At 70.9% G+C, this 115343-nt stretch carries 95 protein-coding genes; 47 read left to right on the forward strand and 48 right to left on the reverse strand.

The features are described 5' to 3' along the window. Nucleotides 1-126: 126 nt before the first annotated feature. The 3 genes from C6361_RS00010 to C6361_RS00020 form a co-directional block, all read right to left on the reverse strand. Nucleotides 127-615: a MarR family transcriptional regulator gene (locus tag C6361_RS00010; RefSeq protein WP_234359219.1), complete on the reverse strand. Its 489-nt coding sequence runs from the start codon at nucleotides 613-615 to the stop codon at nucleotides 127-129. Nucleotides 616-623: 8 nt separating this feature from the next. Then, on the reverse strand, nucleotides 624-1871 hold the full coding sequence (locus C6361_RS00015) for an NAD(P)/FAD-dependent oxidoreductase (RefSeq protein WP_107266294.1): 1248 nt from the start codon (nucleotides 1869-1871) through the stop codon (nucleotides 624-626). Between the two features lie 304 nt (nucleotides 1872-2175). Continuing rightward, complete coding sequence (locus C6361_RS00020) at nucleotides 2176-2889, reverse strand: sulfotransferase domain-containing protein (RefSeq protein WP_107266295.1); 714 nt, start codon at nucleotides 2887-2889, stop codon at nucleotides 2176-2178. A 290-nt stretch (nucleotides 2890-3179) separates the two neighbouring features. Between C6361_RS00020 and C6361_RS00025 the strand changes: the two genes are divergently transcribed. Further along, the gene (locus C6361_RS00025) at nucleotides 3180-4661 is read left to right on the forward strand and encodes a gluconokinase (protein ID WP_107266296.1); all 1482 of its coding nucleotides are present in this window, start codon (nucleotides 3180-3182) and stop codon (nucleotides 4659-4661) included. Between the two features lie 103 nt (nucleotides 4662-4764). Here the strand turns inward: C6361_RS00025 and C6361_RS00030 are convergent, their stop codons facing one another. Both C6361_RS00030 and C6361_RS00035 read right to left on the reverse strand, forming a co-directional pair. Continuing rightward, the gene (locus C6361_RS00030) at nucleotides 4765-5793 is read right to left on the reverse strand and encodes a squalene cyclase (RefSeq protein WP_107266297.1); all 1029 of its coding nucleotides are present in this window, start codon (nucleotides 5791-5793) and stop codon (nucleotides 4765-4767) included. A 101-nt stretch (nucleotides 5794-5894) separates the two neighbouring features. Then, a complete protein-coding gene (locus tag C6361_RS00035; protein ID WP_234359220.1) occupies nucleotides 5895-7178 on the reverse strand; it encodes a cellulose binding domain-containing protein in 1284 nt (427 codons plus the stop codon). Nucleotides 7179-7852: 674 nt separating this feature from the next. Here C6361_RS00035 and C6361_RS00040 point away from each other — a divergent pair. Continuing rightward, on the forward strand, nucleotides 7853-9223 hold the full coding sequence (locus C6361_RS00040) for a PHB depolymerase family esterase (protein ID WP_107270626.1): 1371 nt from the start codon (nucleotides 7853-7855) through the stop codon (nucleotides 9221-9223). Between the two features lie 33 nt (nucleotides 9224-9256). Here the strand turns inward: C6361_RS00040 and C6361_RS00045 are convergent, their stop codons facing one another. From C6361_RS00045 to C6361_RS00070, 6 genes are all read right to left on the reverse strand, one after another. After that, entirely contained in the window at nucleotides 9257-10051 is a 795-nt protein-coding gene (locus tag C6361_RS00045) for a MaoC/PaaZ C-terminal domain-containing protein (protein WP_107266298.1), read from the reverse strand. Then, nucleotides 10051-11229: a thiolase family protein gene (locus tag C6361_RS00050; protein WP_107266299.1), complete on the reverse strand. Its 1179-nt coding sequence runs from the start codon at nucleotides 11227-11229 to the stop codon at nucleotides 10051-10053. Before C6361_RS00050 ends, C6361_RS00045 begins: the two co-directional genes overlap by 1 nt. 45 nt (nucleotides 11230-11274) lie before the next feature. Next, nucleotides 11275-12102 carry an SDR family NAD(P)-dependent oxidoreductase gene (locus C6361_RS00055; RefSeq protein WP_107266300.1) on the reverse strand — a complete coding sequence of 276 codons (828 nt, stop codon included), beginning with the start codon at nucleotides 12100-12102 and terminating at the stop codon, nucleotides 11275-11277. A gap of 147 nt (nucleotides 12103-12249) precedes the next feature. Then, nucleotides 12250-13866, reverse strand: a complete 1617-nt coding sequence (locus C6361_RS00060) for a long-chain-fatty-acid--CoA ligase (protein ID WP_159079087.1) — start codon at nucleotides 13864-13866, stop codon at nucleotides 12250-12252. 24 nt (nucleotides 13867-13890) lie between these two features. After that, the gene (locus tag C6361_RS00065) at nucleotides 13891-14301 is read right to left on the reverse strand and encodes a thioesterase family protein (RefSeq protein WP_107266302.1); all 411 of its coding nucleotides are present in this window, start codon (nucleotides 14299-14301) and stop codon (nucleotides 13891-13893) included. A 142-nt stretch (nucleotides 14302-14443) separates the two neighbouring features. After that, on the reverse strand, nucleotides 14444-15358 hold the full coding sequence (locus tag C6361_RS00070; protein WP_199853175.1) for a PaaX family transcriptional regulator C-terminal domain-containing protein: 915 nt from the start codon (nucleotides 15356-15358) through the stop codon (nucleotides 14444-14446). Between the two features lie 242 nt (nucleotides 15359-15600). On the opposite strand from C6361_RS00070, the gene C6361_RS00075 reads away from it, so the two are divergent. From C6361_RS00075 to C6361_RS00100, 6 genes are all read left to right on the forward strand, one after another. Next, nucleotides 15601-16791 (forward strand): ABC transporter substrate-binding protein, encoded by a 1191-nt coding sequence (locus C6361_RS00075; RefSeq protein WP_107266303.1) that lies wholly within the window; start codon nucleotides 15601-15603, stop codon nucleotides 16789-16791. Further along, a complete protein-coding gene (locus tag C6361_RS00080; RefSeq protein WP_234359221.1) occupies nucleotides 16788-17561 on the forward strand; it encodes an ABC transporter ATP-binding protein in 774 nt (257 codons plus the stop codon). Before C6361_RS00075 ends, C6361_RS00080 begins: the two co-directional genes overlap by 4 nt. Next, on the forward strand, nucleotides 17558-18214 hold the full coding sequence (locus C6361_RS00085) for an ABC transporter ATP-binding protein (RefSeq protein ID WP_107266304.1): 657 nt from the start codon (nucleotides 17558-17560) through the stop codon (nucleotides 18212-18214). Before C6361_RS00080 ends, C6361_RS00085 begins: the two co-directional genes overlap by 4 nt. After that, a complete protein-coding gene (locus C6361_RS00090) occupies nucleotides 18211-19071 on the forward strand; it encodes a branched-chain amino acid ABC transporter permease (protein ID WP_107266305.1) in 861 nt (286 codons plus the stop codon). Before C6361_RS00085 ends, C6361_RS00090 begins: the two co-directional genes overlap by 4 nt. After that, complete coding sequence (locus C6361_RS00095) at nucleotides 19071-20030, forward strand: branched-chain amino acid ABC transporter permease (RefSeq protein ID WP_107266306.1); 960 nt, start codon at nucleotides 19071-19073, stop codon at nucleotides 20028-20030. Before C6361_RS00090 ends, C6361_RS00095 begins: the two co-directional genes overlap by 1 nt. Nucleotides 20031-20203: 173 nt before the next feature. Then, nucleotides 20204-21586: an RICIN domain-containing protein gene (locus tag C6361_RS00100; protein ID WP_107266307.1), complete on the forward strand. Its 1383-nt coding sequence runs from the start codon at nucleotides 20204-20206 to the stop codon at nucleotides 21584-21586. Nucleotides 21587-21676: 90 nt separating this feature from the next. On the opposite strand, the gene C6361_RS00105 is transcribed toward C6361_RS00100, so the two are convergent. After that, nucleotides 21677-22423 carry a FadR/GntR family transcriptional regulator gene (locus tag C6361_RS00105; RefSeq protein WP_234359222.1) on the reverse strand — a complete coding sequence of 249 codons (747 nt, stop codon included), beginning with the start codon at nucleotides 22421-22423 and terminating at the stop codon, nucleotides 21677-21679. A 183-nt stretch (nucleotides 22424-22606) separates the two neighbouring features. On the opposite strand from C6361_RS00105, the gene C6361_RS00110 reads away from it, so the two are divergent. From C6361_RS00110 to C6361_RS00160, 9 genes are all read left to right on the forward strand, one after another. Next, nucleotides 22607-23872 carry an ABC transporter substrate-binding protein gene (locus C6361_RS00110; protein ID WP_107266309.1) on the forward strand — a complete coding sequence of 422 codons (1266 nt, stop codon included), beginning with the start codon at nucleotides 22607-22609 and terminating at the stop codon, nucleotides 23870-23872. A gap of 5 nt (nucleotides 23873-23877) precedes the next feature. Then, entirely contained in the window at nucleotides 23878-24852 is a 975-nt protein-coding gene (locus C6361_RS00115) for a carbohydrate ABC transporter permease (RefSeq protein WP_199853176.1), read from the forward strand. Then, nucleotides 24849-25676 carry a carbohydrate ABC transporter permease gene (locus tag C6361_RS00120; protein WP_107266310.1) on the forward strand — a complete coding sequence of 276 codons (828 nt, stop codon included), beginning with the start codon at nucleotides 24849-24851 and terminating at the stop codon, nucleotides 25674-25676. The genes C6361_RS00115 and C6361_RS00120 overlap by 4 nt, the downstream gene beginning before the upstream one ends. 34 nt (nucleotides 25677-25710) lie before the next feature. Beyond that, nucleotides 25711-26901, forward strand: coding sequence for a mandelate racemase/muconate lactonizing enzyme family protein (locus tag C6361_RS00125; RefSeq protein ID WP_234359223.1), 1191 nt, complete (start codon nucleotides 25711-25713; stop codon nucleotides 26899-26901). Between the two features lie 190 nt (nucleotides 26902-27091). Then, on the forward strand, nucleotides 27092-28117 hold the full coding sequence (locus C6361_RS00130) for a zinc-binding dehydrogenase (RefSeq protein ID WP_107266312.1): 1026 nt from the start codon (nucleotides 27092-27094) through the stop codon (nucleotides 28115-28117). Beyond that, a complete protein-coding gene (locus C6361_RS00135) occupies nucleotides 28114-28875 on the forward strand; it encodes an SDR family oxidoreductase (RefSeq protein ID WP_107266313.1) in 762 nt (253 codons plus the stop codon). The genes C6361_RS00130 and C6361_RS00135 overlap by 4 nt, the downstream gene beginning before the upstream one ends. 1088 nt (nucleotides 28876-29963) lie before the next feature. Beyond that, nucleotides 29964-32357: an RICIN domain-containing protein gene (locus tag C6361_RS00150; RefSeq protein WP_107266314.1), complete on the forward strand. Its 2394-nt coding sequence runs from the start codon at nucleotides 29964-29966 to the stop codon at nucleotides 32355-32357. 438 nt (nucleotides 32358-32795) lie between these two features. Further along, nucleotides 32796-34280: an endo-1,4-beta-xylanase gene (locus C6361_RS00155; RefSeq protein ID WP_107266315.1), complete on the forward strand. Its 1485-nt coding sequence runs from the start codon at nucleotides 32796-32798 to the stop codon at nucleotides 34278-34280. Nucleotides 34281-34585: 305 nt separating this feature from the next. Continuing rightward, nucleotides 34586-35920 (forward strand): glycoside hydrolase family 43 protein, encoded by a 1335-nt coding sequence (locus C6361_RS00160; RefSeq protein WP_199853177.1) that lies wholly within the window; start codon nucleotides 34586-34588, stop codon nucleotides 35918-35920. Nucleotides 35921-36055: 135 nt separating this feature from the next. Here the strand turns inward: C6361_RS00160 and C6361_RS36765 are convergent, their stop codons facing one another. From C6361_RS36765 to C6361_RS00175, 4 genes are all read right to left on the reverse strand, one after another. After that, nucleotides 36056-36220, reverse strand: coding sequence for a hypothetical protein (locus C6361_RS36765; protein WP_159079088.1), 165 nt, complete (start codon nucleotides 36218-36220; stop codon nucleotides 36056-36058). 105 nt (nucleotides 36221-36325) lie between these two features. Then, nucleotides 36326-37204, reverse strand: a complete 879-nt coding sequence (locus tag C6361_RS00165; RefSeq protein ID WP_107266317.1) for a carbohydrate ABC transporter permease — start codon at nucleotides 37202-37204, stop codon at nucleotides 36326-36328. After that, nucleotides 37201-38172, reverse strand: coding sequence for a carbohydrate ABC transporter permease (locus C6361_RS00170; RefSeq protein WP_369931062.1), 972 nt, complete (start codon nucleotides 38170-38172; stop codon nucleotides 37201-37203). Before C6361_RS00170 ends, C6361_RS00165 begins: the two co-directional genes overlap by 4 nt. Before the next feature lie 55 nt (nucleotides 38173-38227). Continuing rightward, nucleotides 38228-39487 carry an ABC transporter substrate-binding protein gene (locus C6361_RS00175; RefSeq protein WP_107266319.1) on the reverse strand — a complete coding sequence of 420 codons (1260 nt, stop codon included), beginning with the start codon at nucleotides 39485-39487 and terminating at the stop codon, nucleotides 38228-38230. A gap of 587 nt (nucleotides 39488-40074) precedes the next feature. Here C6361_RS00175 and C6361_RS38935 point away from each other — a divergent pair. Next, nucleotides 40075-43797, forward strand: coding sequence for a carbohydrate-binding protein (locus tag C6361_RS38935; protein WP_159079089.1), 3723 nt, complete (start codon nucleotides 40075-40077; stop codon nucleotides 43795-43797). A 301-nt stretch (nucleotides 43798-44098) separates the two neighbouring features. Here C6361_RS38935 and C6361_RS00185 read toward each other — a convergent pair whose 3' ends face one another. Both C6361_RS00185 and C6361_RS00190 read right to left on the reverse strand, forming a co-directional pair. After that, nucleotides 44099-45043, reverse strand: coding sequence for a DMT family transporter (locus C6361_RS00185; RefSeq protein WP_107266321.1), 945 nt, complete (start codon nucleotides 45041-45043; stop codon nucleotides 44099-44101). Nucleotides 45044-45097: 54 nt separating this feature from the next. Beyond that, entirely contained in the window at nucleotides 45098-46180 is a 1083-nt protein-coding gene (locus C6361_RS00190) for an EamA family transporter (protein ID WP_199853178.1), read from the reverse strand. 79 nt (nucleotides 46181-46259) lie between these two features. On the opposite strand from C6361_RS00190, the gene C6361_RS00195 reads away from it, so the two are divergent. Continuing rightward, complete coding sequence (locus C6361_RS00195; protein WP_107266323.1) at nucleotides 46260-47138, forward strand: LysR family transcriptional regulator; 879 nt, start codon at nucleotides 46260-46262, stop codon at nucleotides 47136-47138. Nucleotides 47139-47360: 222 nt separating this feature from the next. On the opposite strand, the gene C6361_RS00200 is transcribed toward C6361_RS00195, so the two are convergent. Further along, nucleotides 47361-48107, reverse strand: coding sequence for a MerR family transcriptional regulator (locus C6361_RS00200; RefSeq protein WP_107266324.1), 747 nt, complete (start codon nucleotides 48105-48107; stop codon nucleotides 47361-47363). A gap of 55 nt (nucleotides 48108-48162) precedes the next feature. Between C6361_RS00200 and C6361_RS00205 the strand changes: the two genes are divergently transcribed. Both C6361_RS00205 and C6361_RS00210 read left to right on the forward strand, forming a co-directional pair. Then, a complete protein-coding gene (locus C6361_RS00205) occupies nucleotides 48163-48834 on the forward strand; it encodes a hypothetical protein (protein WP_107266325.1) in 672 nt (223 codons plus the stop codon). Nucleotides 48835-48911: 77 nt separating this feature from the next. Continuing rightward, nucleotides 48912-49181, forward strand: coding sequence for a hypothetical protein (locus tag C6361_RS00210; protein ID WP_107266326.1), 270 nt, complete (start codon nucleotides 48912-48914; stop codon nucleotides 49179-49181). A gap of 85 nt (nucleotides 49182-49266) precedes the next feature. On the opposite strand, the gene C6361_RS00215 is transcribed toward C6361_RS00210, so the two are convergent. Continuing rightward, nucleotides 49267-50013: a helix-turn-helix transcriptional regulator gene (locus C6361_RS00215; protein ID WP_234359224.1), complete on the reverse strand. Its 747-nt coding sequence runs from the start codon at nucleotides 50011-50013 to the stop codon at nucleotides 49267-49269. Nucleotides 50014-50064: 51 nt separating this feature from the next. Here C6361_RS00215 and C6361_RS00220 point away from each other — a divergent pair, with 51 nt between their 5' ends. Next, entirely contained in the window at nucleotides 50065-51225 is a 1161-nt protein-coding gene (locus tag C6361_RS00220) for an MFS transporter (RefSeq protein WP_107270629.1), read from the forward strand. A gap of 183 nt (nucleotides 51226-51408) precedes the next feature. Here the strand turns inward: C6361_RS00220 and C6361_RS00225 are convergent, their stop codons facing one another. Beyond that, nucleotides 51409-52116 carry an alpha/beta hydrolase gene (locus C6361_RS00225; RefSeq protein WP_107270631.1) on the reverse strand — a complete coding sequence of 236 codons (708 nt, stop codon included), beginning with the start codon at nucleotides 52114-52116 and terminating at the stop codon, nucleotides 51409-51411. Between the two features lie 246 nt (nucleotides 52117-52362). Then, nucleotides 52363-53136: an MBL fold metallo-hydrolase gene (locus tag C6361_RS00235; RefSeq protein ID WP_234359225.1), complete on the reverse strand. Its 774-nt coding sequence runs from the start codon at nucleotides 53134-53136 to the stop codon at nucleotides 52363-52365. Nucleotides 53137-53313: 177 nt separating this feature from the next. On the opposite strand from C6361_RS00235, the gene C6361_RS00240 reads away from it, so the two are divergent. Beyond that, nucleotides 53314-53610, forward strand: coding sequence for a helix-turn-helix domain-containing protein (locus C6361_RS00240; RefSeq protein ID WP_199853179.1), 297 nt, complete (start codon nucleotides 53314-53316; stop codon nucleotides 53608-53610). Nucleotides 53611-53846: 236 nt separating this feature from the next. Beyond that, nucleotides 53847-54242 carry a hypothetical protein gene (locus C6361_RS00245; RefSeq protein WP_107266329.1) on the forward strand — a complete coding sequence of 132 codons (396 nt, stop codon included), beginning with the start codon at nucleotides 53847-53849 and terminating at the stop codon, nucleotides 54240-54242. Nucleotides 54243-54290: 48 nt separating this feature from the next. Here the strand turns inward: C6361_RS00245 and C6361_RS00250 are convergent, their stop codons facing one another. Beyond that, a complete protein-coding gene (locus C6361_RS00250; RefSeq protein ID WP_107266330.1) occupies nucleotides 54291-55382 on the reverse strand; it encodes a winged helix DNA-binding domain-containing protein in 1092 nt (363 codons plus the stop codon). Nucleotides 55383-55835: 453 nt separating this feature from the next. Between C6361_RS00250 and C6361_RS00255 the strand changes: the two genes are divergently transcribed. Beyond that, nucleotides 55836-56804: a hypothetical protein gene (locus C6361_RS00255; protein WP_199853180.1), complete on the forward strand. Its 969-nt coding sequence runs from the start codon at nucleotides 55836-55838 to the stop codon at nucleotides 56802-56804. Nucleotides 56805-56983: 179 nt separating this feature from the next. Here C6361_RS00255 and C6361_RS00260 read toward each other — a convergent pair whose 3' ends face one another. Then, nucleotides 56984-57643 (reverse strand): class I SAM-dependent methyltransferase, encoded by a 660-nt coding sequence (locus C6361_RS00260; protein WP_107270632.1) that lies wholly within the window; start codon nucleotides 57641-57643, stop codon nucleotides 56984-56986. 140 nt (nucleotides 57644-57783) lie between these two features. On the opposite strand from C6361_RS00260, the gene C6361_RS00265 reads away from it, so the two are divergent. Together C6361_RS00265 and C6361_RS00270 are read left to right on the forward strand one after the other, a co-directional pair. Next, nucleotides 57784-58665 (forward strand): AraC family transcriptional regulator, encoded by an 882-nt coding sequence (locus C6361_RS00265; RefSeq protein WP_107270633.1) that lies wholly within the window; start codon nucleotides 57784-57786, stop codon nucleotides 58663-58665. Nucleotides 58666-58717: 52 nt separating this feature from the next. Next, nucleotides 58718-60613: an Hsp70 family protein gene (locus C6361_RS00270; RefSeq protein ID WP_107266332.1), complete on the forward strand. Its 1896-nt coding sequence runs from the start codon at nucleotides 58718-58720 to the stop codon at nucleotides 60611-60613. Nucleotides 60614-60671: 58 nt separating this feature from the next. On the opposite strand, the gene C6361_RS00275 is transcribed toward C6361_RS00270, so the two are convergent. The 7 genes from C6361_RS00275 to C6361_RS00305 all read right to left on the reverse strand — a co-directional run bounded on the left by C6361_RS00275 (nucleotide 60672) and on the right by C6361_RS00305 (nucleotide 69971). Continuing rightward, the gene (locus C6361_RS00275; RefSeq protein WP_107266333.1) at nucleotides 60672-62462 is read right to left on the reverse strand and encodes a glycosyltransferase family 4 protein; all 1791 of its coding nucleotides are present in this window, start codon (nucleotides 62460-62462) and stop codon (nucleotides 60672-60674) included. A gap of 32 nt (nucleotides 62463-62494) precedes the next feature. After that, the gene (locus C6361_RS00280) at nucleotides 62495-63106 is read right to left on the reverse strand and encodes an alpha/beta hydrolase (protein ID WP_199853181.1); all 612 of its coding nucleotides are present in this window, start codon (nucleotides 63104-63106) and stop codon (nucleotides 62495-62497) included. A 50-nt stretch (nucleotides 63107-63156) separates the two neighbouring features. After that, complete coding sequence (locus C6361_RS00285; RefSeq protein WP_107259929.1) at nucleotides 63157-63537, reverse strand: hypothetical protein; 381 nt, start codon at nucleotides 63535-63537, stop codon at nucleotides 63157-63159. Further along, nucleotides 63534-66341: a hypothetical protein gene (locus C6361_RS00290; RefSeq protein ID WP_159079090.1), complete on the reverse strand. Its 2808-nt coding sequence runs from the start codon at nucleotides 66339-66341 to the stop codon at nucleotides 63534-63536. Before C6361_RS00290 ends, C6361_RS00285 begins: the two co-directional genes overlap by 4 nt. A 103-nt stretch (nucleotides 66342-66444) precedes the next feature. Beyond that, entirely contained in the window at nucleotides 66445-67953 is a 1509-nt protein-coding gene (locus C6361_RS00295; protein ID WP_107266336.1) for a class I SAM-dependent methyltransferase, read from the reverse strand. An 8-nt stretch (nucleotides 67954-67961) separates the two neighbouring features. After that, entirely contained in the window at nucleotides 67962-68915 is a 954-nt protein-coding gene (locus tag C6361_RS00300; protein ID WP_107266337.1) for an L-histidine N(alpha)-methyltransferase, read from the reverse strand. Between the two features lie 522 nt (nucleotides 68916-69437). Next, nucleotides 69438-69971: a hypothetical protein gene (locus C6361_RS00305; protein ID WP_107266338.1), complete on the reverse strand. Its 534-nt coding sequence runs from the start codon at nucleotides 69969-69971 to the stop codon at nucleotides 69438-69440. 320 nt (nucleotides 69972-70291) lie between these two features. On the opposite strand from C6361_RS00305, the gene C6361_RS00310 reads away from it, so the two are divergent. Further along, the gene (locus C6361_RS00310; protein WP_199853182.1) at nucleotides 70292-71653 is read left to right on the forward strand and encodes a squalene monooxygenase; all 1362 of its coding nucleotides are present in this window, start codon (nucleotides 70292-70294) and stop codon (nucleotides 71651-71653) included. Between the two features lie 124 nt (nucleotides 71654-71777). On the opposite strand, the gene C6361_RS00315 is transcribed toward C6361_RS00310, so the two are convergent. The 5 genes from C6361_RS00315 to C6361_RS00335 form a co-directional block, all read right to left on the reverse strand. Further along, on the reverse strand, nucleotides 71778-72332 hold the full coding sequence (locus tag C6361_RS00315; RefSeq protein ID WP_107259919.1) for an ATP/GTP-binding protein: 555 nt from the start codon (nucleotides 72330-72332) through the stop codon (nucleotides 71778-71780). A gap of 18 nt (nucleotides 72333-72350) precedes the next feature. Further along, the gene (locus C6361_RS00320) at nucleotides 72351-72713 is read right to left on the reverse strand and encodes a DUF742 domain-containing protein (protein WP_107266339.1); all 363 of its coding nucleotides are present in this window, start codon (nucleotides 72711-72713) and stop codon (nucleotides 72351-72353) included. Continuing rightward, entirely contained in the window at nucleotides 72706-73137 is a 432-nt protein-coding gene (locus tag C6361_RS00325; protein WP_199853183.1) for a roadblock/LC7 domain-containing protein, read from the reverse strand. Before C6361_RS00325 ends, C6361_RS00320 begins: the two co-directional genes overlap by 8 nt. Then, nucleotides 73134-75437 (reverse strand): nitrate- and nitrite sensing domain-containing protein, encoded by a 2304-nt coding sequence (locus tag C6361_RS00330; RefSeq protein WP_234359226.1) that lies wholly within the window; start codon nucleotides 75435-75437, stop codon nucleotides 73134-73136. Before C6361_RS00330 ends, C6361_RS00325 begins: the two co-directional genes overlap by 4 nt. 302 nt (nucleotides 75438-75739) lie before the next feature. Further along, nucleotides 75740-77044: a glycosyltransferase gene (locus C6361_RS00335; protein WP_107266340.1), complete on the reverse strand. Its 1305-nt coding sequence runs from the start codon at nucleotides 77042-77044 to the stop codon at nucleotides 75740-75742. 79 nt (nucleotides 77045-77123) lie between these two features. On the opposite strand from C6361_RS00335, the gene C6361_RS00340 reads away from it, so the two are divergent. Then, complete coding sequence (locus C6361_RS00340; RefSeq protein ID WP_107266341.1) at nucleotides 77124-77864, forward strand: TetR/AcrR family transcriptional regulator; 741 nt, start codon at nucleotides 77124-77126, stop codon at nucleotides 77862-77864. Between the two features lie 339 nt (nucleotides 77865-78203). Beyond that, nucleotides 78204-80858, forward strand: coding sequence for a LuxR family transcriptional regulator (locus C6361_RS00345; protein ID WP_107266342.1), 2655 nt, complete (start codon nucleotides 78204-78206; stop codon nucleotides 80856-80858). Here C6361_RS00345 and C6361_RS00350 read toward each other — a convergent pair. Both C6361_RS00350 and C6361_RS00355 read right to left on the reverse strand, forming a co-directional pair. Further along, complete coding sequence (locus C6361_RS00350) at nucleotides 80846-82693, reverse strand: ABC transporter ATP-binding protein (RefSeq protein WP_159079091.1); 1848 nt, start codon at nucleotides 82691-82693, stop codon at nucleotides 80846-80848. The two genes, C6361_RS00345 and C6361_RS00350, sit on opposite strands and share 13 nt — an antisense overlap. Then, a complete protein-coding gene (locus tag C6361_RS00355; RefSeq protein WP_107266344.1) occupies nucleotides 82686-84524 on the reverse strand; it encodes an ABC transporter ATP-binding protein in 1839 nt (612 codons plus the stop codon). The genes C6361_RS00350 and C6361_RS00355 overlap by 8 nt, the downstream gene beginning before the upstream one ends. Nucleotides 84525-84920: 396 nt before the next feature. Here C6361_RS00355 and C6361_RS00360 point away from each other — a divergent pair, with 396 nt between their 5' ends. Continuing rightward, entirely contained in the window at nucleotides 84921-86009 is a 1089-nt protein-coding gene (locus C6361_RS00360; RefSeq protein WP_107266345.1) for a radical SAM protein, read from the forward strand. Between the two features lie 136 nt (nucleotides 86010-86145). Here C6361_RS00360 and C6361_RS00365 read toward each other — a convergent pair whose 3' ends face one another. Then, the gene (locus C6361_RS00365) at nucleotides 86146-88518 is read right to left on the reverse strand and encodes a glycoside hydrolase family 3 N-terminal domain-containing protein (RefSeq protein ID WP_234359227.1); all 2373 of its coding nucleotides are present in this window, start codon (nucleotides 88516-88518) and stop codon (nucleotides 86146-86148) included. A gap of 1092 nt (nucleotides 88519-89610) precedes the next feature. On the opposite strand from C6361_RS00365, the gene C6361_RS00370 reads away from it, so the two are divergent. The 6 genes from C6361_RS00370 to C6361_RS00395 all read left to right on the forward strand — a co-directional run bounded on the left by C6361_RS00370 (nucleotide 89611) and on the right by C6361_RS00395 (nucleotide 96149). Then, nucleotides 89611-90789, forward strand: coding sequence for an aminotransferase class I/II-fold pyridoxal phosphate-dependent enzyme (locus C6361_RS00370; RefSeq protein WP_199853184.1), 1179 nt, complete (start codon nucleotides 89611-89613; stop codon nucleotides 90787-90789). Nucleotides 90790-90883: 94 nt separating this feature from the next. After that, nucleotides 90884-91867 (forward strand): UbiA family prenyltransferase, encoded by a 984-nt coding sequence (locus tag C6361_RS00375; RefSeq protein WP_107266347.1) that lies wholly within the window; start codon nucleotides 90884-90886, stop codon nucleotides 91865-91867. A 1-nt stretch (nucleotide 91868) separates the two neighbouring features. After that, nucleotides 91869-92918: a thiamine-monophosphate kinase gene (locus tag C6361_RS00380; RefSeq protein ID WP_107266348.1), complete on the forward strand. Its 1050-nt coding sequence runs from the start codon at nucleotides 91869-91871 to the stop codon at nucleotides 92916-92918. Nucleotides 92919-92929: 11 nt separating this feature from the next. Beyond that, nucleotides 92930-93916 (forward strand): NAD-dependent epimerase/dehydratase family protein, encoded by a 987-nt coding sequence (locus C6361_RS00385; RefSeq protein WP_159079092.1) that lies wholly within the window; start codon nucleotides 92930-92932, stop codon nucleotides 93914-93916. Next, a complete protein-coding gene (locus C6361_RS00390) occupies nucleotides 93903-94823 on the forward strand; it encodes a diacylglycerol kinase family protein (RefSeq protein WP_107266350.1) in 921 nt (306 codons plus the stop codon). The genes C6361_RS00385 and C6361_RS00390 overlap by 14 nt, the downstream gene beginning before the upstream one ends. A 75-nt stretch (nucleotides 94824-94898) precedes the next feature. Beyond that, a complete protein-coding gene (locus C6361_RS00395) occupies nucleotides 94899-96149 on the forward strand; it encodes a nucleotide disphospho-sugar-binding domain-containing protein (protein WP_199853185.1) in 1251 nt (416 codons plus the stop codon). Between the two features lie 26 nt (nucleotides 96150-96175). Here C6361_RS00395 and C6361_RS00400 read toward each other — a convergent pair whose 3' ends face one another. Then, nucleotides 96176-97012 carry an MBL fold metallo-hydrolase gene (locus tag C6361_RS00400; RefSeq protein ID WP_107266352.1) on the reverse strand — a complete coding sequence of 279 codons (837 nt, stop codon included), beginning with the start codon at nucleotides 97010-97012 and terminating at the stop codon, nucleotides 96176-96178. A 70-nt stretch (nucleotides 97013-97082) separates the two neighbouring features. Then, nucleotides 97083-97493 carry an STAS domain-containing protein gene (locus C6361_RS00405; protein ID WP_159079093.1) on the reverse strand — a complete coding sequence of 137 codons (411 nt, stop codon included), beginning with the start codon at nucleotides 97491-97493 and terminating at the stop codon, nucleotides 97083-97085. A gap of 250 nt (nucleotides 97494-97743) precedes the next feature. On the opposite strand from C6361_RS00405, the gene C6361_RS00410 reads away from it, so the two are divergent. The 6 genes from C6361_RS00410 (at nucleotide 97744) to C6361_RS00435 (ending at nucleotide 104561) form a co-directional block, all read left to right on the forward strand. After that, a complete protein-coding gene (locus tag C6361_RS00410) occupies nucleotides 97744-98757 on the forward strand; it encodes a radical SAM protein (protein ID WP_107259887.1) in 1014 nt (337 codons plus the stop codon). 123 nt (nucleotides 98758-98880) lie between these two features. After that, nucleotides 98881-101382 (forward strand): molybdopterin oxidoreductase family protein, encoded by a 2502-nt coding sequence (locus tag C6361_RS00415; RefSeq protein WP_107270636.1) that lies wholly within the window; start codon nucleotides 98881-98883, stop codon nucleotides 101380-101382. Beyond that, nucleotides 101379-101864, forward strand: coding sequence for a hypothetical protein (locus C6361_RS00420; RefSeq protein WP_107266354.1), 486 nt, complete (start codon nucleotides 101379-101381; stop codon nucleotides 101862-101864). The genes C6361_RS00415 and C6361_RS00420 overlap by 4 nt, the downstream gene beginning before the upstream one ends. After that, entirely contained in the window at nucleotides 101864-102541 is a 678-nt protein-coding gene (locus C6361_RS00425) for a hypothetical protein (protein WP_107266355.1), read from the forward strand. Before C6361_RS00420 ends, C6361_RS00425 begins: the two co-directional genes overlap by 1 nt. A 149-nt stretch (nucleotides 102542-102690) precedes the next feature. Further along, nucleotides 102691-103731 (forward strand): glycosyltransferase family 2 protein, encoded by a 1041-nt coding sequence (locus C6361_RS00430; RefSeq protein WP_199853186.1) that lies wholly within the window; start codon nucleotides 102691-102693, stop codon nucleotides 103729-103731. Continuing rightward, nucleotides 103728-104561, forward strand: coding sequence for a hypothetical protein (locus C6361_RS00435; protein WP_159079094.1), 834 nt, complete (start codon nucleotides 103728-103730; stop codon nucleotides 104559-104561). Before C6361_RS00430 ends, C6361_RS00435 begins: the two co-directional genes overlap by 4 nt. Before the next feature lie 77 nt (nucleotides 104562-104638). Here C6361_RS00435 and C6361_RS36770 read toward each other — a convergent pair whose 3' ends face one another. Further along, nucleotides 104639-105178 (reverse strand): STAS domain-containing protein, encoded by a 540-nt coding sequence (locus C6361_RS36770; RefSeq protein ID WP_159079095.1) that lies wholly within the window; start codon nucleotides 105176-105178, stop codon nucleotides 104639-104641. Between the two features lie 313 nt (nucleotides 105179-105491). Between C6361_RS36770 and C6361_RS00445 the strand changes: the two genes are divergently transcribed. Continuing rightward, nucleotides 105492-106205: a GAF and ANTAR domain-containing protein gene (locus C6361_RS00445; protein ID WP_107266358.1), complete on the forward strand. Its 714-nt coding sequence runs from the start codon at nucleotides 105492-105494 to the stop codon at nucleotides 106203-106205. 23 nt (nucleotides 106206-106228) lie between these two features. Here the strand turns inward: C6361_RS00445 and C6361_RS00450 are convergent, their stop codons facing one another. The 4 genes from C6361_RS00450 to C6361_RS00465 all read right to left on the reverse strand — a co-directional run bounded on the left by C6361_RS00450 (nucleotide 106229) and on the right by C6361_RS00465 (nucleotide 109946). Next, entirely contained in the window at nucleotides 106229-106804 is a 576-nt protein-coding gene (locus C6361_RS00450; RefSeq protein ID WP_107264150.1) for a hemerythrin domain-containing protein, read from the reverse strand. 137 nt (nucleotides 106805-106941) lie between these two features. Beyond that, nucleotides 106942-108144, reverse strand: a complete 1203-nt coding sequence (locus C6361_RS00455; protein ID WP_107266359.1) for a putative manganese transporter — start codon at nucleotides 108142-108144, stop codon at nucleotides 106942-106944. Between the two features lie 105 nt (nucleotides 108145-108249). Continuing rightward, nucleotides 108250-109083 (reverse strand): manganese catalase family protein, encoded by an 834-nt coding sequence (locus C6361_RS00460; protein ID WP_107266360.1) that lies wholly within the window; start codon nucleotides 109081-109083, stop codon nucleotides 108250-108252. A gap of 83 nt (nucleotides 109084-109166) precedes the next feature. Then, the gene (locus tag C6361_RS00465) at nucleotides 109167-109946 is read right to left on the reverse strand and encodes a sensor histidine kinase KdpD (protein WP_159079096.1); all 780 of its coding nucleotides are present in this window, start codon (nucleotides 109944-109946) and stop codon (nucleotides 109167-109169) included. Between the two features lie 30 nt (nucleotides 109947-109976). Here C6361_RS00465 and C6361_RS00470 point away from each other — a divergent pair, with 30 nt between their 5' ends. The 3 genes from C6361_RS00470 (at nucleotide 109977) to C6361_RS00480 (ending at nucleotide 112577) form a co-directional block, all read left to right on the forward strand. Then, nucleotides 109977-110621: a response regulator transcription factor gene (locus tag C6361_RS00470; protein WP_107270638.1), complete on the forward strand. Its 645-nt coding sequence runs from the start codon at nucleotides 109977-109979 to the stop codon at nucleotides 110619-110621. Nucleotides 110622-110775: 154 nt separating this feature from the next. Further along, nucleotides 110776-111402 carry a cyclase gene (locus C6361_RS00475; RefSeq protein WP_159079097.1) on the forward strand — a complete coding sequence of 209 codons (627 nt, stop codon included), beginning with the start codon at nucleotides 110776-110778 and terminating at the stop codon, nucleotides 111400-111402. Next, on the forward strand, nucleotides 111399-112577 hold the full coding sequence (locus C6361_RS00480) for a zinc-dependent alcohol dehydrogenase (RefSeq protein WP_107259867.1): 1179 nt from the start codon (nucleotides 111399-111401) through the stop codon (nucleotides 112575-112577). Before C6361_RS00475 ends, C6361_RS00480 begins: the two co-directional genes overlap by 4 nt. Nucleotides 112578-112584: 7 nt before the next feature. Here C6361_RS00480 and C6361_RS00485 read toward each other — a convergent pair whose 3' ends face one another. After that, nucleotides 112585-114630, reverse strand: a complete 2046-nt coding sequence (locus tag C6361_RS00485) for a glycogen debranching N-terminal domain-containing protein (RefSeq protein ID WP_107266363.1) — start codon at nucleotides 114628-114630, stop codon at nucleotides 112585-112587. Next, on the reverse strand, nucleotides 114627-115004 hold the full coding sequence (locus C6361_RS00490) for an SCP2 sterol-binding domain-containing protein (protein ID WP_107266364.1): 378 nt from the start codon (nucleotides 115002-115004) through the stop codon (nucleotides 114627-114629). Before C6361_RS00490 ends, C6361_RS00485 begins: the two co-directional genes overlap by 4 nt. Between the last annotated feature and the right edge of the window lie 339 nt (nucleotides 115005-115343).

The raw sequence follows: 115343 nt of genomic DNA on the forward strand, positions 1-115343 counted from the left end.
CCGGCTGATGGCCGCCCGCCTCGCTGGCGAGGACATCGAGCCGCAGGGCCCGATCGAGACCGAAGCGGCTCGACGCCTCGACAACGAACTCAACCAGAAGTAGTCATCCAGTTACCCAACACTCTCTCAGACAGACCGCTGCGCGGTGTCGCCGCTGCGGAGGCGGTCCAACTCGGCGAGGTACATCGCCTGCATTCGGTCGTAGTGCCGGACCAGCAGTGTGATCTCCTCGACGCTGTAGCCCTCGATGAGCTGTTCCGCCCGCTCGGCGAACCGCTCGTAGGGTCGCTCCAACTCGGCGATCCGCTCCGGCCGCAGGGTGACGATCACCCGCCGCCGGTCCGCCGGATCGCGCTCGGTCGTCACGTAGCCGGCCTGCTGGAGCCGGCGGAGCATGCTGGTCACCGCCCCGGTGGTGAGGTTGGTCCGCTCGGCGACCTGGCCTGCGGTGGCGGATCCGACGTCCGCCAGGAAGTCCAGGGACTCCAGGTCGCTCACGGTGAGACCCAGCCGGTCCGCGATGGCGTACCGGAACACCATGGACAGCCGCGAGGTCTCCCGCCCGGCACGCATGAGGTCGGCGATCGCGGACGCCCGGGCCGGCTCGTGGGACATGCCAGCAATCATGCCTCCGGTACGGTGACCCGGTGCAGCCGAGGTAGTACGCGGGTCAGCAACCAGTGCGGTGCGGCCGCGTCCCCGGTGAGGCGGCGCATCAGCCCGGCGGCGGTGTCGACGGCGCGGAAGGCGTAGGGCACCATCTCGTCCTGGTAGCCGGCGATCGCCTCCTCCACCGGCGTGCCGCTCGCCCGGGCCTTGACGAGCCTGCGGCCGAGCAGGACGGCGTCGCGGAGCGCGGTGTTGCCGCCGTGCGCGCCGAACGGCGGCATGACGTGCACCGCGTCGCCCATCATCGTCGCCCGGGGCACCGCCCACTGTCGCGGGCGCCGGCCGGTGGCGAAGAGGTTGAGTACCGTGGCGTCCAGCTCGGCCGTGTCGACCAGCCGCCGGATGAGTGGGTGGAAGTCCATGCTCAGCCGGGCGGCCAGCTCCCGCAGCGCCAGCAGGTTCCCGCGGACCCCGACGGGCACCTCCTCCTGCCGGAGCAGCAGCCCCCACATGACGTAGTCGTCGCCGGTGGGCGCATAGCTGCCCGGGGCCAGGCGCGCGAACGCCTCCCGCGGCCTTTCGCCGAACCGCATGGAGGTGAAGAAGAAGGCGCGGCCCGGCCGGTCGGCGATGGCCAGGACCCCACTGGTACGCAGTGCGTCCGGGATGACGCTCTCGCCGTTGCGCCGCAGCGGCGACCGGCCGTAGACGCCTGCCATCGGGGTGTTCGCCGGACCTGCGCCCGGTATGAGCTGCTCGCGCAGTGCCGAGCCGACGCCGTCCGCGCCCACGACGACGTTCGCCGCGACGGCCCTGCCGTCGGTGAACCGCAGCCGCAGCCCGGCCGGGCCGCCGCTCTCCACCGCGACGGCGGCCTTGCCGTAGTGGATGCGTCCGTTCAGCCCGGACATCAGGATCGACCGCAGGGTCAGCCGGTCGACCTGGCGGGTCGCGTGCGGCTCGTCCTTGAAGGTGATGGTGAATGCGTCCCGCAGCCGGCTGTCGGTGAAGCGCAGGTGCCCGCCGGGCTCGTCGCCGGTGACCAGCGCCAGGCGGTACAGCGGACGGGGCAGGCTCTCGCGCAGCGCCCTCAGCCCGTACCGGTCGAGAATGATCCGGTAGCCCTGCTGCCGGACGAAGGGTCCGGGGTCCCGCTCGTAGACGTGCACGTCGATGCCGGCGCGCATCAGGTACTGGGCGAGGCAGAGGCCGGAGAGGCCGGCGCCGGCGATTGCCACCGAGAAGTCAGTCGATATACCCATGCGGTTATCTTAATGACTAAGATAATTTGGGCAAGCCCGCCAGCGTGCCACGGTCCGCCAAGCCGCCCCGCCGGCCACCTCGGACCGATCCGCCGGCCTGGTCAGGTGCGGGCCGGCCCCTGGCCCCACCCACGCAGTAACGACATCGCATCCACCGGGTCATCGGTGAACTGAAGGCTCACCGACACCGAGGTCGGTCACGAGGCGCGACTGCCCCGGCGTGGGAGCGCGCCGTGGGCAGCAGGCGCGGATCAGGTGCGCGACCCGGCACGGCCCTGGTGCGGGGATCTCAGCCCTGCCTCGGTCACGGCCCGTCGGCGCGCCCCGCCGCGTAGCCATAGCCGAGTAGCGCCATCGCTGTGACGTTGGCCGGACGAGACCAGAACAGGTCGTGCAGGTCGCCCGGCAATTCGTCGCGGTAGGTGCCGATCTGGCCGCGTCGGAAGAACCTCGGATCGACCTGGTGCAGCGCGGCGAAGGACGGGGCATCGCCACCCGCGCGCGGCGGCAAGGGGACCGCGAGTCTCGCCAGGGTCCGTCGCAACGACTCCGAGGGTTCGCTCACCAGATCCTCGAACCGCAGGACCACCCGCTGTTGCGCCGACGGCCGTAGCCAGCTCAACACGTTAGTGCCCCAGCTGCCGGTTCCCCGTGGCGCCTCCCGTCTGATCATCTGCTCAAGCTCCACCCGGAAGCTGCGGCCAGGCTTCTCGGACTCGAGGCGCGCCCACGAGACGAGCGCATCACGGCCGTCACGGACGAGGCAAACCGCTCTGTCGGACTCGTCCACGTCGTCGTCGCGCTGACGGTGAGTCTTGACGAAATGAAGCTCGGCTGACTCCCGCATGGCGTCGAGAGAATCCTGACGCCTGTGGAACCCCACCATGTCAGGCCCGAGCCGCTCCGCGACACCGTCGATGTCGTAGACCGCCGACGTCCGCACCCCGTACAGCCGATGCAGCAGAATACGCAGGAACGTGTTCCCCGACCGTGGATACGAAGCCAGCCAGACGAGCATTTCGGCAGGCTAGCCGAGCCCTGGGACCAACAGTGCTCGGGCCGGCTCATGCTGCCGGGTGCTGCCAGAACATCCGCCTCCTCCACCAGTACGCAGCCCGGCGAGCCGCGAATCGTGGCAGATCCGGCCAGACCTGACACCCGATTCCCGTCGTCGACTGCTCGAAGCGTTCCCCGGACCCTGGCTTGTGGCGGCGGGTACGTCGTGCCCTGAGCCGGTCACGTTGAGCGCCCACGGCCAGGGTTGGTTAGGCTCGCCGGAGACCCGTGCCGCCAGTGACGAGGACCGCGATGACCCAGACCGACGACGACGTCGCACTCGGCTCGGCGGTGGACCCGCTGGTCCTCGCGCTGGACATCGGGTCCACCGCCACCCGTGGCGGTGTGCAGGACGCGTCGGGCCGGCGGGTTCACGGCCTCCAGCACAAGGTGCCGCACGCCTTCACGGTCGCGCCGGATGGTACCTCGGTCATCGACCCCGATCAGGTGACCGCGGAGGTGGAGCAGGTCCTCGACGCGGTAACGGGGGACCGGCAACTGGGGACCCGGATCGCCGGCGTCGCGATGGACACCTTCGCCGCCTCGCTGATCGCGGTCGACGCGGCCGGACGCGCGCTCACCCCGTGCCTGACCTACGCCGACTCCCGCAGCGCCGACGCGGTCACGGCGCTGCGGGAGGAGCTCGACGAGCAGGCAGTGCAGCAGCGCACCGGCACCCGCCTGCACCCGAGCTACCACGCCCCGCGCCTGCGCTGGCTCGCGTTGGCGCAGCCGCGCGTCGTCGCCGAGGCCGCGGGCTGGTGGTCCCTGGGCGAGTACGTCCTGGCTCGGCTGGTCGGGCACCCGCTTGCCGGAACGTCCACGGTGGCCTGGACCGGCCTGCTCGACCGTCGCACCGGCGAGTTCGACGCCGAACTGCTCGCTGCCGCGCGCATCGGCCCCGAGCAGCTTTCCCCGCCGCGTGACATGACCGAGCCGGTACCTTCGGCGGCCCCGGCCCGTTGGCCCGCCCTGGCTCGGGCGGCGTGGTTCCCCGTCGTCACCGACGGCTTCGCCAGCAACATCGGGTCCGGGGCGACCGACGCCACGGTGCTCACCGCGTCGACAGCCACCAGCGGTGCGCTGCGGGTGCTGCTCGACGGCCCTGCCGACCCCCTGCCGTTCGGGTTGTGGAACTACCGGGTCGACGTGGGAGGCAGCCTGCTCGGCGGGGCGATCAACGATGTCGGTCGTGCCGTGAGTTGGGCGCAGAGCACGTTGCGCCTCAGCCCGGCGCTCGCGGCCGCCCTCACCGCACCGCCCAGCGACGCCACGCCGCTGGTGCTGCCGTACCTCACCGGTGAACGCGCGCCGGGCTGGGTCGGCGGCGCGCGTGCCGTGCTCGGCGGGGTCTCGGCGGCCACGGACGCGGACGCCCTGTTCCGCGGGATCGTCGAGGGCGTGGCCATCACCTACGCGCGGGTCGCCGACGAACTGCACCCGGCCGCTCCGGGGGTGTCGGAAGTCGCGGCGGCGGGCCGGGTCAGCAACGACCACCCGGAGTGGCTCCAGATCCTCGCGGACGTGCTCGGCCGACCCGTCACGCACGTGACCCGGCGGCGCGCCACGCAGCGTGGCACGGCGCTGCTCGCGCTCGACGTGCTGGCACCCGACGTTCCGCGCGCGCCCCGGGCCACCGGGGCGACATACGAGCCCCGGCCCGCGCACGTCGCGCATTACGCGGAACGGCGGGCGCGGTTCGCCGAGGCGTACGACGCGCTCGTGCGCGGTTAGGTGACCGGGTGGACGGTTCCTCGCCCCGGATCGGAGCCACGTCGTCCTGGGCGCTTCCCGCCCGAGACGTGACAGGCGACATCCACTGATCAGACCAGCGGCGTCAGGCTGGCTCCGTCTTCGCCTTCCGGACGGGATCCAGCTCGGCCCGGCCGGGGCTGGCGGGCCCGAGGTCGTCCCACCACCCGAGCACTCTGGTCGCGAAGAATGTCAGCCACTTCGACGGCTGCCCCGCCGGGACGTCGACCTCGAACCACACCCGGCCCGGATGCCGCCGTTCCTGTAGCCACGTGCCGTCGGGCTGGCGGGCGGCACGGATCCGCGCGATCCCGTCCGCCATGCGCTCGTCCGGGGCGGTGCCGTCGTGGAGCGCCGCGGCGCGGAAGTAGTCCGCAGCGTTCAGCACGCTGTAGAACCAGCGGAACGGGTACGCCAGGTGCAGCGCCCAGGGGCCGACCGGCTCGCCCGTCGAGAGCCTGCGGTACAGCCCGCGCGTGAGCAGGTATTCCTCGCCGCTGCGTCGCGCGTCACGCACCCGCTCACGGTCGCCCGTCACCCGCTCGTAGTCGAGTAGCCCCTTCAGGACGTTCAGGGTGGAGTGGAACGATGACCTCGTCGCGCCGTTCACCCACTCGCAGTTCCATCCGCCGTCCGCCAGCCGGTGGGCGAGGAACCAGTCGACGAGGCCGTCGACGTCGGCACCGAGCCAGAGCCCGTTGGACAGCGTCCACGAGTTGATGCAGCAGTCCACCTCACCGCCCCAGTAGGGCAGGTTGTCGTACTCCCAACGACTGTTCGCCGCGAGCCGCGGCGCCGTGTCGGCGAGCGCACCCGCGTCGAGCCCCCACTCCCGCAGCGAGTTCAACGTCCACGTGGTCGCTGTCCACGGCTGAGCGCCCTGCTGCGCCTCCGGACCGTCGAAGTCGAAGCCGCCGGGGAAGAACGCCCCGCCCGCCCACTGCCCGTCGGGGTCCTGGAGGGCGAGCAGCCGCGCGCCGAATCCGTGGGTCGCGACTCTCGCCCTGGTGGCGGCCCACACCTCCTCGGGCAGACGGAGGAGGTCCCGCTCGACCTGCCAGCGCAGGGCCGGGTCGGAATCGACCAGCCAGGCGGTGAGGGTGCTGCCAGCCATGCGGGGAGGATAGCGCTCGCCGCTTCCTCGGCTCTGCGGCGGATGGCATGGCCCGGGGGTGGAGCCGGGTCGAGGCTCCACCCCCGGGCTTTCGGCGATGGTCAGGCGAGGGCGCAGGCCGCGCCGTTGAGGGTGAACGAGGTCGGCCTGGCCGTGTTGCCGGTGTGGGTGGCCTGGAGGCCGAAGGTGACCGACGCGTCGCGGGCGATGGTGGCGTTGTAGGAGGCGTTCCTGGCCGTCACCTGGCCGGAGGCCGGCGAGTAGCTGGCGTTCCAGCTGGAGGTGATGGTCTGGCCGCTCGGCAGGGTGAAGACCAGGGACCAGCCGTTGACCGGGGTCGTACCGGTGTTGGTGATGGTGATGCTTTCGGTCAGGCCCGTGCTCCACGCGTTCACGGTGCTGCTGACCCGGCAGCCGCCGGTGGAGGGCGACGGTGTGGTCGGTCTCGGCGTCGGAGCGGTCGGCCCCGGTGTCGGTGTGCTCGGTCCCGGCGTCGGCGTGCTCTGGAACTGTGTGAAGAACTCCCACGTCTCCTGCGGGAGCCAGGCCGTGTTGGAGCCGGCGTCCTGCGGTGTGGGGGTGTGGCCGCCGTCGAACGCGTACCAGGCGACCGGGTGCCCGGCCGAGCAGCCGGAGTAGTGGTACTCGGTGTGCCTCCCGCTGCCCTGCGCCGGTTCGGGCGGACTCGCCGCCGTGCAGCCGTTGTTCCTGACGAACCTGTCGCGCATCGCTCGTCCGCCGGAGATGCTGAGCACGTTGTCGCTGAGCCCGTGTGCCTGCAGGTACGCGATGGGCTGGTTCCCGCCGTTGCACCCGCTGATCACGCCACCCGCGTAGATCGCGACCGCCCGGAAGACGTCGGCCCGGGCACAGGCCAGTGCGTAGCTCATCCCGCCGCCGTAGCTGAATCCCAGGGAGAACAGCTGTGCGGTGTCGACGCAGAGCGCGTTTCCGATCGTCTGGATCATGTTGTCGGTGAAGGTCACGTCCTCGCCGCCGGAGTTGGCCCAGCCGTTGTTGAGGCCCTCCGGGGCGACGAAGATGGTGCTGTTGTTCGACAGCGGCAGCAGTCCGTAGTAGCTCTGGCTGACGACGGAGTTGGCGTTGCCGCCCAACCAGTGGAATCCGAACACCAGCCGGTAGGGGCGGCTGTTGTCGTAGTTGTCGGGGATTCTCAGGACGAAGCTGCGGGTCTTCCCACCGCTCTGTATCGAATGTGTGCCGCTGGTCAGCGTCGGTGCCCGACCGCAGCCGGCGGTGGCGGCGAGGACGCCGGCGCCGGTGTCCGACCCGGCTACCCCCGCCGCTCGGGGCGCGGCGGCACCCGACGGCATCGCGGTCGCCACCAGCAGCGCGACGCCTGCGGCGGCCGCGACCCCCGACACCGACAGGATCGTCGCGCGACCTCGGCGAACTGCTCTCCCAAACACATTTCCTCCTCCGGTTGCACTCTCACCGCGGCCGCGCCCGGGTACGTCGACCGACCGTGGCCAGCGCGGCCGTGCGCCGGCACCGGTCGCTGCGGCCGGGCGGTCACGAGCGGGCCGGTCGGTCCCGGTGAGCGCCCGTTGCGGCGAGGAAGCCCGGGCCGCCGGCAGGGGACCTCCAACGGCCGCCTCTCGCGCGACGGGGTCGGCATGCACCGACCCCGTCGCCCCACCTCACTCCGCGTCCACATGAGTGACTATCGTCAATATAGGAGTCACTGTGACGTCCGTCAATGGATGTGTTCAGCGTTGGGGTACGGGACGGTCGAGGCCGGGGCGCGCCCGCTGGCCCGCGTGAGCCCGGCGCGGCGGTTCGACCTTCCGGATCAGGGGTAAACGTCCGCATTCCCGGAGGGCCTGCCCTCCTCTGGTGACGTGTTTCCGGGTACCCGAGTCCGTCCCGGGCGGCGTCTGTCGGTGAGCGGGTCGGGTGTCCGGGCGGTCACGGTGCGGCGGGATTTCCGGGTGCCGGGGCCGGTCGCCCTGCTCAGAGCGGTCGTCGGGAACCGTCGCGCACCACTCTAAGACATTTTATTGACGACCGTCAGCCAAGTTGCTAGCTTGCTGCAATGATGTCTATCAATGAAAGGATCAGGCGTCGAGTCCGGGTGACGCTCGTCGCGTTGGCTTCCACGGCGCTCGCGGCGACCGCCGGGATCATGCTCGCCCCACCGGCCCAGGCGGCCTCCCTGGTCGAGGTGACCAGCTTCGGTGACAACCCGGGCGGCATGCGGATGCACGTCTACGTCCCGGACTCCCGTCCCGCCAACCCGGCGATCGTGGTGGCGATGCACGGCTGCGGCGGCTCGGGTCCGGGCTTCTACTCCGGCAGCGAGTTCGCCTCCCAGGCCGACCGGTACGGGTTCATCGTGATCTACCCGACCGCGACCCAGCAGGCGGGCTTCGGCAACTGCTTCGACGTCTGGTCGGCGGCGTCCAAGCGCCGGGGCGGCGGCAGTGACCCGGTGTCGATCATGTCGATGGTGACGTACGTCCAACGGCAGTACGGCGGTGACCCGAACCGGGTCTACGCGACGGGCAGTTCCTCCGGCGGCATGATGACCAACGCCATGCTCGCGCTCTATCCGGACGTCTTCAAGGCGGGCGCGGCGTTCATGGGGGTGCCGTTCAACTGCTTCGCCAACGCCGCCGACTTCCCGCCACAGAACAGCCAGTGCGTCAACGGGCGGATGGACCGGACACCCCAGCAGTGGGGTGACGCCGTCCGCCAGGCGTACCCCGGCTACAGCGGCACCCGCCCGCGCATCCAGCTGTGGCACGGCACCAACGACACCCTGGTGCCGTTCCAACTGCTCCAGGAGGCGGTCGACCAGTGGACCAACGTGCACGGGCTGAGCCTCACCCCGACCTCCACGGACACGCCGCAGCCGAACTGGAACCGGCGGCGCTGGACCAGTGGCGGCGTCACGCTGATCGAGGCGATCAGCGTCAACGGTGCCGGCCACAGCCTGCCGATGAGCGGGATGGCGCAGGCGGCGGTGCAGTTCTTCGGCCTCGCCGGTGGAACGCCGACCCCGAACCCGACCACCGGTACGCCCACCACCTCGCCGAGCGTGCCGCCGACGACCACCCCACCGCCGTCCACGACCACCCCGCCGCCGTCGGCGGGTGCCTGCCGGGTCGGCTACACGGCCAACAGCTGGACCGGCGGCTTCACCGCCAGCGTGACGGTCACCAACACCTCGACCACCGCCGTCAACGGCTGGACCGTGCAATGGAGCTGGCCGGGCAACCAGCAGGTGACGAACGCCTGGAACGCCACGGTCAACCAGTCCGGCGCGCAGGTGACCGCCCGCAACGTCTCGTACAACGCCGCGATCGGGGTCGCGGCCAGCGTCACGTTCGGCGTCCAGGGCAGCTACAGCGGGGCGAACCAGGCGCCGAGCCAGTTCACCCTCAACGGCGCGCTGTGCAGTCGATGACGACGTACCCGGCGTCGACGGCAACGCCCGAGGTCAGATGACCGGTCGGGTGAGTTCGGCCAGGCCGGCGCCGAGCACCACGGCGCCGGCCCGGTCCACGCTCTCGAACCGGTGTCCGGCGCCGTCGGCCCAGACCCGGGTGGTGAGGGTGTCGCCGGGTGCGATCGGTCTGGTGAAGCGGCAGCTCAGCCGCGCCGGCTCGGCCCCGTCGGCGAGCACGGTGTGGCTGGCCACGGCGAGACTGGCCAGACCGTGCACGATGACGCCGGGCAGCCCGGCGGCGCGGGCGAACTCCTCGTCGAGGTGGATCGGGTTGCGGTCGCCGGAGGCGTCGGCGTAGCGACGGGGCAGGTCGAGCGGCAGGGGTGCGGTCCCGGTACGCAGCGGCGGGCCGTCGGGCGCGTCCGCCGGCAGGGCGGGGGAGGGGGTGCCCAGTCGCAGGTCGGTCGGGATGCCCCGGTAGAACTCGGTGACGTACTGCTCGTTCAGGAGCGCGCCGTCTCCGTCGTACGTCCGCACTCCGATGGTGGCGACGGTGCCGCTGCGCTTGCCGTGCAGCCCGAGCACGGCGGCGCGGACGGTGACCGTCTCGCCGACCGGCAGCCGGCGGTGGAAGAAGATGTCCTGCTGCCCGTGCACGACCCTGGCGCGCAGCTCGGCCGGGGCGGCGGTGCCGGCGACGGCGAAGACCAGTTCCATGGCGGGGACCACGGCGTAGACCGGGGAGGGCCCGCCGACGGCGTCGGCGTAGCCGGCCACGCCGGCCGGGGTGACGTCGAACCGGCGCGGCTCGCTCCAGCGGCCGACGACGGACCCGTCGAACGACATCAGTCGGTCACCTCCAGCACGAGGGCGGCGGCGGTGTCACCGGCCGCGCATCCGGTGAAGAGGCCGCGTCCGCCGCCCCGGGCGTGCAGCGCGGCGACGAGTTCGGCGATCGCACGCAGACCGGTCGGCCCCTGCGGGTGCCCGTAGACCAGGCTGCAACCGTACGGATTCATCCGGTCCAGCGCGAAGCCGGTCTGCCGGGCGAAGTAGAGGTCGTTGACGGCGAACGGGTTGTGCGTGGTCACCACGTCGATGCCGGTGATGTCGAGGTTGGCGTCGGCGAGCGCGGCGCGGGCCGCCGGCAGTGGTGCCCGGGGCATCCGGGCCCGGTCGGTGCGGGCGAAGCCGATCGCGAGCACCCGGGCGACGCCCGTACCGCCGCCGAGTTCGCGGGCCCGGTCGACCGTGCTGAGCACCGCCGCGGCGGTACCGTCGCCGGGATGGGTCTGCGACCCGTACGTCACGACGCCGTCCGGCCGGACCGGGGAGAGCGCGCCGAGTCCGTCGGCCGTGGTGTCGTGCACGCCGTGGTCGTCGTCGACCACCACGTTCCCGTGCCGGCCGGGCACGTGCACCTCCACCAGGTGGCCGGGGCGCAGGGCGGCGGCCGACCGGTACTGCTCGTGGCGCAGCAGCGTGACGGCGTCGATCTCGGCACGGGAGTAGCCCTCCTCGGCGGCCACGTGCTCGGCGGTGTCGAGCATGGACTGACCGGTGTTCGGGTCGTGCCGCATCGGGTCGAGTACCCAGTGCTCGGTCCGTGGCGCGGCGCCCGGGCTGCGCTGTGCCGACCAGACCAGCAGCGGACCGTTGCTGGTGCGGTCGGCCGCCAGCGCGAGTACGGTGCGGTGGGCGCCGAGCTCGACCTGTACGGCGGCGGCCTGCACCACCGCCACCGAGGTGGCGCAGGCCTGGGCGATGGTCGGACCGGTGACGGTGTCGAGCCCGAGCCGTGGGGTGATGGTGGTGGCGCCGTAGAAGGAGGCCGGCTGCGGCACGGTGCTGCCGAAGGCGACCTGACCGATCTCGGAGGCCGGCATCCCGCCCCTGGTCAGCGCCCGGGCGGTCACGTCGACCGCGAGGTCCACACTGGACATCTCGGCGAGCGGCCCCTGCCAGCGGCAGAACGGCGAGGACCAGACCAGGTTGACCGGGATCGCCACGTCGGAGAGCCGCATCACCGGCTCCCGGCGAGGTCGGCGGGGTGCCTGGCGGAGCGCATCTCAGCTCATCCCTTCGGCCTGCCCACCGGCGACGGTGAGCACCTGGCCGTGGACGAAGTTCGACCACGGCGAGCAGAGCAGGAAGACGCCGCCGGCCGCCTCCGCCGGGGTGGCGGGCCGGCCCAGTGGGATGCGCGCCGCGGCCCGTTCCCGGACGGCGCCGGGGATGCCCAGCGGGATCCGGTGCTCACCGTGGTCGAAGGTGCCGGCCTCGGTGGCGTCGGCGGTCAGCCGGGTCTGCACGAAGCCGAACGCCACCGCGTTGACGTTGATCTTCAACGGGCCCCACTCCTTGGCGAGCGTCCTGGTGAGACCGGTCAGGGCGGACTTTGCGGCGGCGTAGTTGGCCTGGCCGACGTTGCCCATCGTGCCGGCGATCGAGGTCACGTTGACCACCTTGCGGAAGATCTCGCGGCCCTCGGCGGCGTCGCGCTTGGCGGCCTCGCGCAGCACCGGGGCGGCGGCGCGGAGCAGCCGGAACGGCGCCGTGAGGTGGATGTCGAGCATGGCGGTCAGCTGCTCGTCGGTCATCCGGTGGAAGATGCCGTCCCAGGTGTAGCCGGCATTGTTGACCACGATGTCGAGCCGCCCGTACTCGTCGACAGCGCGGGCGACGACCTCGGCCGGCGCCGCCGGCACGGTCAGATCGGCGGCGACCGCGACGCCGCGACCGCCGAGCGATCCGACGGTACGGGCGAGGGCCTCGCCGTCCAGGTCGGCGCAGACCACCCGGGCACCGTGCCCGGCGAGCAGCTCGGCGGTCGCCCTGCCGATCCCGCGCGCCGCTCCGGTGACCACCGCGACCCGCTCCGCCAACAATTCGCTCATGCCGGCACTCCGCTTCGCTCCGTGCCGCCATGAGGCACGGTCGCACCGAGCTGGCTGATTCGCTCGCTCCGCTCGCTCATGCCGGCACTCCGCTTCGCTCCGTGCCGCCATGAGGCACGGTCGCACCGAGTTGGCCGATTCGCTCGCTCACGGCTGTCCTTCCGTTGTGGAGGCCAGCTCGGCCGCCAACTCGTCCTGCCAGGTCCGGCGGGCCGCCACCTTGTCGAACTTGCCGGTCGCCGTCGTCGGCAGCGCGTCGACGAACCGGACGATGTCGGGCAGCCACCAGCTCGCCACCCGGGGCCGCAGGTGCACGGCGAGCGCTTCGGCGGAGACCTCGGCGCAGGCGACGACGAGCGCGGCGGGGCGTTCGCCCCAGATCGGATGCGGTACGGCGATCACCATGGCCTGGGCCACCGCCGGGTGGTCCATGAGGTGGTTCTCCAGCTCGATCGAGCTGATCCACTCGCCGCCCGACTTGATCAGATCCTTGGCGCGGTCGAGCAGGTGGAGGTAGCCGTCGCCGTCGACGGTGCCGAGATCGCCGGTGCGTAGCCAGCCGTCCCGGAACCGGGCGGTGTTGGCGTCGTCCTCCGGCCGGTGGTACGACTCGGTGACCCACGGTCCGCGTACCTCGATCTCACCGGCGGACCGCCCGTCGTGCGGCAGTACCACGCCGTCCGGGTCGACCACCCGCAGCTCCACCCCGGCGGTCGGCACCCCCTGGGTGGCGTGCAGTGCCTGCCGACACTGTTCCGGCTGCTCCTCCAGATGCCGGCGGACCATGGTCAGGTTGCCGGACGGCGACATCTCGGTCATGCCCCAGCCCTGTCGCATGGCGACGCCGCGCCGCTGGTAGCGCTGGATCAGCTCCAGCGGCACCGCCGAGCCGCCACAGAGGATCCGGTCCAGGCTGGCCAACTCCTCCGGCTCCGGTGCGAGCTGGTCGACGGCGAGCCAGAAGGTCGGCACCCCGGCCGCGACGGTCACCCGCTCGTCCCGGACGAGGCGTACGACGGTGGCCGGGCTGGTGTCCGAGCCGGCGAGGACCAGACCGGCCCCGGCCAGCGCCGCCGAGTACGGCATGCCCCAGGAGAGGGCGTGGAAGAGCGGGGTCAGCGGGAGTACGACGTCGCGTTCCCGGATCGCGAACGAGTCGACGAAGAGGCCGCTCATCGCGTGCAGGGTCAGCGAGCGGTGCGAGTAGACGACACCCTTCGGGCGGCCGGTGGTGCCACCGGTGTAGCAGAGGCACGCCGCGCTCCACTCGTCCACCTCCGCCGGCTCGTCCTCCGGCGCGCTCGCCAGGAGCTGCTCGTAGTCGGTCGCGTCGGCGAAGTCCGGGTGTGTCGCGCCGCCGTCCGGCAGCACGACGTAGTGCCGTACCCCGGAGAGCCGGCGCCGGATCGGCGCGAACTGGCCGGTCAGCGAGGCGGTCACGAAGATCGTCCGGTCCTCGGCGTGCGCGGCGATCGCCGCCACCTGATCCGGGTGCAGCCGGGTGTTCAGCGGTTGCAGTACCGCGCCGGCCAGTGGCACGCCGTAGCACAGCTCCAGGTGCGGCAGCCCGTTGCAGGCGTACGTGCCGACCCGGTCGCCCGGGCGGACACCGAGCGCGGCCAGCGCGTTGGCCAGCCGGCGTGCCCGACCGGCCAGCTCGGGCCAGCCGTACTCCGTCCGGCCGGCCTCGGTGTATCCGACCAGCCGGGCGTGCGGGCCCATCGCGGCGGCTCGGCGCAGCATCATCCCGACGGAGAGCGGCATCGAGCCCATGGTGCTCCGCACGCGTCAGCCCTCCGCCGAGCCGGTCCCGGTCAGCAGCGCGCGGAGCCGGTCCGGCCACGGACTGCTCAGGCCCGTCTCGGCGTCGATCCAGACCACGGTCAGCGTTCCCCGGGCCAGCGTCGTGTCGTCCCGGGCGACCGTGAAGGCGTAGCGCAGCGAGGCACGCCCGACGTGCTCCACCGCGAGGGTGGTCTCGGCGATCTCGCCGAAGTGCAGGGCCGCCAGGTAGTCGACGGTGAGGTTCACCCGGGGCATCCAGCGGGCGTCCGCCGCCGTGACGCCGAGCTGGTCCTGTAGCTCCTTCTCGGCACTCTCCACGAACCGCAGGACCACCCCGTAGTGCCACCGGTCCGCCGGGTCGGTGTCCGACCACTCCAGGCGACGGCGCACGACGATCGACGCTGGCTCGGCCATCCCGGTCTCCCCGCTGCTCCTGTAGCTGGTGTCGTCCGGTGCATAAACGTGGGCCCGAGCCGGCCGGGCCGTCGGAGCGGCCGAGGCGTCCTCGGGTCTGGACCGAGTCTGACTATCTACGTGCCTAGCGTCAAGACTAGTGTCACATATCGCCCGCCTGGCTGGTGTGGGTACGCACCAGCGCGGCGAGGTTGGGATCGTGCCCGGCGACCACCTGGACCACGCGTTGTTCGGCCAGGCCGGTCAGGCCGTCGTACAGCTCGACGAAGAGCGCCCGGGCCGCCGCCCGGGGCCAGCGCGCCGGCAGCAGTTCGGTCGGCAACTCCGGGTCGAGGCTCGGCATGGTGCGCCAGTCGTCCATCAGCGCGGTCCGCGCGACGAGGGCCTCGGCGGTGCCGATCCGGCCGGTGCGCCACCGTCGCCGGACCGGCTCGTACGCGGCGAGGATCCGCTCGTACTCGGCGCGCAGCGCGGAGAGGTCCCAGGCGTGGATCGGATGGCCGCCGGTCGGCCCGCCGTCGGCCAGTTCCGCCGTGAAGACGGTGGCCCGGTCGATGTCGAGTTCGGCCAGGATCGTCGTCACCTCGGTGACCCGTTCGTGCGGCGAGACCCAGAGCCCGTCGTAGAGCGGCGCGAAGCCGTGCCAGCCCAGTCGGGTACGCAGGGCGTGCCGCCGGGACCTGTCGTCCTCGGGTACCGAGAAGGCGGCCACGGTCCACCGGCCGGTCCACGGTGTCCGCCCGGTGCCGAACGACAGGATGTGGCCCCGCCCCTCGGCGAGCACCCCGGCGGCCCGCTCGCTGAGGGCGTACGAGGTGCGCCGGCCGGACTTCGACTGCTCCAGCAGTCCGCGCCGGGCCAGCCGGCTCAGCGCGGCCCGGGCGCTCACCTCGGTGATGCCGAACTCGCCGAGCAGTGCGACCAGGGCCGCCGAGGGGAGCGGGGCGCGCTGGCCGTACCAGTAGTCGCCGAGCAACGTCAGCAGCAGGTGTTGCGGGCTGCCGCCGGCCTGCACCCGGGGCAGGTCGGCCGCGGGCGACGCGGACTGCATCGACATGCCGCCGACTTTACAGATTCCGGGTCGTCCGACAGCCGCTCGACCCTCCTCGACTGGCGCCGAGTGCCCGGCGGGCCGGTTCCCGTGCTGCTCGCCGTCGGCTGCCGGGACACCCCGGACCCCCGGTTGCGGTGCGGGAGGCGCCGTCTCGGCACGAGAACGTTAGGCATGAATGTTGACCGGCGTGCGATAGATGTCTAGCGTCTCCGTGACAGGGCTTTCCCTCGCGGTGGGAGGCAACCGTGCGACGTACCGCCGTATCCGCCGTCGCGCTCGTCGTGGCGGTCGCCACGGCCGGCTGCGGCGGCGAACCGTCCACCGGAGACGGTGCCGGCCCGATCAGGGTCGGCCAGATCGTCTCCCTGACCGGCAACTACGCACCACTCGGCACCGAGAACGAAAAGTCCGTGGCGCTCGCGGTCGAGCAGATCAACGCGGCCGGCGGGGTGCTCGGCCGCACGGTGGAGCTGATCGTCCGCGACGACAAGAGCCAGCCCGACCAGTCGGTGCTGGCCTTCAACGACCTGCGCGGCCGCGACGTCGCCGCCGTGATCGGCTCGCCCTTCTCCAACTCCGCCCTGGCCACCATCCCGCTGGTCGACCGGGAGAAGATCCCGTACATCTCGCTCACCCCGGCCGACGAGCAGGTCGACCCGGTGCAGCCGTACGTCTTCGTCGTGCCGGCCACCTCGGCGACCTATGCGGACCGGATCCTGCAATACCTCAAGTCGCAGGACATCACCAGGATCGCCGTCGCGTACGACGGTCGCAGCTCCTACGCCAAGGCCGGCTTCGACGGTACCCGGGAGAAGGCGCCCGGCCACGGCGTCACCCTCACCGCCACCCCGGAGTTCCAGACCACCACCACCGAGTTCTCGGCCGTCTTCAACCAGGTCCGCTCCTCGGGGGCGCAGGCACTCGTCGTCTGGGCCACCGGCGCCCCCGGGGTGGCCCTGGCCAAGCAGTACGCCACGGCCGGGCTCGACGTGCCGGTGGTCTTCACCGGGGCGCAGGCCAGCAGGCTCTGGCTGGACCCGGTCGGCCCGGCCGCCGAGGGCGCGCTGGTGGCCAGCTCGATCGGCGTGGTCGGCGACACCCTCCCGGACGGCGCGCAGAAGCAGGCGATCGACGAGCTGGCCGGTGCGTTCCGGGCCAAGCACGGGTACCCGCCACCGCAGTTCGCCCAGGACGGCTACAGCGGGGTACGGCTGCTCGTCGCCGCGATCGAGAAGGCCGGCGGTACCGACCGGGCGAAGATCCGGGACGCCCTGGAGGGGTTGACGGTGACCACCCCGAACGGCACCTACACCTACAGCGCCACCGACCACGCCGGCCTCAGGGCCGACTACATCTCCGTCAACACCGTGCGGGGCGGCGCGTTCGTCCCCACCGACTGGGCCCGGGAGCAACTCGCCGTGGTGGCGGGCAGGTGACCGAGCCGCTGCTGCGGGTCGCCGGTGTCTCGCACGCCTTCGGTGGCGTGTACGCGGTGCGGGAGGTCGACATCGACGTCGCGCACGGGGAACTGCGTGCCGTCATCGGGCCGAACGGCGCCGGCAAGTCCACCCTGTTCAACCTGGTCGGCGGCCAGTTGGCGGTGCGTACCGGTGCGATCGTGCTCGCCGGTAGCCGGGTGGACCGGCTGCCGGCCCACCGTCGGGCCCGGCTCGGCATCGGGGTCGTCTTCCAGGGCGCCCGGATCTTCCGCGGCATGACGGCGCTGGAGAACGCGATGGTCGGCGCGCACGCCGTCACCGGCGGGGGCTTCGCCGGTGCGGTGTTCCGGCTGCCGGGGCACCGCCGGGAGGAGCGGGAGATCCGGCAGAGCGCCCGGGAGGCGTTGGCCCGGGTCGGCCTCGCCGGCTGGGCCGACCGGCCGGCGGAGTCGCTGCCGCTGGGGCAGCAGCGCGCGCTCCAGGTGGCCCGCGCGCTCTGCGGCCGACCCCGGCTGCTCCTGCTCGACGAGCCCGCGGCCGGGCTGCGCGCGGCCGAGCGGGACGCACTGGCCCGACTCTTCGAGGAGCTGAAGGCGAGCGGCCTGACGATGGTGGTCATCGAGCACGATGTCGCCTTCGTGAGCCGGCTGGCCGACCGGGTCACCGTACTCGACCTCGGCCGGGTGATCGCCGAGGGCACCCCCGCCGAGGTCCGGGCCGATCCGGCGGTCGTCGCCGCGTACCTCGGGACAGGGGTACCCGGGTGATCGACGTCGTCGACCTCACCGTCCGGTACGGCGTCGCGGTCGCGCTGCACGAGGTCAGTCTCACCGTGGCGGCCGGGGAGATGGTGGCGCTGATCGGTCCCAACGGGGCGGGAAAGTCGACACTGGTCGACACGCTCTCCGGAATTCGACGGCCGGCCGGCGGCACGGTGACGATCTCCGGCCGGCTGGCCCACGTACCGGAGGGGCGGCAGGTCTTTCCCGACCTGACCGTCGACGACAACCTGCGGCTCGGCGGCTGGCGGATCCGCAACCGCGACACCGGCCCGATCTACCGGATCCTGCCCGGCCTGGCCCCGTTGCGTCGCCGCCGCGCCGGTCAGCTCTCCGGCGGGGAACAGCAGATGGTGGCGGTCGGTCGGGCGCTGATGGCCCGGCCGGACGTGCTGGCGGTCGACGAACTCTCCCTCGGCCTCGCCCCGCTCGTCGTCGCCGACCTGGTGCGGCACCTGCGGGAGCTGAACGCCGAACAGGGTCTCGCCGTGCTCCTCATCGAACAGAACGCCCGACTCGCCCTCGACCTGTGCAGCCGGGGGTACGTGCTGGAGGCGGGGCGGGTCGTCGTCGCCGGGACCGCGGCGGAACTGGCCGCCGACCCACGGGTCGCCGACGCCTATCTGGGAGTGGCCGGGTGACGGAGTTCCTCCAGTACCTGATCACCGGCGTCGGCGGCGGCTGCGCGTTCGCGCTCGTCGGCAGCGGCCTCGTCGTCGTGCACCGGGTCACCCGGGTGGTCAACTTCGCCCAGGGCTCGTTCGCGGTGATCGCCGCGCTGACCGCGTCGACCCTGCTGGCCAGCGGGCTGCCGCACGGCCTGGCCGAGCTCTCCGCCGTGGCCGTCGGTGCCGGTGCCGGGCTGCTCGTCGGGCTGGTCGCGATCGGCAGGCCGGGTACCCCACCCGGCGCGTCACTGATCATCACGCTCGGGCTGGCCGTCTTCGCGTACGCGGTCGAGGTGTTGATCTGGGGTGACCAGCCCCGGTCGTTCGCCGGGGTGCCCGGGGCGGTCGAGTTCGCCGGCGTCCGCTTCCAGGCGCATTACCTGCTGATCATCGGCGCGACGGCCGTCGTCTTCGCCGGCACGGCCGCGTTGTTCGCCCGCACCGACATCGGCCGGGCGCTGTCGGCGTGCGCCTCCAACCCGTACGCCGCGAAGGTCGTCGGGATCGACGTCGTCCGAATGGGGCTGCTCGCCTTCGGCATCGGCGGTGCGCTCGGCGGGCTCGCCGGAGTGCTCGTCACGCCGATCCAGCTCGTCACCTTCGACTACGACGTCACGCTGATCGTCGGTGGCTTCGCCGCCGCCGTCTTCGGCGGGCTGATGCGACCGCTGCACACCCTCGTCGGTGGGGTGCTGCTGGGCGTGGCGCAGTCCTTCGTCGCCGGTTACGGCAACGCCGCGTACCAGATGGAGGTGGCGCTGGTGCTGCTGCTCGCCGTGATGCTGCGGCAGGCCGTGCGGACGCCGGTGGCCGAGCAGGAGCCGGCCTGATGGCCCGGCGGGGGCCGGCGGTGGCGGTGGCGGCGGCGACGCTCGCCCTGCCGCCGCTGCTCTCCGGCAGCCACCTCACCGTCTACGTCCTGCTCGGCCTCGCCGTGATGGTCACCGTCGGGCTGTCGCTGCTGATGGGGTACGCCGGTCAGATCTCCCTCGGGCAGGCGTCCTTCTACGCGATCGGTGCCTACACGGCGGGCCTGCTCAGCGTGCACAGCCTGCCACCGGTGCTCGGCCTGCTCGCCGCGCCGCTGGTCTCCGCCGGGTTCGCGGTCGTCGTGGGGGTGCCGCTGTTGCGGCTGCGGGGTCACCATCTCGCCTTCGCCACCCTCGCCATGCAACTGATCCTGCTCTCCCTGGTCGCCCGGGCGGACTGGGCGGGCGGTGCCATCGGCCTACAGGGCATCCCGCGACTCTCGGTCGGCGGCTACGAGTTCGCCGACGACCTCTCCTACGCCTACCTGGTCTGGGCCGCCCTCGCGCTCACCCTGCTGGTGGCCCGCAACATCGTCGCCTCCCGCCCCGGCCGTGGCCTGCACGCGCTGGCCAGCAGCGAGACCGCCGCGGCGGCCTGCGGGGTGCCGGTGGGGCGCTACCGGCTCACCGTCTTCGCGCTTTCCGCCGCGTTCGCCGGCCTGGCCGGCGGCATCTACGCCTTCTATCTCGGCTATCTGGCGCCGGGCTCGTTCCCGGTGCTGCTCTCCATCGAGTACGTGGTGATGGCCGTCGTCGGCGGGCTCGGCACCCTGTGGGGCGCTCTCGTCGGCGCTACCGTGATCATCCTGCTCGTCCAGCTGCTCAACACGCTCGGCACCCAGCCCGGGATGCCCGGCTACGCGCCGAGCGTGCTCTCCTACGCCGTCTACGCGATCCTGCTCGTGCTGGTCGTGATGTTCCTGCCGCACGGCATCGTGCCGGCGGTACGCGACCGGTCGACCCGGAGGACGTCGAGTTGACCCGCGGGGCGTCGAGCGGAACCGGGTAGCCGGACCGCTCCCGGTTCCCAGATTCCGGTACGGAGGGATAGACAGCAGTCGTTTTACGTATGAGGATGTGAGCGCTAACTTCAACACCCTCGGGCGTACGCGTCCGTTCTGCTCGCCTGCGCCCCGACCGAAGGAGCGGAATCATGAAGGCCACCGGTGCGGCTCGTCCCGCCTCTGCTCAGAGACATCGCTGGCGGTCAGGGCTGGCCGTCGCGGCGGCGGCGGTCGTCGCGGCCGGCACGCTGGTGGCGGTGACCGTCGCGCCCGCGTCGGCGGCGACGGTGGACACCAACGCCTGGTACGTCCTGGTGAACAGGAACAGCGGCAAGGCGCTGGACCTGTACGCCTCGGCCACCAACGACGGCGCCCGGATCAGCCAGTGGACCCGGAACAACGGCGCGAACCAGCAGTGGCAGTTCGTGGACTCGGGCGGCGGCTACTACCGACTGAAGTCCCGACACTCCGGCAAGGTGCTCGACGTGCACAACCGGTCGACCGCCGACGGCGGCGCTATCGTGCAGTGGTCCGACCTCAACGCGACGAACCAGCAGTTCCGGCTCGCCGACTCCGACTCCGGACACCTGCGGTTGATCAGCCGGCACAGCGGCAAGGTCGTCGAGGTGCAGGGTGCGTCCTCGGCGAACGGCGGGAACGTCGTGCAGTACTCCGACTGGAACGGCACGAACCAGCAGTGGCAACTCGCCCGGGTCGACGGCGGCAACCCGCCGACGGGTGGCACCGGCTGCGGCAGGGCCCCGACGCTGTCCAGCGGCACGCACACGATCCAGAGCAACGGCAAGAGCCGCTCCTTCATCCTGCGGATCCCGGCCAACTACAACAACACCAACCCGTACCGGTTGATCTTCGCCTTCCACTGGCGGGGTGGCACCATGCAGGAGATCTCCTCGGGCGGCACCAGCGGGGCGGCCTGGTCCTACTACGGCCAGCAGGAGCAGTCGAACAACAGCGCGATCCTGGTCGCGCCGCAGGGGCTCGGCAACGGCTGGGGCAATTCCGGCGGCGAGGACGTGACCTTCGTCGACGACATGATCCAGCGAATCGAGGGTGATCTCTGCGTCAACCCGAGGCAGCGCTTCGCCCTCGGTTTCAGTTGGGGCGGCGGGATGAGCTATGCGCTCGCCTGCGCGCGGGCGACCGTGTTCCGGGCCGTCGCGGTCATCGCCGGGGCCCAGATCAGCGGATGTGGCGGCGGTACGCAGCCGATCGCGTACTTCGGGTTGCACGGCATCTCGGACAACGTCCTCAACATCTCGCAGGGCCGGTCGCTGCGGGACACGTTCGTCCGCAACAACGGTTGCACCGCCCAGAGTCCGCCGGAGCCGGGGGCGGGCAGCCGGACGCACGTCACCACGAGCTACTCGGGCTGTCGGTCCGGCTACCCGGTGCAGTGGGCCGCGTTCGACAACGGTCACATGCCCGGGCCGGTGGACGGGAGCTACGCCGAGAGCGGGATCACCACCTGGACCAAGGGTGAGATCTGGCGGTTCTTCGCGCAGTTCTCCTGAGACAGGTCGGACGATCGGACGGGCGGGTTCGTGGCGAGCAGGGGTGCCGGCACCCGTTGTGGGCCAGGAGCCCGTCCTTCCGGCGGTATGTCACCGCTGGAGACGACTGGGGCTGGCCGTTCCGCTGCGGCGGACGAGCCAGGCCTCGGTGATGTGGGTGAACATCGCCTCCGCGGCGCCGTCCGGATCGTGGGCGGCGATGCGTTCGTGGATGCGCCGGTGCCCCCGGTTGGACGCCACGCACAGCGACCGTTCGGTCCGGCCCATGTACCGGGCCGTGTTGACGACCTGACTCTCCAGCGCCCGTACGACACCGCGGGCGATGCGGTTGCCGGACGCCTGCATGATCGTGTCGTGGAAGGCGCGGTCGTGCTCGTGATAGGCGACGGTGTCGTCGACGAGTTCGTCCATCCGCTTGACCAGCGCGCCCAACCGCTCGATCGTCTCCTGGTCGGCCAGCCGGGCGGCGACGTTCGCCATGTCGGACTCCAGCACCCGGCGGGTGACGACGAGGTCGTCGAGGATGGCGAGGCTGTCGTCCTCGGCGATGGTGGCCGCGAGTACGAGTTCGTCGAGCATGTCCCATGACGACTGCGGGGTGACCATGGTGCCGGCGCCCTGGCGGACCTGCACCAACCCCTTCTCCTGAAGGATCTTGACCGCCTCCCGGACGACGGTCCGGCTCACGGAGAAGGTCTCGCAGAGCACCGGCTCGGGCGGAAGCGACGTCCCGGACGGGTGCGTTCCCCGGACGATCCGCTCCACCAGTTCAGCGGTGACGGCCCGGGCGAGGTTGGCCGGTCGGCGTGCCCAGGCCGGGGGCGCTGAAGCATTCAAGGCGGTTTCCTGCGATGGCGTCATGTCCCCCTCCGGGTGGCCCACCGCGCCGGTAGCCCGGTGCCCGAGCGCCAGTGTACGGGTGGACCGTTGACGACAGACATCATACGAGTTACGTTTCCGCGCAAAGATGATGCCTGGACGGTCGGTGCGCCGACCACCCAACTTCAAAGGGTGACAACGATGAAACAACGAGCAAAGTGGTCGGCCGTCCTCGTTGTGGGACTGGCGCTGGCCGGCTGTGGAAGTGCCACCGGCTCGGACTCCTCGCCGGGCGGTTCGGAGGGCAAACTCGTGGTGTGGGACTGGAAGTCCGGTGAGCCCTCCGCCGCACCCTACATCGAGAAGGCGAAGGCGGAATTCGCGAAGAAGCATCCGGGCGTGACGGTCGAGTTCGTCGCCCAGCCCTTCGACCAGTACTACACGCTGCTCGGTGCGGCGATCCAGTCCGGCAAGGGTCCGGACGTCATCCTGTTCAACGGGGGCGGTCAGATTCGTGACCGGGTGGACGCGCTGGTGCCGCTGGACGAGTACGTCGCCGAGGACAGGCAGCGGCTGGCCGGCTGGGAGGCGTTCACCGCAGAAGGCAGGATCTACGCGGGTCCGGTCACGCTCCAGGGCCACCCCATCTACTACAACAAGGCGCTCTACCGGAAGGCCGGGTTGGATCCGGCGAGCCCGGCCACCACATGGAGCGAGTTCGTCGCCGACTGCGCCGCCATCGCCAAGGCCGGTGCCAAGTGCTTCGCCCTCGGCAACAAGGAGGGTGTCGGGATCCAGTTCTGGCTGTCGGGGCTGGCGTCGGGCATCCTCACCGCCCAGGAGTACGACAACTGGATCGCCGGCAAGCGCGACTGGAGCTCGGCGAACGTCAAGCGGGTCTTCCAACTCTGGAAGGAGGCCGGCGACGCGGGTCTGAACAACGACGGGGCCAACTCGACCGCGATGTTCAACGACTCCTTCGCGCTCTTCCAGTCCGGCAAGGCCGCCCATGTGATCGGGCTGATGTCGGACGTGGGGCACTGGAAGGACTTCACCGAGTTCCTGACGACCGACGAACTCGGTGTCATGGACGCTCCGGTCGTCACCGCCGGGACCACCCCGAGCCTGCCCTACGACGGCGGTATCGGTTACGGGGTCGCCCGGTGGACCAAGGACCCGAAGGTGGCCGCCGACCTGGTACGGGCGCTGACCTCGACCGACGCGCTGAAGGCCTTCTACGCCGACGCCGGCGCGATCGCCGCCGACACCACGATCGACGTGTCGCAGGGCGGTCCGGCGGTCGCCACGATCGTCTCCGAGCTCAAGGGCGGCAAGCCGGCCCTACACGTGGCGCTCTCCTCGAGGACGCTGGATCTGATGGGTCGGCTCTCCCAGCAGTTGCTCAGTGGCTCGATCACCGTCGACGAGGTGGTGAAGCAGCTGGCCGCTTCCGACCAGGCGGGTTGAACCCCGTGCCGATCGGAGATGTGCAGCCGTCCGTCCGACCGGCCCGCGCCGGTCGGACCGACGGGGCCGCGGGGTCCGCCATCCGCCGTCCCAGCGCCCGATCCCGGCGCACCGGCGTACGGGCCGAGCGCTTCGCCCCGTACGTCCTGGTGGCCCCGGCAGTCCTGATCATCGTGCTGCTGCGGCTCTACCCGCTGCTGCTCGGGGTCAACTTCTCCTTCACCGGCGACGGTGAGCGGAACGGGGTGGCGGTCGGCCTCGACAACTACCTGGAGCTGTTCCGCGATCCGCTGTTCCGGACCGCGCTGGGCAACGTGGGGCTGCTGGTGCTGCTGCTTCCGGTGGCGGTGGCGATCCCCGGCCTGCTCGCGACGTTCATCTACCTCCGGGTGCCCGGTCACCGGCTCTACCGCGGCGTCTACTTCTTCCCCGCGGTGCTCTCGCCGGTCATCGTCGGCGCGATCTTCAACCTTCTGCTCGCCTTCGACGGCCCGCTCAACGCCGTTCTCGGGTCGGTCGGCGTCGGTCCGGTGGACTGGCTCGGGGACCCGGACGTCGCGATGTTCGTGGTGGTCGGCGTGCATGTCTGGGCGACCTTCGGAATGGCCCTGGTGGTGTTCCTCGCCGGGTTCGCCACCCTGGACGCCGCGCTGCTGGACGCGGCCCGGGTGGACGGGGCGTCGCTACCTCAGGTGATCTGGCACGTGATCGTCCCAGCGCTGTCGCGCACCATCCAGTTCGTCTTCGTGACCACGATGATCGGGATGCTGACCTCCATGTTCGGCCTGCTCTACGTCATGACGAACGGTGGTCCCGAGGGGTCGACGTACCTGCCGGAGTACTACATCTGGATCCAGCAGGGACAGCTGAGCCGCCCGGCCCTGGCGTCGGCCGCGTCGACGGTGCTCTTCGTGATCATGCTCGTCGTCGGGTTACTCCAGATCACGCTGCTCAGGCGGGCGGGGAGGGAAGACCGATGACTCGGATCCGTCTGGGCCGGTGGCTGGTCGTCATCCCGATGGCGCTGCTCGCGCTCGCGACGATCTACCCCCTGCTCTTCACCGCCAACGTCGCGATGAAGACCCGGCGTGACTACATCCTCGACCGGTTCTCCCTGACCGACGCCCTGCGCTGGGAGAACATCGGCACGGCGTGGAGCAGCGTCGGCATGGGCCGGTACTTCGTCAACTCCCTGCTCGTGGTGACGTCGTCGGTGGTCCTGCTGCTGCTCTTCGGCTCGATGGCCGGTTTCGCCCTGAGCCGGTTGCGGTTCCGGGGTTCGAGGGCGCTCTTCCTCGGCTGCCTCGCGGGACTCTTCGTGCCATTCCAGGTGATCATGGTGCCGCTCGCCCGGATCATGGCGGACAACGGTCTCATCGACACCTACCCCGGGCTGATCCTCGTCTACGTGGCCCAGTTCCTGCCCTTCACCGTCTTCCTGATGACGAGCTACTACCGAGCCATCCCGACCGAGATCATCGACGCGGCCCGCATCGACGGCAACAGCGTCTACGGGGTGTACCGCCGGATCATGCTGCCGTTGGGCAGTCCGGCGTTGCTGTCGGTCGGCATCCTCGACGCCCTGTTCTGCTGGAACGACGTCCTCATGTCGCTGGTGATGATGCCCTCGGCCGACCACCGCACCCTCATGGTCGGCGTGACCTCGTTGCGGGGCCAGTACTCCGACGACATCCCCACCTTCGCCTCCGGGGTCCTGATAGCCGCTCTTCCCGTCCTGGTGGTCTACCTGTTCCTCCAGCGCCAGATCGCCGACGGCGTCGCCGCCGGTTCCACGAAGGGCTGACATGCGGATCACTGGATATCGGACACTCACCACGGTGCAGGAATGGGGACGGCCCGTCGGTGACGCCAACGGTGTCTTCGCCGACGGGGTGGTTCCGGTGTCGGTCGTCATCGTCGAGACCGACGAGGGCATCTCGGGGGTCGGCATCGGGCCGCACGTGGAGATCGAGCGGATCTTCGCGGCCATCGACGGCGAAGACCCGCGCGCCGTGACGACCCTCTACGACCGCATGCTGCGGCACACCTTCAAGGCGGGGCACGCCGGCCCGGTGTTCGGCACCATCGGCGCACTCGACACCGCGCTGTGGGACATCAAGGCACAGGCGGCCGGCGAGCCACTGTGGCGGTTGTTGGGCGGACGCGACCGCCGGGTCCCCGCCTACGCATCCGGCCTGGACATCGGGCTGTCCGACGACGAACTCGTCTCGACCTACGAGGTCTACGCCCGGTACGGTCTGCGGGCCGCCAAGCTCAAGGGCGGCCTCGACATCGAGCGCGACCGGCATCGCCTCTGCCTGGTCAGGGACGTACTGACCGAGGCCGGGCACGGGTTGCGGCCGGGCCTGATGCTCGACGTGAACGAGGCATGGACCCGCAAGCAGGCCGTCCGACACGTCTGCGAACTCGAACGCACCCTCGACCTCATCTGGATCGAGGAGCCGGTCCGGCGCTGGGACGCCGAGGGTCTCGCCACCGTCGGTCGGGGAATCCGCGCGTCGGTCGCGACCGGGGAGAATCTCACCGGACTGGAGCAGTACCGGCCACTGATCGCCGCCGGTGCCGTCGACATCCTGCAGATGGCCGCCGTCTGGGGGGTCACCCATTTCCTGCGGGCATCCGCCCTGGCCCACGGTCATGACCTGCCGGTCAGCCCGATCGGTAACAGCCCGGTCGGGCTGCTGCACGCCGCGACCTCGGTGCCGAACCACCTGACCAGCGAGTTGCAGGACCTGACGCCACCGGTCGGCATCTCCGTCGACATGCACGTCGAGGACGGTGCCTTCGTGCTCGGTGACTCGCCCGGTCTGGGAGTCCGGGTCGACGAGGACCGGATCCGGGCGACCACCCAGCACCCGCAGGCGCAGACCTCCGAGGGCCCCAACGTCCGGCCGGAGCGGGCCGGCCGGCGACTGCTGGCCGGGGTCGACGGCGTCGCTCCGGTACGGCGGTTCTCCGGCGCACCGCTGCACTCCCACAACGACGTGTCGCCCACCGCACGCCATTGACCCAGACCGCCTCTGCGCACCGAAACGACATCCGGGTGCCCTCCTCGCACAGACGGTCCAGACGTACCACGGCCCTCGCCAGGCTCCTGGCCGCCGGAGCAGGACGTCGTGGCTGCTCCGCCACGGCGGTGTACCCACGGTCGCGCCCGGCCGGGCGGAACGACGTACCGACCACCGAGACGGAGGATCGATGAAGGCAGTCGTCTACCGGGGGGCGCGGCACCTCGGGGTCGAGGAACGTGACCCGGAACCACCCGGTCCCGGTCAGCTGCGGATCGCGGTGGCCTACACCGGGATCTGCGGCACCGACCTGCACATCTACCACGGGGACATGGATGCCCGGGTCGGCGCCTCGGCGATCATCGGGCACGAGATGTCCGGTCGGATCGCGGCCGTCGGGGCGGAGGTCACCGGCTGGTCCGTCGGCCAGGCCGTCACCGTGATGCCGACCCGGTCGTGCGGCGAGTGCGCCGCCTGCCGGCGCGGCAACTCCCACGTCTGCCACGCCATGGACTTCCTCGGCATCGACTCACCGGGCGCCATGCAGTCGTCCTGGAACGTCCCGGCGGACCTGGTCCTGCCGCTCCCCGACGACCTGCCGCTCGACCACGCGGCGCTCGTCGAACCGGTCGCGGTCGCGGTGCACGACGTCCGGCGGGGAAACGTGACCGCCGACGACCAGGTGGTCGTGATCGGGGGCGGGCCGATCGGGGTTCTCATCGCCACGGTCGCGAAGGGCCGCGGCGCACGGGTGCTCCTCGTCGAGCCGGACCCGTTCCGGCGGGCCGCCGTGGGCGGGATGGGGATCGAGGCCCTCGACCCCGGGACGGCCGACGTGGTGACGCTGGTGAACGACCGCACCGACGGCGCGGGTGCCGACGTCGCGTTCGAGGTCTCCGGCTCAGCGGCCGGCGTCGCCACCGCGGTCGACGTGCTGACCACCCGCGGCCGGCTGGTGATGGTGGCGATCCACCCCCGGCCCCGGGAGGTCAACCTGCACCGGTTCTTCTGGCGCGAACTGGAGCTGCTCGGCGCCCGCCTGTACCAGCGGGACGACATGGCGGAGGCGATCCGGTTGGTCGCGTCCGGCGCGATCCCGGTCGGGCAACTTATCTCCCGGGTCGAGCCCGTCGAAGCAGTGCATGCCGCGTTCTCGGCCTTGGAGGGCGGCGGCGTGCTGAAGGTACTGCTCGACTGGCGGGAGGACGACCGGTGACCGACCTGTTCGACCTCTCCGGCCGGACCGCGGTGGTGACCGGCGCCCGGCGTGGCATCGGCCTGGCCATGGCCGAGGCCCTGGCCGTGGCCGGTGCCGACGTCGTCGGCGTCTCCGCCGAGTTGGAACCGGTCGGAAGCGAGGTGGAACACCGGGTACACGCCGCCGGCCGCCGGTTCACCGCGCTGCGGGCCGACCTCGCCGACCGGGCCGCCGTGCACCGGTTGGCCCGGGACCTCACCGCGCTCGGGCCGATCGACATTCTGGTGAACAACGGCGGCACGATCGCCCGTACCCCGGCCGCCGAGCACCCCGACGAGATGTGGGACCACGTCATCGAGGTGAACCTGAGCAGCCAGTTCGTGCTGAGCCGGGAGATCGGCCGGACCATGGTCGAACGCGGCCGAGGGAAGGTCATCTTCACCGCGTCGCTACTGAGTTTCCAGGGCGGCATCACCGTGCCTGGTTACGCCGCGTCGAAGGCCGGCCTGGCCGGGCTGACCAAGGCGCTGGCGAACGAGTGGGCATCCCGTGGGGTGAACGTCAACGCCATCGCACCCGGTTACATCGCCACCGACAACACCCGGGCGTTGCGCGACGACCCCGATCGCGACCGGGCCATCCTCGCCCGCATCCCGGCGGGCCGGTGGGGCCGTGCCGACGACATCGGCGGCGCCACGGTGTTCCTGGCATCGGCGGCGTCGGACTACGTCAACGGGATCGTGCTGCCCGTCGACGGAGGCTGGCTGGGCCGATGACGGGCAAGCAGGCGCCCGGACGCCCCCCAGGGTCGTCGACGCGCACCACCATCTCCGGGTCCGGGCACGGCGTCCGCAGCCCTGGGCGACCCGGCGGCCGTAGCGGCCCGCTCGCGGCGCCGCCCGGCCAGGGTGGCCGGACCGCCCTGGGCGGCCGACGTCCCCGTCGGGACCGGCGCCGTTGTCCCGGACACCGGTCCCGACCGGACCGTCACCGGCCGCTCGGGCAGCCGCGGTCGGCGCCACGCCAGGGTGAACCGCCACTGCTGGTTGGTGCTGTTCTGGCAGGTCCACTGCAACAGCCGGGCGCCGTCGGCGGTGGCGGCGCCGTTGACGCCTCGCAGTGCCCGCTGAGCACGCTTTTCACCGTGTACACCCCGGACGTCCCGGTCGGGGTGGCGGTGAACGTCTGCTGGCTGCCGTTGTTGCAGGTGGCCTGCTGGAGGAAGGCCCTGGCGCGGTGGAGCCGGCGGTCACCTCGACACACTTGCCGCTGTGAACATCGAGGAGGCCGACCCGTACTCCGCGCTCGCCCTGGCCGGCTCGTACATCAAGCATGTGCAGGTCAGCGGCACCAACCGAGGTGCTCCCGGTGCGGACCATCTCGACTGGCCCCGCTTCTTCGCCGCGTTGGACGCCACCGGTTACCGGGGCGCCGGTCTGCATCGAGTCGTTCACCGCCGCGAACGAGACCATCACCACCGCCGCGTCGATCTGGCGTCCGCTCGCCCCGTCACAGGATCGGCTGGCCCAGGACGGATTGACCTGTCTCCGGCGGATCCTCCCCTGAGGCGTCGGCTCTCGCGATCGATCCGATCGTGTTCGGCAGGATCCGGCGTACGGCCACCCGGGACGGCCGGCCCGGGTGGCCGATCGATTCTTGCAAATACATCATTCGTATGATGAACTTTTCGTAGTCGAGTCATCGGTGCCGCCGCCGCAGCGCCGCAGGTTCGTTCCGGCGTGACCCCCCAGAGCGCGCCCGCTGCCGGCCCGCGCTCAGCGCCGGCAACCGCGCGGCGTCGACAGTCACATCGGGATCATCGGCACACCACACCACACCACCCCATCCAGGCAAGGAGACCCCCGTGTCCGTACCCCCAGTTCCCGCTGCCCGGCGGCGGGTGCTGCTCGGAGCCGCCGTGGCGGCGTTGACCGCCGTGGCCACCGCGGCAGTGGTGGCCACCTCGACCGCCCCGGCGCTCGCGGCGACCACCACCCTCTACGCCGCCCCCTCGGGCAGCGGCACCGAGTGCACCGCCGCCGCGCCGTGTTCGGTGGCCGGTGCGCAGACCGCGGTCCGCTCCCGCGTCGGCTCGATGTCCGGCGACATCGTCGTCCAGTTGACCGACGGGGTCTACCGGCTCACCTCCCCGCTCCGGCTGACGGCCGCCGACTCCGGCACGAACGGTTACCGGGTGATGTGGCAGGCCGCCCCGTCGGCCCGTCCGGTGATCAGCGGTGCCCGGGCCGTCACCGGCTGGTCCCTCGTCGACTCCGGCAGGAACATCTGGCGGGCCAACGTCGGAGCCGGGCTCGACAGCCGGCAGCTCTACGTCGACGGCGCCATCGCCACCCGGGCCCGCACCCAGGTCAACCGGGCCGACTTCACCGCGGACAGCACCGGGATGAGGTTCACCAACAGCGCCCTGGGCTACCTGAACAACCTGGCCGACGAGAGCCGGATCCAGGTGGAGAGCGTGGGCTCGTTCACCGACCGCTACGTCTCGGTGCAGAGCATCAACGGCAACCTGATCACGATGCAGCAGCCAGGTTGGAGCAACAACAACTTCGGGTACGACACCTTCACCAGCCCGCACCGGGCAGGTCCGCTCTACCTCAGCAACGCGTACGAGTTCCTCGACGCCCCGGGGGAGTGGTACCTCGACCCGTCGACCGGCGCCCTGTCCTACATCCCGCTCGGCGGCCAGAACATGGGCAACGTCAGTGTGGAACTGCCGATACTCCAGTCCCTGGTGAACCTCGGCGGCAGCTACGCCGCACCCGCGCACCACCTCACCTTCAGCGGGATCACCTTCACCGGCACCAGCTGGCTCGGGCCCAGCGGCAACCAGGGCTATGCGGACCAGCAGACCGGTGCCTACATCGCGGGCAACTGGAGTTGGCCCAGCTTCACCTCCTGCCACAACGGCTGCCCGCAGTTCGAGGCCGCCCGGCCGAACTGGTTCCAGTCGCCCGCCGCCGTGCAGATTTCCGCCGCCAACAACGTCACCTTCACCGACTCGCGGTTCGTCAACCTGGGGCAGACGGCGATCGGCATCGGCAACGACGTCAGCGCCCACGCCAGCGGGGTCGGCCTCGGCGCCAGCAACATCACCATCACCAGGTCCGAGATCGCTCGCAACTCGGCCGGCGGCATCATCGTCGGCGGCGTGCGCGCGGACGCGCACCACCCCAGCGACCAGCGGATGGTCAACCGGGACATCACCATCAGCAACAACCGGCTGCACGATCTCGGTGTGGAGCACCGGGGCATCGTGTCGGTGCTGACCACCTACGTCACCAACGCCACCGTCTCGTACAACGAGGTCTACAACATGCCGTACACCGGGCTGTCGATGGGGTACGGGTGGGGTGCCAACGACGCAGGTGGAAGCAACCACTACGCCGACCGGGGGCTGTACAACTACCAGCCGCGGTACTCGACGCCGACGACCGCGTCGAACAACAGGCTCGTCGGCAACTACGTGCACGACGTGATGCAGCAGATGAACGACGGCGGATGCGTCTACACGCTGTCGGCGAACCAGGGCGGTTTGATCAGCGACAACTACTGCCTGCGGACCAACGGCTACTTCGGGATCTACTTCGACGAGGGCTCCCGGTACTGGACCGCCCGGAACAACGTCTTCGCGGACACCGGCACCTGGGCCACCGCGAACTACTGGTTCGCCGAGAACATGGGCAACTTCACCGTCACCAACAACTGGTCGACCAACGGCAGTACCAACGTCACCAACGGCGACCGGGGCAACGTCGTCTCCGGCAATGTCACGGTGACCGGCGGCAACTGGCCCGCAGGCGCCCAGGCCGTGATGGTGGCCGCCGGGCCGCAGAGCGGCGGTGGTCAGCAGAACGTGCAGATCGTCGGGGGTCAGTCCGGCCGCTGCCTCGAGATCGGCGGGTCGAGTACCACCAACGGCACCCAGGCGCAGCTCTGGGACTGCTCCGGCGGGACGAACCAGCGGTGGACGTACACCTCGGGACGGCAACTGACCGTGTACGGCAACAAGTGCCTCGACGCCTCCGGCCAGGGCGCCACCAACGGCACCCTGGCGATCATCTGGGACTGCAACGGCCAGGCCAACCAGCAGTGGAACGTCAACGCGAACGGCACCATCACCGGCGTGCAGTCCGGGCTGTGCCTCGACGCGAGTGGCCAGGGCACCGCGAACGGCACGAAGGTCCACCTCTGGGCCTGCCACGGTGGCACCAACCAGCAGTGGAACGTGAACAGCTGACCTCGGGCGTGGGAGGGGCCCGGCGCGGTTCGGCACCGGACTGATCCGGTGGCCGAGTCGGTGAGCAGTTCGGGACCATCCGTCGCCGGTCTCCATAACAAAAAGCTGCCGTGGTTCTGCGCCTTGGCTATTTCCTGCCGTCTAGAAAAGTGTTATCGACCGCGTTCGTCGAAAGTCGGCAGGGCGGAGTGCGTCCTGCTCGTCGGATTCCGCCGGGTGTCCGCGCGGATACCCCTTGAAAGGCGCCGAAGCGATCTGGCAATCTTCGTATGTCGATGTTAGCGTTCTCCTAGGCTACGTGATTACCGTCCTAAGCTGGTGCCGCTCGCATGTTAGCGCTCACAGAGCGGTGCCTGAGTTCAGATGAACGCCGACGGGGGCGCCTTCATTCATAGGGCAGAGGGATCTACCCGATCAGTGTCGAGAGGTTATTGACCCATGAACGAGCGCGAATACCCAACCAGACCTCCCCAGCGCCGGTGGTGGAGCAGAGCGGTTCTGGCGCTGCTGGCGACCGGGCTGCTCGGGGCCGGCATGGCAGTCCAGATCGCCAGTCCCGCCAGCGCCGGCACCACGTTGGGTGCCTCGGCGGCGGAGAAGGGCCGCTACTTCGGCGCCGCCGTCGCGGCAGGCAGGATGGGCGACAACACGTACATGACGATCCTGAACCGCGAGTTCAACAGCGTCACCGCCGAGAACGAGATGAAGTGGGACGCGACCGAGCCGCAGCAGGGTCGGTTCAGCTACACCAACGCGGACAGAATCGTCAACCACGCCCGGTCGCGGGGCATGTCCGTGCGGGGGCACACCCTGTTGTGGCACGCACAGCAACCGGGTTGGGCGCAGGGCATGTCCGGCAGCGCGCTGCGCAACGCGGCGATCAACCACGTCACCCAGGTCGCGAGCTACTACCGAGGGAAGATCCACACCTGGGACGTGGTGAACGAGGCGTTCGCCGACGGCGGCGGTGGCGGGCGGCGGGACTCGAACCTGCAACGTACCGGCAACGACTGGATCGAGGCCGCCTTCCGGGCCGCCGACGCCGCCGACCCGGGCGCCAGGCTCTGCTACAACGACTACAACACCGACGGGATCAACGCGAAGTCGACCGGCATCTACAACATGGTGCGCGACTTCAAGGCGCGCGGCGTGCCGATCGACTGCGTCGGGTTCCAGTCGCACCTGAGCAACTCGGTGCCCGGTGACTACCAGGCCAACCTGCAACGCTTCGCCGACCTCGGGGTCGACGTGCAGATCACCGAGCTGGACATCTCCGGCGCCAACCAGGCGAGCGTCTACGGCACCGTCACCCGCGCCTGCCTCGCCGTCGCCCGCTGCACCGGCATCACGGTCTGGGGCATCCGCGACACCGACTCCTGGCGTACCGGGCAGAACCCGCTGCTCTTCGACGGCAACGGCAACAAGAAGCCCGCCTACGACGCGGTGCTCACCGCCCTCAACAGCGGCAGCGTCCCCAACCCGGGGCAGGTCGACACGACGGCGTGGTACGTGCTGGTCAACCGCAACAGCGGCAGGGCACTGGACGTGTACAACTCGGCAACGAACGACGGGGCGCGGATCACCCAGTGGGCGCGCAACGACGGCGCGTGGCAGCAGTGGCAGTTCGTGGACTCCGGTGGAGGCTACTACCGGCTGAGGTCCCGGCACTCGGGCAAGGTGCTCGACGTCGCCAACGCGTCCACCGCGGATGGTGCCGCAGTGGTGCAGTGGACAGATCACAACGGGACGAACCAGCAGTTCCGACCCACCGACCCGGCGGGCGGCTACACCCGCCTGATCAACCGCAACAGCGGCAAGGCCCTGGAGGTGCAGGGCGCGGATGCCAACGACGGCGGAAACGTCGTGCAGTACACCGACTGGGGCGGCAACAACCAGCAATGGCAACTCGTACGCGTCGGATAGGCGGTGCGGCCAGACGGGCACATGGCCGGCAAGCCTCGCAGCCCGTACGGCAACTCCGGTAGCCGACCTGCACCGGGCAGAGCCGGGGCGCGGTCTCCAGGCACGGCGGCAGCGGCATCAACGCCGACATGTCGCTGCCGCCGTGACCTGGGAGGGCCGGCGCGGAGAGGGCAAGCTCCGCGCCGGCCCGGTCGGCTACCACCTCATGCGAACTGATTGTTCTCAATGCGATCGTCAGCCCCGAGGAGATGAGAATGAGGTCGGAAACTTCTATCCGTGCGGCGGGTAGCCGCGGCGTGGCCCTGATGTCCGCGCTGCTGTGTCTCGCGGTGCTGCTGCCGGGACCGGCCCGGGCGGACAACCCCATCGTGCAGACCATCTACACGGCCGATCCGGCCCCGCTGGTGCACGACGGCCGGGTGTACCTCTACACCGGTCACGACGAGGACGGCTCAACCTACTTCACCATGCGCGAGTGGCGGGTCTGGTCCTCGGCCGACATGGTGAACTGGACCGACCACGGCTCTCCGATGAGCCTGGCCACCTTCAGCTGGGCCAGCGCCGACGCGTGGGCCGGGCACACCATCTTCCGCAACGGCAAGTTCTACTGGTACGTGCCGGTCAAGAACCGGGCGACCGGCCGGATGGCCATCGGGGTCGGTGTGTCGGAGAGTCCCACCGGACCGTTCCGGGACGCGCTCGGTCGTCCACTCGTGGAGAACGGGGAGATCGACCCGGCCGCCTTCATCGACGACAACGGGCAGGCGTACCTGTACTGGGGCAACCCCAATCTCTGGTACGTGCGGTTGAACGCCGACATGATCTCGTTCTCCGGCGGTGCGACGCAGATCCCGCTGACCGCGGCGGGATTCGGGGCCCGTAGCGGCAACACGAGCCGGCCGACCCTCTACGAAGAGGCGCCCTGGGTCTACAAGCGGAACGGACTGTACTACAACGTGTTCGCGGCGGAATGCTGCTCGGAGTTCATCGGTTACTCGACGGCCCCCGGGCCGACCGGGCCGTGGACCTACCGTGGCACGGTCATGCCCCGGCAGGGCGGCAGTTTCACCAACCACGCCGGCGTCATCGACTACAACGGCGGCTCGTACTTCTTCTACCACAACGGTGCCCTGCCCGGCGGCGGCGGATTCACCCGATCCGTGGCGGTGGAGAAGTTCAACTACAACGCCGACGGCACGATCCCGACGATCAACATGACCACGACGGGCGCTCCGCAGGTCGGCACCCTGAACCCCTATGTCCGGCAGGAGGCCGAGACGATCGCCTGGGCGACCGGTGTGGAGACCGAGCCGGCCAGCGGAGGGGGCATGAACGTCGGCTGGATCGAGAACGCGGACTGGATCAAGGTCAAGGGCGTGGCCTTCGGTGCCGGCGCCGGCTCCTTCAGTGCCCGAGTGGCCTCGGGGACCAGCGGTGGCCGCATCGAGGTGCGGCTGGGTGGCGCCAACGGCACCCTCGTGGGCACCTGCACCGTGCCGGGTAGCGGGGGCTGGCAGACCTGGACGACCGTCACCTGCCCGGTAAGCGGCGCCGCCGGCACCCACGACCTGTACCTGCGGTTCGCCGGCGGCAGCGGTTACCTGCTCAACGTCGACTGGTGGCAGTTCCAGCCACGGTAGTGAGTTGGCGCCGACCACGGCAGCGCGGACGACAACAACCTTACCCGTACCGTGGCGGCTGGGGAGGTCGTCGTCGCCGCAGCCACGGCGGCTGCGGCAGGACGAGATCCCACGGCCGGCCCACGGCGGGCCAGGTTACCGGGTCCGCAGGGCCCCGATCAGTACCGGCACCCCGAGGAGCAACGGCATCGTGGCCACCCCGAGCGCTGCCAGGGTGGCGAGCGTGGCGAGTATCGCCATCCCGAGCGCCACGTCACCGATGAGGTGCGCCAGCGCCCGCCACGGCCACGCCGACCGCACGAGCCGCAGCGGCGGCGCATCGCCGTTGACTGGTACCGCGCTGAGGCGGTCGCTGTGCTCGCGGCGCAGGCCGCGAAGTGACCGGGGCCCCCGAGACGGCGCGCGTCAGCCTTTGAACGCACCTTCCATGATCCCCTGCACCAGGCGTCGCCCGACAAAGACGAAGAGCACCAACAGTGGCAGCGTGGCCAGGAACGAGCCCGACATGGCCAGGCCCAGGTCGATGTCCCGGCTGTTCTGCAGCGCCTTGATGGCGATCTGCACGGTGTACCGCTCCGGGGACTTCAACACGATGAACGGCCACAGGAAGTCGTTCCAGGCGTTGACGAACCCGAACAGTCCCAGGACGAATGCCGCCGGGCGGACCAGCGGGAACACGATGCGCCAGAAGATCTGCCAGGTCGTCGCGCCGTCCACCCGGGCGGCGTGCAACAGGTCGTCGTCGATGGTGCCGCTCATGTGCTGGCGCATCCAGAAGATGCCGAAGGCGCTCACCAGCCCGGGGACGATCAGGGCCTGCAAGGTGTCCACCCAGCCAAGCTCCGACATGATGAGGTACTGCGGAATGACCGCCAGTTGGGCCGGCACGGTCATCGTCAGCACGACGATGAGGAACAGCGTGTTGCGGCCCGGGAAATGCAGCTTGGCGAAGGCGAAGCCGGCGAGCGCGCAGAGCACCGCCTGGCCCACGCCGATCGTGGTGGAGACGACAAGGCTGTTGACGAGTGCCTGGACGAACGGCACGGTGTCGAAGACCAGGTTCGCCAGGTACAGGAAGTTGCCGCCGGGCAGGACGTGCGGTGGGAGGCTCGTCGCGGTGGCGGAGTCTGTCGTGGACACCACGAACATCCAGTAGAGCGGGAACGCGCTGAAGAACACCATGGCGCCGAGCACCGCGTACACGATGAACGGGACCTGGTTGACACGGCGTCGGCGGCGCGGTGCCCGCCCGGTGGTCGACGAGGACGCGGGTGCGAGATTCATGGACGCTCCGAGCGGATCCGGGTGACCAGCAGGTAGTTGATCGCAGCGACGATCACGACCATGACGAAGAGCGCGACGGCGACGGCGGATCCGTAGCCGAAGTGGAACCGGCCGAATCCCTGCTCGTAGAGGAAGAGGGTGAGGGTCTGGCACTGCCGTGCCGCTCCGCAGGTAAGTCCACCCACCGGGTTGACCAGCAGTGGCTCGGTGAAGGTCTGTAGCCCGCCGATCGTCGACGTGACGACGGTGAATACGATGATCGGCCGCAGGGCTGGGATGGTGATGTGCCGGAACTGCTGCCAGCCGTTGGCGCCGTCCACCGCGGCGGCCTCGAACAGCTCGCGGGGTACGGCCTGGAGCGAGGCGAGATACAGCAAGGTGTTGTAGCCGGTCCACCGCCAGGCGACCATCGCGGCGATCATGAGGTGGCTGCCCCACACCGACGCCGTGAAGTCGACGTGCTCGAAGCCCAGCAGTTCGAGGAACCAGTTGAGCATGCCGTAGTCGCGGTCGAAGAGTTGGGCGAAGACGATGGTCGTCGCCGCCACCGAGGTGATGTAGGGGACAAGCACCGACATCCGGAACAACGTGGCCGCCCGCAGCCGTACGTGGTTGAGCAGGTGCGCCACGCCGAGCGCAAGCAGCAACTGCGGAACCGTCGACAGCACCCAGATGCTGAACGTGTTGCGCATCGCGCCCCAGAACCGGGGGTCGTCACCGAGCTGGGCGAAGTTGGCCAGCCCCACAAAATGCCGCTCGCCGATGGGGTCCCAGTCGAACAGGGCGACGTAGAACGTGAACAGCAGCGGGAGGAGGCCGAAGACGAAGAAGAGTAGGAAGAACGGCGCCACATAGGCGTAGGGCGCCAGTCGCTCGCGCAAGCCCTGCTGGACATGCCGATACCGGGTGGGCCCTGGAGTGGCCTCCGTGGCCGTGGCCGGGCTGAGCGTGGTGGTCACTGCGGTCACCTTCCCGACGAGCGGCGGTCGGCTCGGTGCCGACCGCCGCGCACCAGTCGTCCGTTCAGCCGCGGAGGGCGTTCTTGACGTTGGTCAGCGCGGTGTTCCACGCGTTGGCCGGGTCGACCTTGCCCTGCTCGACGCTGGTGAGCGTGTTGAGCAGTTCGGATCCGATGGTGGCGTCGTCGGGGCCGATATAGAACGGTTTGATGTTCACGACGGACTCGGTGTAGATCTTGCCGATCGGCGCGTTGGAGAAGAACGGGTCCGTCTTGCCGACGAGCTGCGCGTCCGAGTAGACGGACGGCGTCGTGGGCAGGGACCCCTGCGACACGAAGTGCGCGAGCTGGCCGGCCGGTGACTGCATCTCGGTGATGTAGGCCCACGCCGCCTTCGGGTTCTTCGCCCGCTTGGGGATGGCGAGATAGCTACCACCCCAGTTGCCCGAGCCACCGGGGATGGTGGCGATATCCCACTTGCCGGCGGTATCGGGCGCATTGGTGCGGATGGAGGTGAGCATCCACGACGGTGCGGACACGACGGCGAAGTCACCCTTGCTCATGCCGGCGGTCCACCCGGTCGAGAACGAACTCTGCTTGGCGGAGATGCCGGTGGCGAAGACCTTCAGTGTCAGATCGAAGGCGGCCTTGACCTGCGGATTTCGATCGTACGACAGCTCGTGGGTCGCATCGTAGTAGCGCTCTGTTCCCTGGTTGACCGCCTGGAAGAAGATGCTCGTCGGCGTGTTGTCCAGGAACGGCTTGCCGGTCTTCTGGACGTACTGCCTGCCGACCTCCGCGAACGCGTCCCAGGTCGGCCACAGCTTGGACACCTGGTCCCGGTCGGTGGGCAGACCGGCGGCCTCGAACAGGTCCTTACGGTACGCGATCGCCATGCCACCCACGTCCGTCGGTATCCCGACCACCTTGCCGTCCTCGGTCACCGACTGCTTCATCACCCAGTCGAGATAGTCACCCTTCATCTTGTCGGCGCCGAGCGTGGAAAGGTCCACGAAGTTTTCCGGGGACTGCATGAACTTCGGCAGGTCGTCACCCTGGATCAGCACGAGGTCGGGCACCTTGCCGCCGGCCAGTGCCGCCGTGAGTGCCTGGGCCGTCTCGCTCGTGCTGCCCACCTCGGTGAGCTTGATGGGGACGTCGGGGTGTGCCTTCTGGTAGACCTCGACGTCGGCCTTCTGGTTGATCCCGGTGAACGACCAGAATTCGAATCCGGACGAGGAGTCGCTGTCCGAGCCTGGCGAACAGCCGGACGTCAGCAGCAGGGCTGCGGCGAAGACGGCTGTGGAGGTGATGGCGCGCTTCACAGGGCCCTCCATACGGTGGGCGGTCCGGTGGTCCGGGCCGACCGCGATGAATCACGGCGAATCAGATGTCGACCGGTACACCGTGTGGCGGCGGGGATGGGTTTTTCCACCTGCGGCTCGGGTGCGAGCCACGGCCCAGTCGTCGTGGACTTCGCTGCGAAGTCGTATCGAAACGTCGAAAGGTATCTATCTAATACGTATGACGTATGAGGATACTCACCGCAACCCAATTCGTCAACGACCTGTCGTTGCGGAGCCCTGAATCCACCTTGACCCGGCGGTTCGGCGCCGCGTCCGACCTATTCGGACGAGGTTCTCGGTGGTCCGCCGAGGGGCGCCCTGACCTGCTCGGCGACGGTGGAGAGCGCCCGCCGTGCGGTGAGTTGGATCTTGCGCGACGCGGCGGTAGGGGGCAGGATGCGGGGAAAGCGCTTGCCCAACGCAGGGCGATGCGAGATGGAGACCAAAAAGTGCGAAAGACATTGCGTACCCTCGTACCCTTGCCCCTGACGCTGGTCCTGAGTCTGTCACTGTCCGGCTTCGGTTCTCCGGCTGCGAGCGCTGCCCCCGCGTCCAGCCTGCGCCCGATGGAGTATCTGACCCGCGGCCTGGTCGCCGCCCAGACCCCGGACGGCATATTGCTGAGTTGGCGTTTCCTGGGCAACGAACCCGACGGCATCTCCTGGAACGTCTACCGCAAAGACGGCGACGCCGACTTCGCGAAGATCACCACGATCGCGCCCAGGGACGTTGCGCCGGAGAGCAACTACGAGACCAACCCCGGCATCGTCAAGGAAGACGTCACCCCGTCCAACTACACCGACCCGGACGGTGCGCTCAGCTCCGTGTACGAAGTCGCTCCGGTCGTCAACGGCGTCGAGGGCGAACGGCAGGGCATGAGCGTGCCCATGCTGTCAGCCCTGGCCGGCCAGGCTGGCCAAGCGGGCCGGGGCGCGGCGACCTACATCCCGCTCAAGCCCGCGCCGGCTCCCGTGCCGCTCGCCCACTTCACCTACCGCAACCAGCGGTTCGGCCCGGGTACCAACCTGAACGCGGCCAACATGGTCATCCCGGGTACCGAGAACCAGAACTGGTACGTCGTCGACATGAACCTGCTGCGCGCGTTCCGGGTGGCGTACGACGATCAGGCGACCGTGACCCAGGAGCAGCTGGACGGTTGGGTCGCCGCGCTCAACGAGCACAACATGACCCCCAACGCGCTCGGCGTCGCCACCTACACCGCCCCTCGGCCGCTGACCAACTCTCTGGTGAACGGCAAAATCACCAAGGCGCTCTACGACGAACTGGAAGCCGAGTTCATCAAGTACGTGCAGAACCTGGATTCCGGCACGTCGCTTCCCTACGCGAAGACCAGCACCGGCGCGATACACACCTCGCAGAGCAGCCCCTACTCCACCCATGACATGACGGTGGGCGATTTCGACGGCGACGGCGAATACGAGATCGTCGTCAAGTGGCGCAGCACGCAGCAGGATCCGATGTATTCCGAGCCGATCTTCGGCGGCAGCAACACCACCACCGCACCCGAGTACATCGACGTGTACAAGCTCGACGGCACCATGCTGTTCCGGATCGACATGGGCTACAACGTGCGGGCGGCCAACGACCACGAGACCACGCTGTTCACCGAGGATTTCGACGGTGACGGCAAGGCCGAGCTGATGCTCAAGACCGGGCTGGGCACCCGCATCGGCAACTGGGACGAGGCGTCGCAGTCCGTCGTCTACCCGAACACCCTCGGCACCGTCGTGGGCGGGGAGGACGGCCTGAAGACGACCACGGACAAGTTCCAGGAGTACTTCGCCAGCGGCAATACCGCGGCTCTGGACACCTACTGGTCGCTGCTCAACAGCTTCACCATCAGCTACCGCAGCCCGGTGGCCGGAGGTGGCAACGACGGGGTCAACGATCCGGCCCTGAAGCGGTGGATCAAGACGTACCACGTCGGCCCGATCGGCCCGGCAAAGGACGACCAGGAGTTCTTCTCGGCCTTCCGGTGGGACGCCGCCGCCGGCAAGGGCGTACTCATGGACAGCGCCAAGTATCCGCATCCCTACGAGGGGAGCGTGGACGGCGACAACTGGGCCATGACGCCGGCCACCCAGCGCGGCAACTTCTCCTACCTGGCCTACCCCGGTCCCGGCGCCGGTAGCGGGCCCGGTGACTACAAGTCGCAGATGATGGCCCCCTCGGAGGCGTACTGGCTTGAGCACCCCTGGAAGGCGGCGGTCTGGGGCGACGCGCAGGGCAACCGCGCCAACCGCTACGTCGGCGTCGTGGCCGCCCTGGACGGCAAGCACAACTATGCGGTCTCGCAGCGCGGCTACTACGTGCGGACGACGATGGCCGCCTTCCGGATCGTCGACGGCAAGGTCACCCTCCAGGCCAGCTTCGACTCGAACGACCCGCAGTACTGGTCGCTGGGCGGCACCGCCTACGACTACCAGAACCGCGGCAACCATCACACCGATTCGGGCGACCTCGACGGCGACGGCCGCGACGAGATCGTGATGAAGGCCATGGTTCTCGACCTGAGCGCCGACGGCACCAAGATCCTGCCCGAGGTGATCAACGGCGACACCATGCCCACGATCGAGGGGCAGAACGGCGTACCTCCGGTCGCCGGCAGCTTCGAGTTCGCCACCGACGCGGTCCGGAACAACCCGCAGAACACCTGGGCTCCGCTGCGGCACGGCGACCGCAACGCACTACTCCCGGTCGACAAGGACGACCGCATCCGGATGTGGTCCGGCAGCGAGGAGAACCTGCTCGACGACATCCGCACCGGGCGGCAACACGGCTGGATGCCCGGACCGGAGGCCCACGACCCGATGAAGGGCAAGCGGCGCAACGACCAGGGCCAGATCGTCCACGAGAACTCGATGGTCTTCGGCGTCTACGCCGGCACCGACGCCGAGGGCGCGGTGGCCGGCAACTTCTCCAACCGCTGGCCCGGTGCGCAGGGACACTCGCAGAACGGTGCCCGGAGCATGGTCACCGGCGAACTCCTGAACGGCAACCGCAACCTGAGCAGCGGCCAGTACGCCATCTGGTTCGGCGGTGGCCTGACGGCGATGGCCGCCAGCAACGCGACCATCAGCACGGTCGACGATCTGACCTTCGCGACCTCCCCGTATCTCGCGACCGGTCTGACGTCGACCGGCAACAAGAGCACGCCCACGCTCAAGGCCGACCTGTTGGGCGACTGGCGCGAGGAGCTGGTGCTCCGCGCGTCCGACAACCGCCTGGCCATCGTCACGACCCTGTCGCCGACGGAGTACGGCATCCGTACGCTGATGCACGACCCGATGTACCGCCTCGGGGTGGCGAACAAGAACACCGGCTACGACCAGTTCGGGTTCGCCAGCTTCTACCTCGGCGACGAGGCCGAGCTGCCCCGGATGCGGACCGACATCGCGATCCCGGCCGCGCCCGACACGACCGCTCCGACGATCACCGTGAAGCCGGAGTCGAAGGGGCGGGACGGGGTCTACCGCGAGGTCTCCTTCAAGCTCTTCGACGCCGGCAAGGTCGACCGGCTCACCCTGAACGGGGTGCCGAAGGACCTGACCGACAACACCTACTCCGACCTCAACGGGGTGCGGCCGGGTGTCTTCGGCGGCAGGGCCGGCAGCAACGAGCTGAAGGTGTACGACGTGGCGGGCAACGTCACGACGCTCACCTTCGAGCTGGATGTCACGGGCCCGACGGTGACGGTGAAGGACGGCGCCACCGAGACGGTCGGTACGCCCGCCGCCGGGTACGAGCTGGTCTCGTTCAAGCTCTTCGACGCCGGCAAGGTCGACAAGCTCACCCTGAACGGGGTGCCGAAGGACCTGACCGACAACACCTACTCCGACCTCAACGGGGTCAAGCCCGGTGTGTTCGGGGCGGTACCCGGGGCCAACGAGCTGCGGGTGTACGACGTGGCGGGCAACGTCACGACCGTCACCTTCACGCTGGTCGAGCCGAATCCGGCGGTTCCGGCGTGGGACCCGAAGAAGGTGTACAACAACGGCGACCAGGTGTCCTACAACGGGGCGACCTACATCGCCCAGTGGTGGACGCAGAACGAGAAGCCGGGCAGCACCACGACGGGCGCGTGGCGGGAGCAGGGCGCTCTCGTCCCGGCGGCCGGGGCCGGTGTCCGGGCCTGGACCGCATCCTGGGTCTACACCGGCGGCGAGACGGTCGCGCACAACGGCCACACCTGGAAGGCCAGGTGGTGGAGCCGGAACCAGCAGCCGGGCGAGCCCAACGGTCCGTGGCAGGACCTCGGCACGTACTGACAGGCGACGCCAGGGGAGGGCCGGTCCGCGAGGGGCCGGCCCTCCCTGCCGTGTCGGGATCCACCAGTGGTGGCGTACGGCGACGCCGGGATCACCGGGTGGGGAGCCTGCGCAACGCCTCGGCCAGCTCACGGGTCGGTTAGAAGATGCGTACGTCGGTTTTGAGACAGCGTGATCGGAGCCGCTCCGCGTCGCCGCGCCGGCCCGGCTCAGCACCACGCAGAGCGCGGAAGCCCAGCCGACCGACCAGGGGCGACTTCGGGCCCGGCAGCGTGCCGCCGAGCCACCGGTCTCCGACGTGTTACTCGTGCCGCGCTGGCCGGCGTCCGGGCTGACCGGTCTGCTCGGCTGACATGTCGTCGCGCGTGACGCGGGGCCGGATGCGGTTCTCCGCGTAGGCCACACTGACCAGGACCACCAGGCCGCCGACGACGAGATTCCAGGTGATCGCCTCTCCGAGCAGTACGGCGCCGATCAGCACGGCGAAGACCGGGACCAGGTAGTTGACCGCGGACGCGGCGGTGGCCCCGGCATCGCCGATGAGCCGGAAGTACAGCACGTAGGCCAGCCCGGTGCTGAACACGCCGAGGAACAGGACGCTGCCCGCGACCCGGCCGGTGATCTCCGGGGTCTGCCAGGCCAGGAACGGGGTGGCCAGGCCCTGTAGCACGGCGGCGGCGACCAACTGTGACGCGGCCAGTGACAGTGGGGCGAGGCCACGTGGGGAGAGGAACCTACGGACGTAGACGAAGCCGATCGCGTAGCTCACCGCAGCACCCAGGCAGGCCAGCCGGCCGCTGAGCGTGCCGAGTTCGGAGTGCCACGGCCCGACCAGGAGCACCACGCCGACGAATCCGCCGACCAGGCCGACGACCTTGCGTGTGGTGGCGCGCTCGCTGGGCAGCGCGGCGGCGGCCAGAGCCAGGGTCAGCAGTGGCGTACTGCCGACCAGAACTCCGGCGATGCCCGCTCCGGTGCCCTGTTCGCCGTAGGACAGCAACAGGAACGGGATGACGTTGCCGAACAGGGCCGCGCCGGCGAGGTGTCCCCAGACGCCCAGGCCGCCACGGGGGAGGGCGACCTTTCGGACGGCGGCGATGGCCAGGAGCACCAGGGCGCCGAGGACGAGCCGGCTCAGCACGATCTGCGCCGGGGTGAGCCCTTCCAGGGACACCTTGATGAAGGTGAAACTGGCGCCCCACAGCAGGGCGAGCAGTACGAACCGGGCCAGAGTCCCGTTGGTCATTTCTCCTCCTGGTGCGAACCCGGCCGACGACTGCGGGGCGGGGTGCGTGGCTGGTCAGACATGACGGTCTGCCGGTAGGGGTTGGCCCAGAGGCGCATCCGCTGCTCGTCGGCGTACAGGGCGAGGCGGCTCCTGGAGTCCCGGCGTCCCCGGTGCGGTCCTGGCCCGCCCTGCCGTCGGGACGGTGCCGGGAGTCGGCGGGGTTGGCACGGTGCGGGAACCAGAGCCTGTCACGTCGATCGCCTCCGCCGGTGGAGTGGGTGCGTCGCCCGGTCCGCCGCTCCGGGCCGCCGACAACTGCCCCGCCGCGAGCGCGGTGAGTGCCAGGCCGAAGCCGAGCGCCTGGACCGGGCCGAAGGTCTGGTCCAGGACGACGGCGCCGAGTGCAGCGGCGACGAGCGGCGAGATCAGTCCGAGTAGCGCGACGGCGGCGACGGGCAGGGTGCCGATGCCACGGAACCACACGGCGTACGCGACGAGCCCGCCGACCAGCCCGAGCCAGACGTACCCGCCCAGCCCGGGAAGGTCGACGGCGGGAGGGCGACCTTCGAAGAGCGCGGTCAGGGGGAGCAGGACCAACCCGCCTGCGGTCAACTGCCAGCCGGCGAACACCACCGGGCGCACCTCGTCGGTACGCCAGTGCTTGGTGAGCGTCACACCGAGGGCCATCGACAACGCGCCCGCGAGCCCGGCGAGGAGACCGACCGGGTCGAGACCCGCCTGCGGGCCGAGGACGACGAATCCGACGCCAGCCGCTCCGGCCACGCCCCAGCCGATGCGCCACCACGACGGCGACTCCCGCAGGATGCCGACCGCGAGGCCCGCCACGACCAGCGGCTGGGTCGCGCCGAGGGTGGCCGCGACACCGCCGGGCAGCCGCTCGGCCGAGACGAAGAGCAGCGGGAAGAAGAACCCGATGTTGAGGGCGCCGAGTAACAGCGATCGCCACCACCACACGCCGCGGGGTAGCACGCGGAGCACCGCCAGCACGACGAGTCCGGCCGGCAGCGATCGGACCAGGCCGGCGAAGAGCGGATGCCCGGCGGGCAGGAGTTCGGTCGTCACGACGTACGTCGTGCCCCACACCGCCGGCGCGAAAGCCGTGACGAGTGTCCGCGTGCCGGTGGAGGTTCCCATGGCCACCAGCCTGTGGCGTCAGCAGTGATGAGTCCAACGCATTGTTGTCATGCGTTCGATCGTGATCGACGATTGCCGAGTGAACCTTCAGCAACTCCGATACGTCGTCGCGGTGGCCGAACTCGGCAACTTCACCCGGGCGGCCGAGCGGTGCTTCGTCGTACAGTCGGCGTTGAGTCACCAGATCGCGAAGCTCGAGCAGGAGTTGGGTGCGCGGCTCTTCCACCGCACCAGCAGGTCGGTGGCGCTGACCCCGGCCGGCGCGGCCCTGCTGCCGGCCGCCCGCGAGTGCCTCGCGGCGGCGGAGCGCGTGCAGGCGGAGGTCTTCGCGGCGACCGGCGAGATCCGCGGTCGGCTCGCCGTCGGCATGATCCCGACCGTGGCGGCCGTCGACGTGCCGGCCGCGCTGCGGGTCTTCCATCAGGAGTACCCGCAGGTGCGGATCAGCCTGCTGACGGCCGGCAGCGACGACCTGGCCGACCGGGTTCGCGCCGGTGCGCTCGACGTCGCGTTCCTGGGCCTGGCCGAGGAGGTCGAGATCCCGGACCTGAACAGCCAGCAGCTCGCCCGCGACCCGCTGGCCGCGCTGCTGGCTCCGGACCATCGACTCGCCGGCCACGAACGGATCCGGCTGGAGGCGATCTGCGCCGAGAGGTTCGTCGACTTTCCCGCCGGGACCACCGGCCGGGTCCAGGCCGACCGGGCGTTCGCCGCCGCCGGCCTGGAGCGTACGGTCGCCTTCGAGATCACCGACCCGCACATCATGGCGCGGCTCGTGGCCGAAGGTCTCGGCGTCGCCCTCCTCGCCTCCACCTTCGCGGTACGGCTGCCCGGCGTGACCGTGGTACCCGTGGTGAACACGTCGTACCGCCTGGAGCACCTGGTCTGGAGCCGACTGGGACCGACTCCGGCAGCGAACGCGTTCATCGCTCGGCTGGCGCGGCTGGCGCGACCCTAGCCTCGCTCCGTCTCGACCGACCTCCGCCTGCTCTCCGAGAAGCTCGCGCGGCACAAACCGCCCGAGCGGCGGTTGCCGTTCGGGGATTCGGCCGAGCGATATCGAAACCTGTCGGCGGATCGCGGAGGCTCTCGCCTCGGCCGACTCCTCCCGTTACCAGCCGACCCTGCCACCGACACGCACTGGGACGACCGGCCCAGGCCCGGTGCCCGTGGTGCGGCATCAGTGCGGGTTCGTGCCGGCGTCGCGGCGGGTCGAAGGTGTCGCGGGTCGCACGGGTACCTCCAGGACCGTCGCGACGGCGTGGTCAGCGTCGACCAGGTGCTCCTCCAGGGTGGGGCCGGCGACGGTCAGGGCACGCCGGTGCAGCCAGTCGAAGAGGTCGAGGCCGGCGCGGACCACTCCGGTTGCCGGTGGGACGACGGCCCGCACCACCGTACGGGCGGGCAGGTCGAGGCGTTCGCCGCCCCGGTCGGCCGGGACTGCCGCGACGAAGTTCCCGGTGGGGTGTCCGGTGAGCCAGGTGAGCAGGGTCGTCGGTGGTGGCGGGCACAGGGCGGCCAGCGCGGACGGGTGGGCGATGCGCAGGTGGCGCACGTACAGGCGGCGCGGGCCCACCGTGGCCGTTTGGGGCAGGACCGACATCGGTGTGGCGAGCCGGTCCTCGGCGATGGCCACGGCTGCGGCCTTGGCCGCGAGGTCGCGGCGAAGGGCGTTCACGGTCTCGGTCAGGGCCTGCTGTAGCTGCTCGTCGGGGGCGTCCAGGACGTCGGCGATCTGGCGTAGTGACAGCCCGAGGTGTTGTAGCCCTCGGATGCGTTCCAGGCGGGCCAGTTCGGTTACTCCGTACCACCGGTAGCGGGTGGTGCGGTCCACTGTGGCAGGAGCGAGTAGGCCGACCCTGTCGTAGTGCCGCAGGGTGCGTTCGGACACCCCGACCATCCTCGCCAGCTCCCCGATCCGCCACACGCCGCCCTCCTCCTGGCTTGACCCTCTCCCTGTGTCAGGGTTTTAGCGTGCCGCCATGAGTCCCGCTGACCAGCGCTCGGCGGCCCGGCTGACGGGCGCGCTGCTGTTGATTTCGTTGTCGGCCATGCTCGCCGGTGTGGCCGTTGTCGTGCCATCGGGATTGACCCTTAATCCGGCCGATCCCGCTGCCGTGTTGGCCGTGGTGAACGCCCGGGTCGGGTCGCACCTGATCGGGTTGGGCCTCGATGTCGTCGGCTGGCTCGCCCTACTCGCGGCCGGGCTCGTGACGACGGCCCGCCCCACCGGCGGTAAGCCACACCTGGTGACGCTCGCCGGCGGACTGCTGGCCTGTGCCGGCTTGGCGGGCCTGCTCCACGACGCCGGAAACCTCGCGTTGACCCGGTTGGCCGCCGATCCCACCGACCCGACGACCACTGTCGTGGCCGGGGCGGTCCTCGTCACCGCCAAGTGGGCTGTCAACCTCGCCGGGCTGCTCTGGGTCGCCGCGACCGTGACGACCGCGCTCGGCGTACCGCTGCCCACCGCGTTTCGTCGTACCGGCCTGATCGCCGTCGCCTCCGGCCTTGCTGCGGTTCTGTTGCCATGGACCACCGGGATCGAGGGCCCGTCGGCAACGCTGGAACAGCTCGGCTACGGCCTCCATCTGCCGGTCATGGTCTGGTACGGCGTACTGGGCTGGTGGCAGATCCGCAACAGCCACCGATAGCCACGGGCGTGCCGGCGGCGGACGCGCTCCACCAGCGTTGGATGAGTGCGTTGCAACCAGAGGGCCATACTGATGCGGTGAGATCGCGGTTCGACCAGACATCGGCGGAAGCGGCCGAGGCGCGCGGTGACTGGGCTACGGCGATCGTCCTGGTCGGTGAGTTCGCCGAGTGTTACAGCCGTGACCCCTACCGGCACAACGCACACCTGTGGCACATGGATCTGCTCGTCAAGGCCGGACTGCTGCGCGAGTTGGCCGATCGAGCCGAGGCGGACGTGCACGCACGACGCCGACTGGACCGGTTCCGGTACGAGCAAGGCCGCGACGGTGAAACCGGCACGCGGTAGAGCGTAGACGTCCCGGCGGTTGGTCAGGAGCGAACGACGGGGATGGCCCTGGTCGCGGCGGCGGTTGCCTGCCGCGACTCGTCGATCAGCCGGTCGGGTAGGAGCCCGGCGTGTGGCCGAATGCGCGCCGGAAGACGTCGATGAAGGCGCTGGTGGAGGCCCAGCCGCATTGGTGCGCGACGGTGGTGACCGCGGTCTTCTCGGCCAGCAGGACCAGTGCGTGTTGCAGCCGCAACTGGGTGCGCCACTGTGGAAACGTCATGTTGAGGTCGCTGCGGAAGAGCCGGGACAGGGTGCGATCGCTCGCGCCGACCTGGTGGCCCAGTTCGGCGAGCGTGCGGCTGTCGGCCGGATCGGCTCGCAGGATGTCGCAGAGCGTGCGCAGCAGGGGCGAGGCCGGCGTGGGCAGGTGCAGCGGTTGTTGGGGGGAGGCCCGCAACTGATCGAGAAGTACCGCGCGCAACCGGATCCGTTCGGGACTGTCGTCGTCGGGAGTGCGGGTGTAGGCGATGATCAGTTCACGCAGCAGCGGGCCCACCGCGAGCACGGTCGGGGTATCCAGGCCGAGCGGGTTGTCGGTCGCGGGCAGCCCCACCAGATGCAGTTCCAGTTCCCCATGGGCCCTGTGGGCGTGAACGGTGCCGGCCGGAACCCAGATGGCGCGGGTGCCGGGGGCAACCCAGGAACCCGCGCTGGTCGTGACGGCCAGCACCCCACGGCCGGCGTAGACGATCTGGTGGTCGTCGTGCCGATGGGCGTCGATCGTGCCGCCCGACGCCAGCCGCTGGGTGCGGGTCGGCGCCACCGGATTGTGGCGGATTTTCGTCATCATCCGTCAGTTTATCGGAAGCGCGACACGGCTACGGGATCTGATCATGACGTGATGCGAAGGAACGTCTCGATCACTCTCCTTTCGGTCGGGCACGCCTGCGTCGACGTCTACCAGGGCGCGGTGGCCTCCCTGGTCCCGTTCTTCGTCGCTGAGCGCGAATACAGCTACGCGGTTGTCTCTGGCGTGGTGCTGGCCGCCTCCTTGCTGTCGTCGGTGGTGCAGCCGGTGTTCGGTGCCCTGACCGACCGCTGGGCGATGCCCTGGCTGTTGCCGGTCGGCACCCTGCTGGGCGGTGTGGGCATCGCCCTGAGCGGGATGAGCGGCTCCTACGGGCTCACCCTGCTGTTCGTAGCGGTTTCCGGGATCGGTGTGGCTGCCTACCACCCCGAGTCCGCACGGGTCGCCCGGATTGTCAGCCAAGGCAGCCACGCCGCCATGGGCTGGTTCTCGACGGGCGGCAACCTCGGCTTCGCGCTGGCCCCGCTCATGGTCGGCGCGGCTGTGGCCACGGGTGGGCTGCGCCTGACGCCGCTGCTGGTGCTGCCAGCGCTCGCAGCCGCCGTACTGTGCCTACCCGTGCTGCGCGCGCTGGGGCAGCGGCAGGCCGCCGGTACCGCTGCGGCGGTGCCGGCTGGGCCGGATGACAGAGCGTCGTTCGTGAGGCTGGCGCTGGCCGTGGCGTGCCGGTCGATCGTGTTCGTGGGATTGAGTACCTTCATCTCGCTCTACGCCGCGCAACGCATGGGCGGCAGCACCGTGGCAGGCAGTCTGGCACTCTTCGTGCTCTACCTCGGTGGCGCCGTGGGCTCCGTTCTCGGCGGTACGCTGGCGGGGCGCTGGGACCGGGTCACGGTCTCCCGCTGGTCGTACCTGATCACGATCGGATCGGTCGCGGGCGTGGTGTTCGTGCCGGGTCCGGCCCTGTACCTGTTCGTGGCACTGGCCTCAGCCGGCCTGTACGTCCCCTTCTCGCTGCAGGTCACGCTCGGCCAGGACTACCTGCCCTCGCGGGTCGGCACCGCCAGCGGGATCACCCTCGGCCTGACTGTCAGCATCGGCGGCCTGGTCAGCCCACTCATCGGCAGCCTTGCCGACGCAACGTCACTGCGGACTGCCCTGGCACCTCTCGTCCTGATGCCGGCGCTGAGCTGGCTGCTGTTCCGGACCCTGCCCGAACCCACCGCACCACGGCTCGGGCCGAGCCCGACATGAAGGCAGTTGCGGCGCAACCAGCTGAACCATGCTCCGGCCCGGCATCGACACGCTGTGCTCGGCGGACCTGAATCCGGCGACCGTCCGTGCAGCGGCACGACCTCACGTCCCACCTCACCACCCGCTTGCCCGAACGTGCCGCCGGGCCGGTGGCAGATTCGCGCGCGCCGGATCACGACTGGCTCAAACCTTGGGCGACCATTCTCGGGTCATCGCCGCGATGCGCTCCGTCACGGCACCCGGATCGACCAACTGATGCAGATGCCGGCCGGGAATGTGGTCGACGGCCCACCCTCGCTTGGCCGCATCCTCAGCGACCGGCTCGTACGGCGGGCCGAACAGCAGATAACCGCACGGCCGGTCGTCCCAGCCGACCGGGGTGGGCACGAGCTCCTCGTAATAGTTCAACGGGAGCCGAGGCTGCTCGGCCGACACCGCACTCCGCGTTTGGGCGTCCGGAAACATCGGTACGACGTCCGACTCCTCCCACCACGCCGTCCATTGCGGCAGCCGACCACCGACCGCCTTCGGACGCAGAAAGTCCAGCAACTCAGGCGGCGCGACGGGTGTGGGTCCGCTACGCGACGGCAAGGCCGCATCCACGAACAGGCAGCCGGCCACCTCCCGCGAGGCCGCCTCGACGATCACCGGCACGAAGAGACCCGCGTTGCTGTGCGCCACGATCACCACAGGCTGATCCCGGGGCAACTGGTCGATCGCTGCGCTGACCGTCTCGGCGACGGACCGCCAGTATGGTGGGCCGGTTTCCGCCACCCCGACCAGCGACGGCACGACCACGACCGCCCCCGAGTCCTCCAGTTCCCGCGCTGTCGGCGCCCATGTCGCAGGCCCGACCGACGGACTGTGCACCAGAACGAAACCGGCCCTCATGGAGCACACCCTGCACGATCCGGGCCGCCGGCCACCACCCCGATCGTCACGCTGACCGCGAACACCCGAGACGGTCGTCGGCGCGATCGATCGCGAGCAGGCCGGCCGCGGGAACCGAGCTGCCGAAGCGGTCCAGCGTCGCGCCGCCCTCGCCCGCCATGACCCGGAAGCCGTTGCGAAGGAGTTGAAACGCAGTGCGAGACGCGGTTCCCCGGTCGGGCGGCGTCACGGAGATTCCGCAGCAGCTCATCGGTTGGCGTATCGGCGGAACTCCCAGGGATCGTGCGCCGATACGATGGCCACTTCCGTCAGGTGGTCGCGGGCGAGGGACCGCAGCCGCTCAAGGTTGCCCAGCCGCTGCGCTGGGTCGGTCTCTATGCCGGACTGCAGGGAGACCAGGAAGGGTGGTACTCGTCCGGGCTCGGGTGCCAGCTCTCCGTGGTGGTAGTAGGCATCGCCGACGTGCAGCAGCCAACGGTCGTCGTCCCTGACCGCGACGGCGATGTGCCCCGGAGTGTGCCCGACCAACGGGACCAGCAGGATGTCGGAGGGGAGTCCGATCGGCTGGCGTACCCGGTCGAAACCAAACCACCGCTCACCCTCGGTGAAGCTGTATCTGGCCCAGTTCGGCTGGTGTGCCCAATGCGCCTGGTGCGGATACCGCCCACTGGTCATCGCCGCTTCGTACTCGTTCTCATGGACATGCACGGTGGCCCAGGGGAAATCGGGTAGGCCGCCGGTGTGGTCGCGATGCAGGTGGGTGAGGATGACATGGCGTACGTCCTCTGGGGCGAAGCCCAGGCTGGCGATCTGCCGGAGGGCCGGCTCGTCCGGGTCGAGCGCAGGCCGGGCCCAGCCAAGGAACTCCTCGCCCAGTGACCGCTCCGGCGCCTCGATGTCGCCGAGGCCGAAGCCGGTTTCCACCAGGACCAGCCCGTCGCTGTCGGTCTCCACGAGCAGGCAGTGGCACACGCCGGGCAGTGGCCGCTGCCCTTCGCCGGTCGGTGTGATCTCCCGCAACGAGCCGCAGTTGAGATGATGGATTCGCATGATGCTCCCGACTGACGATGTTGCTGTGCGGCGTACGCAGCGAGGCTAGGAGGCGGATTCGTGGCTCACCAAACGGTTGGCTATGAGGCAACGAGGCTGATAGACGCCTGCTCGGGTCGTACGGTCGAACCACACCCGTCGTGCCCGGTGGATGTCACCTTGGCGGTGTTGCGTGGCCGGTGGACCGCCCTGGTGATCCGCGAATTCCTACAGGGTGATCGCAGCTTCAGCGAGCTTGCCCAGGCCCTTCCGAAGCTCTCGGACAAAACCCTCGCGGATCGACTCGCGCAGTTGACCGAGGCGGCTGTACTCGATCGACGGCGGACGCCCGGTTGGCCCCCGCGGGTGCGCTACGCCCTCACCGACCGCGGACGTGCGCTCGCACCGGTGCTGCAAGCAATGTGGGAATGGGGCTCGGGTTCGAAGGACGAGGGCGAGCGTTGAGCACAGCAAAAGTTCGGCTACCTGATCCCTGCCGGCGCCGGAGGTGTCGGTCACGAAGCGAGCCTGCCGCGCAACCGTCGCGCTGCCCGGCATGACCGCGCGTCTCCGACTTCGTGTGGCCGCGACCTGTGACGGGAGCGATGGTTCCTGGTACGGCCCGTCGTCGAGCGGAACCAGGTGACTGCAGGACACCGCCAACACGTATCCGAGCCGGTGTTTGCACAGCAGGACGCGGAATGCCGCTGTTCGATCTGGGTCTCCGCTTCCCGGCTTACGATCGCCGCATGCAACCGATCATCGACATGTCACTCGGCGCTGCGGGTCCGCCGCACGAGGTGGTGCTGAAGCTCCAAGGTGGCGACGACTGGGAACTGAATGTCTGGTCGACCTTCGAGGACCTGGCCCAGCTCAGTGGCATCCGAGCCGCCGTGTGGAACGAACGTAGGGCGATCGCGGCGGGAACAAGCGCCGGCAGCAGGGTCTTCTGGTGCGCTCCTGCGGAGGACGCAGGTCCTGAGACCGCGACGGTCCTCATCGGACACGACGACGAAACGTGGGACATCGCCTTCCTGGTACCCGTGGCCCTTGTCGAAAAGATCGGCACTTTGGCAAGCGCACGACAGGTGGACTAGCCAGCCGGAACCACAGCAACCTGTCGGTCACGGTGTGCGGCAGCCGTACTAGGTGGCGAATTCGACCCCGGCGAGGGAAACGGCGCGGTACGCGGCGAGGCGTTCCGCTTGTTCGACGACGTTATTGCGCGTGGTAGCGGTCAGCTTCTGCCACGGCTGGACGGCGACCTTCAACGTTTTCCCGGACTTGCGGGGACGCCAGGTGCCGACGAGTTCACCGTCGACCAGGACGGCGCCGGGGCGACCCAGCACCGGCCACAACTCCTTGGCGTGAGCCGTGCCCGGCACCAGCGTTGCTCGGTCTTTGGCCTGGAGGAAAAGGTCGAACGGGCCGAGTAGCCGGGTTGCCTTGGTCTCGGCCGATGCCAGGGCCTGTTCGTCGGCGACCAGGAGCCAGCGTGTCTCGCCGCCGACGGTCACCTCGATCACATCTTCGGGCCAGAGTGCCTTCACGTCCTTGACCGGCGCATCGAGATAGTCGGCCACGTGTTTGGGCGTGGCCGGACCGAGCAGCCGAAGGTACGCGCGGATGAGGTCGAATCGGTCGCCCGAGGCGGTGGCCTTCCTGAAGCCCGCGATGCGCTGCAGAACCGGCGGCGATGTGTCGAGTCGCAGTTCCAACGCGGCCCGTACGGCGGCCAACCGGAACGGCATCTCGTAGAGGTGGGTAGCGTCGCACGGTCGGCAGAACCGCAGATACGGCTCGGGCATCACCTCGGCCAAGCGCCCGGAGACGTCACCCTTGACCGTCGGCATCGTGACGATGGCTCGCATCTGAGCGGCCATCTCATCCAGAGCGGCCAGAATGCCGATGCCAGCCGCCTTCAACGGCCTGGCGGCGTCGTAGATGCGCTTGCCGGCGTCAGCGTCGGAGAACGGCTCGACCGCGGCCGCCACCCTCCCCACGTCAGCACGGCGGTAGAGGTGTGGCGCACCTCGCACGGTCCACAGCAGGATCACATCCTCCCCGGACAACGCCGCCACATCGACCCCGCGCAGAGCCAGCGCCCACCTGCCGCCGTCCGGACCGGTTTCCTGCACCCCGATATCGAGCACAGCGGTGTCTTCGAGCATGCCCTCGGCCCGGTCAAGCTGCTGCGCCTGAACGCGGAAGTTCAGCACCTGGCGCTGATCAATCATTCCTACACCCTAGGCAGCGACCCCGACAGACGCGCCGTGGCGGCTGGGCGGAACGGCCCGGGGCTGACCTGGCCCTTCGACCGGCGGCATCCACTCATGAGCACGGGCCAGGAACCCGGCAGATCCAGAAGCTGGGCCCGTTGCCGGCGGACCGACCCGGGGGCCGGAGAGCATCATAAGCAAGCCCTGGCCCACCGTCAGGTCCACGGCCACCCGGGCCTCGGCCGCTCGCGTCTCCTGCCTCCCCGGGCCAACGCCGATGGTGCCCGGGCGGGCCGTGCGGACCCGAACTCGACGATCGACGCCGGGGCGAGATCCGCCGGACCGGCCCGTCGCGAATCCGCCCGACCCGCCTCGGCGCGATTGACCGATTCGACCGCGCGGCGGATCGGTTTCCGGGCAGGATGTAACCGGATCGACCGAGGGGGACCGCCCCGTCACGGGAGGTGTCAGGTGGTCGCCGTCCGGATTCCACCGAGCTTCTTCGGCATCCCCTTCGGGCTGGCCGGCTTGGGCAACACCTGGATGCTGGCCGGACACGACGGCGACGTACCGACCTGGATCGGCAACGCCCTGTTGGCGCTCGCCACGCTGGCCTGGCTCGCCGTGCTGGCGGCGTACGCCGGCTACGCGCTGCGCCGGCCGAGAGCCCTCGTCGGCGACCTGGTGGACCCGGTCACCAGCCCGTTCGTCTCGCTCGCCGTCATCACGCCGGTGCTGCTCGCCGCGCAGGGTGTCGCCCCGCACAACCTGCACGTCGGCCGGATCCTCGTCGACGTGTTCCTGGTCCTCACGCTCCTCTTCGGCGGCTGGATAACCGGGCAGTGGATCTACGGACGAGTCGACATCGACCAGATCCACCCCGGCTACTTCCTGCCCACCGTGGCCGGCGGGTTGATCGCCTCGGCCGCCGCCTCCGCCGTCGGGCAGCGCACCCTGGCCGAGATCATGCTCGGGCTCGGGCTCATCTGCTGGCTGGTCCTCGGCTCGCTGACCCTGAACCGCCTCTTCGTCCGGCCGCCGCTGCCCACGCCACTCATCCCGACCCTCGCGATCGAGGCGGCCCCCTCCGCGCTGGCCGGGATCGCGCTCTTCGCCCTCAACGGCGGCCGGATCGACATCTGGGTGACGCTGGTCTCCGGGTACGGGCTGCTGCTGGTCCTCGCCCAGATCCGCCTGCTCCCGCTCTACCTGCGGCTGCGCTTCGCCCCCAGCTTCTGGGCGTTCACGTTCTCCTGGTCGGCGGTGGCGACGGCCGCCCTGCACTGGATCACCGACGGCGAACCGCCGGGTCACCGCGTCTACACGTACCTGGTACTGGCGGCCATCTCGGCCCTGATCGGCGGAATCACCGTACGGTCGATCGTGGCTGCGGCGCGCGGCCGCTTCCTGCCGCCGCCGGCCCCACCGGCGGCGCCCTGACCCGGGCCCGGGCGTTGGTCACGATGTGCCACGAGCCGTCGGCCGCCAGGTGGGCCGGCCCCACCTCGGGAACGCCACGATCTCGATCTGGAACGGTTAGCCGGCGGGGGAGCGGTAGCCCGAGCGGTCTGTCCGTCGGTCCTCGCGCACCGCCTCCGGTGCCGCAGGAGCCGCCCGGGCTACCCGGTCCGGCCCGCCACGGCCCGGTAGAAGACGACGCCGCCGAACCAGGTCCCGCCGCGACCGTTCTCCGCGACGTCGGTCAGGCCGGCATCGGCCAACGCGGTCAGCACCCACTCAGGGAGGCTCTCCGCCAGGCGCGGATGGCGGTGCGCCCGGCGGGTCACCCGCCCGGACGGCGTGCCGTCGATGTCAACCAGGTGCAGTTCACCGCCGGGACGCAACACCCGCCGGACCTCCTGTAACGCGCGCGCCCGCTCGCCTGAGGCCAGGTGGTGCAGCATGAACGCGGACAGTACCCGGTCGAAGCTGTCGTCGGGCAACGGTAGTTCGTCGGCGAAGGCGCGCTCGTACCGGATCGGGAACCCGGCCCGGGCCGCCTTGCGGCGGGCGCGGCGCAGCGCGGCCGGGTCCGGGTCGATGCCCAGCGCGTCGACGTCCGGATGGCGCCGCCCAAGCGCCCGCAGGAGGTTACCGGTGCCGCAGCCGATCTCCAGGACCCGCTGGCCGGGTCGGATGTCGGCGCGGTCCAGAAGCTGGTCGTGGGTGCGTCCGACACCGGCGAGCCGGGTGAACGGGTCGTAGAGGGGCAGCAGCCAATGTTTGCCCATGGCGGGCAGGTAGTGCCGCTCGCGACTGGTGTTGGCCTGTCCGATCATCTCGCGCTCCATATCCGATGAAGTTCGGTCGTACTCTCAGCTTCATGCGGGCCGAAGACGCGGACAATGGCGGAACCGTGGGCGGGATGCGACAAAGTTCGGTTCCAACGCCCCGGGCTGTCGGGGTGACCGGACAGGGCGTGCCGGTCATCGGCTTCGGGCATGTACCCGGCCGCGCTCCGATCGCCGTGGCCCGGGTCGGGGACCGGGCGCCGACCGTCGGCCCGGCCACCGGCGAAGCGCACACCCACGACTTCCTGGCGCTCTTCTACGCGCACCGAGCCGACGGGACGGTGCGGATCGACGGCCGGACGTGGACGGTGACCGACGGGGACCTCTTCGTCATCGCGCCGGGGCAGGTCGTCTCGTTCGACCCACACGAAGAGGTCGCCACCGACGGCTGGGTGGTCTGGTTTCCCGCCGACGTGGTGCGACCCGGTATGTCCGGGGCGTACTCGTCGTGGCGGACGCACCCGCTGCTCTTCCCGTTCGCGCAGGGAATCGACCGGACGCAGCGGCTCCGCATCCCGGCGGCCGACCGGGCGGCCTGGGTCGAGCGCTTCGCCGCGCTCGACGTCGAGCTACGGGCCCGGCGCGACGGCCACCAGGAAGCCGCCCTCGCCCACCTGACCCTGGTACTCGTGGCCGCCGCCCGGTTGTCGACCGGCGTTGCCGACCAGTTGCGCTCCTCGAACGAGCCACTGCTCGGGGCGGTCTTCGACGCGATCGAGCAGCGCTACCACGAGCCCATCTCGCTGGCCGACATCGCCGGCGAACTCGCGCTCACCACCGGTCATCTCACCACCGTCGTACGCCGGAAGACCGGCCGGACCGTTGCGCAGTGGATCGCGCAGCGCCGGATGCAGCAGGCCCGCCTGTTGCTCACCGAGACCGATCTGACCGTTGCGGCGATCAGCCGTCGGGTCGGCTATCCGGACGTCAGCTATTTCATCAAACGCTTCCGCGCCAGCCACGGGATGACCCCGGGACAGTGGCGTGACGCCGCCAATCCCGCTCCGTGAACCGACCGCGGCCGGGACGTGCAGCTCGACGACCGTTGATACGGTCCGTTGCGTGCTCACCACGCCAGCCGCCCTCGGCGTCGACTTCGGCACCTCGCACACCGTTGCCGCGGTACGGATGCCGAGCGGCCGGACCGAGTCGCTGCTGTTCGACGCGTCGCCGCTGCTGCCCTCCGCGGTGTTCGCGCAGTCAACCGGTCAACTGCTGGTGGGACACGACGCACTCCGCGGTTCCCGGCTCGATCCCGGCCGGTCCGAGCCCAATCCGAAGCGCCACATCGCCGACGGGACGCTGCTGCTGGGCGATGTCGAGACAACGGTGGAAGAGGCGGTACGAGCCGTGCTGTCCCGGGTGGCCCAGACCGCGCGGCGTGCGCTCGGCACCACGCCCACGTCGGTGGTGTTGACCCATCCGGCCAGTTGGGGTGCCCAGCGGCGCGGAGTACTGGCGCGGGCGGCGGCTGGCGCAGGGCTGGGGGGTGCGGTCCGGCTGCTGGCCGAGCCGGTCGCCGCCGCGTTCTACTTCACCGAGGTGCTCGGCCACCGGGTGGAGCCGGGCGGCACCCTGGTGGTGTACGACCTCGGGGGCGGCACCTTCGACATCAGCGCGGTGCGGCGGCTGCCTGACGGCGGCTGGGAGGTACGCGCCACCGCCGGGTTGGACGACGTGGGTGGAGTCGACATCGACGCCGCGATCGTCCAGTGGATGGTGACCCACGCCGGTGCCGACGAGACCGGGGCGCGGCTCGGACTCAGCGAAGCGCGTCGCTGGCAGCAGGCGCAGCAGGAGGCGCGGGCCGCCAAGGAACAGCTCAGCCGATTCGTCACGGCGCCGATCGTCCTACCCGGGCTGGACCGCGAGTTCCACCTCACCCGTACGGAGTTCGACGAGCTGGCCCGGCCGTTACTGGAGCGGACGGTGGTCCTGACCACGTCGACGCTGTTCGGCAGCGGGGTCACCGCCGACCGGCTGGCCGGGGTCTTCCTGGTCGGCGGGTCCAGCCGGATCCCGCTGGTCGCCACGATGCTGCACCGGGCGCTCGGCGTGGCGCCGACGGTCATCGACCAGCCGGAGCTGGTGGTGGCCCATGGCAGTCTGCACGCACCGCCGTCCGGCGGACCGACCCCGGTCGACCCGGCGCCACCGGTCCGGACCCACCCAGCGCAGGCCCTCACACCACCACCGCCACCACCCACACCCACACCACCCACACCGCCGACAGCAACAACGCCGACGACACCCCCACCGACACCCACAACACCGTCAACACCGCCAACACCGACAGCGGCGCCGACGATGGCCGCCGGCCCGGTCGCGCAACGGTCGATCCCGGGCGAGCCGGCCCCGGCACCGCGCCCGGCAGCCGTCACCTTCGCCGTCGCGGTGCTGCTCGGCGCGGTAGTCGGTGCGGCGATGACCGCCTACCCGATGCTGGCCGGATACGACGGCCCGCTGCCGTACTGGACGGACCGGTACGCCTGGCAGCTCATACCGCTTGCGGGTCTGCTGGCCGGGATCTGGGCTCGCCGTCGAGGCGTCGCGTTCGTGGCGCAGGTGGTCTCCGGTGTCGTCGCCGGGCTGGTCGGGCTCGTGGTGGTACAGACCGGGCGGGACATCTTCCGTCTGCCGTGGGGGATCCCGGTCGAGTTCTACTTCTGGGAGCACCATCCCGACATCTGGTTCCTGACCCTGGTCGGCGGTTGCCTCGGCACCGGCCTCGTCCTCGAAGCGGCGCTCGCCGCGACCGCGCGGCTCGGCAACCGTGGCCTGGCCGTCGCCGCCGTTGCCGCCGCCGGGATGCTGCCGAGCTTGCTACTGCTCTGGATCTTCGATTGGGAGTACCAACCGCAGTCTTCCCGGCTGGTGGTCGACACGCTGTTCGCGTACCCCTTCGTGTTGTTGCTGGCCTGGCCCGCCGCGGCGCTCGCCGGGCGTCCGTCCCGCTAGGACCGCCGGTGGCACGGGATCGGGCCCGGGGCCACAGCGGCACGCCACCGGCCGGGGGTCAGCTCGGGTCGGCGGGGTAGCCGAGGCGGGCAAGGAGATCCAGCGCGGTCCGCCGCCAGCTCACCCTCTCCAGCAGTTGCCCGCGCAGCTCGGCGGCCCGGCCGAAGGCGGTGACCGGGTCGACCAGGGTCTCGTACAGTGCCTGCGCCCAGGTCTCCACGACCTGGCTGTCGCCGCCCCGGACCCGGAGCACCTCGCGGGGCGCCCGGCGCTCGCCGTCCCGGGTCTGGCTGGTCAGCAACTGTGCCAGCCCGCTCTCCGCGGTGATCAGCACGGGTACGCCGGCAGCGATCGCCTCGTACGCCGCGAGCCCGAACCCCTCGTGCCGGGACGGCATGATGACCGCCCGGGAGGCCCACAGGTCGTTGCGCAGCATCGCCTCGTCGGGCGAGTAGGTGCGGAGGAAGACCTCCAGCTCCGGGCTGGCCAGCGGGTCGAGCCGGGCCTTGACCTCGTCGGCGTCCTCCGGGCGTACCCCGCGGATGACCAGGGCGGGCCGCTCGTCGAGACTGTCGCCGAGTTCCTCGATCGCCCGCTTGACCATGTTGACCGCGATGTCCAGGCCCTTGGAGCGGACGTCCTCGGCCCGGGCCATCAGCAGCACCTGACGCCGGTCCGGCAGGTCGTCCAGGTCGACGACGCCGCCCCAGTCCCGCAGCCCGGGGATCAGGGTGAAGACGGGTGGTCGGGTCGACAGTCGGCCCCGCATCAGGTTGTCGATCGTCCTGCTCAGGTGCGGTCCGACCCCCGCGACCAGGTCGGCGGTGATGGCGAGCTGCACCTCCAACTCGCGCCGCTCGTCGCTGGTCACCATCAGGGACGGGCCGCCCGGCTCCTCCTTCGCCTGGCCGAGGCGGTCCGGATCCATGTGTACGACGTGCACCCGCTTGGCGGTCGGGAAGTAGTGGTGGTGTGCCGCGTAGGCGTACGGACCGAGGATGCGGCCGTGCCCGACGATCACGTCCGGCCGGTACGGCTCGTCGTCGAAGCCGGGCCGGGTGAGCAGCAGTTCCTTGCCGGTGATGCCCGGTACGGGATCGGGGGCGACGAGCTGGACGCCGTCCTTCAGCGCGGCGTCCCGATCCTGCTGGGTGGCGGTCGGCACCATCACCCGTACGTCGACGCCGACCTCGGCCAGCGCGACCGCGAGTTCCCGGTTGAGGGTCGAGATGCCACCCGCCTCGGAGTGCCACTCGTCGGCGACGAGCAGGAACCGGGTCGCGCTCGCCCCGTCCGCCCCGTCCGACCCGGCCGGGTGGATGTCCGGGGCGCTCGGCGGTGGCGGCTCCTCGGCGGTGCGGAGGTGGGCCACCGCCGCGTCGAGGTCGGCGACCGGGGTCGGTACGCCGTTACGGTCGAGTGTGGACCAGCCGCCCTCGGGAGTGGCCACCCCGACCGCGATCCGGTCGAACCCGGTGCCGGCGAGTTGCGGGCCCAGGCCGGACAGGTCGGTCGCCGGCTCGGCCGGCAGGACGACGAGCAGCAGCCCGAGCCGACCGTCGTCGCCGAGGTTCCGGCGGAGGGCCAGCCCGGCCGCCGACAGCTCGGTGACCCGGGCGGCCAGGCTCCGGCCGTCCCAGAGCACGACCTTGATGGAGAGGGCGGGCGGACCGCCCGTGCCGTCGGTCCAGACGTCGGGGGTTCCGGCTCCCGGGCCCGGAGCGTACGAAGCCCGCCCGCGCACGATCCCGGCGACCCGCGACCGAAACCGGACCATGGACTGCTCCCGAGCGCTGGCGGAGCCGTTCTCCCGCAGCGACCGGGCCAGTTCGGCAAGCGTCGGGTCCATTCCCGAATGCTAGGCAAACGGGTCCACCCCGGCTATTCGGCGTTCAGCCGGTACGTGGCATCTTCACACCACCGCAGCGCCGACAACCAGCGTCCGTAACCGGCCGCCATGTCGAGGTGCCCTGCGCCGTTCACCCGGTCGACATCGCACAGTCGGCCATAAACGGCATCGGCTGGCGGCTGGCAGTATCGATCATTGTCGGCACAGACCAATCGGGGTACGGCGAGCGACCCCGAATGGATCACGTCCAGCGCATCGGTTGGGAGTTGGAATCCGCGTAGTTCCGCCGTTTCCGCGAGGAACCGAGGGCCCGGCGGCGCGACCAGGAGCACCCGGCCGACCGGCAGGTGCACGCTGCCCTGGCGGGCGAGGTGGAGCCAGGTCACGCAGGAGAGGCTGTGTGCCACCACCGCCTGCTCGGCGCCGGGTGCCCGGGCCAGGGCCTGCTCCGTCGCCGCGAGCCAATCCTTGAGTACCGGAAATTCGGGGTCGGGGAGTTGCGGATAACAGACGTCGTGGCCGGCGGCGGTGAGTCGTTCGGCCAGCCACCGCTGCCAGTGGCCGACCGGCCGGTGGTTCTGCCAGCCATGCAGGATGAGAAAGCGTCGGCGGGGCTCCGTTCGGCCATCGGAACGGGCCGCCACCGGTCGCCGGTCGCCGGTGTCGTCCCGCCACCGATCCGACCCTGCCCGCATCAGAGAAGCTCGCCCCACTGGATGAACCGGGGCAGCAGCAGAATCGCACCGACCAACGCGATTCCGGTGAGCACCAGGGGAATGCGCGCCTTCCGGAACGCGCCGCGCAGGTACTGTTCGCGGATGTCCTGCTTCTCCCGATCGCTGAAGTCGCGGTCGATGTAGAGGTCGGCGTCGCGTTCCCCGTGTTCCAACACCTGGGCGGCCCAGGTGAGGAAGGCGGCGGCGAGTACCCAGAGCAGCGCGTCCAGCGCGATCTTGGCAGTGGACACCTCGCCCTCGGGACCGGTGGAAACCGACGTGATCAGGTTGATCCCGGCGCCCGCGAAGATCCCGGCGAGGAAGTTCAGCGACGACGGCGCGGGCGGGATCACGGTCACGCCGGACGCTCCTCGTCCGGCCCCGGTCCGCCGTTGCGCGACTCGTCACAGTAGACGACCGGGAAGGGCAGCTTCGGCCATGCCACGTCGAGGACCTGCCGGCCGAGCCGGTCCAGCCCTTCCAGCACCCGCCGTGGCGCGGATTCGGCCAGCTCGCCGGAGAGTTCCTGCCAGGTGTCCCGCTGGGCGAGCAACTGGGCGAGGCTGCGCTGGACCGAGACCGTCTGGACCGGTACCTTGGCCCGTTTGTTGATCTGGTCGTTGATGGCGCTGATCAGCTGGTTCGAGGCGTTGTGCCAGATGCCCAGCTGGCCCGGCCGGAGGCCGCAGGGCCGCGCCTCCACCAGCCTCGGCGGCTCGAAGACGTCCCCACCAGCACCGTTGAGGGGAACCTCGACCGGCGACACCGCGCTGCCGCGCTGGGTGCTCAACACGTCACTGAGCAGCGCGCGGCACTCCGTCCGGACCGTCTGCCAGACGACGTTGGCGAGCTGGTAGGTGATGAAGGGCATCCGTAGCCGCTCCTCGGGCCGGGACTCCGACGGCGGTGGCGGTGGCTTGCGCAGCTCCAGGTCCATCCGCTCCAGCAGGGGCTTCAGGTACGGCTGGAGCGACAGGTCGGAACAGAGCGTCAGCGTCTCCAGCATGTTGGCGAGGTCCAGCTCCCGATTCTTGTGGGCGCACCGCTCACAGCGGCGCTCCAGCCAGCCGGCCGCCTCGGTCAGCTGTTGCCGGCTCGGATATCCGGTCATGGTCAGCGCGGTGAGGCACATCGCGGTCGTCGCCTCGTCGCTGTTCCAGGTGCCGGTACCGCTGCGCCACCACTGCACCTTCCGACCGTCGTTGCCGAGCAGCCCGATCAGCCAGCGGCACGACTTCGACACCAGCGGGTTGTCGGCGCGCTGGCCGGCCTGGCTCATCCCGATCAGCACCCGGGCGGTCACCCACGGCACCCGACCGGGGTAGTAGCTGCCGGCCGGCTCCTGGGCGCGCTCGGCCATCGCGACGAGCTGCTTGATCCGGGTGGTGTCGCGGAAGTCCGCGGGTGCGCTGCTCTCCAGGCCGAGCAGCAGGCCCAGCACCCAGTTCTGGTAGGCCACCATCTGGTCGATCTGGTCGGCCGGCTGCTCCGGCGGGTTGCCGGCCTGGGCGAGGATCTCGTCCTCCCGGCGCATCGCCTCGGCGATGTGCACGGTGAAGTCGGTGAAGTCGTCCGTCGTCCCGCCGACCGGTATCGGGTACCGCTGCTCGGGGTTCTCGTACTGCCACCGGTTCCGGATGGGTTCGGCGATCTTCCGCCAGCGTTCCGTGTCGTCCGGGCGCAGCCGGGTGAGCGCGGTCGCGGCGAAGACCGCGGCGCCGAGGCTGTCTCCCCAGGTGGGATCCTCGTCGATCTTGCGTTCGAGGTACGAGGCGAGCTGTTCGAGCAGGTCCCAGGTGCTGAGCAGGTAGAGGCTCTCGTGGCGGAGCGAGTCGGGGGAGACGATCTGGTCGAGCCGGCTCAGGGTGGCCCGGATCGCGCGGGCCCCGCCGGCCTGGAGGTGCCGCCAGATGATGTCCTCCGGCTCCGCGTAGCACTCGCTGGTCCAGTGCTTCAGGGCATGCTCGACGACCAGCTGAGCGCGCCGACGCGGCCCGATGGTGTACGCGTCGTCGGTGCGGTGCACCAGGTTGCGCCCGTGCAGCCGTTCGGGCCGGCCGTCGAAGCGCTGGTCCGCCTCCCGGCTCGCCATCGCCAGCCCGAGCACGCCGAGACAGGCCAGGTGGTAGAGGGCACGCTGCTCCATCGGGTCCTCGGTGCCGCCGGTGTACTCCTGCTGGAGGTCGAGTTCGGTCGGGCACCGCCGGTACGCCTCGTAGAAGTCCAGCGCCGACTTGGCGATGTGTACGTCCTGGCCGGCCAGCTTGGTTATCTTGAGCCGCGCGTCGTTGTCCAGGAACGTGGCGTCGGCGAGCATCTGCCGGATCGTCGCGGTGGCGTCGAGCCGGACCTGGTGCAGGTCGAGAATCTGCTCACCGCGCTCGACCACCCGGCCGACCGACGTCCAGCCGGTGGCCAGCACCTGCACGACCACGCCGAAGGTCTGCCGGATCCGCTTGACGTAGTCGAAGACGCTCCAGGCCGCCGGGATGTTGGCGTGCAGGCCGTCGATGACGAGCAGGTAGTCGCGGAGGCGTTCGAGCTGGAGCAGCGCCGCCGCGACGGACTCGGGGCCGTCGGCCGGGTCGCTGAGGTTCAGCCAGATGACGCCCCGGTTGTCGTTCAGGTATTTCGTCGCGAAGTGCGCGGCGAGTGCGGACCGCCCGGAACCGTGGTCCCCGGTCACCAGGACGTGGTGGCCGGTGTTCAGGTTGCTGTCCACCTCCTCGGCGGCCGGCGTGAGCCGGTACATCTCCCGCCGGGCCAGCAGCTGGTCGCCGGAGGGTGGCAGCGCCTGCCCGATCCGCTTCGGACGCCAGGTGTCGGCGAGTGGTTTCGGGGCGACCAGCGCACTTGCCAGCAGTTCGAGCGGGCCGAGGTCCTTGTTGCGGGCGGCGAGGATGACCCGGAGGCCGAGCCGGACCGTCTGCCCGCCGTTCGGGCCCTCGACCTGGACCTCCAGGCAGGCCGGGTCGTCGACGAAGCTGACCTGGACGGGCTGGAACCGCAGGGCCGTCTCGGCGGACTCCTGGAGTTGCTCGCCCAGCGCCGCGAGATCTTCGCCCGCGGCGCTGAGGACCTGGTCGGGGTCAGCGTCGGAGGGAAGCCGCTGGAGGGCCTCCCAGCCGGTACGCATGGTCGGGGCGAGGGGCGGGACCGACACCGAATACACTCCTCCCGGCGGTGGATCGGGCCCCTTGCGAACCGGCACCCGCAGGGGTGAATGCTGGCAACCGCCCCCGTAGCCCTGACTTGCGGCCGGGGGCCTACTGCCTGCTTGCCGTCACGCGTAGGTACTCGGTGCCGACGAGTTCACCTTGGACGCGTTCGGCAGTTCGGTTGAGAACGTCGAAATCGCGATCTTGGAACAATTTGATCACTTCGTCGACGTCCCCGAGATCATGACTCTTCATTCGCTCGGCATACCGTCGCCCGGCACGTGACAGATCCTCAATGTCGATCGACAGCATACCCTGCCACCCACTGGCACGCTCACGCAGCCGCAGCTCGAAGTCGTCGGTCGGATCGGTGACCCGATATCGATCATTGGCCTCCAGATCGCTGGGCTCCTGTATGCGGTAGTCGTTACGGGGATGCAGGCGAACAGTGGTCAGTACGGTGCCCCGGCTACGCAGAAGACCGGACCAGTTGTCCACCGCCTGTCTAGCCTGTTTCCGGCTCAGCCGGGTCAGAAAGGCGTCAGCCACGATCAGGTCGAAGGGCGCCTCCGCCAACAGTCCGGCCTCCGACAGTTCCGCCGAACTGGTGACGTCGGCCTTGTGCAGCGTGATCCGCAGCCCCAGCCGGCCGGCGTACCACTGGCAGGCCAGCAGCGGCGTCTGGCAGAGGTCGAGTACGTGCACGTCCAGGTCCGGCGGTATCACACCGGAGGAGTCCCGGGCGGCGTGCAGGACGAACGCCAACGTCGTGTAGTCGGCGGTGCCGCTGATCAGAATGCGCCGAGCGCCGTTCTGGATCTCCTCTCGGAGCCGGTCGGCATAGAAGCTGGCGTGCCAACTGGGACTGCTCACCATGTCGAACAACCGGAGGTACTGCCAGACGCCGTGATACCACCGGCATTCCTCCGGATCCACGTATTTGCTGCTGGTGCAGGACATCGACGCGAGCGCGTACAACATCTGCGCCGATTCGAGCATCCAACGGGTGAGATCCGGACCGGTCGGCCGGCCGCCATCGGCCAGGTGCCGTTCCATCCGGTGGGCTTCGGCCAGGCTCCGCAGCATTCTCCGGGCATTTTCGATTTCGCTGGTGTGCCCGCTGACCAGCCAGGACGCCGAACCCGATCCGCCGAACTCCTCCCGCACCACGACGCAGCCGTCGATGAGCCACAGGTCGGCCATCGGCACCTGGGGCTGTTCGCTCCAGCCCTGCACCGAGACGCAGAGCGAGGTGAGCTGTGATTCCTCGTCGCGCTGCACCACCTCTAGTGCCCGACGCTCGTCGCCCGACGGGACCAGGTAATATCGCTCGACCTCACACCGCTGCGCGAGCTGCCGCCAGATCATCCCGGAAAACTGTCGCCGCGTATCCGGCATGAACGGAATGATCTGCTGCACCCGCCGCCGGGTTTCGCCGATCGTGAGGCTCTGCACGAGCTCCTCGACCGCGTCGGCCGGCACCCGGACGCTGTGTGGATCCGTTCCTTCGAACGAGAGCCGGTGCATCAGACAGGCCCGCCGGGCGTGCTCGATCAGCGGACCGGCGGACGGCTCCTGGTGCTGCCTGTCGAGTCCCGGCTGAGCCTGGTTCGTCATTTCTGCTCCTACCCCCGTGTAGCAGCGACAGTCATATGGTGACGGGTCTCGTCGACCCGGGCGGCCCTGATGGACCACCCCGCGTTCTCAATCAACCGAACCACCTCGTCGCAAGTGAAGCGACGAGACAGAAAGCATCGGAAATGGTGTCCGCCGGCCAGGTCCAACCCCTCCACCCGGGCGTCGCGCAGCAGGGTGACCTCGCCGACGACGGTGCTGTCGACGTACCGGAGCACGAGTTCGAGGTCGCTGGGGCGCAGCCCGCAGGCGATCAGCGGTTCGAGTGCGGCGCAGCGGAACGCATGCGTCCGGTACGCCGTCATGGTGGACTCGACCAGCGCGGCCGGCTGCCGGAGCAGGACGCTGGCCAGGAGTACGTCCCCGTTTCGCAGGCCGGCGGCCAGATTGCCGAGCGCCCGGGACGGGTCCTCGACGTTGCCGAGGGTGTGCCCGAGCAGGCAGACGAGCACCGGCTCCTCGCCCGCCCGCCACCGCTCCACGCACGACAACGGCAGGTCCTCGAAGTCCCACACGCTGGTCTCAACGAGGAAGTCGTCGTCGAAGCTGCTGCGCAGCCGGTCGCAGGCGATCTCCAGCAGCGTGGCGCTGAAGTCGATCGCCAGGTAACGGCGGAAGCGCAGACCGCGTGCGGCGAGGTGCCTCAGGAAGGTCACGGTGTGCAGCCCGTTGCCGGGCCCGAGTTCGGCGATTCCGCCGACCGTCGCCGCCCCCAGGCCCAGCGACAGTAAGATGTCCGACTCGTTCGCCGCGGATGCCATCATCGCCGTGTAGTCGACGCCGCTGGCATAGTGATCATGCGTGTAGGCGGCGCTACCCGCATAGGCGAACTTGAGTGGGAGAGCGCCTGCGGAAATGGACTCGATAATGGCCTGGCGGTGGAATGAACTCTCCAGGAAGGACGCCCCGTGCGAGGGCCTCGCTCGTCCGTGCAGTTCTTCCACGGTGCCGTCTCCCCCAGGCCCGAGCACTAAACAGCACATCAGCGGCCCCCGGATCGCGGCACCACCGCTCCCGCGGGTCCTAGTACAACGCAGGGTCAGTCGAGCCGTCAATAGAACGATTGGTTGAGTCATGTCGATGAAGGACGGTTTTTCCGACGCCACTGATCGAGGACAGATAAGCCGGAAGGTGAGGTACTCGGCGGATGCGGGTGAGTGGATCATTGGGCTGAACAGTCGGTGACGGAAAATCACCGGCCAGCCTCGACGCTCCTTCCGGCGCCGTACCACCGGCCGAAGCCGACCCGGTCGACGTCGGTGGTCGACGGAAACCGTGATCGGCGATGGCATCGGCCCGCCAAAAGCGGATCAGGCGCCGTTCGGGTGTTCCGGGGCAACCGCACAGCAGGATCCTCGACCATCAGGTCCGAAACGGACGGACTCCCGGTCCGACGTCACCGGCGTCCCGGGCTCGCCGGCCGCGCCGCCGGCAGCCCGGTCCGGGCAGCACCCGTCGGCATCGGGTCACCCACCGGAACAGAACGCACAGGACTCGCGCTCGGACCAGCTCGGCCGATCCACACTCTCCGGGCTGAACGACGGCTGTCCGAAGTCAGCCCGTACCGACATCCGAAACTGCCACAGCGCCTCCGCGAACGGGTGGTACGCGTCGTGGTACTCCCGGGAGTTGGTCCTCGCACCAGCTCGGATCACGGTTCGGATCGCGACGAGGCGACCGAAGACCGTCTCCCCGGCCTTCACCAACGGGGCGGTCGCGGCGACGAGCAACCGCTCCCGGGCGCCGTACAGACCGGCCTCGTGGATGACTCTGCTGACCGCCGCCCGCCGCTCGTCCGCCGGTACCGACGCCTCGCCGACCTCCCGCAGCCCGGCATGAGCGAGGTTCAGCGCGAGCACGAAGTCGACGCAGACCTCCCGCCTGACCTGCTCGTCGTCCCGAACACGCTGCCGGCGGTCCCGGCGTACGTCCGTGAGCAGCGTGCCCGACAGTGCGATCACCGCGCCGACCGCGGTCGCGAGGAGTGGCAGCAGATCCATGACAGGGAAGATATCGAGCCGGCGACGAGTGAGCCGCACCGTCGCCCCGGGTGAGGACGAACGGATTGGCGCGGAAAACGACGGCGCGGCGGCTTTGTCGTGGCAACCGGTCGCCGCTGTCGCATGACGCGGATCGCATCGCGTCGGAGTGAGCAACCTGCCAGGGTCGCACCCTTTACCGCAGGGCCGGGAGATGATAGTGACCGGCTCAAGGCTCGCCACGGCTCGTCGGAATCAGCGGTAGCGGCTATCGAGTTGCCGCCCGCTGTCTCTCCGGTCGATCTTCCGAGTCGATCTATTGTCTGGAATGATTTTGGACCATGGAGTCCACGGGTAACGGGCATGCTGTCGTCATCGGTGCGAGCATTGCGGGTCTGTTGGCCGCACGGGCGCTGAGCGAAGCGTACGACCGGGTTACCGTCCTCGATCGCGACGACCTGCCGGCGCAGCCGGTGCCCCGCCGGGGCGTACCGCAGAGCCGTCAGCTGCACGTCCTGCTCACCCGGGGGGCGCAGATCCTCGAGGAGTTCTTCCCCGGAGTCACGGACGACCTGCTCGCGGCCGGAGCGCTTCGCCTCGATCCCCAGGTGGACACCACGTACTATCTCGACGGCCGCGCCATCGCACCGGCACCGTCCGGCTTCACCGTGCTCGGCGTGACCCGCCCGCTGGTGGAGTACCACATGCGGCAACGCGTGGAGCGGCTCCCGAACGTGGTGGTTCGACCCGGCGTCGAGGCGGTCGGACTGCTTACCGGGCCGGACGGCGCGGCGGTGACCGGGGTACGGACCACCGGTGGCGACGCCCCGGAGCTGGCCGATCTCGTCGTGGACGCCGCCGGCCGTGGGTCACGGGCGCTGGCCTGGTTGCGTGCGGCCGGAGTCGCGGAGCCGGAGAGCTCCCGGGTCGAGGTCGACGTCGTGTACGTGACCCGCAGTTATCGCTGGGAGCCTGGTCATCTCGACGGGCGGCACGGTCTGCTCATCGTCCCGATGCCCGGGACCCCCCGTGGTGGCGCTGCGGTGCACGTGGAGGGCGACCGCTGGGTGGTGGCCCTCTTCGGGCTGGTCGGCGACACCCCGCCGGTGGACGACGAGGGCATGCTGGCGTTCGCGGAGTCGTTGCCGGTCCCCGACCTGATCAACCTGCTACGCGAGGCGAAGCCGCTCGACGACCCGGTCAGGATGCGGTACCCGGCGAGCGAACGCTGGCACTTCGAGAAGGCGGGTCACCGCCCCGACGGCTTCGTCGTGGTGGGTGACGGGCTGTGCAGCTTCAACCCGACCTACGGACAGGGGATGTCCGTCGCGGCGATGGAGGCGCTGATCCTCCGCGACCTGACCCGGGCCGGTACCGCCGGGCTGCCGGGCCGGTTCTACCGGGAGGCGGCGAAGGCCATCGACGCGGCGTGGACGCTCTCGGTCGGCGGTGACCTGAGGTTCCCCGAGATCGCCGGGCACCGCAGCGCACTCGACCGGATGCTGGCCCGCTATCTGGACCGGTACCGGCTGGCGGCCACCGTGGACCCCACGCTGGCCAGGACGTTCCTCGGGGTCGCGCAGATGGTGGCACCCGCCACCGCGATGGTGACACCGGGACACCTCGTCAGGGTGTTCCGGGGGACCCGTCGCGCCCGAGCGCGGCAGAGGGTCCAGGCTCCCGCCCGGCGCCGCGACGGTTAGGGGAGCCTGCCGACCGCCCGCCGTGCCGGTCGACCTCTCCGTCCGGTACCCGTCGACCCTCCGGCCGCTCGGCGCGGCCTGCGGCCGGCGGTGGTGGGTAGCCGGGGCGCGGCCGGAGTGCGGCTCAGCCGCCGACCGGCAGGAGGGCCATGGCGTGCCGGACGAGCTGGATCAGGGCCTGCTTGCTGGACTCGCGATCCCTCGCGTCGCACCAGAGCAGCGGGACGGTCGGCGGGAGTTTCAACGCCGCCCGGATCTCCCGCTCCGTGTAGAGGCACTCGCCGAAGAAGCGGTTGACGGCGGCGACAAAGGGGATCTGCCGCCGCTCGAAGTAGTCGATGGCGGGGAAGCTGTTGTTGAGCCTCCTGGTGTCGACCAGCACGATGGCGCCGATCGCACCCTGCGCCAGCTCGTCCCACATGAACCAGAACCGGTCCTGCCCCGGCGTGCCGAACAGATAGAGCACGACCTCGGAGGCGATGGTGATCCGCCCGAAGTCCAGCGCGACCGTGGTGCGCGTCTTGTTGTGCACGCCGGTGACGTCGTCGACACCGGCACCGGCCTGGGTCAGGACCTCCTCCGTGGTCAACGGCGCGATCTCGCTGACCGACCCGACGAAGGTGGTCTTGCCGACGCCGAACCCACCGGCCACGACGAGCTTGACCGATCTACGATCCACGTTCCACAGTCCCTTTGCTCATAGTCGTTCGAGGCCGGCGAGTACGGCCTCCAGCAGGCGCATGTCGGTGACCTTCTGCTGGGCCGGAGAACCGATCCTGAGGAGCCGCTGCTCGACCAGCACGTCGACCATCACCTTGACGATGGTGAGCGGCCGGTGCAGGTGGGCGCCGATCTCGGCCACCGACATCCAGTCCGTGCACTGGTTGATGATGTCCTGCAACTCCGGATCCAACCGGGTGTTGACCGGCACCGCGATGACCTGGGTCGCCAGGTCCAGGTCGCTGTTGCGGGGACGGGTCCGTCCGCGCACGAGGACGTAGAGCGGAACGAGTCCGCTCTCCTCGGTCTCGTAGTCGCCGCCAGCCCGTGACTCAGCCATGGCCTGTGCCTGGGCCGCCGGTTGGTCGCAGCGGCGCGGGTCGCGTCTCGGTGCTGAGATGCTCGCCGATGCGCGTCACCAGACGGCCCATCTCGTAGGCGACCGTGCCCATGTCGACGGCCTGGTCGCAGAGGACGGCGAGCCGGGCGTTCTGGCCGGCAGCGGCGACGAACAGCGTCTGGTTGTCGTATTCGACGATGACCTGCTGGACGTACCCGCTCTCGAAGCGCCGGCCCATGCCTGCGGCGACGCTGTACAACGACGAGGCGCCGGCGGCCAGCAGCTCCGCGCCGTCCTGGGGCAGCGACGCCGAGCGTTGGATCGTCAGCCCATCGGTCGACAGCACCAGCGCGTCGATGACGTTGGGAACCTTCAGCAGGTCGTCCAACATCCAGGTCAGGTCCTGAGAGGTCGAGTTGGTCACGCTTTCCTGCCTTGATCGTCATTTGGCTTCTGGATCCCTGCGGCCCGCCCGGCGGCCCAGCCTCGCTGGTAGCCGGCGAGCCGGTCCCGAGCCTGCTCGGCCGGCCGGGCGGGTCCGGCCGGCCTCGGTGCGGTGGCGGAGGTGGGTTCGGCGCGGAGTCCGGGCGCGAGGTGCTGTTGCGGGTCCCGCTGCGGCAGCGGCGGCCGGGCGCTGGCTTGCGGGGCCGGCGAGCCGCCACCGACCCCGCTGGGCACCGGGGCTGCTCCCGGTTTGGCAGCGGAACCCGATCGGGCGGTGCCGTTCGGCGACGCCGCGACCGGGGCGGGCGCGGAGGAGGCGGCGGGACGAGGCTCGCGCCGGGCGCCCTTCTCCGGCTTCGGGGCCGCCGGGCCGGCCGGGACCGGTGACTGGCCGGTCGGCTCGGGGCGGTCCGCGGCGTCGCCGACGGCGATGACCCGCTTCGGCAGGAGTACGACCGCCAGCAGTCCTCCGTACGCCGAGGGGCGCAGGGTCACCTGGATGCCGTGCCGCTTGGCCAGCTCCGTCACCACGTGCAGACCGATCTGCGCACCGTCCTTGAGGGCCGTCACGTCCGGTGTCGGTGCGGTCCTGAGCAGCTCGTTGGCCCGTTCCAGGGCGTCGGGGCGCATCCCGACCCCGGAGTCCTCGACCTCCACGGCGACGCCGTTCGCAACCTCGTTGGCGGTCACCCAGACGGTGGTGCCGGGCGGGCTGAACGCGAGCGCGTTGTCCAGGAGTTCGGACAGCAGGTGGATGGTGCCGGCGACCGCCTGACCGACGATCGCCACGTCGGGCGCCCCGCGCAGGGTGATCCGCTGGTAGTGCTGTGCCTCCGCGAACGCCGCCAGCAGCACCCGACGTACCGGCACCGGGCTCTGGAAGCGCCGGCCGATCTGGCCACCGGCCAGGATGAGGAGGTTTTCCAGGAACCGCCGGGCCTGGGTCAACTGGTGGTTGATGTCGAACAGCTCACTGAGCAGCTTCTCGTCGCCGACCCGGTGCTGAACTCCCTCGATGACCTTCAGGCCCCGTTGCAGCGGCCGCTGCGGACGGCGGGCGACCCCCATCAGCATCGCGGTACTGGCGGCCCGGGTCGTCGCCTCGTCGATCGCCGCCGCCGCCGCGGCCCGCAACGACCTGTTGATGACCTCGGCCATCTGGCCGATCTCGTCGCTGCCGTAGTCCCGGAACGACAGTTCGGCCTCCGGATCGACCTTTTCGTGCCGGCGCAGCCGCTCCATCATCGCCGGCAGCCGCTGGTCCACCATGGTCGCGGCGTCCTCGCCCAGGTTGGAGAGGCGTACCGGCAGCTCGCTCGACTTGCGCCACGCCCACAGGATGGCGGCGCCCGCGATGGAGGCCGCGACCAGGCTTGCCAGCGACGCCATCAGCAACTGGTTGTTGCCGGTGCGCAGGGCCTCTGCGGAAACCTCGTCGGCCTGCTGGACGGTCATCTCGATCAGCCGCTCCGAGACCTGTCCGGTCAGCGCCTCCCAGCGGGACCTGATGCTGGAGAGGTTGCGGGGGACACCGTCCTGCCACGCACCACCGGTGATGATGGCCTGTTCGGCGGCGACCAACTCCCGCCACGCGTCGCCGTCCGTCAGCTCCTTCAGGCGCTCGCCCGGGCCCGGCAGCAGGTGCGGGGTGACGGTGGCCAGGCCGGCGTGGTACGAGCCGACCAGGCTGACGAACTCGAGGTAGTCCTGCTGGCCGAACGCCCGCGCGCCGAACGCCCCGTCCATCCTCGACGCCGCCCGGGACATCAGGTCGCTGACCCGGAACGAATCGGTGGCGGTGATGCCGCCCTGCGTCGCGGTCACGTCCGGGACGACCCGGGCCTGGGTGTCGAAGAGGGTGGTCGCGGCGTCGAGCAAGTTGTTGTAGAAGCCGAAGGCCCGCGGCCCGTCGATCGACCGGGAGTCCACTGTGCTGCGTACGCTCGGCAGTTGGTCGAGGAACTCGGTCAACGTCCGCCACCGCGTCACGATAGAGTCCGGGGCGTTGCCGAGTGCCTCGGTCGCCACGGCACGCAGCTCGGAGAGCCGGTCGTCGGTCAGTTTCCGCTGGTCGACGAGGGGTTGCAGGTCACCGGAGCGCTGTGCCAGGTGAGTGATGCTCAGCCGCCGCTCCTGCATGATCGAGGTCAGCGCGGAAACCGCCGGGATCGACACGCTCCGGACCGAGTCGGCGACCGCTCGGGTATAGAAGCCCTGGAAGACGAGGTACCCGGAGGCCACGAGCCAGAGCACCACGACGACGATGCTGGGGGCGAGCACCAGCCGAATGACGTGCCGCCTGATGGACTTCTGCCCGCCACGGCGTCGAGCCGACGTCGTTGACTGACCACGGGTCTCCGGCCCACCCGCACGGTCGGCCTGTGAATGCGTCAACTTTCATCCAATCATGGCTCAATGGGACCAGCAGGGCGAACGTTACGACCAACGCCGATGCGGGCGCAACCCTACCTAAGGCCTACGAAGGACGGTCGGCCACAGGTGCCCGGCGACCGCGCGGGAGACCGCACGGCGCTCCAAAGTGGAGGGCGCTCCGACCGGGCATCCGCTGCCGTGCCGGCCGGTCAGCCGAAGCGGCTCCGCCGGCTCTCCTCGACCAGCCCGTCGACGATGTCGGCGAGTTGGTGCACCCCCCGGGTGGTGGCCATCCGGTCGGCGATGTGCCGCGCGGCGTCCCGGTACCGGTGGTCGTCGAGCACGGCGCGGACGGCACGGCGGACGGCTGCCGGTGTCGGGGTCTCGGTCCTGAGGCGGCGCCCGACACCGGCCCAGGCGACCCGGGCGATGACCTCGGGCTTGTCCTCGTGGCTGCCGGCGGCGACGATCGGCACCCCGTAGCGCAGGGCGTACTGCACGCCGCCGTATCCGCCGTTCGTGACGTAGACGTCGGTCCTGGGCAGGAGGTCGTCGTAGGGCAGGAACTCGGCCGCCCGGGCGTTCGCGGGCAGCGGCGGCAGCGAATCGACCGGGCGTCCACCGGTCGCGACGGCGATCAGCACGTTCTCGTCGGCGAGACCCTCCAGTGCCGGTCGGATGAGCTGTCCGTAGTCGCTGTTCGCGATCGTGCCCTGGGTGAGGTGTACGACCGGTCGCGAGCCGTCCAGCTCCGGCCACCACGGGGGGAGCGGCGCCCGCGACCCGGAGGCGGAGATCGGTCCGGCGAAGTGCAGGGTGGCCGGGGCGTCGGACCGGGGGTACTCGAACTCGGGCACGGTGAACTGCACGATCGCCTCGGCGTGACGTGGCCAGTCGAGCACCGCGAACGGGATCGAACGCCCGTGCAACCGCTGGAAGATCTGCTCGGCGATCCGCTCGAACGGCGGGAACACGATCCTGCGGGTGACGGTGGCCAGGGTGGCGTCGCGGAGCCGGCCCAGCGGGCCGCGCAGCGGGGTGAGTCCGGTGCCGAAGGGCGCGGTGTCGCGGCTGGAGATCATCAGTGGACAGATGCCGCACATCACGACCGGCGGCCGTACGCCGAGGGGGTGGCCGAGCAGGAACGCGCCGCCCACGAAGGCCGGGTCGGTCAGGACCGCGTCGGCCGGCTCGGCGGCGTGCGCCGCCATCACGGCGTCGTGCTGGGGCAGCCCGGGGCGTACGAAGATGTGCTCGATGTCGTGGGCGAGCGCCCTGGTGCCCCGCAGTGCGGCGCGCTCGGGGAAGGTCTCGTTCCAGTCCCGCCGGTCGTCGAAGTCGGCCTCGGCCGGCAGTGGCAGGTGGGTGGCGCCGGTGGCCCGGACGACCTCGGCGAATCTGGCTCCGGTGACGAACCGGACCCGGTCGCCTCGCCCGGCGAGGTGCCGTGCGACCGCGAGCAGGGGTGTGACGTGCCCGTGGATGGGCATCGCGGCGATGATGATCGACGCCATGGCGGCACCCCGCTCTGGACCCGAGGGATACTATTGGGGACCATGGAGCAGTATTCATCTTTATGGCGTGGTAGTCAATATGACGAGCGGTGACGGCCGCACCCGCGCCTACCGGTCGGAGCTTCGAGATCGGCAGGCGGCGGAGACCCGGCGACGCGTCGTCGACGCCGCCATCGAGGTGTTCGGCCAGCACGGCTATCAGGCCGCCACGTTCGCGCAGATCGCGAAGCGGGCCGGCGTCTCCGTCGAGACCGTGCGCAGGTACGGCCCGAAGACAGCGATCCTGTGGGCCGCGGTCGAGGTCGCGTCCTTCGGTGTCGAAGGCCGCGACCTCGACTTCTTCGCCACCGAGCGGGGTGCGACCCTGCTCCGGGTCCCGGACCGGGACGCATTCGCGGTCTTCGTCGCCGAGACGATGCTCGGCATCAACGAGTCGTCCGCCGGGGTCTGGGCCGCGGTCACCGGCGCGGCGACCGGGGACCGCGAACTGCGCGGCCACCTGACCGAGCGGCTCGCCGAGATCAGGAGACAGGTCGAGCGGGTACTCCGGCTGGTCGCCGAGCGCGGCTGGTTACGCAGCGACGTGCCGTTCGACGACCTTGTCGAGACGTTCTGCGTCATCACCAGCGTCGAGAGCTACCAGCGTTTCGTGCGCCTGGACGGCAAGTCGCACGAGGAGTACAGCGCATTCGTCGCCCGAACCGTACGCGAGACGATCCTGGACGGTGCCGGCGGCGCTGGCCCGATGGTCACCGGTCCCGGAGCACCGGCGAGCCCGCACGCTGGGTATCCGACAGACGGGATCGGAGCCTCGCAGTGACCGCTACCATTTCCTCGACGCCGGGCAGGCCGGACGCCATGTCCGGGGCGGCCGCGCACCGGCCCATCCAGACCGCGTCCAGTCGCGGTCCAGTCGCGGCTGGCACTGTCGACCAATACGACGACGTCGAGTGAGTACTCGTGATGCTGGCACAGCTCCGAATCCGTTCGCCGCATCTCCGCAGGGCAGGATCCGACGGACCGAACTGATCGACACGTGCCGGGAAGACCGTCGCAATGATTGGAGCATTCGTAGACGACGTTGACCGAGCCGCAATCCCGAACGGCTCAGCCGACATCTGGGGGGATGTCGGAGTCCGCGGCAGGGAGGGGGCAATCCGTGGACCGCATCGGGGCACCGCTGATCGCACGATCCGGCCTGGTCCAGCAGATCCTCAGCGCGGTGACCGCAGACCGCGGCGCCGTACTGGTGGGGCAACGGGGGACCGGCCGGACCACCCTGGTCGAACTCGTCACCCGGCAACTCTCGGCCGACCGGTACGCCGTGACCCGTACCACCGCGACCGAGGCGGGGCGGCCGATCCCGTTCGGACCGTTCTGCCAACTGTTTCCGGTCACCGGCGACCCGGCCCTGGTACCGGGCCGGATCCGCGCCGAACTCGTCCGACGTGGACAGTCGCGTACCCCGCTGCTCGTGGTGGAGGACGCGCACTGGATGGACGACCGGTCCGCGAGTACCCTGCTCGGCCTCGCGCAGGACGGTCACATCCGCCTGATGGTCACCACCCGGGCGGAGGTGGCGACGCCCGACGCCGTCGTGGCGCTCTGGAAGGACCGGCACCTGCGCCGGGTCGACCTGCCCCCGTTGGACCCGACGGAGACGGCGACGCTGATGCGGGCGATGCTCGGTGACGCGGTCGCCTCGACCACCGCGCAGCTCGTCTACCAGTGGACCGGCGGCAACCCGCGACTGGCGACCGAACTGGTCCGGCACGGCACCGCCACGGGTCGACTGGTGCACGATCGGGGCCTGTGGTGGTGGCGCGGCGCGCTCAGCGTGCCGCCGCACCTGGTCGAGCTGTTCCTGCCCGGGCCGAACCGGCTCACCCCGACCCACCGGGACGCGCTGGCGGCGGTCGCGGTCAGCGACGACCTGCCGATCGAGCTGATCGACCGGGTCGCCCCGGCCGCCGTCGAGGAACTGGAGGACCTGGACCTGTTGCGTACCACGGACACCGAGGACGGGGTATCGGTGGGATTCGGCCATCCGCTGCTCCAGGCGATCGTCTGGGCACAGGTCTCACCGGCCCGGCGGCGTCGGGTCGCGTCGGCACTCGTCGAGGCGGCCGTCGGCGGTGCGACACCCGATCCGGTCACGGTCGCCCGCTGGCAGGTGGCGGCGGGCGCGCCGGTCAGCCCCGGGGTGCTGACCGATGCCGCCCGCAGGGTACGGCCGCACAGCCCGGAGCAGGCGCTCCGGCTGGCGCGGATCGCGTTCGGTCAGGACCGGTCGGCCCGCGCCACCGTCGTACTCGCCGACGCGCTCGCCGAGCAGGGCAACGGCCGCGAGGCGCAGTCGGTACTGCACCAGGCGACGGCCGCCGAGCAGTCGGCCACCGGGCGGATCGTGCTCTCGACCGCGCTCGCCGTGCACCGCTGCGCGACCGAACGCGACCCGGCCTCGGCCCACGCCGACCTGCGGGCGCTGCACGCCGCCGCGTCGCTCGCCGCGCCCGGGGCGGTGGACGTCGTCGACGCCGCCGACGCGCTGATCCTGCTGCTCGGCCAGCGTCCGGCCGAAGCGGTCCGGGTCGCCGACCGGCTGCTGCACCGGCTCTCCGCCGGCGGATCCGTCGGCAACTCGGCGGTACTGCGCTGCCGGATCGCCCGTACGGCGGCGCTGGCCCTCCTCGGTCGCACCGACGAGGCGGCCGCCGACGGGGCGGCGATGCCGGCCGCCGCCAGCGGCGACGACCGGGCGCCGGAGATGGCGGGCCTGGCCGCGGCGGTCCGCTGCCTGCTCGCGCTCTGGCGGGACGGCAGCGCCACCCTGCCGGTCACCGATCCGATCCTCGGCCGCTGGCCGCGACCGCCGGGTGAGATACCCGGCACCCGGCTGCGCACCGTCGACTGGCCGCTGCTGGTCGGGTACGCCCGGCTGCTCCGCGGCGAGTACTCCGGCGCGGTCGAGCCGCTGCGTGAGGCGCTGGCGCAGCAGGCCGTCGGCTTCCGGCTGTTCCGGTCGGAGGCGTCGGCGTGGCTCGCCGTGTCGCTGGCCTCGGCGGGGCGGCCGGACGAGGCGCAGCGGGTACTCGACGTGGACCCTCCGGACCGGCTGGCGGTACTGCCGGGTCTGCGGCCGTGGGCGGACGGGGCGCTCGCCGCCGCCCGGGGCGACACCCGGTCCGCCGGGCGGCGTCTCGACGAGGCGGCGGCGGCGGCCCGCGCGGCGGGGTGCCGGAGCGTGGAGTTGCAGTACCTGACCTGGGCGGCGCGGCTGCCGCCCGCCGACCGGCCGGTCGGGCTGGCCGACCGGCTCGGCACCTGCCTGCGGTACGTCGAGGCGAGACGGCTGGCGACCGAGGCGCGCGGCGAGCTGGCGCTGCTGAACCGGGACCGTGCGGGCCTGCTCGGCGAGGCCAACCGGCTCGCCGAGATGGGGCTGCACCGGCGGGCCTTCCGGCTGGCCGAGGCCGCCACCAGGGTGTTGCCCGGACACGACCAGGACTACGCCGCCGCCGTCGCGCTGGCCGGCCGGCTCCGGACCGCCCTCGGCCTGCCCGCACCGAACCTGGCCGCACCGACCCTGACGGCCCGGGAGAACGAGGTCGCGGCCCTCGCCGCCAGCGGTCTGCCCAACCGGGAGATCGCGACCCGGCTGGTCGTGTCGGCCAGGACCGTCGAGAGCCACCTGGCCCGGGTGTACCGCAAACTCGGCATCGGTTCCCGTCGCGAGCTGCGGGCGGACTGGTTCAGTCGTTCGGTGGAGGGCGGTCCGGGGGAGCCGGGAACCCCGGACGGCTACCCGGGCTGAACCGAGCCGGCCGGCACCTCGACCCCGGTCGCCCGGGCGGTCGAGGAGGGGATCGTCGGGGCGGCGGCGTACGCGGCGGCGTGCAACGCGTACATCTCCGCGTAGCGGCCGCCCCGGCCGAGCAGCTCGGCGTGCGGGCCGTACTCCACCATCCGGCCCTCGTGCAGGACCACGATCAGGTCGGCGTCGCGTACCGTGTTCAGCCGGTGCGACACCACGACGGTGGTCGGCGCGGCGGCGGCCGGGGTGGCCGGGGTGAGATACCTGTGCAGCAGTTCGGCCTCGCTGTCCGGGTCGAGGCTCGCCGCCGGCTCGTCGAGCAGCACCAGCGTGGGTCGGGTGCGCATCCGGCCCCGGGCCAGCGCGAGCTTCTGCCACTGCCCGGACGACAGGTCGGTGCCGTCCGGGAAGGTCCGGCCGAGCCGACTCTCCAGGCCGGCCGGGAGTTCGGCCGCCAGGCCGGCCGCGCCGGCCGACTCCAGCGCACCCGCCACCGCCGCCGGGTCGTCGATCGCGTCGAGCCGGCCGACGCCGACCGACTCCCGCGCCAGCAGTTCGAAGCGGCAGAAGTCCTGGAATACCCCGGTGACCCGGCCGCGCCAGGCGTCCGGGTCCACCTCTGCCAGGTCCTGGCCGCCGAAGGTGATCCGCCCGGTCGACGGCGGGTAGAGGCCGGCCAGGAGCGCGACCAGGGTGGACTTGCCGGCACCGTTGTCGCCGACGACCGCGACGGTGGCCCCGGCGGGCAGCCGCAGGTCGATCGGGCCCAGCGCCGGGGTCGGCTCCCCGGGGTACCGGAAACTGACGCCGTGCAGGACGAGGTCGCCCTGCTCGGGCAGGTCCCGGCCGGGCCCGGCGACGGCGGTGCGGTGCGGATGCCGGGCCAGCCGCTGGTAGAGCGCGACGGTGTGCAGCGAGCGGCGCAGCCAGCCGATCAGGAAGCTCAGTCCGGTGGTGGCGCCGACCAGCCGGGTACCGAGCAGCAGGACCAGCACGGCCTCCCCGGCGGAGGCGGTACCGGCGAGCACGGACCGGGTGACGACGTACAGCCCGGCCACCAGCGCGACGCAGAAGAGCAGCCAACCGGCTGCCGCCGCGACGGCGCCGCGGGTCCGGGCCGCCTCCCGGCGCCGCGCCGAGACGGTGAAGGCCTCCCGGTGCCGGTCGGCGATCTCGCCGCCGAGCCGGTAGAGGCGAACCTCACCGGCGGCGGCCGGATCGGTGGCCAGGGTCAGCAGGGCGGCGCGGTGCCGGTCGGCCTCGGCGCCGGCCACCTCGGCCGCGGCGACGATGTTCGCCTGCCAGCGGATGGCGAGGGCCAGCGGCACGATGAAGAGCGGCAGCAGGGCCAGCATCGGGCTGACGACGGCCATCAGGACCACCGCGGCCACGAACCGGGCCAACAGGCCGGCGTTCTCGACCAGCGCCGCGAACGCCCCGCCGAACTCGGTCCGGCGCTGCCGTACCAGCTCGGCGGTGTCGAGGAACTCGGGATCGTGGTAGTGGCTGAGGTGGGCGGGGCCGGAGCAGAGCGTCATCAGCCGGCGGTCGAACTCCAGCCCGACCCGCTGCTGGAGCACCTGCCGCAGGTCGGTGGCGACCGCGCTGGCCTGGTGCACGAAGACGGTGACGAGCACGAGGAGCAGGCCGCCGGTCAGCGCCTCGGTGAGCTGCCCGGCGACCGCGCCGTCGACCATGCCACGCAGTCCCAGCGCCTGCGCCGCCGCGACGATGTTGAAGAGCGGGACGAGCACCATCACCAGCACCGCGCGTCGCGGGTCGGCCCGGACTGCGACGCCGACGACCAGGCGGGCGGCGCCCAACCAACTACCCACGGCGGCCTCCTGCGGAATCGGTGAAGGGCGCGGACTGCACCCGGAACATCTGGGCGTACCGGCCGTCGGCGGCCAGCAGCTCGTCGTGGCTGCCGTACTCGCTCACCCGGCCGCCGCGCAGCACGGCGATCCGTTCGGCGAGCCGGACGGTGGCGAACCGGTGTGACACCAGGATGGTGGTGATCCCGGCGGTGATCTCCAGGAACCGGGCGTAGAGCTCGTACTCCGCCTCGATGTCCAGGTGCGCGGTGGGTTCGTCCAGGACGAGGACCCTGGCACCGTGCCGCACCGCGTAGAGCGCCCGGCTCAGCGCCAGCCGCTGCCACTGCCCGCCGGACAGCTCGGTCCCGCCCGTGTAGGCGCTGGTGAGCGGGGTGTCCCAGCCGTCCGCCAGTCCCTGTTCGATTCCGAGGAAGCCGCCGAGGCGGGCCGCCTCGGCGACCGCGCCGTCGGTGGCGGCGGCCTCGATCGCGCCGAAGGCGATGTTGTCGCGCACCGAGAACGGGTACCGGCCGAAGTCCTGGAAGACGACGGCGAGTTGCCGGCGCCAGCTCGCGAGGTCGTGGTCGTGCAGGTCCCGCCCGTCGACGCGGATCCGGCCGGTGTCCGGCCGGTAGAGCCCGGCCAGCAGTTTGGTGACGGTGCTCTTGCCGGCGCCGTTGTCCCCGACGATCGCCAGCGAGGATCCGGCCGGGATGACGAGGTCCAGGTTGTCGACGACCGGGCGGCGGGCGCCGGGATATCCGAAGCGGACCCCCTCGAAGCGGATCTCGCGCTGCGGCAGCCCGGTCGCGGCCAGCCCGGTGGCGCCGGTCGCCGGGGCACCCAGCGCGCTCACCGCCAGCGCCGGCGGTACGGCGGCACTGGCCAGGTGCAGCCGTCGTTGCAGGTCGCCGGTGAAGCCGAGGGCGAAGAGTCCCAGCAGCGCCTGGAGGGCGACGGTCAGCTCTCCCACCGACGGGTCGCCGTTGCTGGCCCCGTACGCCAGCGGCACCACCACGACGACGTGTGCCGCCAGCAGCAGTACGCTCGCCGCCGCATGCCGCCGGCCGTCGGTGGTCTTGCGGCGCATCTCGACCACGCCGTCCCACCACTCCCGGGTGAAGCGTTCGACGAGCCACTGGTGCAGGCCGAACAGGCGCAGTTCCTTTGCCGACGGCGCGGTCACCGCGATGTCGCGCAGGTACGCCGCGTGCCGAAGCTGGACCGTTCGCGCGGTGTTCGCGGCGACGGCCCGGGCCATCTCCTTCTCCTGCCAGCGGCCGGTGACGATCCAGGCGGCACCGAGTACGACCGGCATCCACCACTGCCCGGCCCAGCCGAGCAGGATCGCCGCGGCCAACCCGGTGAGTCGGAGCGGGACCAGCGCGGCCAGCGCGTTGACGGCCTGGCCGGGGGCGTACGCGCCGATCCCGACCCCGCGGGCCCGTTCGAGCTGGTCGGCGACGTCCGGGTCGTCCAGGTGCGCGACCCCGTCGGGGCGCAGCGCACCCTCGACCGTACGTTGGGCCAGGCTGCCGTCGACCGCGGTACTCAGCTTCGCCGTGACCATCGCGCGGATCGGCTCCAGGGCGATGTCCAGGACGAGCGCCAGCGCCAGGAGGGTGAGCCCGGTCCACGCCTGCCGGGAGGCCGCCGGGCCGGCGTCGGCGGTCAGCGCCGTGACCAGTCGGCCGATCGCCAGTGGCAGCAGGACGACACCGGCGACCTGTCCGGCGGTCAGCACGCCGAGCAGCATGGTCAGCGGGGTGTTGACGCGGGGCAGTTCGCGGACGAGCGCCGCGACCGCGCCGGGCTGGCGGGTCGGGCCGGCTGTCGGTGTGCTCGACACGGGCACTCTCCTTGCGACGTCGACGGTTTCGGCGGTTCGGTGCCGCGGTGGCCACCCGTCAGGGGTGGCCACCGCCATCAGGCACCTGCCCCTTACGAGGCGTCGACCGGCGGGTATGCGCGCATGATCCACCTCCTCTGCTGGCGACGGGCAGCGGACCGTGGCGGCCGCCACGCCGCAACGCTAGGTGGCAGGGCGCACCGGGGAATCGGTGCTCGGGTACGCAACCGCCGGGGCGGCACCACCGACGGTCGACGGGTCCGGGTGGGTCGTCGGGGGCCGCGGCCTGCGTATCCGGTCGTGACTCTTGCGTACCCCTCGCCCGATGTCCCGGGCGGTCCGGCGCCCGTACGGTTCCGGCGACCGCACCGCCGATTCCTCCGGGAGAGCCGTCTCATGAATGTCGACGCGGGTCCGAACGTCCTCATCTGGGACGTCACCTTCGCCTGTCCACTGCGCTGCTCCCACTGCTACACGGAGTCGGGCCGGCGCCGCCCGCAGAACCTGAGCCACGAGGAGATGCTGAGGGTGACGGACGCGCTGATCACCTTCCGGCCGATCATGATCACGCTATGCGGGGGTGAGCCGCTGACCGTGCCGCGCATCGTGGAGGTGGTGGAGCGGTTCGCCTCGGCCGGCGTACGGGTCTTCCTGTACACCAGTGGCTGGTCACTGCCGGAGCAGACCGTCCGGGACCTGGCCGGCCTCGTCGCCAAGCTGGTGGTCAGTGTCGACGGCGCGACGGCGGAGGTGCACGACCGGATCCGTGGCCGGGCCGGTTCCTTCGACCGGGCGATGGCCGCGCTCGCCCTGCTCGACGCGGAGGCCGCCCGGCGTGCCTCGGCGGGGGAGTCCCCGCTGCGGTTCGGCATCGACAACGTGGTGGTCCGGAGCAACTACCACCAGCTCGACGAGATGTGCGCCTCCGTCGCGCCACGGTTCCCGCACCTGAGCGACGTGGCGTTCGGCGCGGTGGTGCCGACCGGGCTGGCCAGCCGGGTGTCCTACGGCGAGCAGGAGATGTTGACCGACGAGCAGGTCGCGGCACTGGTCGACGAGGGTACGCGGCAGCGGCTCCAGCGGGCCGCCCCGCCGTCGGTCACCGTCACCACCACGGACAACTTCGGCGTGCAGATGCACCCCGACTACATCGCCAGCCACCCCGACTTCCGGCCGCTGGAGATCGAGCCGGACGGCGGGGTACGGGCGATGCCGATCTACGAGGGCACCGTCGGCAACCTGCTGACCGAGGAGCCGTCCGTGCTCTGGGAACGTGCCCGGAGCCGCTGGGACGACCCCTTCGTGGTGGAGACGCTGCGCGGCATCCGCAGCCGGACGGACTGGGCCGAGGCGGTGCGCCGGATCGACTACCGGTTCGGTTCGGACGAGGTCCGGGCCCGGATCGACCGCCGCCCGGTTTTCGACCCGGCGCAGGCGCCCCGGCGGCTCGCGCTGCGACCGGTCGGCGCCAGGTCGCTGCGCTGACCGGGCCGGGGGCGGGTTCGCCGACCACTGTCACCGGTGACCGCTGCCGCCCCGCCCCCGGCTCGGATCCTCCGCCCCCACGGTCTGGCAGTTCGACGTCGGCGGGGCCGAGGTGGGCACCCCGGCGCCCGCCAGCTCACCCGACCGTCACCTCGGTGGTCATCTGCCGGTCGTGGCCGACCTTCCGTTCCGGCCCGACCAGGCGTACCCGGAAGGTGTGCCGGTGGTCGGCGCTGGACGCGGAGAGCCGCAGCTCGATCTCGCCCGGCTCGACGATGCGGTGCCCGGCCCGCCCGGTGAACGAGGTGAGTTCGGCGTGCATCCGGAACCGGACCCTGCGCGCCTCGCCGGGTTCGAGCCGCACCTTGGCGTACCCGACGAGTTGCACCACCGGCCGGGTCACCTGGGCGACCGGGTCGTGCAGGTAGAGCTGCACGACGTCGGCGCCGGCGCGGTCGCCGACGTTGCGGACGGTGACCTCGACGGCGAGGACGCCGTCGGTCTCGACCTCCGCCGGCACGTCGCCGCCGACCTCCCAGGCGAATCTCGTGTACGACAGTCCGTGGCCGAACGGGAACAGCGGCGTGGGGTCGACGCTGCTGACCCTGTCACGCCGGCCGAGTTTCGGGGTTAGGTAGGTGCCGGGCTGCCCACCGGACTCGCGCGGCATGCTCACCGGCAGCCGACCGCTCGGACAGACCCGTCCGGAGAGCACGCCGGCCACCGCACCGCCGCCCTCCTGGCCGGGGAAGAACGCCTGGACGATCGCGCCGAGCCGGTCGGCCCAGCGGCCGAGCGCGTACGGGCGGCCGGAGAGCAGCACCAGCACCACCGGCGTACCGGTCTCGACCAGGGCGTCCAGCAGTTCCTCCTGTATGCCGGGCAGCCGCAGGTCGGCCACGTCGCAGCCCTCGCCGGAGGTACCGCTGCCGAACATGCCGGCCCGGTCACCGAGTACGGCCACGCAGACGTCGGCCCCGGCGGCGGCCGACCGGGCGGCGGCCAGCCCCGTACGATCCGGGCCGTCCACGCCGCAGCCGGTGGCGAGGGTCAGCTCCGCGCCGGGCAGTTCCGCACCGAGCGCCTCCCAGACGGTACGGATCTCGACCCCCGTCGGCAGCTCCGGGAAATTGCGGCCGAGGTGGCTCGGGAAGGCGTAGCAGCCGAGCATTCCCGTGGTGTCGTCGGCCAGCGGCCCGACGACCGCGATGCGCGCGTCACCGGGCACCGGCAGGGTGCCGGCGTTGCCGAGCAGCACGACGGATTCCTCGGCGATCTGCCGTGCCAGGTCCCGGGCCTGCGGGGGATCGAGGTCGAGGACGTCGCCGTCGTCGGCGGCCCGGTCCGGTCGCCAGTCCGGGTCCAGCAGGCCCAGCTCGCACTTCTGCCGGAGCACCCGGGTGACCGCCCGGTCGACCAGGCCCTCCGGGACCGCCCCGGACCGGATCGCGTCGAGCAGCGGTGCGCCGAAACAGCGGGCCCCCGGCAGTTCCACGTCCAATCCGGCCGCCAGGGCGAGGGCGGCGGCCTGCGCCGGACCGTCCGCCACGCCGTGCAGCAGTTCCAGGAAGGAGACGGCGTAGTAGTCGGAGACCACCGTGCCGGCGAAGCCCCACTCGTCCCGGAGCAGGTCGGTGAGGATCCCGGCGTCGGCTCCGGTCGGTACGCCGTCGATCTCGGAGTACGAGGGCATCACCGAGCGGGCTCCGGCGTCGCGTACCGCCATCTCGAACGGCGGCAGGATGACGTCGGAGAGTTCCCGCTGTCCGATGGAGACCGGTGCCGCGTTGCGCCCGGCGCGGGAAGAGGAGTATCCGGCGAAGTGCTTGAGCGTGGCGACGATGCCGGTCGACTGGAGACCGCGGACGTACCCGGTGCCCACCGTGCCGACCAGATAGGGGTCCTCGCCGATGGTCTCCTCGGTCCGTCCCCAGCGCAGGTCGCGGGTCACGTCGAGCACCGGCGCCATGCCCTGGTGGGCGCCGACCAGGCGCAGGGCCGTGCCGATCTCGGCGGCCATCCGCTCGACCAGTCCGGGGTCGAAGGTGGCGCCCCAGGCCAGCGGCGCGGGGAAGATCGTCGCGCCCAGGGTCATGATGCCGGTCAGGCACTCCTCGTGCGCGATCGCCGGAATGCCGAACCGGTTGCCGGCGACCAGTTCGGCCTGCAACCGGGCCAGGGTCGCGCGGCCCTGCGTCGGGCTGACCGGTGCGGTGCCGAGGGTGCGGGTCAGTTGGCCCAGCCCGTCGCCGATCAGCACGTCCCAGGATGGCGTCTCGTCGGCCAGATTGTGTTGATGCGGCGCCAGGTCGTCGCCGGTGGCGGATCCGCCGATCCAGATCGACCGGAGCTGGCCGACCTTCTCCTCGACGGTCATCCGCGCGAGCAGGTCGGCCACCCGCTCATCGACCGGTAACGCGGGATCGCGCCACGGCTGATCCGGGCCACCATCGACATCGTCGTTCGCAAATGCCTCGGGATGGCTGCGGGCGTCAGCACTGCTTGTCACGCTCGTCTCCTATCGCTGTCACGGGCCTCTCGGCACCGGTTCGGCGCCGGATGCGAGGCTATTTCCGGAGGTTCTCCGGAAGGTGGGCAACCGGTGATCGGCATCGACAGTCAGGGTAATGCTGGTGGCGCGCTAAACGCTAGCTCTGCATGCTGTCATTGGCGTCAATCGAAGCGCTCGCCGCATTTCAAGCGATTTACCGGTCGGCACCGAAACGTCCGGCCGGACAAACCGGCGGTACCCGTACGGGCGGGGCCGGGACGGGGAGCGGTGCGGCCGGCTCGCGGGTCGGGTCGGGGTCCGGTCCGGCGGCGTCAACCCCCGGACGTGGCGAACCTCACCGCCCGGGCCGCCGTGCCGTGCCTACGGCGGCGCCGGTCTGGGTCGGGTGGTTGGGCCGGCGCGACACATCCCGTGTGACCAGGGAAAACCTTCCCGATCACCGGTCCACGACGCGCCCGCGGCCATGATCGTGTTGGTGCTGTGCGCCCTCGCCGGGCCCCGGTGCAGCGGAAACACGCATTCACCGCGCTCTTGGTGACACCCCGGTCGCGAGGCGGCCCGGCGACGCCGTGCGTCGGGCGCCGACCGGCGACCGGGGGACAATGGTCAAATCAGTGCAGTTCAATGGCCCTATCGTGGCCGAAAGCGACGGGCCAGCCCGTCCAAAGTGGACCAAAGTACGCCGACCCCCTTGACACGGTGGATAGGGTGTAGGCAGCCCAGAGAAACTCGATCAACGAGGAGCATCTGAGGCGACACACGGGGATCCTTCGACGGGCAAGCATGCGGCCTACAACAGCGCCCAAATCTGCCCGATCGCCATTTCCTCGCGCGTCGGTTCAGTGTGCCCGGCCTGACGACGTAGGGAATTGAAGCCGCTGCGATGCGATCCTATCGAAATGGTCCCTGACCAGTGTGACCGGGATAGCGGCGGCAACCAACGGCGTAGTCGCATTGGCCGGCACTGCCGGCGTCGCCCAAACCCGTGTCGGGAAATGCACAATCACGGTTCCAGATGAGAGGGGGCTCAGGAAAACCGTGGTGACAACGGACATCTTCGATCGTTGCCGGTCCTATACGGAAGCCCGGGTGGCTCAGGCGGCGGAACTCTACCCGTACTTCACCGTCTTCGAGGGCTCGGACACGACAGTCGCCCGCACCCCACTGGGCGACGTCCTGATGTGTGGCTCGAACAACTACCTCGGCCTGACCTCCGACCGGCGGGTGCGCGCCGCGGCGCAGGCGGCGATCGAGGAGTACGGCTCGTCGCGTACCGGTTCACGACTGCTCAACGGGAACACCCCGCTGCACGAGGAACTGGAGCGGGAACTGGCCGACTTCCTCGGCATGCCGGCCGCACTGGTCTTCCCGACCGGCTACCAGGCGAACCTCGGCGTGATCGCGGCACTGCTCTCCCGCAACGACGTGGTCATCATCGACCGCGAGGCGCACGCCTCGGTCTACGACGGGTGCGGCCTGAGCCCGGCCAAGGTACGCCGGTTCGCCCACAACGACATGGCGGAGCTGGAGCGGCGGCTGGCGGCCTGCCCGCCGGACGCCGGCCGGCTGGTCGTGGTGGACGGGGTCTACTCGATGGCCGGCGACCTCTGCCCGCTGCCGGAGACGGTGCGGCTCTGCCAGAAATACGGCGCCCGCCTCCTGGTCGACGACGCGCACGGCCTCGGCGTCCTGGCCGACGGCCGGGGCACCAGCGCGCACTTCGGCCTGACCGAGCAGGTCGACCTCGTCACCGTCACCTTCAGCAAGTCGCTGGCGTCGATCGGCGGAGCGGTGCTCGGGCCGGCCGACGTCATCGAGTACCTCCGACACCACGCCCGCAGTCTCATCTTCAGCGCCGCCGCGCCACCGGCCAGCCTCGCCGCCGCCCAGGCGGCGCTGCGGATCCTCCGGGCCGAGCCGTGGCGGTGCCGGCAGGCACTGGAGAACGCGTCCTACGTGCACCGCGAGCTGACCGCCCTCGGATACGAGCCGCTGCCCAGCGAGACGCCGATCGTCTGCATACCGCTCGACGGCGTCGTACCGACCCTCTTCACCTGGCGCAGCCTGTTGGAGCGTGGGGTCTACGTCAACGCGGTGATCCCGCCCGCGGCCTCGGCCCGGGTGCGGGCCAGCTTCACCGCGACCCACACCCCGGAGCAGCTCAAGCGGGCCGTGGCCGCGTTCGCCGAGGTCCGCGAGCTGACGCCGCCGGACTGGTCGCTGGCAGACCTGCCGTCGGCGGAGTACGTCGTGGAAGGCGTCCGGTGAGCCTGCCCCGCAGCGGTAACCCGATCCCTTCCGTGGAGGGTCAGCGCCACTCGACGAGGTACGGCGGCCCGTCAGCCGCCCGAACGGAGGCCCGATGAGCGTCACCCAGGTCCAGAACCCGATCCGGCCCCGTGACCGGGCGGTCGCGTGGGCGAAGATGTGGAGATTCCACTTCGTACCCCTGTCCCTCTCGGCCGGTCTGGTCGGCATGACGGCGCCGTCGGCCGGGGCCACCACCGCGAGCGTGGTCGTCGGTCTGCTCTTCTGCATCTTCGGCTACGGCGTCGGCGTGGTCATCAACGACTGGTTCGACCGCAAGGCCGACGCCGTCAACGCCCCGGACCGACCCTTCGTCGCCGGGCTGATCAACCCGCACGCCGGGCTCGCGCTGACCCTGTCGCTCTCCGGAATCCTCCTGCTGGTGGCCGTCGTCGTCGCGCCGGCACTCGCGATCTGGAGCGCCATCGCGATCGCCGGGCACCTGGTCTACACCTGGACCAAGGGCATCCCGATGGTCGGCAACCTCGCCAACGGCGTGGACATGTCGCTCTTCACCGTGCTCGGCGCGGTCGCGGTCCGGCCCGACGCCGGGTGGCTGGACATCCCGGCCACGACGTGGTTCCAGACGGCGCTCGTCGCGGTCGTGCTGAGCGGCTTCTGCCTCGTCGGCTACTTCAAGGACATCGAGGGGGACCGGCTGGCGGGCTACCGTACGCTGCCGGTGGCCGTGGGTACCCGCACGTCGAGCCTGGTCGCGCTGATCTTCCCGCCGGTGGCCCTGGGCGCGGCGGCGGTGGGCGCGCTGGCGGGCCCGGAACGCGGCGCCTACGCCCAGGCGGCCTTCTGGCTGCTGCTCGTCGCCTCGGGGCTGGCCTTCACGCGGAGCCTCGTGAACCTGATCCAGGCACCCGAGGCGAGGGCGTACGAGGCGCTGCTCTGGTTCACCAGGGCGACCACGCTCTTCGTGCTCTCCCTCGGCGCGCTGCACCGGCCGACCTTCTTCCTGGTGGCAGCCGTCCCGATGATGCTCTACCTGGAACTCACGCTCCGGGCGACGCACTCCTCCCGGCAGGCGTGACGTGACCTCCGTCGACTGGACCCGGCTCTATCTGGACGCCGCCGAGGGCGCCCTGATCACGGCGATGCGGGAGGGGATGACCCGGTCGCCGCGCCAGCTCAACGCCGCCTTCGAGGCCGACGCCGAACTGCTCGACCTCGGCGCCGCCGGAGTCCTGGCGATGACCGTCGACACGCTGAACGACGGCGCCGAGCTGGCCACCGCGCCGACGCCGTACGCGAAGGGGTGGCTGACCACCACGGTCAGCGTGAGCGATCTCGCCGCCGTCGCCGCCGACCCGGTGGCCGTGCTGGTGTCGTGCTCGCTGGTCAGGGACGCGTGGAGCGCCGAGGACGCCCGCCAGTTCGGACGTGGCGCCTCCGACGCGGCGCAGCGGTACGGCTGCCACATCGTCGGCGGCGACACCAACTGGGCGCGGGAGGAGAGCTTCACCTCCTGCGCGATCGGGACGATGCGGCGCGGCCACCTGCTGAGCCGGGTGGGTGCCCGGCCGGGCGACGCGCTGTACGCGACGGGCCGGATCGGCGCCGGCAACGCCGCCGGATTCCGTGGCCTCGCGCTGGGTCGGACCGACGACGGCCAGCCGTGGCTGCCCGAGGCCCGGGTGGCCGCGGGCGACGCGCTGCGGAGCTACGCAAGGGCGTGCGTCGACACCAGCGACGGGCTGCTGAACGCGGCGGTGAGTCTCGCCGAGATCAACGGGCTGGGTGTCGAGGCCACGCTGCCGGCCGAGGTGTACGACCCCGCCGCGGCCGCGCTCGCCGACTCCTTCGGGCTGCCCCGCTGGCTGATGGCCGCCGGGGAGTGGGGCGAGTTCGAGCTGCTCTACGCGGTCGACGCCGCCGACGGGGACCGCTGCGCCCGGGCGCTGGCCGAACACGGACTGGACGCGGTCGAGGTGGGGCGGCTGACCGCCGGGCCGGAGCTGCTCTTCTTCGACGAGTCCGGTGCACGCCGGGACCTGCGGGACGTGCTGCCGCAGATGCGGGCGATCGATCCCGCCGGCGGGCTGCTCGACGACCTCCAGAAGCTGCTGGCGAGAGGGGTGTGATGGGGCGGGGCGTGGCGCTGGTGACGGGGGTCACCGGCTGCGTCGGCCGGGCGGTCGCGGCGGCACTTCTGGAGGCTGGCTGGTCGGTGCGCGGGCTGGTCCGCGAGCCCGCCCCGGGCGGCGCGAAATACGCCGAGCATCTCGGGGACCTGACCGACCCGGCGACGCTGCGCGGCTCGTGCGAGGGCGTCGAACTCGTGGTGCACGCGGCTGCCGACCTGAGTGACTGGCGGCCCGGTCGCCGCATCTGGCAGGTGAACCGGGACGGGACGCGGGCGATCCTGGAGGAGGCGCTGCGTTGCGGGGTGCGGCGCTTCGTCTACCTGAGCACCGTCGACGTCTTCGGGTTCGACGCCCGCCGGGTCATCGACGAGACGTCGCCGAAGCGGGTCCCGGGCTACCCGTACTCCCGGTCCAAGCTGGCGGGGGAGAACCTCGCGTGGTCGTACCAGCGGCGCGGGCTCGACATCACCGTGATCTATCCGACCTGGATATTCGGCCCCGGTGACCGGCACTTCATCCCGGAGCTGGTGCGCGGGCTGCGGGACGACAAACTCGTGCACATCGGCCGGGGCGCCGCCCCGATCGAGTTGACCTACAGCGAGAACCTGGCCGACGCGATCGTGCTGGCCGGCACCACGCCCGAGTGCGCGGGCGGCCGGTTCATCGTCGGCGACTCGTACGGCCTGACCGTGGGGCAGCTCTTCGACCGGGTCGCCGAGCAGGTGGGGGTGCTGCCGCCGACCCGGTCGGTCCCGTTCCCGGCGGCGCTGGGCGTGGCGGCCCTCTCCGAGCTTGCCGGGCTGGCCCGGATCGGTGTCGGCAGCGGACGGCCGATGCTCACCCGGTACGCGGTCCGCTCCGTCGCCGGCGGGATGCGGTACGACCTCGACCGGATCAGGTCGATCGGCTACACCCCCCGGGTTCCGGTGGCGGAGGCGCTGGCCCGCACCATCGCCGGACTCGAGCAGGAGGAAGCGGGCCATGGTGGCCGATGACGGGGAGCGGGTCGTCTGCATCGTCAACCCGGCCTCCGGGGTCCAGCGTCGGCGGATGGTGGAGCGGCGGCTTCCCGCCGAACTGCCCGGGGCCGACCTGTGGCAGACCCGCTATCCCGGCCATGCCGTGGAGCTGGGCCGGCAGGCGGTGACGGACGGATACCGCACGGTGGTCGCGATCGGTGGGGACGGGACGCTCTCCGACGTCGCCAACGGGATACTCGAGACGGGCGACGAGAAGGTCCGGCTCGGGTACGTCCCCGCCGGGACCTGCAACGACTTCGTCCGCGGCCTGGATCCGGTCACCGACCTCGGTGACCTGCTCGACCGTGGTCGGGACCGGGAAACCGAGGTCGGTTCGGTGACCTTCACCCGGCCCGACGGCACCCCCGCGCACCGCTTCTTCCTGGTCAACTGCACGGTGGGACTGATCAGCATGGTCGGGCTGCGGTTCACCGAGAAGACTCCGGTCAACCGCGTACTCAAGCGGGTCAACCTCCAGCTCGCCGAGGCGGCCTCCAGCGCCCGGGTGCTGCTCGGCTGGCGGCCGGTCGAGGTGCGGCTGGAGCTGGACGGGGAGGTGTCGCGGCACTCCGTCAGCAACGTCGCGGTGCTCAAGGTCCCGTATTTCGCCGGGGGACTGACCTTCGGGTCCACGGAGCCGCCGGAGGCCGGTTATCTGGACGCGGTGCAGGTGCTCGGCCTCGGCCGGGTCGGGGTGGTCGGCACGATGTGGCAGGTGCTGCGCGGGAACGGGGCACGGCATCCCGCGATCCGTCGCCGGCAGGTCCGCACGCTCCGGATCGAGGCGGAGATCCCACTGCCGCTGGAGGTGGACGGCGAGATCGTCGGGCACACCCCGGCCACCTTCTCGGTACATCCGTCGCGGCTGACGACGGTGGTCTGACCAGAGCGAGAGAGTTGAGGCATCGTGTCGCGTATTGGTATAGTTTGCCCGGACTACACCGGTCATCTCAGCCCGATGTCCACCCTCGGCCGCGAGCTGCTCCGACGGGGCCACCAGGTGACCCTCTTCTCCCTGCCGGACGCCGCGCCGAAGCCGTACGTCGCCGGGTTCGAGTTCGTGCCGGTCGGCGAGCGGGAGTTCCCGCCCGGTTCGCTGGCCCGCTTCTCCGAAGAACAGGGCCGGCTCTCCGGGCTCGCCGCCGTCCGGTTCATCGTCCGGGGCTACGTCCGCGAGGTCGAGGTACTGCTGCGCGACCTGCCGCCGCTGCTGCGGGAGCACCGGGTGGACGCCCTGCTCGTGGACCAGGTCTACGGCGCGGCCAACACCGTCGCCGAAAGGCTCGACATCCCCGTCGTGACCGTCTGCAACGCGATGGCGCTGAACGCCGAGCCGACCGTGCCGCCCTTCATGACCGCCTGGCCCTACCGCGACTCCGCCCCGGCGCGCCTGCGCAACATGCTCGGCTACCGGGTGATGGACCGGGTGATCGCGCCGGTGGTGAAACGGATCAACGATCGCCGTGCCGAGTGGCGGATGACCCCGGTACGCGGGCTGAACGACGGACTCGGGCTGGCCCAGATCACCCAGCAGCCGGCCTTCTTCGACTTCCCCCGCAGGGAGCTGCCCGACTGCTTCCACTACACCGGCCCGTTCCACGACGAGGAGAGCAGCGAACCGGTCTCGTTCCCCTGGGAGAGCCTGGACGACCGCCCGCTGATCTACGCCTCGATGGGGACGCTCCAGAACCGCCTGCCACGGATCTTCGAGGCGATCGCGACCGCCTGCGCCGGGCTCGACGCGCAACTGGTGATCGGGATGGGCAGCCACGAGGTGGCACCACCGACCGGCCTGCCGGGCGGGCCGGTCGTGGTCCCGTACGCGCCGCAGCTGGAGCTGCTCGCCCGGGCGTCCCTGGTCGTCACGCACGCCGGGATCAACACGGCGCTGGAGTCGCTCACCCACGGCGTGCCGATGGTGGCGCTGCCGGTGACGAACGACCAGCCCGGGGTGGCCGCCCGGCTGAAGTACCTCGGGGTGGGCGAGTTCGTTCCGGTGCACCGGGCCAGCGCGGCCAGGTTGCGGGTCGCGATCGAGAAGGTCCGCGCCGACCCGGCCTACCGGACGAAGGCCCGGGAGTGCCAGCGCCGGATAGCCGAGCTGGACGGCCTCGGCCGGGCCGCCGACATCGCGGAGGAGGCGTTCCGGACCGGACGACCGGTGCTCAGGCGTACCTCCTCCGGCGTCGTCGACGGCGGCGCACAGTGACGTCGGCGTCAGGGGTGTCCGGGCGCTCAGCGGTCCGCCGCCGTGGTGCCGGGGCCGGGATCGAAGAGTGAGACGGTTTCGCCGCGGTGGATGGCCCGGACGCCCGGTTCGAGCCCCTGCCGCCGGGCGAGGTCGAGGAAGTCCCGCAGCGGGGACCGGAAGACGGGATAGTCGTCGTAGTGGATGGGCAGGGTCAGCCTCGGCCGGACGAGCTGGACCAGGTCGACGCCCTGCCGGTCGTCCATGGTGACGAGTACGCCGAGGAGCCTGGTCCCGCCCAGGTGGATCAGCATGGCGTCGATGTCGGGAAAGCGTCGCGGGATCTCGGCCAGCGCCGCGTGCTGGAGGGTGTCCCCGGTGACATAGAGCCGGAGCCGGCGCTCCCCGTTCGCTTCGAGATCGAGGATGCTGCCCATCACCGGGGGTAGGGCGCGGGCGAGCAGGCCCGGCCCGTGCTTGCCGGGTACCGCGGTGATCCGTACGAGGTGATCGCCCCGACTGATCTCGTGACTCTCCCAGGTGCTCAGGGCGGTGGCCGAGCCGAATCCCCAGCGGTCCAGTCGACCCTGCGCCTCCGGCGTCGTGATGATGGGAAGGCTCTTCGGCAGGTTCCTCCGGGCGACCCGGTCGAAGTGGTCGCCGTGCAGGTGCGAGAGGACGATGCCGTCCAGGGGCGGAAGCTCCCCGATCCGGATGGCGGGGTCGGTACGCCGCCGGGTCCAGAGCCCGTAGCCGAGGTAGGCGCGCTGACCGGCGTGCAGGAAGTTCGGGTCGGTCATCAGGGTGATGTCGCCGAGTCTCAGCAGGGTGGTTGCCGTACCGACGAACGTGACGGTGGCCTGCGGCCGGGGCTGGGCAACCATGTTCTCTCCTTCTCCGAATTACCTGTGGATGACATCGGAAACTTCCATCAGACCATGCGGATTTCGGCGTCTATGCCGTTCCGGAGGCAACGGAGGGAGGCTCATATTTCCGTGACGTCGGAAGATGTGGTTTCCGTCCGGCCACCTTTTCCGGCCGGACCATGGGCTCCGGACAGTGCCGTACCGGATGGTCCTGTACCTCGAATTGGTGCAGGACCCCGGAGACACCCAGGGCGTACCGGGTGGCCGGTGACGGGTTGCGGAGCGCGAGCAGCCCGCCGGCCGCGGCGACCGCCCGCTGGACCTGGAGCAACGCCGTCAGTCCGTGGGCGGAGAGCAGGGTCGTCCCGGAGAGGTCCACCACGAGTCGCGTCGGCCGGTCAGCCGTGAGGCAGTCGACCAGTTCGACCAGCAGGTGAGCGTTCTCCATCTCCACTCTGCCGATCACCTTGAGCAGTGCCAGCGTTCCCCGTCTGGTCAACTCCAGTGACAACACCACGTCGCACCGGGAATGTTCGGCCGACGCCGGAAACAATGGTCGGGCGGGCATGAGGACCTCCGGAGAGGAACGTCGGGGCAGGGGGAAATCCGTCGCGACACCGGATCGGCGGTCACCCATAGGCTCACCTCTGAACCGCAGAGCACCGTACCCAGGAGTTCGGGAAGTACACCTGCGTGTCCGGTCGGCGCGGGACAGGTTTGGGCCGTCCGGGCATCGGGCATGGGGTGGCATGTCGGGCGATGATCCGCATCCGCCGTTGCCGCCACACCTGCAACTCGAGATCACCTCGGCCTGCAACCTGCGCTGCGTGATGTGCCTGGTGCGGTACCGGCCGCCGGTGAACAAGCTCGCCGGTGCGATGCCGCCGGAGCTGTTCCGGCAGATCATCGACGAGGTGCCGACGCTGAACCGGTTGACCCTCCAGGGGCTCGGCGAGCCCCTGCTCTCGCCGTACCTGATGGAGATGATCGCGGCGGCCGTCGCCCGGCGGATCACCGTCGGGTTCAACACCAACGCCACGCTGCTCAACCGCCGCCGGGCCGAGGAACTGGTGCGGAGCCGGGTCGACTGGCTGCACGTCTCGCTCGACGGCGCCAGCGCGGCCGGCTACACGGCGGTCCGCGAGGGTGCCGACTTCGAGGCCGTGGTGTCGAACCTCGCCGAGCTGGTCCAGGTCAAGCGGGCGGCGGGCAGCGCCACCCCATGGATCCGGGTGGTCTTCGTCGCGATGCGCGACAACGTCGCCGAGCTGCCCGAACTGGTCCGGCTGCTCGCCCGCCTCGGTGTCGACGAGCTGCACGTGCAGAACCTGTCGCACAGCTTCTCCGACACCGATCCCGCCGGGCGCTACGACGACATCCGGCGGTTCACCTCCGCGCAGGCGCTGTGGGCCGGGGAGGACGCGGCGTGGGCCGCCGCCGTCTTCGACGACGCCCGCCGGGTGGCGCGGGAGCACGGGGTCCGGCTGCGGCTGCCGTACCCCGGGGTGCCGCCGCAGACCGGTCGACGCGACGGTCCGGGCTGCTCCTGGCCCTGGGAGGCGGCCTACATCACCAGTACCGGCGTGGTGCAGCCGTGCTGCATGGTGATGGGGGACGACCGGGTGTCGCTCGGCCGGCTCGGCGAACAGAGCTTTCCGCAGATCTGGTACGGCGAGCCGTACCGGCAGTTCCGCCGACGCCTCTCGGGTGACGAACCCCCGGACGTGTGCCGGGGATGCTCGCTCTACCGGCACGCCTTCTGACCCGGGCGCCACTTCCGACCGAGTCGGCCGTTCGAGGTGCGAACGGCCGCGCTCGGTGCCAGGGTCGGAAGGGCCGGGCTGATCCGGTGCGATCGACGGATCGAGCGGGCGGAGGAGGACACGATGGGCAGCGTTGACCGGATCGCGCAACCGTGGGGGAGCCGGACCCCGTACGGGCCGGGGGAGTCGTGGCCGGTCCGGGTGGACACGTTCCTCGCCGAGGGGGTACGCCCGGAGGACGTCGACCGGTGGGTACAGTCTGCCTCGATCCTGCACTCCAACGGCGACGGCCTCGACATGGCGGTCAAGGACGGCCGGATCGTCGGGGTACGGGGCCGCGCGGTGGACCGGGTGAACCACGGCCGGCTCGGCCCGAAGGACCTCTTCGGGTGGCAGGCCAACGCCTCCCCCGACCGGCTGACCCGACCACTGGTCCGCCGGGACGGCCGCCTGGTGGAGACCGACTGGGACACCGCGATGGGTCTGGTGGTCGACCGGACCCGGGACCTCCTCGACGAGCAGGGGGCGAGCGCGATCGGCTTCTACACCACCGGGCAGCTCTTCCTGGAGGAGTACTACACCCTCGCGTTGATCGCGCACGGCGGGATCGGCACCAACCACATCGACGGCAACACCCGGCTCTGCACGGCCACCGCCGCCGAGGCGTTGAAGGAGTCGTTCGGCTCCGACGGCCAGCCCGGCTCGTACACCGACATCGACCACGCCGACGTGATCGTGCTGTACGGCCACAACATGGCCGAGACGCAGACGGTGCTCTGGACCCGGGTGCTGGACCGGCTGGCCGGCCCGAACCCGCCGGCGGTGGTCTGCGTCGACCCCCGCCAGACGCCGGTGGCCCGGGCCGCCACCGTGCACCTGGCGCCCCGGCCGAGCACCAACGTGGTGTTGATGAACGCGCTGCTGCACGAGATCGTCGCCAACGGCTGGGTCGACGAGGAGTACGTCTCCGCGCACGCGGTCGGCTTCGAGGAGCTGCGCCAACGGGTCGAGGAGTATCCGCCGGAGCGGGCGGCCCGGGTCTGCGACGTACCGGTGGAGCGGATCCGCGAGGCGGCCCGGCTGATCGGTACCGCCCAGCGGCTGCTCTCCACGGTGTTGCAGGGTTTCTACCAGTCGCACCAGGCCACCGCCGCCGCCGTACAGGTGAACAACATCCACATCGTGCGCGGCATGCTGGGCCGGCCGGGCTGCGGCCTGCTGCAGATGAACGGCCAGCCGACCGCCGAGAACACCCGGGAGTGCGGCGCCGACGGCGACCTGCCGGCGTTCCGGAACTGGACCAACCAGCGGCACATCGAAGAGCTGGCCCGGATCTGGAACATCGACCCGATGCGGATCCCGCACTACTCGCCGCCGACGAACCTGATGCAGATGATGCGGTACGCCGAGGAGGGGTCGATCCGCTTCCTCTGGGTGAGCTGTACGAATCCGGCGGTGTCGCTGCCGGAGCTGGCCCGGATCCGGGGCATCCTCCGCCAGGAGCGGCTCTTCCTGGTGGTGCAGGACATCTTCCTCTCCGAGACCGCGCAGCTCGCCGACGTGGTGCTGCCCGCCGCGACCTGGGGCGAGAAGACCGGCACCTTCACCAACGCCGACCGGACGGTGCACCTGTCGGAGAAGGCGGTCGACCCGCCCGGCGAGGCCCGGCCCGACCTGGACATCTTCGTCGACTACGCCCGACGGCTGGACCTGCGCGACGACGACGGGCAGCCGCTGGTGGGCTGGACCGACCCGGAGGGCGCGTTCAGGGCGTGGCAGGAGTGCAGTGCCGGGCGGCCGTGTGACTACACCGGGCTGAGCTACGCCAAGCTGCGGGGCGGCACCGGGATCCAGTGGCCCTGCGACGCCGAGCACCCCGACGGCACCGAGCGCCTCTACGCCGACGGCAAGTTCTGGGCCGCACCGGACTACTGCGAGAGCTACGGCCGGGACCTGGTCACCGGGGCGCCGCTGGAGGCGACCGAGTACGCGGCGCTGAACCCCTCGGGCAAGGCGGTGATCAAGGCGGCCGAGTACCTTCCGCCGCACGAGCTGCCGAGCGAGGAGTACCCGTTCCAGTTGATCACCGGCCGTACCCTGTACCACTTCCACACCCGGACGAAGACGGCGCGGGCGCCGCAGTTGCAGGCGGCGGCGCCGGAGGTATGGGTGGAGATGGCGGCCACCGACGCGGCGGACCAGGGCTTCGCCGAGGGCGATCTGCTGGAGATCGCCACCCCGCGCGGTGCGGTACGGGCCCGGCTGCGGGTCAGCGGCATTCGGCGGGACGTGCTCTTCCTCCCCTTCCACTACGGCTACTGGGACGAACCCGGCGGGTCCGGGCCGGACGGCCGGGAGCAGGGCCGGGCGGCCAACGAGTTGACGATCACCGACTGGGATCCGGTGTCGAAGCAGCCGCTGTTCAAGTCGGCGGTGGCCCGGGTGACCCGGGTGAGCGGCGGCGACGGGGCACCCGCGACGGCGCCGACGACCACCGGGTCCCGGCCCGTGGCGGCCGGGGTCCCGGGCACGGCGGGCGGCTCCGCCGCGCTGGTCGACGAGCGGTTGCCGGAGGGCCCGCGAACGGTCGCGGCCTCCGCTCCGGCGGTCGGAGGCGACCGATGAACAAGATCGACATGGTCATCCGGGAGCTGCACCGCTCGGAGAACAAGCTCGCCGTCGACCTGCTGCGGCTGGCGGACCGGCACAAGGCCGACCACGAGGTACACCACGTCGCGCGTGACCTGTCCCGCTGGTCCCAGCAGCACGTCACCGAACTCGCCCGGGTCGGCCGCGACTACGGGCTGCGCCTCGACGAGGAGGCCCGGGACGAGTCGGGGCTGCTCTCGACGGTGGAGCAGAAGGCGTCCGAACTGCTCGGCCGGCACCGCGAGCCCGGGCTGCTCCTCCTCGCCGACCTGCGCCACCTCTACCGGGACGCCTCCGGTGTCTCGCTGGACTGGGAGATCCTGGCCCAGGTCGCCCAGGCCACCCGGGACCTGGAGCTGCTCGCACTGGCCAAGCGCTGCCATCCGCAGACCCTGCGCCAGGCCCGCTGGGCCAACGCCAAGCTCAAGGAGACCTCCGCCCAAGCCCTGGTGAGCTGATGGACGACCGCGACCGGGAGCATCTGGCCGTCACCCGGATCGCGCTGCGTCCGGTCGGCACCCCGCTGCCGCTGGGCTTCCTCGGGCTGGTCGTGGCGACCGCCGCGTTCAGCTGCCTGCAACTCGGCTGGGTGCCGGCCGACCAGCACCGGCAGGTGGCGCTCGGCGCGCTCCTGTTCACCGTACCGGTGCAGTTCCTCGCCGCCGTCTTCGGCTTCCTCGCCCGGGACCCGGTCGCCGGAACCGGCATGGGAATCCTCGCCGGCACCTGGGCCACCGTCGGCGTGGTGACGCTGACCAGCCCGGCCGGGGCCAGTAGTGCCGGACTCGGTGTCGTCCTGCTCTGCGCCGCAGCGGCACTGCTGGTGCCGACCGCCGCGGCGACCGGAAAGCTCGTCGCCGCCGCCGTCATCGGGCTGAGCGCGCTGCGGTTCGCCGTCACCGGAATCGCCGAGATCACCGCGGCACCGGACTGGCGTACCGCGGCCGGCTGGTGCGGGCTGGTGCTGGCGGCGGTCGCGCTCTACGCCGCCGTGGGGTTCGAGCTGGAGGACGTACGCCGGAGGACGGTCCTGCCGCTGCTGCGCCGAGGACCCGGTCACGCCGTCCGCGACGACTCGGTAGCCGCTCAACTACGCGGCGTCGCCCGCGAGGCGGGGGTACGCGAACAACTCTGACGCCACCCCCGGTGACCTGCCAGTCCTGGCGCAATGCCGGGGCAGGCTCCCGACCCATCCGGGCCGGACCGGCACCGGCCGCACACCGGGCCCGGAATCGGCAGCCGGTGACCGACATAGCGGCCCGGGGTGGGGGTACCAGCCTGATCATGTCTGATCTGACCGTGGTGGTGGCGACCCGGAACCGGCGGGAACAGCTCTTGGCATCGTTGGCCCGGCACACGGCGCCGGTGATCGTGGTGGACAACGCCTCCACCGACGGCACCCCGGAGGCGGTGGCGAGCCGCTTCCCCGAGATCCAGGTCGTCCGGCTCGACCACAACGCCGGTGCCGCCGCCCGCAACGTCGGCGTCGAGCTGGCCCGTACCCCGCTGGTCGCCTTCGCCGACGACGACTCCTACTGGGCGCCCGGCGCGCTGGAGCAGGCGGCACGGCTCTTCCAGGCCCACCCCCGCGCCGGTCTCTTGACCGGCCAGGTGCGGGTCGGTCCGGAACGACGCCTCGACCCGGTGTCGGCGGCAATGGCCGAGCAGCCCCTCGGCACGCCGCCGGACCTGCCCGGCCCGGCGGTACTCGGCTTCCTGGCCTGCGCGACCGTTCTCCGCCGTCGGGCCTTCCGCCAGGTCGGCGGCTTCAACCCCAGACTGCACGTGTACGGCGAGGAGGCGCTGCTGGCGCTGGACCTGGCGGCGGCCGGCTGGGGACTCGCGTACGCGCCCGGGCTCGTCGCGTACCACCATCCCGGCGTGGCCGGCCGGGACCAGCGGGCCCGGCACCGCATGGAGGCACGCAACCGGGTCCTCACCGCCGTACTCCGGCGCCCGGTGCCGGTGGTCCTGCGCACCCTCGCCGAGGCGGGGCGTACGCCGCACGGCCGGCGCGGTCTGGTCGACGCCGGCCGCGAGCTGGGCTGGGCGCTGCGCCACCGCCGTCGGGTGCCCGCCGACGTCGAGGCGGCCCGGAGCCTGCTCGACCGACTCGACCGACTCGACCGGCTCGACGGGGGAGCGGCTGGCGGTGAACGTCCGGTGGTCGCCCGGTCGTCGGCGGAGGTCGGTCGTGACCCGGCGGCGCCGCTGCTGTCGGCGGGGGCTGCCGGCCGAGCGGATGTACCCCGGCCTCGCCGACCGAGCCGGGAACAGCTCGTCGGGGAACGCCGCCACGAGGGCTACCGGGGAATAGCGCGATGAATGTGCTGGACCTGGTGGGACGCTTCGCCGACTTCGCCGGTCGCGGATCCGGGGGCGATCTGGCCGACCGGTGGCGTCGCGAGGTCGTGGAACCCGACGCCGAGATCTTCACCGCCGTCCGGTCCTGGGTCGACCCCGGGTCGGCTCCGGATCGGCTGCCCGGTCTGGTCGACCGCCGGGCCGAGCTGCGTACGGCGGCGCAGCGGGCGGAGGCGGCGGTACGGGAAGCGGCGGGGCTGCTCGCCGACCGGCTTCACCTCGACCCGCCGATCCAGGTGGTGCTGATGGTGGGGCTCGGCCAGGCGAACGGTTGGGTCGCGTCGGTACGGGGCGAACCGACGCTCTTCCTCGGGGTGGAACAGCTGCCCGAGCCGCCGTTCGATGTCGTGCTCGCCCTGCACGAGCTGGTCCACCTGGTGCACCAGCGCCGCTCCGCGCGTGCCTGGCCGGCCGACCACCTCGGCGCCGACCTGTTCCGGGAGGGGCTGGCGGTCCACGCCACCGGCCGACTGCTGCCCCGGATCTCCCCGAGCGGGCATCTCTGGTTCCGCTCCGACGCCAGCGTCTGGCTCGACCGGTGTGCCGGAATGGCGGCCGCGCTGCGGGTTCGGGCATCCCGGGAGCTGGAGCGCACGGACGTGTCGGAGCACTGGTTCAGCGGCGCGATCGACCGCCCCGGCGAACTGCCCGGACGGTGCGGCTACTGGCTCGGCTGGCAGCTTCTCGACCGGATCGTCGGCGTGCGGTCGTTCGAGGCGGCGTTGGACTGGTCGCTACCGCAGGCGGTGGCACGGCTGCGGACGGAACTCGGCCAGCCCGCCGGTGGTTGAGCGGCTCGCCCGCCCTCCGGGAGTTCAGCGGCTCGGCCCGCCCTCCGGCGGTTCAGCGCCGACGCGGTGGCAGGCATTTACGAGAGTGTGTCCAGCTGGTGGGGTTCGGCGGGGATGCCGAGCAGTTGCCCGAGCCCGGCGAGGTGCAGGAGGCGTCGGGTCATGCCGTGCGGCCGGCGTACGGTGAATCGGCATCCGGCGCCGAGGGCCTGCCCGTACGCGATCATCAGGGCGGTTATCCCGGCGGCGCTGAAGAAGGTGACGTCGCCGAGGTCGCAGCAGACCCGTGGGTGCCGGTGCACGGCGTTCAGCAGTGCCTCCCGTAGCAGTGGTGCGGTGGCCAGGTCGATCTCGCCGGCCGGGCGCACCACCAGTTGGTCGTCCGCCCCGGTGTGCGGCGCTGCCGGCTCGACGTGCTGGGAGACGGTGAACCCGGCGGCGTCGACGAGGCCGGCCGTCGGGAAGGCACCCGCCACCGGTGAGGCCAGCGACGGGCGCCGCCGGGTCGTGGCCGGTCGTCTCCGGGCGGGCTGCGGCCCGGCGTCGAGGAGGAACGGCGCGACCTTGACGAGGGATCTGGCGAGGGAAAGGGGTACGGAGAACCAGCGCGCGGCCATCAGAGACTTCTCTCTTCTCGGAGAGTGGGATGGGCGCATGGTTTGACCCGTGTGCAGTCTAGTGGGCACCGCTGCCCCCCGCCACTCGGCGCCATCCTGGCCACGGCGGACCGGGAAGTTCCGGTGCGTCGGCGTATGGTGGGGGTCTGCGCCCGATGACCACCGAGCAGTTGGCGAACCGGCGTCGGAGGCAGGCGTGGTCACCGGATCCAGCTCGGGCTGATCTGCGCAGCGGCCCGCGACCGTGGGCTGCCATCGCCCCCGGGCCGTAACCGGGACGACGGCCCGGGCCGTCGTTCTCCGAGGATTTCCCATGTCTGACACGTCGCTCGACCCCACCGAGGCGTTCACCCAGCTCGGGCAGATCAGGCTCGCCGAGACGGACCTCGACGGGGTCCTGGACCGGATCGCCCAGCTCGCCCGGCGGACGCTCACCAACGCGGACGAGGTGTCGGTGACGCTGCTGAGCGGTGACGAGCCGCGCACCGCCGCGTTCACCAGTCGACTCGCGCTGAGCCTCGACGAGCGGCAGTACCAGGCCGGGCACGGTCCGTGCCTGGACGCCGCCCGGGCCGGCGCGACCATCTCCCTGCCCGACACAGCCACCGAGAGCCGCTGGCCGGAGTGGAGCGCCCAGGCCCGGGCGGAGGGAGTGGGCAGTTCGCTCTCGATCGGGCTGCCGGTCCAGGAGACGGTCTTCGGGGCGCTCAACGTGCACAGCGCCAAGCCGGAGGCGTTCGACGACGAGGCCATCATGCTCGCCGAGGCGTTCGCCGGCTACGCCGCCGTCGCCCTGGCCAACGCACACCTCTACGACACCACCGCCTCGATGGCCCAGCACATGCAGATGGCCATGCAGAGCCGGGCCGTCATCGAGCAGGCCAAGGGCATCGTGATGGCCGAACGACGCTGCACCCCCGACGAGGCGTTCGCGATCCTCGCGAAGGTCTCCCAGGACTCCAACCGCAAACTCCGGGACGTCGCCGCAGCGCTGGTCGAGCGCGCCTCGGCCGGTCAGCGGCGCTGACCCGCCAGCCGGGCTGACGCCGGTCAGTCCTGGCCGCGCTGCGATTCGCGCCAGTCGCGTACGGCGTCGCGCATCCGGTCGAAGACCGCCAGGGGTGGCCCGGCCATCAGGTTCGCCGAGGCGGATTCACCCGCGTGCGGGTGCGGACGCGTCGGCGCCATCGCCTCGGCCGCGCGCAGCGCTCCGGCCATCCTGCCGAGCTGGGCCGAGGAGAGGCTGCGGCGCAGCGACGGGAACTCCTCGTTCTCCTCCCGGATCGCGTGCGCGGAGACCGCCTCGGCGAACTTGGCCAGCCGCCGGTCGAATTCGGGATGGTCGACACCGAGGTCGTAGAGGGCGGCCAGTTCCTTCTTGGCCTCGTCCTCCTCGTGCCGGAGCTGGCCGGTGACCGTGTCACCCCGTTCGATCTTGCGTTGTGCGGTCGGGTGCACGACGATCTCCTCCGCGGTCTCGTGCACGGCGAGCAGGCGCACCAGATCCTGGAACAGCTCCCGCTTCTGACTTCCCTCGGCACGACCGAGCTGACTGAACAGCGTCTTGATCTGCTTGTGCTGCTCGATCAACAGGTCCAGTACGTCCTGCTTCACACCTGCGGTCACGTTCGTCACCCTCCTCCGGTCGACTCGGCACGCCCCGGTTTCCCGGCACGGCGACTTCCATGTCTCCCGGTACCGGAGCCCTGCCCGGCGGGCGCCACGACCGTTTCCGGGGCGCCGGCCGCGCGTCCGGCTCCCCTTCAGCGGAGCAGTACGAGCAGCGCCAGCCCGACCAGGAGGGCCGGGATGGTGGTGATCACCGTTGCGGTCGCGGCGGCCCGGCGGCGCAGTGCCGCGAGCGGGATCAGGGCGTCCCCGTCCTGGCTGATCGCGTTGGCCACCAGCGTCGTCACCGGCAGGCCGCCGCTGACGAAGATGCCGGTGAAGACGATCTGGACGGCACAGCCCGGTACGAGGCCGATCAGCGCCCCGACGAGCACCCCGGCGACTCCGGCGAAGGCGAGTTCGGAGCCGTCGAAACCCGTCGTGCTGCTGAGCACCTGCCAGCCGACGTAGGCCACCGCCACCCAGACGGTGATGAACGACGCCTCGTGTGCGCTGTGCCGCAGCGCCTCCCGCCGGCTCGACGGGGTGGCGGTGTCGACCGTGTCGTCGGCGAACCGGCCCCGCCCGGCGGCGAAGATGAGCACCGCGATCAACGTTCCGCAGCAGCCGAGCGCGAGGTAGGGGTCGACGCCGCCGAGCGCGGCGGTGAGGCGTTGCGGGTCGACGGCGTGGAACACCACCGGTACCGACACCAGGAAGGCCGGCATGGTGAGTCCCCAGAACACCAGGGACATCCGGATCGGGCGTAGCGGCGCCACCGCCGCCGCCACGGCCAGGGTCGCCGGGGCCGGGAAGGTGTCGAGGGCCCCCGGTCGGCCGCCGGTGCCGGCCCGGGCCACCAGCTGCCGCTGCGGCTCCGGCGCTTCGGCTGGTCGGCTGGCCCCGTCGGCCGGGGCGTCGGTGTGCTGCCGCCGCAACCAGCGCCTCGGCGACCGGACGGCCCGGGCCGGGTCGATGCCGAGCATGTCGACGACGTACCCGGTGACCAGGCCCACGACGAAGAGCAGAGCGTGGATCTTGAACGCGAACTCGGGGTTCGCGGCGATGACCACCCAGGACGAGTCACCCATGGTCGCCGCGAGGGCGGCCACGACCGTACCGAAGGAGACCTTGCCGCGCGCGTACAGCGGCATGAGGATGATGGCGCCGCCGCAGCCGGGGCTGACCCCCAGCAGCGCGCCGACCAGGGGACCGAGCCGGGGGCGGTGGGTCAGGTGGTCGGTGACCCGGTCGCCGTACCGCCAGCGCAGCCAGCCGAAGAGCGCGACCATCACCGCGACGTAGACCCCCACCTGCATGAACGCGTCCGCCAACGGGCGGGCCAGGAGTTCGATCATGGTTTCCGTCTTCCGGGTGAGGCCGCGCCGACCCGCCGCCGTGGCGACGGATCGGCGCGGCGGGACGGCGCGGCGGAACGGGGCAGGTCGGTGATCTGCCGCCGGTCAGGTGCCGGACGGCGGCGTGCTGTGCAGGCGCGGGTCGCCCGGCGGCAGTACGGGCGCGTCCGCGTACGAGGTCGGGGTCGCCTGGTAGCTGAACTGTCCCTTGCCGTCGGGGCTCGGGCCGGCGGCCCACCGCCCCTCGGCCGCCTCCTCGCCCGCCGAGAAGTTGATGTACTGGTAGGCGAACTCGTTCTCCTGCTCGGCGTCGGGGAACGCCTCCGGGACCGGCATCTCTTCGAGGCCGTCCTCCTTGAGCTGCTCGATCGCCGCGAGCCACATGTTCTGGTGCATGGTGTCCCGGGCCAGCAGGAACCGCAGCATCTGCTTGACGCCGGGGTCGTCGGTCATGTGGAACAACCGGGCGACCTGGAGCCGGCCCTGCGCCTCGGCGGTCACGTTGAGGTGGAAGTCGGCGAGCAGGTTGCCGCTGGCGGTGATGAAGGCGCCGTTCCACGGCACCCCGGCACTGTCGACCGGCAGCGGACCACCGCCGGAGTGGATGAAGTGCGCCGGGTTCGACCCGGCGTAGATCGCGGTCAGCATCGGGTTGTCCTCGGCGGCCGCCTCCTGCAACGACAGTGGCGCGCTGTCCAGCAGGTGGGCGATCATCGTGCAGATCATCTCGACGTGGCCCATCTCCTCGGTGCCGACGTCGAGCAGCAGATCCTTGTACTTGCCGGGCAGTCGGCAGCTCCAGCCCTGGAAGAGGTACTGGTTGGCGACCGTCATCTCTCCCCACTTGCCGCCGAGCACCTCCTGGAGGCGCCGGGCGAACGCGGCGTCGGGAGCATCGGGCTTGGCGTGGAACTGCAGGTCCTTGACGTGGCTGAACACGGTGTCCTCCTGTTGGAAGTGGCAGACCGTGCCCGGCTACCCGCTCCGCTGGCCCGCCGGGGTCACCGGGCGGCCCGGAGGGGTCAGCTCGGGCCGGCCCCACCTCCGGGGAGGCAGCGCGGGGCGGGCAGGCTCACCCGTACCGCCGTTCCACCCGTGGTCCGGTACGCCGTGATCGTGCCGCCCTCGGCGGCGACCAGCTGTCGGACGATCCACAGCCCGAGTCCGGAGACGCCGGGCGGCGGCGCGGTCCGGGCCAGCGCAGCCAGCAGGGCTGGACACGACCGTCCCTCGTCGGCCACGACCAGGACCAGTGCGCCGGCCCGTACCGAGGCGGAGACCCGGACGTGGCCTTCCGGCGGGCCGTGCCGCAGGGCGTTGTCCACGAGGTTGGCGAGGATCTGCCGGGTCCGGTGCGCGGGTACCAGCCGAGCACCGGCACCACGGGAGAGCCGTACCGTCAACCGGTGCGGCGGCGCCTGGGGCGCGACGGCGGTCGGCAACACCTGGCTCAGCGGGACCGGCCGGTCGATTGGCTCCGCCAGGCTCTGCGTCACCGACATCGCCTGCCGGCACAGCACCGCCAGGTGTGCCGCCTGTTCCTGCGCCAAGGCGGCCAGGCCATGTCGTTGCGTCGGGTCGAGCGGCACCGGCTCCTCGGCCAGGGCCCGGGTCAGTGAGCGTAGCGACTCGATCGGTGACCGCAGTTCGTGGCAGAACATCCGCAACAGCAGCGTCTCGCTTCCGGCAGCGGGTGCCCCGGTCTCCTCCGGCGCTGCGGCAACGGAGCCGGCGGTCGGGAGTTCCCGGACGTGCGGAGCCCGGATACCGGCGCGATGAGCGGTCTCGGGCCGGCCGGGCATGATCGGTCCCAGATCGGGAAACGCCGCCGCGTGTCCGGATCCGCAACCCTCCGCCTCGTACTGGTCGATGACCATCCCCTCTTCGTCCGGGGTCTCGAACTGCTGCTTCCGACCAGCACCCAGGGGCGGGCCCGGATCGTCGGCTCCACCGGTGACGCTGCCGCCGCGGCGGCCACGGTCCGCCGGTGCGTACCCGATCTGGCCCTGGTCGACCTGCACATGCCGGCACCGGGCGGGATCCGGGCCATCACCGCCATCCGGCGGACCGCGCCACGGGTACGAATCGTCGCGATCTCGGGTCTGGACGACACCGATCTGATGGTGCAGGCGCTGCGGGCTGGCGCCGAGGGTTACCTGCCGAAGAGCAGCGAACCCGAGGAGCTGCTGCCGCCGCTGATGGCGATTCTGGACGGGTGGGCGGTGCTCCCTGCCGGGCTGCTCGTCGCGCTGCTCCGCCCGACGTACAACGGGCTGCCGGCGACGGCCATCCTCGACGACGAGGAACGCCGGCTTCTGCAGCTTATTGCGAAAGGTTGTCGGACGGTGGAAATCGCCGAAGAGCTGAACTTCTCCGAACGCACGGTGAAGCGACTCACGGCATCCCTGCTGCGGAAGCTGCGGGTGTCGAACCGGACAGAGGCCGCGGCGGTGGCCGGAAACGCCGGGCTGCTCTGAACCGGGCACGTCCACCGGCGGGACGGCATGGCTGAGGCGTTTGTCCCGTTGCCCGCCGGGTACGCCATCCGTGGGTGGCGGCGGTCCCCATGGGAGTTCCGCGCCGGCCGTACCGGGCGGGAACGGCCGCCGGCTTCGGGTTGGGAGGATCGGCATGGTTGGCAGGGTCAGTGGATGGCTGGCGGTGACGGTGGCGGCCGGCGTGGGAGCGGGCCTGCTCGCCCGGCGCCGCCGGGAATCGCTGCCGGCGCGGCAGGACGGCGGATACCGGACCGTACGCGCGGTCACCGTCGACCGCTCGGCGGAGTCCATCGTGGAGTACTGCGGGCAGTCGCCGCACCTCTCGGCCATGCTGGACCGGCAGGTCCAGGTGCGACCGGGTGACGGCGAGCGGCGCCGGGTCCTGAGCGGCGGGTCCGGGACGGCCGGCTGGACCGTCGAGGTCCACGCCGACTCCGCGACCGGCCCGTTCCACTGGCAGGTCGAGGAGGGGCCGACGCCGCACCAGGGCCGGATCGAGCTGGTTTCCGCACCGGGTGCCCGGGGCACCGAGGTACGGGTCGAGCTGCGCTACCCGGAGAGCCGGGTCGGACATCGGGCGGCGGTGCTGCGGGGACGCGACCTCGACCAGCTGCTCCGTACGGTGCTGCGGCGGGCCAAGTCCCTGATCGAGGCGGGGGAGGTGGTCTCCACCATGGCCGAACCCTCCGGACGGGCCGGCATCACGGAGCGGACCACCCGGGTCGTCCGGGAGAAGCTGTCGACGGGAGGACGGCCGTGAAGGCACTGTGCTGGGAGGGCGTCGGGAAGCTGCGCGTGCAGGAGGTTCCCGACCCGACGATCCAGGGCCCGGGTGACGCGATCGTCCGGGTGCGGGCGAGCAGCGTCTGCGGATCGGACCTGCACCTGATCAACGGCTACCTGCCGGCGATGCGCGAGGGCGACATCCTCGGCCACGAGTTCACCGGCGAGGTGGTCGAGGTCGGGCCGGAGGTCGGCAAGCTCAAGGTCGGTGACCGGGTGGTCGTCGGATCGGTACTCGCCTGCGGCGGCTGCTGGTACTGCCGCACCGGCCAGTACTCGCTCTGCGACAACTCCAATCCGCAGCCGAACTTCACCGAGACACTGTGGGGGCACGCGCCGGCGGGGATCATCGGCTATTCGCACGCCGCCGGTGGCTTCGCCGGCAGCCACGCCGAGTACGTCCGGGTGCCGTTCGCCGACGTCGGCGCGTTCCCGGTGCCGGAGGCGGTCGCCGACGACGCCGTGGTCTTCGCCTCCGACGCGATGCCGACCGGTTGGATGGCCGCCGACTTCTGCGACCTGCGTGGTGGTGAGGTGGTCGCGGTCTGGGGGGCCGGTGGCGTGGGCCAGATGGCGGCCCGCTCCGCCCAACTGCTCGGCGCCGAGCGGGTGATCGTGATCGACCGGCTGCCCGAACGGCTCCGCGTCGCGGAGCAGCGGCTCGGGGTGGAGACCATCGACTACAGCCGGGTCGACGTGCTCGCCGCGCTCCGGGAGATGACCGGTGGCCGGGGGCCGGACGCCTGCATCGAGGCGGTCGGGATGGAGGCCCACGACGTCGGTCCGGCGTACCGGTACGACCGGATCAAGCAGGCCGTGCGGTTGCAGAGCGACCGGCCGACGGCGGTACGGCAGGCGATCATGGCCTGCCGGAAGGGCGGTACGGTGAGCATCGTCGGCGTCTTCGGCGGCTTCGTGGACAAGTTTCCGCTCGGCGCCGCGATGAACAAGGCACTGGTGCTGCGGATGGGGCAGATGCACGCCCAGCGCTACATTCCGATGCTCCTGGAACGGCTCGCCAACGGCGAGATCGATCCCGGCTATCTCGCCACCCATCCGCTGCCGCTGACCGACGGCGTGCGCGGCTACGAACTCTTCGAGAAGAAGCAGGACGGCTGCCTGCGGTCGGTGCTGCACCCGACCCCGGCCTGACCGCCGGCTACCGGGCGACCTCGACCGAGCCGCGACCGTAGGCGTCGAGCCGGCCCCACCGTCCCGGGATGTCGAGCAGCGCGATGTGACCCATGTGCTGGGGCAGGGCCGGGTTCACCACGAGATTCTCGCCCGATGGTTCGAGGCCGAGCATCGTACGCAGGAAGAGCAGTGGTGCCCCGGCCGACCAGGCCTGCGGGCTGCACGCGGTGGGGTACTGGACGGGGTATTTGGTCCGCTCCCGCTCGTGCCCGGCGAACGCCTCGGGCAGGCGTCCCTGGAAGTAGGTCGCCGCGTCCAGGATCGCGGCGGCGACCCGGGCCGCCTCGTTCTGGTACCCGTAGCGGCGCAACCCCCAGGCGATGATCGAGTTGTCGAACGGCCAGACCGTGCCGACGTGGTAGCCGACCGGGTTGTAGAGCCGCTCGCTGTTCGCCAGGGTCCGGATCCCCCAGCCGGAGAAGAGCGCGGGACCGAGCAGGTGCCGCACCACGGCGTCGGCCTTGTCCTCGTCGACGATGCCGCTCCAGAGCAGGTGGCCGATGTTCGACGAGAGGGCGTCGATCTGGCTGCCGTCGGCGTCCAGACCGAGCGCGTAATACTGCCGGTCCTCGATCCAGAAGTCGCGGTTGAAGCGCTCCCTGAGCCTGAGCGCGTCGTCTTCGAGCCGGTCGGCGAGGGCGGGGTCGTTCCAGAACGAGCGGGCGAGTCGGGACGCGCGCAGCTTGGCGTCGTAGGCGTAGCCCTGGAGTTCGCAGGTCGCCCGGGGATAACCGGGCAGCCGACCGTCGCGATAGGAGATCGCCTCCGGGGAGTCCTTCCAGCACTGGTTCGCCAGTCCCGTGTCCGGGTTGCGGGGACGGTAGGAGAGGTAGCCGTTCCCGGTCAGGTCGCCGTACTCGTCGATCCAGTTCAGAGCCGCGCGGGCCTCGTACTCGAAGTGCCGCACCAGGTCGACGTCTCCGGTCCACCGCTCGTACTCGTCGAGCAGCACGACGAACAGCGGTGTCGCGTCGGCACTGCCGTAGTACGGGCAGTGCGGCCGCTCCTCGAAGGCGACCGTCTCGCCGAACCGCATCTCGTGCAGAATCCGGCCGGGGTCCTCGTCCCGGAAGTCGTCCCGGCGGCTGCCCTGCCGGGTGCCCAGCTCCCGCAGTGTCGAGGCGGCGAGTTCGGGCTGGAAGGGCAGTGCCTGGAGGCTGGTGATGATGCTGTCCCGGCCGAACACCGCCATGAACCACGGCAGGCCGGCGGCCGGCAGGCTCCCGCCCATCGAGGTGGGCGCGGTGAAGCGCAACGCGGCGAGGTCGACGAGGCTGCGCAGATAGGTGTGCCGCAGCGGATCCCAGTCGCACTCCAGGCGCGGCGCGTTCTCGATCCACTGCTTCAGGTCCCGCTTCATGTCCCGGTCGGCCCAGCTCGGGTCCCACTCGGACCCCAGCGGCAGGGTACGGCCGGCCGGGCCGATCATCGTCGGTACGACCCGCAGCTCGGTGGTCCACTCCTGCTTCGGGTCGAGCCGGACGGTGAAGGTCAGGCCGCGCCGGTCCAACTGGGCCGGTGCGGTGGCGGAGATGACGGTCTGCCGGTGGAAGGTCTGCCGGGTGTACCCGAGCAGCAGGCGCCCGTCGTCGACCCGCGTGTAGTAGTCGCCCTCCTTCGCCAGGGCGTCCTTGACCTCGAAGAGATCGGCGAAGTCGGACCCCACCTCGACCCGTACGGTGAGTTCGACCGGCTTGTCGCCGTGGTTCAGGATGGCGATTTCCTCGCTGAACCCGTCCGTCACCGCGCGCTGGCGGAGCACCGACACCTTCGCGTTGGTGTACACCCCACCGGGACCGACGAGCAGGAAGAAGCGCTTCTCGTAATATTGCAGGTCGTCGATGGAGAGCGGGCTGAGGCGTTCCCCGTCGACGGTGAGCACCCAGGTGGAGAGGTAACGCGTGTCGAAGGAGAAGAGCCCCGCCGGGTCGGTGGGCGAGGTGTCGATGTCGCCACGGGTGTCGCTGACCACGAAGGTGTTCCCCGCGAGAATGCTCACCAGGTCGCTCATCGTCTCGGCGGCTCCCCGCTGGTGGCCATCCGGTGCCCGCTGGGCGCCTGCGGTCCCGGCAACAGCCGTTCGAACATGAGCAGCAGCGGGACCTTGCCCTCGGCCGAGATCTCGCCCCGCAGCAGCGCCGCCATCAGGTTCGCCTCCCCGCAGGCGGCGCGGTCGAACAGCTCCCGGCCGACCCGTACGACACCATCCGCCTCGATGTTCTCCCGGGTCACCGTCACGTCGCCCCGGTCGACCCGCACGTACCAGTGCTCCGTGCAGAGCCCCTGCACGACCTCGAAGCGCACGGTGCCGGAGGCCTTCTCGAGCAGCCGTTCGTGCCCGCGCCGGCTGAACTCGGCGAAGTACTCCTCGGTGGGACTGGTCATCCCGAGCCTCCGTTTCCTGCGATCGTCGGCCCGCCCCGCCCGGCGACGGGATCGGGTCTCGGGCGGCGTCGGCACCTACTCCGATGGTCGCCGTCGACCGGGGCCGGGACATCACCCGCGCCGGGTGATCCGGACCGGCAGGGCCGGCGAAATGCGCCTGGGCGGGCCGATCGGGTCGGCCGGCCGACCTCCGGCGGAGGGCGGCCGACGGGCACGCCGGACCGGGCCGTGCGACGGTGTCGGAGAGTCGGACATCCGGGTCCGAACAGGCCGGGTGAGGTCGTCACCGGTCGACGAGACCGGCCCGATCGGCTCCGCGAGGTGTCGCGGTCGCCCACC

The sequence above is a fragment of the Plantactinospora sp. BC1 genome (genome assembly GCF_003030345.1).
Taxonomy (GTDB): Bacteria; Actinomycetota; Actinomycetes; order Mycobacteriales; family Micromonosporaceae; genus Plantactinospora.

Bases quoted from the DNA above. Each gene is read 5' to 3' on its own strand.
- C6361_RS00225 (WP_107270631.1), bottom strand. From the start codon at position 52,116: ATGAGGGCCGGTTTCGTTCTGGTGCACAGTCCGTCGGTCGGGCCTGCG.
- C6361_RS00340 (WP_107266341.1), top strand. From the start codon at position 77,124: ATGACGAGCGGTGACGGCCGCACCCGCGCCTACCGGTCGGAGCTTCGA.
- C6361_RS00050 (WP_107266299.1), bottom strand. From the start codon at position 11,229: ATGCGGCTCTCCGACGTGGCGATCCCGGTCAACCTGGTCTGGTCCTCG.
- C6361_RS00250 (WP_107266330.1), bottom strand. From the start codon at position 55,382: ATGATTGATCAGCGCCAGGTGCTGAACTTCCGCGTTCAGGCGCAGCAG.
- C6361_RS00335 (WP_107266340.1), bottom strand. From the start codon at position 77,044: ATGGCGTCGATCATCATCGCCGCGATGCCCATCCACGGGCACGTCACA.
- C6361_RS00220 (WP_107270629.1), top strand. From the start codon at position 50,065: ATGCGAAGGAACGTCTCGATCACTCTCCTTTCGGTCGGGCACGCCTGC.
- C6361_RS00310 (WP_199853182.1), top strand. From the start codon at position 70,292: ATGGAGTCCACGGGTAACGGGCATGCTGTCGTCATCGGTGCGAGCATT.
- C6361_RS00320 (WP_107266339.1), bottom strand. From the start codon at position 72,713: ATGGCTGAGTCACGGGCTGGCGGCGACTACGAGACCGAGGAGAGCGGA.
- C6361_RS00030 (WP_107266297.1), bottom strand. From the start codon at position 5,793: ATGGCTGGCAGCACCCTCACCGCCTGGCTGGTCGATTCCGACCCGGCC.
- C6361_RS00410 (WP_107259887.1), top strand. From the start codon at position 97,744: ATGTCGGGCGATGATCCGCATCCGCCGTTGCCGCCACACCTGCAACTC.
- C6361_RS00020 (WP_107266295.1), bottom strand. From the start codon at position 2,889: ATGCTCGTCTGGCTGGCTTCGTATCCACGGTCGGGGAACACGTTCCTG.
- C6361_RS00155 (WP_107266315.1), top strand. From the start codon at position 32,796: ATGAACGAGCGCGAATACCCAACCAGACCTCCCCAGCGCCGGTGGTGG.
- C6361_RS00040 (WP_107270626.1), top strand. From the start codon at position 7,853: ATGTCTATCAATGAAAGGATCAGGCGTCGAGTCCGGGTGACGCTCGTC.
- C6361_RS00420 (WP_107266354.1), top strand. From the start codon at position 101,379: ATGAACAAGATCGACATGGTCATCCGGGAGCTGCACCGCTCGGAGAAC.
- C6361_RS00190 (WP_199853178.1), bottom strand. From the start codon at position 46,180: ATGGGAACCTCCACCGGCACGCGGACACTCGTCACGGCTTTCGCGCCG.
- C6361_RS00055 (WP_107266300.1), bottom strand. From the start codon at position 12,102: ATGAGCGAATTGTTGGCGGAGCGGGTCGCGGTGGTCACCGGAGCGGCG.
- C6361_RS00390 (WP_107266350.1), top strand. From the start codon at position 93,903: ATGGTGGCCGATGACGGGGAGCGGGTCGTCTGCATCGTCAACCCGGCC.
- C6361_RS00430 (WP_199853186.1), top strand. From the start codon at position 102,691: ATGTCTGATCTGACCGTGGTGGTGGCGACCCGGAACCGGCGGGAACAG.
- C6361_RS00015 (WP_107266294.1), bottom strand. From the start codon at position 1,871: ATGGGTATATCGACTGACTTCTCGGTGGCAATCGCCGGCGCCGGCCTC.
- C6361_RS00305 (WP_107266338.1), bottom strand. From the start codon at position 69,971: ATGGATCTGCTGCCACTCCTCGCGACCGCGGTCGGCGCGGTGATCGCA.
- C6361_RS00025 (WP_107266296.1), top strand. From the start codon at position 3,180: ATGACCCAGACCGACGACGACGTCGCACTCGGCTCGGCGGTGGACCCG.
- C6361_RS00045 (WP_107266298.1), bottom strand. From the start codon at position 10,051: ATGTCGTTCGACGGGTCCGTCGTCGGCCGCTGGAGCGAGCCGCGCCGG.
- C6361_RS00245 (WP_107266329.1), top strand. From the start codon at position 53,847: ATGCCGCTGTTCGATCTGGGTCTCCGCTTCCCGGCTTACGATCGCCGC.
- C6361_RS00415 (WP_107270636.1), top strand. From the start codon at position 98,881: ATGGGCAGCGTTGACCGGATCGCGCAACCGTGGGGGAGCCGGACCCCG.
- C6361_RS00425 (WP_107266355.1), top strand. From the start codon at position 101,864: ATGGACGACCGCGACCGGGAGCATCTGGCCGTCACCCGGATCGCGCTG.
- C6361_RS00070 (WP_199853175.1), bottom strand. From the start codon at position 15,358: ATGTCGATGCAGTCCGCGTCGCCCGCGGCCGACCTGCCCCGGGTGCAG.
- C6361_RS00130 (WP_107266312.1), top strand. From the start codon at position 27,092: ATGAAGGCAGTCGTCTACCGGGGGGCGCGGCACCTCGGGGTCGAGGAA.
- C6361_RS00435 (WP_159079094.1), top strand. From the start codon at position 103,728: ATGAATGTGCTGGACCTGGTGGGACGCTTCGCCGACTTCGCCGGTCGC.
- C6361_RS00375 (WP_107266347.1), top strand. From the start codon at position 90,884: ATGAGCGTCACCCAGGTCCAGAACCCGATCCGGCCCCGTGACCGGGCG.
- C6361_RS00455 (WP_107266359.1), bottom strand. From the start codon at position 108,144: ATGATCGAACTCCTGGCCCGCCCGTTGGCGGACGCGTTCATGCAGGTG.
- C6361_RS00465 (WP_159079096.1), bottom strand. From the start codon at position 109,946: ATGCCCGGCCGGCCCGAGACCGCTCATCGCGCCGGTATCCGGGCTCCG.
- C6361_RS00010 (WP_234359219.1), bottom strand. From the start codon at position 615: ATGTCCCACGAGCCGGCCCGGGCGTCCGCGATCGCCGACCTCATGCGT.
- C6361_RS00215 (WP_234359224.1), bottom strand. From the start codon at position 50,013: ATGATGACGAAAATCCGCCACAATCCGGTGGCGCCGACCCGCACCCAG.
- C6361_RS00185 (WP_107266321.1), bottom strand. From the start codon at position 45,043: ATGACCAACGGGACTCTGGCCCGGTTCGTACTGCTCGCCCTGCTGTGG.
- C6361_RS00205 (WP_107266325.1), top strand. From the start codon at position 48,163: ATGAGTCCCGCTGACCAGCGCTCGGCGGCCCGGCTGACGGGCGCGCTG.
- C6361_RS38935 (WP_159079089.1), top strand. From the start codon at position 40,075: ATGGAGTATCTGACCCGCGGCCTGGTCGCCGCCCAGACCCCGGACGGC.
- C6361_RS00445 (WP_107266358.1), top strand. From the start codon at position 105,492: ATGTCTGACACGTCGCTCGACCCCACCGAGGCGTTCACCCAGCTCGGG.
- C6361_RS00100 (WP_107266307.1), top strand. From the start codon at position 20,204: ATGAAGGCCACCGGTGCGGCTCGTCCCGCCTCTGCTCAGAGACATCGC.
- C6361_RS00360 (WP_107266345.1), top strand. From the start codon at position 84,921: ATGAATGTCGACGCGGGTCCGAACGTCCTCATCTGGGACGTCACCTTC.
- C6361_RS00490 (WP_107266364.1), bottom strand. From the start codon at position 115,004: ATGACCAGTCCCACCGAGGAGTACTTCGCCGAGTTCAGCCGGCGCGGG.
- C6361_RS00400 (WP_107266352.1), bottom strand. From the start codon at position 97,012: ATGGTTGCCCAGCCCCGGCCGCAGGCCACCGTCACGTTCGTCGGTACG.
- C6361_RS00165 (WP_107266317.1), bottom strand. From the start codon at position 37,204: ATGAATCTCGCACCCGCGTCCTCGTCGACCACCGGGCGGGCACCGCGC.
- C6361_RS00475 (WP_159079097.1), top strand. From the start codon at position 110,776: ATGGTTGGCAGGGTCAGTGGATGGCTGGCGGTGACGGTGGCGGCCGGC.
- C6361_RS00060 (WP_159079087.1), bottom strand. From the start codon at position 13,866: ATGCCGCTCTCCGTCGGGATGATGCTGCGCCGAGCCGCCGCGATGGGC.
- C6361_RS00275 (WP_107266333.1), bottom strand. From the start codon at position 62,462: ATGGACCCGACGCTTGCCGAACTGGCCCGGTCGCTGCGGGAGAACGGC.
- C6361_RS00395 (WP_199853185.1), top strand. From the start codon at position 94,899: ATGTCCACCCTCGGCCGCGAGCTGCTCCGACGGGGCCACCAGGTGACC.
- C6361_RS00260 (WP_107270632.1), bottom strand. From the start codon at position 57,643: ATGATCGGACAGGCCAACACCAGTCGCGAGCGGCACTACCTGCCCGCC.
- C6361_RS00065 (WP_107266302.1), bottom strand. From the start codon at position 14,301: ATGGCCGAGCCAGCGTCGATCGTCGTGCGCCGTCGCCTGGAGTGGTCG.
- C6361_RS00120 (WP_107266310.1), top strand. From the start codon at position 24,849: ATGACTCGGATCCGTCTGGGCCGGTGGCTGGTCGTCATCCCGATGGCG.
- C6361_RS00095 (WP_107266306.1), top strand. From the start codon at position 19,071: ATGGCCCGGCGGGGGCCGGCGGTGGCGGTGGCGGCGGCGACGCTCGCC.
- C6361_RS00110 (WP_107266309.1), top strand. From the start codon at position 22,607: ATGAAACAACGAGCAAAGTGGTCGGCCGTCCTCGTTGTGGGACTGGCG.
- C6361_RS00295 (WP_107266336.1), bottom strand. From the start codon at position 67,953: ATGACGAACCAGGCTCAGCCGGGACTCGACAGGCAGCACCAGGAGCCG.
- C6361_RS00485 (WP_107266363.1), bottom strand. From the start codon at position 114,630: ATGAGCGACCTGGTGAGCATTCTCGCGGGGAACACCTTCGTGGTCAGC.
- C6361_RS00160 (WP_199853177.1), top strand. From the start codon at position 34,586: ATGTCCGCGCTGCTGTGTCTCGCGGTGCTGCTGCCGGGACCGGCCCGG.
- C6361_RS36770 (WP_159079095.1), bottom strand. From the start codon at position 105,178: ATGGCCGCGCGCTGGTTCTCCGTACCCCTTTCCCTCGCCAGATCCCTC.